The organism is Ottowia sp. SB7-C50 (assembly GCF_033110285.1).
Classification (GTDB): Bacteria; Pseudomonadota; Gammaproteobacteria; order Burkholderiales; family Burkholderiaceae_C; genus Ottowia.
Map to the genome: position 1 here is coordinate 393337 of NZ_CP136995.1, position 114062 is coordinate 507398.

Below are 114062 nucleotides of genomic sequence, written 5' to 3' on the forward strand. Positions count from 1 at the left end.
GGTGCTGGGCGCGCTGGCGGCCAAAAAGGGCGAAGGCGAACCGGCTGCCGCCTGAAGCGGGCGCGGCTGATACCCAACAATCTGTTTTCAAGGAAATCAAATGGCATTCGATAAAGACGCATTTCTGACCGCGCTGGACAGCATGACGGTCATGGAACTCAACGACCTGGTGAAAGCCATCGAAGAGAAGTTCGGCGTGAGCGCCGCTGCGATGGCCGCTCCGGCCGCCGGTGGTGCCGGTGCGGGCGCCGCTGCCGCGGAAGAGAAGACCGAATTCAACGTGGTGCTGACCGAAGCCGGCGCCAACAAGGTGTCGGTCATCAAGGCCGTGCGCGAAATCACCGGCCTGGGCCTGAAAGAAGCCAAGGATCTGGTGGACGGCGCGCCCAAGGCTGTCAAGGAAGGCATGCCGAAGGCCGACGCCGAGGCGGCCAAGAAGAAGCTGGAAGAAGCCGGCGCCAAGGTCGAACTCAAGTAATTCGGCCCGAGGCTACTGCGCGGGGCCATTTTGCCGCTGCGATGCTCGCCGTACCCAAGTACGGCTGTGCTTCTCGCGACAAACTGACCCCCGCTCGCTACGCCTCGAATCCGAATTACTCAGGCTGGTTTCACACCAGCCTTTTGCGCTTTCAGAGCGCACCTGAAAACCGGCTTGGGGCCGGTTTCCCGGAGGCCGAAGGCCGAGGGAAATTCCCCACGCCGGATTTCAAGTGTCTTCTGATCCCCGACTGCAGAAGACCACTTGGTTCGGGCTGCGTGCAACGCGCGGCCGTCCGCCATCGGCTGGTAGTGGCCAGTCACCAAGCATTTGTCAGGCGCCGATCCTGATGCCTAGTCGCCAGATGTCCAGGACCCTCGAGTCAACGCCCGGAGATTTCATGGCCTACACTTTTACCGAACGCAAGCGCATCCGCAAGAGCTTTGGCACGCGTGAAAGCGTGCTGCAGGTGCCGTACCTGCTGCAGATGCAGAAAGATGCGTACACGGCCTTCCTGCAAGCCGATACGCCCCCCCAAGAAACGCACGCACGAAGGCCTGCAGGCCGCGTTCGAATCGGCCTTCCCGATCGTCTCGCACAACGGTTTTGTCGAGATGAAGTTCGTCGAATACAACCTGGCCAAGCCGGCGTTCGACGTGCGCGAGTGCCAGACACGCGGCCTGACCTACGCGTCGGCCGTGCGCGCGCGCGTGCAGCTGATCATCTATGACCGCGAGTCCTCCACGCCGCAGTCCAAGGTGGTCAAGGAAGTGAAGGAGCAGGAGGTCTACATGGGCGAAGTGCCCCTGATGACCGACAAGGGCTCGTTCATCGTCAACGGCACCGAGCGCGTGATCGTGTCGCAGCTGCACCGCTCGCCCGGCGTGTTCTTCGAGCACGACAAGGGCAAGACCCACAGCTCGGGCAAGCTCCTGTTTTCGGCCCGCATCATTCCCTACCGCGGTTCGTGGCTCGACTTTGAATTCGACCCCAAGGACATCCTGTTCTTCCGCGTCGACCGCCGCCGCAAGATGCCGGTCACGATCCTGCTGAAGGCCATCGGCCTGACGCCCGAGACGATCCTGGCGCACTTCTTCGTCAACGACAACTTCCGCCTGATGGACAGCGGCGCGCAGATGGAATTCGTCGCCGACCGCCTCAAGGGCGAGGTGGCGCGCTTCGACATCACCGACAAGTCGGGCAAGGTCGTCGTCACCAAGGACAAGCGCATCACGGCGCGTCACACACGCGAGCTGGAGCAGTCCGGCACCACCCACATCAGCGTGCCTGAGGACTTCCTCGTCGGCCGCGTGGTGGCCAAGAGCGTGGTGGACCCCGACACCGGCGAGATCATCGCCAAGGCCAACGACGAGCTGACCGAAGCGCTGCTGAAGAAGCTGCGCGAGGCGGGTGTGCAGGACCTGCAGGTCATCTATACCAACGAGCTCGACCAGGGCGCCTACATTTCGCAGACGCTGCGCGCCGACGAAACGGCCGACGAGTTCGCCGCCCGCGTGGCCATCTACCGCATGATGCGCCCCGGCGAGCCGCCGACCGAGGACGCGGTGCAGGCCCTGTTCCAGCGCCTGTTCTACAACCCCGACACCTACGACCTGTCGCGCGTCGGCCGCATGAAGTTCAACGCCAAGGTGGGCCGCGAGGAATCAACTGGCCCCATGGTGCTCACCAACGAGGACATCCTCGACGTGGTGAAGATTCTGGTCGAACTGCGCAACGGCCGTGGCGAGGTGGACGACATCGACCACCTGGGCAACCGCCGCGTGCGCTGCGTGGGTGAACTGGCCGAAAACCAGTACCGCACCGGTCTGGCGCGCATCGAGAAGGCCGTGAAGGAGCGTCTGGGCCAGGCCGAACAAGAGCCGCTGATGCCGCACGACCTCATCAACAGCAAGCCGATCTCGGCCGCGCTGAAGGAGTTCTTCGGCGCGTCGCAGCTGTCGCAGTTCATGGACCAGACCAACCCGCTGGCCGAGATCACGCACAAGCGCCGCGTCTCGGCCCTGGGCCCGGGCGGTCTGACGCGCGAGCGCGCCGGCTTCGAGGTGCGCGACGTGCACGTCACGCACTACGGCCGCGTGTGCCCGATCGAGACGCCGGAAGGCCCGAACATCGGCCTCATCAACTCGCTGGCGCTGTATGCGCGCCTGAACGAATACGGCTTCATCGAGACACCGTACCGTCGCGTGGTCGACGGCAAGGTGACGATGGAAATCGACTACCTGTCGGCCATCGAGGAAGGCAAGTACGTCATCGCCCAGGCCAACGCGGCGCTCGACAAGGACGGCCGCCTGACGGGCGACCTGGTGTCGGCGCGCGAGAAGGGCGAATCGATCCTGGTCGGCGCCGAGCGCATCCAGTACATGGACGTGTCGCCGGCACAGATCGTGTCGGTGGCGGCATCGCTGGTGCCGTTCCTCGAGCACGACGACGCCAACCGCGCGCTGATGGGCGCCAACATGTCGCGCCAGGCCGTGCCCGTGCTGCGGCCTGAAAAGCCGCTGGTCGGCACCGGTATCGAGCGCGTGGCCGCCATCGACTCGGGGACCGTGGTCACCGCCAAGCGCGGCGGTGTGGTCGATTACGTCGACGCCACCCGCATCGTGATCCGCGTCAACGACGACGAGGCAGTGGCCGGTGAAGTGGGCGTGGACATCTACAACCTCATCAAGTACCAGCGCAGCAACCAGAACACCAACATCCACCAGCGTCCCATCGTCAAGCGCGGCGACAAGCTGGAAAAGGGCGACGTGATCGCCGACGGCGCGTCGACCGACCTGGGCGAGATCGCCATCGGCCAGAACATGCTGATCGCCTTCATGCCCTGGAACGGCTACAACTTCGAGGACTCGATCCTGATCTCCGAGAAAGTCGTGGCCGACGACCGCTACACCAGCATCCACATCGAGGAACTGGTGGTGATGGCCCGCGACACCAAGCTGGGTGCCGAGGAAATCACGCGCGACATCCCCAACCTGTCCGAGCAGCAACTCAACCGCCTGGACGATTCCGGCATCATCTACGTCGGTGCCGAAGTCATGCCCGGCGACACGCTGGTGGGCAAGGTCACGCCCAAGGGCGAGACCACGCTGACGCCGGAAGAAAAGCTGCTGCGCGCCATCTTCGGCGAGAAGGCCAGCGACGTGAAGGACACCTCGCTGCGCGTTGACCAGGGCTCGCAAGGCACCGTGATCGACGTGCAGGTGTTCACGCGCGAAGGCATTCAGCGCGACAAGCGCGCCCAGCAGATCATCGACGACGAGCTGAAGCGCTACCGCCTGGACCTGAACGACCAGCTGCGCATCGTCGAGGCCGACGCCTTCGACCGTATCGAGAAGCTGCTGAACGGCAAGACCGCCAACGGCGGCCCGAACCGCATCGCCAAGGGCACCAAGATCGACAAGGCCTACCTGGCTTCGGTCGACAAGTACCACTGGTTCGACATCCGCCCGGCCGAGGACGAGGTCGCCGCGCAACTCGAAAGCATCAAGGCTTCCATCGAGCAGCAGCGCCACAGCTTCGACCTGGCGTTTGAAGAAAAGCGCAAAAAGCTCACCCAAGGCGACGAACTGCCCGCCGGCGTGCTGAAGATGGTCAAGGTCTACCTGGCCGTCAAGCGCCGCCTCCAGCCGGGCGACAAGATGGCCGGCCGTCACGGCAACAAGGGCGTGGTGTCCAAGATCGTTCCGGTCGAGGACATGCCCTACATGGCCGACGGCACCCCTGCCGACATCGTGCTGAACCCGCTGGGCGTGCCTTCGCGCATGAACGTGGGCCAGGTGCTCGAGGTTCACCTGGGCTGGGCCGGCAAGGGTATCGGCCAGCGCATCAACGAGATGCTGCAGGGCGAACAGCGTGTGGCCAGGCTGCGCAAGTACCTGGAAGAGCTCTACAACAGCACCGGCCGCAAGGAAGAGCTGGCCAAGCTGACCGACGAACAGGTACTGGAGATGTGCGGCAACCTGGCCAGCGGCATGCCGTTTGCCACGCCGGTGTTCGACGGTGCCGACGAGCAGGAAATCCGCGCCATGCTCAAGCAGGCCTACCCCGACGAGGTGGCCAAGGCGAAGGGCCTGACGGACACGCGCACCCAGGCGTGGCTGTACGACGGCCGCACCGGCGACGCCTTCGAGCGCCCGACGACCATCGGCTACATGCACTTCCTGAAGCTGCACCACCTGGTCGACGACAAGATGCACGCGCGTTCCACCGGCCCGTACTCGCTGGTCACGCAGCAGCCCCTGGGCGGCAAGGCGCAGTTCGGCGGCCAGCGTTTCGGCGAGATGGAGGTGTGGGCGCTGGAAGCCTACGGCGCCTCTTACACGCTGCAAGAGATGCTGACGGTGAAGTCCGACGACGTGCAGGGCCGCACCAAGGTCTACGAAAGCATCGTCAAGGGCGAACACTCGATCGACGCCGGCATGCCCGAGTCGTTCAACGTGCTGGTCAAGGAAATCCGCTCGCTCGGTCTCGACATCGAGCTGGAGCGCTCCTAATTCAATAGAGATTTGAAAAGGAAAGAGTCACATGAAATCGCTGCTCGACCTGTTCAAGCAATTCACGCCGGATGAGCACTTCGAGGCCATCCGCATCGGCCTGGCCTCGCCCGAGAAGATCCGTTCGTGGTCTTTCGGCGAGGTGAAGAAGCCCGAGACCATCAACTACCGAACCTTCAAGCCGGAGCGCGATGGCCTTTTCTGCGCCAAGATTTTCGGCCCGATCAAGGACTACGAGTGCCTGTGCGGCAAGTACAAGCGCCTGAAGCACCGCGGCGTCATCTGCGAGAAGTGCGGCGTTGAAGTCACGCAGACCAAGGTGCGCCGCGAGCGCATGGGCCACATCGACCTGGCCGCGCCTTGCGCGCACATCTGGTTTCTGAAGTCGCTGCCGTCGCGCCTGGGCATGGTGCTCGACATGACGTTGCGCGACATCGAGCGCGTGCTGTACTTCGAGGCCTACGTCGTCACCGACCCGGGCATGACGCCGCTGAAGAAGTTCAGCATCATGAGCGAGGACGACTACGACGCCAAGCGCAAGGAATACGGCGACGAGTTCGTCGCGCGCATGGGCGCCGAGGGCATCAAGGAGCTGCTGGAAGGCATCGACCTCGACATCGAGATCGAGCGTCTGCGCGGCGACCTGACGGGCTCTGAAGTCAAGGTCAAGAAGAATGCCAAGCGCCTGAAGGTGCTGGAGGCGTTCAAGAAGTCGGGCATCAAGCCCGAGTGGATGGTGCTGGACGTGCTGCCGGTTCTGCCGCCCGACCTGCGCCCGCTGGTGCCGCTGGACGGTGGCCGCTTTGCCACGTCGGACCTGAACGACCTGTACCGCCGCGTCATCAACCGCAACAGCCGCCTGCGCCGCCTGCTGGAACTGAAGGCGCCCGAGATCATCGCGCGCAACGAAAAGCGGATGCTGCAGGAAGCCGTGGACAGCCTGCTGGACAACGGCCGCCGCGGCAAGGCCATGACCGGCGCCAATAAGCGCGCGCTGAAGTCGCTGGCCGACATGATCAAGGGCAAGAGCGGCCGCTTCCGCCAGAACCTGCTGGGCAAGCGCGTCGACTACTCGGGCCGTTCGGTCATCACGGTGGGTCCGACGCTCAAGCTGCACCAGTGCGGCCTGCCGAAGCTGATGGCGCTGGAGCTGTTCAAGCCCTTCATCTTCGCTCGCCTGGAGGCCATGGGCATCGCCACCACCATCAAGGCGGCGAAGAAGGAAGTGGAAGCCGGCACGCCGGTGGTGTGGGACATCCTGGAAGAAGTCATCACCGAACACCCGGTGCTGCTGAACCGCGCGCCCACGCTGCACCGCCTGGGCATCCAGGCGTTCGAGCCGATCCTGATTGAGGGCAAGGCGATCCAGCTGCACCCGCTGGTCTGCGCGGCCTTCAACGCCGACTTCGACGGTGACCAGATGGCCGTGCACGTGCCGCTGTCGGTCGAAGCGCAGATGGAAGCCCGCACGCTGATGCTGGCGTCCAACAACGTGCTGTTCCCGGCGTCGGGCGAGCCTTCCATTGTGCCGTCGCAGGACGTGGTGCTGGGCCTGTACTACACCACGCGTGAGCGCATCAACGGCAAGGGCGAAGGACTGGTGTTCGCCGACGTCGGCGAAGTGCAGCGTGCGCTGGACGCTGGCGTGGTCGAGCTGACCGCCAAGATCAGCGTGCGCCTGACCGAGTGGGCCAAGGACAAGACGACGGGCGAGCTGACGCCGTCCACCAGCCTGGTCGACACGACCGTGGGCCGCGCGCTTCTGTCCGAGATCCTGCCCAAGGGCCTGCCGTTCTCGCTGATGAACAAGGCGCTGAAGAAGAAGGAAATCTCGCGCCTCATCAACGCGTCGTTCCGCAAGTGCGGCCTGAAGGAAACCGTGGTGTTTGCCGACAAGCTGCTGCAGAACGGCTTCCGCCTGGCCACGCGCGCGGGCATCTCCATCGCCATCGACGACATGCTGGTGCCGCACGAAAAGCAGGGCATCATCGAGCGCGCCGAGAAGGAAGTGAAAGAGATCGAGCAGCAGTACGTCTCGGGCCTGGTCACGGCCGGCGAACGCTACAACAAGGTGGTGGACATCTGGGGCAAGGCCGGCGACGAAGTGTCGAAGGTCATGATGGCCCAGCTGGCCAAGCAGAAAACCACCGACCGCCACGGCAAGGAAGTCGACCAGGAGTCGTTCAACTCCATCTACATGATGGCCGACTCGGGCGCTCGCGGTTCTGCCGCGCAGATTCGCCAGCTGGCCGGCATGCGCGGCCTGATGGCCAAGCCCGACGGCTCGATCATCGAGACGCCCATCACGGCCAACTTCCGTGAAGGCCTGAACGTGTTGCAGTACTTCATCTCGACGCACGGCGCCCGCAAGGGCCTGGCCGACACGGCGCTGAAGACGGCCAACTCGGGTTACCTGACGCGCCGCCTGGTCGACGTGACGCAGGACCTGGTCGTCACCGAAGACGACTGCGGCACCGCCGACGGCTCGCTGATGCGCGCCATCGTCGAGGGCGGCGAGGTCATTGAATCGCTGCGCGAACGTATCCTGGGCCGCACCGCCGCCGAGGATCTGATCAATCCGGAAACCCGCGAAGTCGTGGTTCAGGCCGGCCAGATGCTGGACGAGGACGCCATCGACGAGCTGGAAAACGCCGGCATCGACGAAGTGCGCGTGCGCACAGCGCTGACCTGCAACACCCGTTTCGGCATCTGCGCCAAGTGCTATGGCCGTGACCTGGGCCGTGGCGGCCTGGTGAACATGGGCGAGGCGGTGGGCGTGATTGCCGCCCAGTCGATTGGCGAGCCGGGCACGCAGCTGACGATGCGGACCTTCCACATCGGCGGTGCGGCGTCGCGCGCGGCGGTCGCGTCGAGCGTGGAGGCCAAGTCCAACGGCTCGATCGGCTTCAACGCCACCATGCGCTACGTTACCAACAGCCGTGGTGAACTGGTCGTGATCTCGCGTTCGGGCGAAATCACCATCCACGACGAACACGGCCGCGAGCGCGAGCGCCACAAGGTGCCCTACGGCGCCACGCTGACCGTGAAGGCCGACCAGTCCATCAAGGCCGGCACCGTGCTGGCCAACTGGGACCCGCTGACGCGCCCGATCATCACCGAGTACGCCGGTACCGTGAAGTTCGAGAACGTCGAGGAAGGCCTCACCGTGGCCAAGCAGGTCGACGAAGTCACCGGCCTGTCGACGCTGGTCGTGATCGACCCCAAGCGCCGCGGCTCGGCCAAAATCGTGCGTCCGCAGGTCAAGCTGGTCGATCCCGAAGGCAAGGAAGTCAAGATCCCTGGCACCGACCACTCGGTGACGATCGGCTTCCAGGTTGGCGCGCTGATCCAGGTGCGCGATGGCCAGGAAGTCGGCCCCGGCGAAGTGCTGGCGCGCATCCCGGTCGAAGGCCAGAAGACCCGCGACATCACGGGCGGTCTGCCGCGCGTGGCCGAGCTGTTCGAAGCCCGTTCGCCCAAGGACAAGGGCGTGCTGGCCGAGCAAACCGGCACCGTGTCGTTCGGCAAGGAGACCAAGGGCAAGATTCGCCTGCAGATCACCGACCCGGATGGCCACATCTGGGAAGAGCTGATCCCCAAGGAGAAGAACATCCTGGTGCACGAAGGCCAGGTGGTCAACAAGGGCGAAAGCATCGTCGACGGCCCGGCCGACCCGCAGGACATCCTGCGCCTGCTGGGCATGGAAGAACTCGCGCGCTACATCGTCGATGAAGTGCAGGACGTCTATCGCCTGCAGGGTGTGAAGATCAACGACAAGCACATCGAGGTTATCGTGCGCCAGATGCTGCGCCGTGTCGTGGTCGAGAACCCGGGTGATTCGGGCTACATCGCCGGTGAACAGGTCGAGCGCAGCGAGATGCTGGACACCAACGACGCCCTGCGCGCCGAGGGCAAGATGCCCGCCACCTACACCAACCTGCTGCTGGGCATCACCAAGGCGTCGCTGTCGACGGACAGCTTCATCTCGGCCGCATCGTTCCAGGAAACGACCCGCGTGCTGACCGAAGCCGCCATCATGGGCAAGCGCGACGAACTGCGCGGCCTGAAGGAAAACGTCATCGTCGGCCGCCTGATTCCCGCGGGCACCGGCCTGGCGTACCACCAGGCACGCAAGGTCAAGGACCAGATGGACGAGGCCGAGCGCCGCGCCATCGCCGAAGCCGAAGCGGCCGAGCTGGCGGAAGCCACCGGCGCCGCGGAAGCCGGCGAATCGGCCAGCGTGGACGAAGGGGCGGCTGCCGAATAAGCGGTTGCTTCATAATTAATAGCGCCCTCTCGCCGCAGGCTCTGCGCGGGGGGGCGTTTTTTCTTGGAGGTTCGATGTTGGGCTCGGCGACGCTGTGGTGGATCGTGGTCGTGGCGCTGTTGCTGTTCTGGGGCATCGGCGCCTACAACCGTCTGGTCAGGCTGCGCGCTGCGGTGAGCAAGGCCTTTGCCGCGCTGGACGAGCAACTGATGCGGCAACTGGTCTGCGTCCAGGGCTGCCTGCCCGATTCGATGAACGACGAAGCCGCTGCGGCCCCGGCGGAGCCGATGGATGCCGCCACCGCGGCGTGGGCGCGCCTGCAGTCGGCCGGCGACCAATTTGCCGTGGCGCTGGCGCAAGCGCGCAGCCAGCCGATCGACGTGCCGTGCATGGCGCGCCTGGTGATGGCGCATGAGGCGCTGCGGGCGGCGTGGGCGGGTGCACTGGCCGATGCCGTGCCAGCCGATGCCGTTCCGTCGGCAGAGCGCCTGCAAGCGCGCTGGATGCGCCTGCTGCACCAGTCCCTGCCGTTTCGCACGGCCTTCAATGAAGCCGCCCAGGCCTACAACCAGGCGGTGCAGCAGTTTCCTGCCTCGGTACTGGCCCGCTTGTTCGGCTTCAGGCCTGCCGGCACGGTGACGCGCATGGCCGAAGGGCGCTGATCACATGGCCTTGCCGAACGATGCCCCTCGCGTGCCGCTGTGGCGGCAACTGCAGGCCGTCGCGCGGCTGGTGCAGGGCGTGCGGGATGGGCGATCGCTGTCGCAGCAGCTCGACGGGGTGGAGCCAACCCTGCGCCCCGGTGCGCAGGCCCTGTCTTTCGCCGCGCTGCGCTGGTTGGGGCGGGCGCAAGCGCTGCGCAGCCTGCTGGTGCGCCGCGTGCCAGCGCCCCTGGCGGATGCGCTGCTCTGCACCAGCCTTGCGCTGGCCCAGGATGGCGCGATGTACGAGCCTTTCACGCTGGTCGACCAGACCGTGGAGGCGGCCAAGCGCGACCACGCCATGCGCGCGCATGCGGGGTTGCTCAACGCCTGCCTGCGCCGCTTTCTGCGCGAACGCGAAGCGCTGACCGGGGCGGCAATGGCCGATGCCGTGGCGCGCTGGAACCACCCGCTGTGGTGGATCGAGCGCCTGCAGCGCGATCACCCGGCCCATTGGCAGGGCATTCTGGAGGCAGCGCAGCACGCCGCGCCCATGGACCTGCGCGTCAACCCGCGGCGCACGAGCGTGGCGGACTACCTCGCCCAGCTGGAACGCGCGGGCATCGAGGCCTGTTCGATGGGCGGCATGGCCATTCGATTGCGGCAGCCCAGGCCGGTGCGCGATTTGCCGGGTTTTCTGGACGGGCTGGTGTCCGTGCAGTCCGCGGCCGCGCAGCGCGCCGCGCCGCTGCTGTTGGACAACATGAGTGAGCGCGCACCGCGCGTGCTGGATGCCTGCGCGGCGCCCGGCGGCAAGACGGCCCACCTGCTCGAACGCGTGCCCGAAGCGGCTGTCACCGCGCTGGAGATCGACGCCCATCGCGCCGCCCGCATCGGTGAGAACCTGTCCCGCCTGGGCTTGCAGGCCGATGTGCGCGTGGCGGACGCCGCCGCCGTCGAGACGTGGTGGAAAGGCGAACCTTATGACGCCATCCTGCTCGACGCACCCTGCAGCGCCTCGGGCATCGTCAGCCGCCATCCCGACGTGCGCTGGCTGCGGCGTGCATCCGACATCGCGCAGCTGGCGGCGCAGCAGGACCGGCTGCTGGCCGCACTGTGGCCGCTGCTGAAGCCGGGGGGCAACCTGCTTTACTGCACCTGCTCGGTGTTCGTCGAAGAGGGGAGAAATCGCATCCAGTCGTTTCTTGCGCACAACAGCGGTGCGGCCAGCATGCCGTCGCCGGGCCATTTATTGCCCGTGCCGGCCGAAGCACAGGCCGGCGTTGACGACAATAGGCACCGTGAAGATGGCTTTTATTACGCACTGCTGCACAAGCCCGTGGCCTAGCCGCCTGCGGTGGTGGGCCTTGCTGGCCGTACTGGCGCTGGTCGGGCTGACGGCGCGGGCCGAGAATGCCGAGCTGACCTCGCTTCGCGTCGAACGCAATGACGAAGGACTGTTCCTGACGGCGCGTGTCGGCTTCGAGCTGTCGTCGGTGGTCGAAGATGCGCTGCGCAAGGGCATTCCCATCCATTTCGTCGCTGAAGCGCAGGTGTTGCGCGAGCGCTGGTACTGGTACGACCGCGATGTCGCGTCGGCCCAGCGCTACATGCGTGTGGCCTATCAGCCGCTGACCCGGCGCTGGCGGCTCAATACCTCGTCGGAGCCCATCGTCAACGTCGGGCTGGGCGTGAGCCTGGCGCAAAACTACGACTCGCTGGAAGAGGCCATCACGGCGGTGCAGCGCATCGCCCGCTGGAAGATTGCCAGCGCCTCGGACGTCGATGGTGACGGCCGTTACACGCTGCGCTTCAGGTACCGGCTGGATGCGAGCCAGCTGCCGCGCACCCTGCAGATCGGCTCGGTCGGGCATTCGGACTGGGTGGTCTCGGTGGAGCGGCGCATCGACCTGACGCCGGAGCTGGCGCGTTGAGCATCTCCACCGAGCCAGCCGACCCGGCCATCATCGCCCGTGACGCGGCGCGCAAGCGGCGGGCCCGGTGGGCGCTGTGGGTGGCCATCGGCCTGATGGTGGGCATCGGGCTGGTGCTCATCTTCCTGCTGGCGCTGGCAACCAACAACCGCCTGCTGTACGAGCGCTACTACACACGGCTTTTTGCCGTCAACGTGGCGGTGGCGTGCCTGCTGGCGCTGGTCATCGGCTGGGGCGTTTACCGCCTGCTGGCGCGGCTGCGACGGGGCAAGTTCGGCAGCCGGCTGCTGATCAAGCTGGCGGCCATCTTCGGCTTGGTTGGCGTGCTACCGGGCTTGCTGATCTACGTGGTGTCATACCAGTTCGTCTCGCGCTCCATCGAATCCTGGTTCGACGTAAAGGTCGAGGGAGCGCTGGAGTCTGGCCTGACCCTGGCGCGCACGTCGCTGGAAACGCAGGCGCGCGACTTCGGCAACCAGTTGCGGACCGCGTCGGCGGCGCTGGCCGAAACGCCCGATTCGCTGGCCGCGTTGCCGCTGGAACAGCTGCGCACCCAACTGGGCGCCAGCGACGTCACCTTGTGGAATGCGTCGGGCCGCCTGCTGGCCAGCGCGGGCCAATCGCGCTTTCAGCTGGCGCCCGAGCGGCCCAGTGCGCAGCTGATGCGTGGCCTGCGCGCGCAGGGCGTGGCGACCCAGGTCGAGGGACTGGATGAAGTCACGGCCGACGGCAGCGCGCCCACGGCCCGCATTCGCGCGCTGGTGGTGGTCAGCGGGCGCTCGATCGGCCTGGTGGGCGAGCAGCGCTTGTTGCAGGCCGTGCAGCCCTTGTCCGCCGCGCTGGTCACCCACGCGCTGGCCGTCCAGGACGCCAACCGCGAATACCAGGAACGTGCCTTAGGCCGCGAGGGGCTGCGGCGCATGTACATCGGCACGCTCACGCTCAGCCTGTTCCTGTCGGTGTTTGGCGCGGTGCTGCTGGCCGTGGTGCTGGGCAAGCAACTGGCGACGCCGCTGCTGATGCTGGCCGATGGCGTGCGCCAGGTGGCGGCCGGCGACCTGACGCCCAAGGTCATCTTGCCAGGCAGGGACGAACTGGTGGGCCTGACGCGGTCGTTTGCCGACATGACGCAGCAACTGGCGGACGCGCGGGCCGCGGTGGATTCGAGCATGCGCGAAGTCGACGCATCGCGCGCCCACCTGCAGACGATCCTCGACAACCTGACGGCCGGCGTGGTGGTGCTGGACCGCGCGGGCAACATCCAGTCCGCCAACCCGGGTGCCACGCGCATACTGCGCGCGCCGGTGGCGGCGACCATCGGCCGGCCGCTGGGCCATCTGCCGGGCCTGGAGGCGTTCGACGACGAGGTGGCGACGCAGTTTGCCGAATTCGAGGGCGAGCGGGCCGACCATGGACTGGATCACTGGCAGAAGTCGTTCGAGCTGTATGGCCGCGCCGGCGGCGCCGTGGCGGCCGATGCGGTGACGTTGATCGCGCGCGGTGCGGCGCTGCCCGACGGCCAGCGGCTGCTGGTGTTCGACGACATCTCGGAAATCGTGTCGGCACAGCGGGCGCAGGCCTGGGGCGAAGTGGCGCGCCGGCTGGCGCATGAAATCAAGAATCCGCTGACGCCCATCCAGCTGTCGGCCGAGCGGCTGGAGCGCAAGCTGGTGGACAAGCTGTCCGACCCGGATCGCGCCATGCTCACCAAGTCGGTCAACACCATCGTCGACCAGGTCGATGCGATGAAGCGGCTCGTCAACGAGTTTCGCGACTACGCCCGCCTGCCCTCGGCGGACCTCAAGACCGTCGATCTCAACGCGCTGGTGGGCGAGGTGCTGCATCTGTACGACAGCTCGGGCGACCCGGGACACGAGTTTGCCGGTGTCCAGGTGCGCTTCGACTGCGACGAGGCCTGCCCGCCCATTCAGGGCGATGCCCAGCAACTGCGGCAAGTCATCCACAATCTGGTGCAGAACGCCATCGACGCGTCTGAAAGCCACGGCGGCGCATCTGCCCGCGCCCCAGGGGGCGAGCCGGTCGTCACGGTCAGGACGCAGTGGCTGGAAAGCTCGCAGCGCGTGCGGCTGAGCGTGATGGACAATGGCCATGGGTTTACCGACGCCATCCTCAAGCGGGCGTTCGAGCCGTACGTGACCACCAAGGTCAAGGGCACGGGCCTCGGCCTCGCCGTCGTCAAGAAAATCGCCGAAGAACATGGCGCGCGCATCGACCTATCCAACCGCATGACCGACGGGCAAATTCAAGGCGCTCAAGTGTCGTTATCATTCCAAGTGGCACCGGGCGGGGATTCCGCCGGTGCGTAGAACGAATCACAGACGAATTTATGGCGAACATCCTGGTGGTTGACGACGAGCTCGGCATTCGGGATCTCCTGTCGGACATCCTCAATGACGAAGGCCATACCGTCGAACTTGCCGAGAACGCCGCGCAGGCACGCCTGGCGCGTCAGTCCGCCCGTCCCGATCTGGTGCTGCTGGACATCTGGATGCCCGACACCGACGGCGTGACGCTGCTGAAGGAATGGCGCGGCACCGGCCTGCTGACCATGCCGGTGATCATGATGAGCGGGCATGCCACCATCGACACGGCCGTCGAGGCCACGCGAATCGGCGCGCAGTCCTTCCTCGAAAAACCCATCACGCTGCAAAAGCTGCTGAAGGCCGTCGACCAGGCGCTGTCGCGCGACGCCGCATCGCGCAAGCCCGCCGTCGAAGCCGCAGACGCCCAGGCGCCAGCAGCTTCATCGTCAGACCTGACCGTCGAAGCCGCCATGATGGGCGGCCAGACACTGCCCGCGGCCGTCGACCTGAGCCCCCAGGGCCAGCAGACCTTCGATCTCGACAAGCCCCTGCGTGACGCCCGCGATGCATTCGAAAAGGCGTACTTCGAATTCCACCTGGCCAAGGAAGGCGGCTCCATGACGCGCGTCGCCGAGAAAACCGGGCTGGAGCGCACCCACCTCTATCGCAAGCTCAAGCAGCTCGGGGTGGATCTGTCCCGCGGCCGGCGTGCCTCCTCTGTCCCTTGAAGAGCGCCGATCGAGTGCTATAATCACCCGCTTACTGGCCCGGTAGCTCAGTTGGTAGAGCAGCGGATTGAAAATCCGCGTGTCGGTGGTTCGATTCCGCCCCAGGCCACCAAAATTCAGCGCCCAACTGTTCTCAGTTGGGCGTTTTCATTTGCGCTTCCCGCATGACACGCGGGGTTCCCGCACATTCTGCGTGTGCGACCGGGGTCCTATGGCCTGGCAGGAACAACCCCGGTTGCCCTCCGTTCTGCCCTCTCTTCTCTCGAAATCGGCGCTAACTTCTTCGCCTTGGCACACGCACATGGCCTTTTGCGACCATGATTTGCGCGCGTGCCATCGCCATTCGTTGTCGGGCGAGCTTGGAGCAGCAGTCCATCACGCCAGAACTGCCGCCGCGCAAGGCATGGAATACAAGCCTGCGCGTTGCTGCGTGACCACGAGCGCAACGTAGGCCGCCAGCCGAGCCTCGTACTCCGGCTTGCCCTTGTCCCTCGACTTGATCTTGAACAGGTCAATTGGCTTGTCGCTCTTCTGGCCGGCGCGCTGCATGATCCTTTCGCCGTCCACCTCGGCCCCCCTTGAACGACCAGAGCGCTTCGAACACCTTGGCCTGACCTTGCGTGAAATGGATCGGCGTGGACTGCACGTTCGGCAGCGTTGCCCACTTGAAGTCCGCCGAGAACGGCCCGTTCACCGGCGCGGCCGGATCGGCCACTACTGGCGCTGCAGACGGTACCGAGGGAATGAACGTGATCCCACCACCATAGAACGTGAACCGTTCTTCCAGCGCCAGCCATTCCACGCCGGAGCCGAAGGGTGATCCACGAGTCGTGCGCGGCCTGGGGGTGATGACCAGGATGTTGCTTCCCGCCACCCGCACACGATCCAGCAAGGTCGGCTCATGCAGCACTCGCGTCAGATCGCGGGCCAGCACAACCGGAGAGCGGCGGGCGTCACCGAGTCGCCAAGCACCGTCGCCCAAGTCATCGATGCCGTCGCGGCTCTCGATGTCGAGCGCGAGGCGCATTTTCTGCCGCAGCCAGTCTTCATCCAGGGCCAACGCCGCACCGTCGCTTGCTTCGACGGGCACCTGTCCACAATCCGGGCATCGGCAGATTCGACCTCTCCGGCCGTCACTCCAGACCTGCACCCGGTGCTGCTGGCAATGGGGGCAGAGCACAAAAGACTGATCCACCACCTTTGGCCTGACGGCTTTGCCGAGCGCAGACAGAGCAGATACCTCGCGTGTCGACAGCGTGGCAAGCAGCACCGGCGTGCCGCCCGCGAACAGGCGGCAAACCAAGGCCCAGGCATCGTGCGTCACCATTGATCAGTCCTCGAAGGCCGATGAGGAACTGACGGCGTCGGTCTCCGGCGGCAATTCCTGGGCACTGAGGGTCTGGCCCTTCTGCAAGATGCCCACCGCGACCAGGTAACCCTCCAGCTGCGCCTGCATATTGGCGTCGAACTTGTGCAGGTTCAGCCGACCTTTGCTGGTCACTTCGATGGTGACCACCTTGGGGCGGGTCCTGCCCGGCTCGGGCGGGTAATAGAGATTGACCTGTGCCGCTGTCACTGCCCACTGACCTTCCAGCGGGCCAGGCAGCTTCTCCTTCAGCAGATCGTGCACCGAGCGTTGCTGGCTGGATTGCATCGCCGTGCATTCGATCTTCAGCGCCGTGTCGGGGCTGAGCAAGGTGAGTGCCTTGAGCTGCACCATCGAAAAGCCGTCCTCAAAGACCTCCGGCACATCGAATCCGGTGCGCAGCATCGACAAATCCAGCGTCGGCGACTTGATTTTGTGAGCACTCGCCTTCACGCCCAGCACATGCTCGGCGAAGGCCTCGACCAGCATCTGCTGGTACTTGGCGCCGCCGCGCACCAGCGTGCGCACGACACCGGTGGACTTGGCGTACTCCAACACCATGTGGATGTTGGGGTTGCCGACCCGGCGCTTCAGGGTCGCGCCCTCGAACTCCAGGCGCAACATCGCCATGTCCTTGACATGGACCGACAACAGGAACACCCCCCGGGCTACGCTCGACCAAGTGCGCCACGCTGCCGTCTCCGCATTGCAGTTCGCGCTTGTAGAAGGCAGAGATGGCGTGACGCAACGCAGTCAGATTGGCATCCGAACCGTTCGGTTGGCGCTTCAAGCCAAGATCGTATTGCTGCGTCTGCTGCCCATGCTGCTCCCAAAAGCTGAAGTCATAGGCACGCTCGAAGAGCGCCGGGTGGTGGACGTAGAGCCAGAAGGAACGGTGGACGTCACTTGCGCACAGCGTCAGGCCCGCCAAAGCGGCACCGTCGGTCACAGCCGCCTCAAACATCGCCTGCTTACCTGCCGCGTCGCCCAACTGAACGCTGGCCATGAGGTTGGCCGTCATCCGGTCGCGGGCAGCAATGTCGGGCCAGACCTTGACCGCCTCAACCAAAAACTGGCTGGTCTCCGGTGTGTCATCCCATGCAAAGCCATCGGGCACCGGCAGGCTGTGGGTGGTCAGAAAGTCGCGCAGCGTGGCATCCACCGGCAGCTCGAGCATCACGTCGACAAAGGTCTTCTTCATCTTGATCGTCCTTTCTGGATCGGCGTCGAAGGTCTGCGACCGATGTACGGACTGCACTGGCCAGCGACTGGGTTACTGAACACGAACCTCGCACAAGTAAAGTGGCGAGATACAAGTGCGATTCTGAACCTCGGATTTCCGCTTGTCAATCAACGTGGTACATCTAGACCCAATGTGTATCTCGCGGCTATACTGGCGGTCTTGTTTTTGTTAACTGACTGTTTTTCCCCAACAGGAGCATCGCTATGGCTTCAGCGTTCGGAGCACGCCTGCGACGCTTACGCGAGGCGAAGAAATTGACCTTGCAACAGGTCGCCGACGAAGTCGGCTGTACCAAGGCGTACATATGGGAACTGGAGATGAAGGACGGTCAGCGTCCCTCCGCTGAACGGGTCCAGGCCCTGGCCAGGGTACTGGGCGTGACGATGGAGGACATCATGGGCGAGCCCATCGAACAGGTTCCTCAGGCCAGTCCAGAAGATGTGGCCTTCTTCCGCGAGTACGCCGGAATGACGGACGAGGAGAAGGATCGCTACCGTCAGGCCCTCAAAATCATGTTCCCTGACAAGAGCTAAGGCGGTCTGACAATTGAGCGCATCCCAGCCCCTCACCGGTTCCATCGCGGCCAGCACAGTCTTGAAATGGTTGCGGGCCTGGCACGCCGACGGCATGCCGGATGCAGTGGATCTGGAAGTTGTCCGGCAGATGCTTCCGGAGACGCCTTACGGCAAAGGGGTGCGGGAGATCAAAGCTCCGATGGTGCTGGACATCAATAGCTGCGAAGGCATGCTGGTACGCAGCCCACAGGACACCGCAGAATGGGGCATCTTCTATAACGGCAAGGCAAACCCAGAGCGCCAGCGTTTCACCATCGCTCACGAACTGGGCCATTTCATTCTCCACCGCGATCAGCGGCAAAGCTTCAACTGCGACAAGGAAAGCGTGTACTCCGGCGCTGACACCATCCGTGTCATCGAACGTGAGGCGGACGACTTTGCCAGCAACCTGCTGATGCCTGGCGACTTGCTGCGCGAGTGGATCTCGAACCAGCGCATCGACTTGCATGTCCTGAGCGCCCTTGCCAAACGGTTCCAGGTGTCGTTCGAGGCGCTGTGCATTCGGTTCATCAAATTCACCACGCAGCGGGCAATCCTTGTCTATTGGGACAACGGTTTCGTAAAGTACGAATGGCGCAGCAGCAGCGCGGTCAAGACGCGCGCCCGCATTCGGCGCACTGACGATCCGCAGGAACCATTACCCGGCACCCTGGCTGCTGATTCCACCGTTGAGCAGGAGTGGGATGGCACGGAGATGTCTGCCGCGATCTGGTGCCCGGAGGAGGCACCACACATGAAGTTGCGCGAGTTCAAGCACAGCTACACCACAGGAGATCGCGTCCTGACCCTTTTGCTACTGGAAAGTGCTGAACCACGGTCATGGGATCGGTCTTGGCAAGACGGCGAGAGCTTTGACAGCTTCGATCAGTTCGTCTCGAACGGGCAATTGCCAGTACGGTGAGTCCCTCAATGACAGGTTTACCGATCCAACCCATAGATGAAGAACTGCAGACCTTGCAACGCGAGGTGCAACGAATGCTGGGCCGTTGTCTCTTGCGTCTGCAGCAGTACGAAAAATTGATGAAGGCCATCGTGGCCCACCACGAAATCTCCGCGTCAGGATCACCCCTCGAATCGAACGAGGCGGAGCGCATTGCGGATGCCGCAAACAAGACTCTGGGTACGTTGGTTGGCACGCTGCTCGGAACGTATGTCACCAGCGGCGACCAAGACGAGGTCGCCGAACCAGATGCGCCCGACAACATCATCTCGTTCAAGATGAAGATGAGCTTGCGGATGTCTGCCGAGGATTTCGATACGACGCAAAACGATCTGAAGGAACTGGTTCTGCTGCGGAACAACCTGGTGCACCACTTTATCGACCAGCACGACCTTTGGAGTCTGGACGGATGCCGTGGTGCGCAAGAGTCCTTGGCCGCGGCCTACAGTCGCGTCGATCAACACTTTGAGCAACTGCGAGGCTGGGCGGAGCACATGGATCAGGCCCGTCGTCTGGCGGCGGAGTTTGCCCGGTCCGATGCCTTCCGCGATCTGGTGATCAACGGCATAGCGCCGGATGGCTCGGTGGATTGGCCCGCAGCCGGAATTGTTCGCGCATTGCGTGAAGCGGCAGATCAGTTGGCTGTCGACGAGTGGACGCCGGTCGCTACTGCTGGACGATGGATTGCAGAACGGTATCCCGATCAACTGCCGGCCAAGTATGGGTGCAGCAGTTGGCGGCAGGTCGTGCACGAATCCCGCCTTTTCGAGCTTCGGTATCGGGAAGTGAATGGCCAGCGCGCGGCTTGGTATAGGTCCAAAGAGACATAGCGCCAAACCCGCGCACTCACGCTAAATCACGTTACGCGAAGTGCCCTTGGTTTCTAGCATGAGCAGCGTTTTCCATCGGAACGCTTGCCATGACAGAAATCGAACTTATCTCCATTTGCACATCACCTGAACGGCCACGGCACGGGCATCAAGAAATCGCTGATCTCTTGGCTGCTGCGCTGTTGCGCCTTCGTGTCCGCCAATCGCGCGACATCCCACAAAACAGCGAACACGTTTGCCTTGGCTTCCCCGGCCAACAGCGCGTGAATGCGAACCCCGATCACAACAACGGAGTTCGCCCATGACAGCACACGCAACCTCACCAACGCCCGCCTCAGTCGCCGCCCGCGTCGCGGCTATTCCACATCTTTCGATGGATGATCTTTGGGCTCTCTGGGACGACCATTTCGATGAACGGCCGAATCACCACCATCGGGTCTGGTTGGAAAGTCGCCTGGCCTACCGGATGCAAGAGCGCGCGTTTGGCGGTTTGAAACCGTCACTGCGCAAGAAGCTTGAGGAGGTTGGCGAAACCGGCATCTTGCCCAAGCAACTGCGCGGCGATAGCCAACGCCTACTGCCCGGTACCGTCCTGACACGCATCTACGACGACATTGAACATCGTGTGCTGGTGCGCGGATCGAATGATTTCGAGTACCAGGGGCAACGCTTCAAGAGCCTGTCCGCTGTAGCCAAACGCATCACGGGCAGTCACTGGTCAGGTCCTGTGTTCTTTGGCTTGAAGGCACCAGCTTCGAAGAAGGGGGCGGTATGAGCTCAGTGCGTCGAAATCAAACTCCCGCAGTCACACCAAAGAAGCGCTGCGCCGTCTACACCCGCAAGTCCACTGACGAAGGCCTCGATCAGGAATACAACAGCCTCGAGGCACAGCGTGATGCAGGCTTGGCCTTCATTGCCAGCCAACGGCATGAAGGCTGGATAGCCGTCGACGACGGATACGACGACGGCGGCTACTCGGGCGGCAACATGGAACGGCCCGGGTTGCGCCGCCTGATGATCGACATCGAGGCGGGGAAGATCGATACCGTGGTCGTCTACAAAATCGACCGCCTCACGCGCAGCCTGCCGGACTTCGCAAAGCTGGTCGAGGTTTTCGACCGCAACCGCGTCTCCTTTGTCGCAGTCACGCAGCAGTTCAACACCACCACATCGATGGGGCGATTGACGCTCAACATCCTTTTGTCATTCGCGCAGTTCGAACGCGAGGTCACCGGCGAACGCATCCGCGACAAGATCGCCGCCAGCAAGGCCAAGGGCATGTGGATGGGCGGAGTCCCGCCTCTTGGATACGACGTGGTCGAACGCAAGCTCGTCATCAATGAACGTGAAGCCGCGCTGGTGCGTGACATCTTCCGCCGCTATGCCGAGCACGGCTCGGCTGCGCGACTCGTCCGCGAATTGGAAATCGAAGGGCATACCACCAAGGCATGGGTCACCCAGTCCGGTCGGGAGCGATTGGGGCGCAGCATCGATCAGCAGTACCTCTTTACCTTGCTACGTAACCGCATTTACCTCGGTGAAATCTGCAATCACGAGACGTGGTACTCGGCCCAGCACGACCCCATCATTTCTCAAGAATTGTGGGACGGGGCACACGCCTTCATTGAGAGGCGAAAGCAGGCACCGCGCGAACACCGAGCCAAGCATCCGGCACTGCTGGCGGGACTTCTGTTTGCACCGGATGGCCAACGGATGTTGCACTCCTTCGTCAAAAAGAAAAATGGTCGGCAGTACCGCTACTACGTGCCTTACCTGCACAAGCGGCGCAACGCCGGTGCCAGCCTGGCTCCACATACTCCGGACGTGGGCCACCTGCCAGCCGCCGAGATCGAAGATGCCGTGTTGGCGCAAATCCATGCTGCGCTCTCATCGCCGCAAATGCTGATCGCAGTGTGGAGATCCTGCCAGCAGCATCCGGCGGGGTCGACGCTGGACGAGGCACAGGTGGTGGTCGCCATGCAGCGCATCGGTGACGTGTGGTCGCAACTGTTCCCCGCCGAGCAGCAACGGATCACACGGCTGTTGATCGAACGCGTGCAACTACGCGGGCACGGCCTGGATATCGTTTGGCGGGAGGACGGTTGGATCGGATTCGGTGCGGACATCAGCACGCATCCCTTGATCGAAGAGTCCCAAGAGCGTGTCGAGGAGGCTTTGGCATGAATGCCACGACCCACCAGCGCCAGCGCGCCGTCCGCATCGAGATTGGAGCCGAGGCGCGAAGTTATGTCAGCGAGGGGCAGCGGGTCACCTTGGTGCCCCTGACGATCAAGCGCCGCCAGAACCGGAAGCTGCTGATACCGCCAGCCCCCGAGATCGCGGACCGAATCGGTGGCTTCGATGTGCCGATGATCAAAACGCTGGGCAAGGCCTTCTACTGGAAGCGCTTGATCGACGATGGCACCTACTCCACGACAACGGACTTGGCGCACGCCTTCAAAGTGGAACCGGGCTGGGCTGCCGAGGTCTTGCGCATGACCATGTTGGCCCCCGATATCGTGGAGGCGATATTCGAAGGACGTCAGCCACGCCACCTGAATCTGCACACCTTGCGTGGCCGCCAAGAGCAACTACCGCGCGATTGGGCTGCGCAGCGTCGATTGCTCGGTTTCTCCGACGCCTGATCTGCTTCCAGACACACCCGATGACGGCGAGCCATGTGCTCGCCGTTTGCTTTTCTGCACTGGGCCATTGGCGAACCTGGAGTTCCGTCGTGGTTCGCCATTGCGTCCCTTAAAGGTTCGCCACCCGAAGTTTGGAATGACACCTGTTACTCAACAACGTCACAGGAGCATTCCATGCAGACACCAACCAGCGGTATCCCCCGGTCGCCACAGCAGGCGATCAACACCATGTCACCCGGTGATCGCCGCGTGCTCAACGAAAACGAGCTCGCGCAACGCTGGGGCGTTAGCCCCAAGACTTTGCAGCGCTGGCGCAGTGAGGGTCGCGGTCCACGCTACCTGAAGCTGTCCAAGCGTGTCGGCTACCCGGTCGACGCGATCCTCGAGTTTGAGCGCGAAGCGCTGCACGACTCGACATCCGAACGCGCGGCGGTTTGAGGAGAGATGCGATGAATGACATCACCATCTTCCCTGCCGAGATCGCCGAGATGTCGGTCAGCCAACTGGCCGCATTGCCGCCCGCGCAGAAACACGAGATCGACAGGAACCTCGATGCAGCCATCGACTGGCTGAAGAAGGCGCGCACCAAGTTCGATGCGGCACTGGATCAGTGCTACGGCGAGCAGGCACGCACCGCGCTGCGCGAGTCCGGCCGTGACTTCGGCACCGCACACATCAGCGATGGCCCGCTGCACCTGAAGTTCGAGCTACCCAAGAAGGTCAGCTGGGATCAGAAGCAACTGGCTGAGATCGCTGAACGCATCGTCGCCTCAGGCGAGAAGGTCGAGGGTTACCTCGACATCAAGTTGTCCGTCTCCGAATCCCGCTTCACGAACTGGCCGCCTGCTTTGCAACAGCAGTTCGCCGCCGCTCGCACCGTGGATTCCGGCAAGCCGTCTTTCACCCTTTCCATCGATTCGGAGTAATGACCATGAGCACCAATCTCATCGCCTCGCTGCGTCAACAGCTGCCGTCCATCTACGGCGAACACCTCCCTGACGAAATCCGATATCGCCGCGCGGACGGTCAGGACGTCGTTGTCCCGCTCAATGCCGCCACTGTGGACGAGCTGGCTTTTGCGATCCAGACAGGCAACGCGGAATCGCTGGCGCTCGGCCGCCGCCGCACCGCGCTGGAAGAACTCCACACCGAGGTGCGCAAACGTGCCGCGCGTGGAGCCGACCGTATCGCCGATGTGTCTTGGGAGGACTGATCATGAGCGCGATCATTCCCTTCCAGTTCGAAGCGCACGCCGTGCGCGTCCAAGTCGATGAACTCGGGCAGCCGTGGTTCAACGCCACCGATGTCTGCGACGCCCTGGAGATGGGCAATCCGTCTCAGGCGATCAAGTCCCACGTCGATGCCGAGGATCTCCAGAAATTGGAGACCCTTACGGCGGGTGGCCGTCAACGCCAAAACCACGTCAACGAGTCGGGGCTTTACGCCCTGATCCTAGGTAGCACCAAGGATGCCGCCAAGCGCTTCAAGCGCTGGATCACCGGTGAAGTGCTGCCTGCAATCCGCAAGACAGGCGCGTATTCCGCCGCCACCACGATGGCTGCCTTGCCCGCGCCGACCCAAGATCGCGTCACCGCCATCCTGCTGATCGGCGAAGCGGTCGCCAAGGTACCGGGCGTCAAGACCGGCATTGCAATGGCTGCCACGTTGACCTGCATTCAGGAAAACACCGGCCTGACCACGGAAGTGCTGCGACGCGCTTTGCCTGCCGCCAACGAGCCGATCTGCTCGCTCAACGCCACACAGCTCGGCAAATTACTGAGTCGCTCAGCCAAGGCCACGAACCAGTTGCTGGCATCCGGCGGCCTTCAGTTCCGCAACGACCGGGACGAGTGGGAACTGACCGAGGCCGGTGAAGCATGGGCCGAAGCCATGCCGTACTCGCGCAACGGCCACAGCGGCTACCAGATCCTCTGGAATCCGGCGGTCGCGGAACAACTGAAGGAGGTGGCGTGATGTCCCTCCCGATCATTTCCGCGCAGCAGCGCTTGGCCGAGCGCAAGGGTGTGAAGTTGCTGATGCTGGGCAAATCCGGCATCGGCAAGACCACCCGGCTCAAAGACCTCGACCCTGCCACCACCTTGTTCCTCGACATCGAGGCGGGCGACCTCGCCGTGGCCGACTGGCCGGGCGACACCATCCGCCCGGCCTCGTGGCCGGAAAGCCGCGACTTTTTCGTGTTCCTCGCAGGCCCGGACAAGTCACTGCCGCCGGAGAGCGCGTTCTCGCAGGCGCATTACGACCACGTCATCGAGAAATTTGGCAGCCCGACGCAGCTCGACCGCTACCAGACCTTCTTTCTCGACTCGATCACGCAGCTGTCCCGGCAGTGCTTCGCATGGTGCAAGACGCAACCAGGTGCCACCAGCGACCGTAGCGGCAAACCCGATCTGCGCGCCGCATATGGCCTGCTTGGCCAGGAAATGATCGGCGCACTGACTCATCTGCAGCACGCACGCGGCAAGAACGTGGTGTTCGTCGCCATCCTCGACGAACGTCTCGACGACTACAACCGCAAGGTGTTCGTGCCGCAGATCGAAGGCAGCAAAACCAGCCTGGAGCTGCCCGGCATTGTCGATGAGGTCGTAACACTGGCCGAGATCAAGGCCGACGACGGCAGTGCTTACCGCGCCTTCGTCACCCACACCGTCAATCCCTACGGCTTCCCGGCCAAAGACCGCAGCGGTCGTCTCGACCTGCTGGAGCCGCCGCATCTCGGCGCACTGATCGCCAAGTGCGCTGGCCAGTCGCCAGCGCCCATGCCCGTCAGCAGCGGCACACCCACTACAGAAAACACCACCGAATCCAAGGAGTAATCGCCATGTCGTCCAACTATTTTGATTTCCAAGATGCCGATCCCCAACAGTCGGGCTTTGACCTGATCCCCAAGGGCGCGGTCGTGCCAGTGCGCATGACCATCAAGCCCGGTGGTTATGACGATCCGGAACAAGGCTGGGGCGGCGGCTACGCCACCGAGTCCTTCGAAACCGGCTCTGTCTACCTCGCCGCCGAGTTTGTCGTCACGGCGGGCGACCATGCCAAGCGCAAGATGTGGAGCAACATCGGCCTGCACTCCAAGAAGGGGCCGACCTGGGGTCAGATGGGGCGCAGCTTTATCCGCGCCGCGCTCAACAGCGCCCGCAACGTCCATCCCCAGGACAACAGCCCGCAGGCCGCCGCCGCGCGCCGCATCCAGGGTTTTCATGAACTGGATGGCCTGGAGTTTCTGGCGCGCGTGGACATTGAGAAGGATGGCAAGGGCCAAGACCGGAACGTGGTCAAGATCGCGGTCGAGCCTGATCACCCCGACTACGCAAAACTGATGGGCGTGCCGCCCAAGGCTCCGGGCAGTGGACATTCCGGCGCTCCGGCGCAGGCGGCTGCGCCTGCGTATCAGGCACCGGCTCCACAACGCGCACCGGTGACCGGCAAGCCGTCGTGGGCACAGTGAGGGAGGCAGATGAAATGCTGGGTCTGCAAACGACAGGCCCGGGGATTCGGCCACACCGACAACCGTCACGGTGTCGGCCATCCCCGGCGCTATCCCATCGACTGGGTGTTCTGCTCACAACGCTGCCAAAACGCGTTTCATGCGCTGTACGGCAACTGGCTGCGGGTCAAGGAAGGTCGCGTCGACAGTACGGAGGTCGCCATGATCGATCCATCTGATGTCGAACTAGCCGCGATGAAGAAGTGCCTCAAGGCCTTCGGCGAGGCTGCAGGCGAGATTGGCTTCACCAAGCCGCTGGGCGACTACTCCGAAGCCGAGGCGCTGCAAGTGATCGACGTCATCGTCACTTGCTACACCGAGGCAATGGTCGCGCACCACGAGGCGAGCAAGTACCCACCGGTACGCGGCATGACGCCTGCGCCCGACCCTCTGGCCAACCCGTTCGCGGATCTGGAGGACGACCTGCCCTGGGAAGAGCCGAAGGGGAAGAAGCCATGATCGACTTCAACTCCTCATCGAGCATCTCGGGTCAGGTCACCACCCTGGTGGACACGGGCCTGCAACAGGCTCGCGCCCGCCAGTCCGAGCGCCAGTACCTCGGGGCCTCACGTCTCGGCGTGGCCTGCGAGCGGGCGCTGCAGTTCGAGTACGCCAAGGCACCCATCGACCACGGGCGAGACACCCCGGGCCGAATGCTGCGGATCTTCGAACGCGGTCACGTCATGGAGGACTGCATGGTCGCGTGGCTCCGAGACGCGGGCTTTGACCTGCGCACCCGCAAGGCCGACGGCGAGCAGTTCGGTTTCTCGGTGGCCGATGGCCGCCTGCAGGGCCACATCGACGGCGTCATCGTCGGCGGCCCCGAGGGCTTCGCCTATCCCGCGCTCTGGGAATGTAAGTGTCTCGGCAACAAGTCCTGGAGCGATCTGGACAAGAAGGGCCTGACTCTCTCCAAGCCCGTCTACGCCGCGCAAGTGGCGATCTACCAAGCCTATCTTGAACTGCACGAGCACCCGGCGATCTTCACGGCACTCAACGCCGACACGATGGAGATCTACACCGAGCTCGTGCCCTTTGACGCAGCACTAGCCCAACGCATGTCGGATCGGGCGGTCAAGGTCATCACGGCGACCGAGGCGGGAGAGCTCCTGCCGCGCGCCTTCCATGACTCGACCCACTTTGAATGCCGGATGTGCGCGTGGCAAGACCGCTGCTGGAGGACACAAGCATGAATACCTCGAATTTGAATCACGTACTGGGCGAGCAGCTGATCGACGTCCGCCAGGCTGCACTGATGTTCAACCTGCCGTCGTATTGGCTCTCACAAGCCAAGGAGCGACAGGAGCGTCGCATTCCGCATTACCGCGTCGGCAAACTGGTTCGCTTCAAACCCAACGAACTGGAAGCCTGGATCGCTGCGCAGCAGACGTCACACGAGGGTGGTGCCGATGCTTGATTTCAATGACACATCACCACCGGGAGAAACGGGCCGGCGCAACGTCAATGACAGCGAGCGGGACGAGATTCGCACTGAACTGATCGCACGCATGGAATCAGTCCTGACCACGATGTTCCCGGCAGGAAAGAAGCGTCGTGGCAAGTTTCTGATCGGGGACATCCTGGGCAGCCCGGGCGACAGTCTTGAGGTGGTACTCGAAGGCGACAAGGCCGGTCTCTGGACGGATCGTGCCACGGGCGATGGCGGTGACATCTTTGCCTTGATCGCCGCCTACCTCGGGGCCAACGTCCACACCGACTTTCCCCGGGTGCTCGACGAGGCAGCTGAACTGCTCGGTCGTTCGCGATCAGTGCCGGTACGCCGCGCCAAGAAGGAAGATCCGGTTGATGATCTCGGCCCGGCCACGGCCAAGTGGGACTACTTCGATGCCACCGGCAAACTGATTGCGGTCGTGTACCGCTACGACCCACCCGGGCGCAAGAAGGAGTTCCGGCCGTGGGATGCCAAGCGGCGCAAGATGACTCCGCCTGATCCGCGCCCGCTGTACAACCAGCCGGGGCTGGCTGCCGCTGGTCACGTTGTGCTGGTCGAGGGCGAGAAGTGTGCGCAGGCCCTGATCGCCATCGGCGTGGTGGCAACCACGGCCATGCATGGCGCAAACGCTCCCGTCGATAAGACCGACTGGTCGCCGCTGGCGGGCAAATCCGTGCTGATCTGGCCTGACCGGGACGCGCCAGGCTGGGATTACGCTGACCGTGCATCGCAAGCAATCCTGAACGCGGGTGCGACCACGGTCGCCATCCTGGTGCCACCCGATGACAAGCCGGAAGGATGGGATGCGGCTGACGCCATTCCGGACGGCTTCGATGTGAGGGGCTTCCTCGCCGTCGGCGAGCGGATGCCGGTGATGCGGTCGGTCGAGGAGACGCCACCACCGGATCTGCTGACCGGTGTCGACTGGACTACGGAGGACGGCTTGTCCTCGGCCTTCACACGCCGCTATGGCGAGGACTGGCGCTACTGCGCGCTTTGGGGCAAATGGCTGGTCTGGACCGGCGTGCGCTGGAATCCGGATCAGGTTCTCTATGTGTCTCATCTGGCGCGCGGTATCTGCCGGATGGCGTCACTCAAGGCGGACAGCCCTCGGCTCACAGGCAAGCTGGCCAGCTCCGCCACGATCTCGTCCGTCGAGAAAATCGCACGCTCCGATCCCAAGCACGCCTCCACCGCCGAGGAGTGGGATGCCGACGTCTGGGCGCTCAACACACCTGGCGGCGTGGTTGATCTGCGCACGGGCCGGATGCGACCGCACCGGCGCGATGATCGGATGACCAAAGTGAGCACGGCCACACCGCAGGGCGACAGTCCGACGTGGCGCGCGTTCCTGGCCGACGTCACTGGCGGCGACGCCGAGTTGATGGCCTACCTGCAACTGATGGTCGGCTACTGCCTGACGGGCGTGACTAGCGAGCACGCGCTGTTCTTTCTGTACGGGACGGGCGCGAACGGCAAGTCGGTGTTCGTCAACGTCCTGACCACCATCTTGGGCGACTACGCGGCCAACGCGCCGATGGACACGTTCATGGAGGCGCGCACTGACCGGCATCCGACCGATCTGGCGGGTCTGCGCGGCGCACGCTTTGTGTCATCCATCGAAACCGAACAGGGTCGGCGCTGGAACGAATCCAAGGTCAAGGCCATCACCGGTGGCGACAAGGTGTCTGCGCGTTTCATGCGCCAGGACTTCTTCGAGTACGTGCCGCAGTTCAAGTTGGTGATCGCAGGCAACCACAAGCCATCGATCCGCAACGTGGACGAGGCGATGAAGCGCCGACTGCACCTGATCCCGTTCACGGTGACGATCCCGCCCGAACGGCGTGACGGCAGGCTGACCGAGAAGTTGCTCAAGGAGCGGGACGGCATTCTGGCGTGGGCAGTCGAGGGCTGCAGCCTTTGGCAACGCCAAGGCCTGAAGCCGCCCGCCAGTGTGGTGTCGGCGACTGAGGAGTATTTCGAGGCCGAGGACGCGCTCGGGCAGTGGATCGAAGAGCGCTGCCTGCTGGCCAAGACCCACCGCGAAGGCGTTTCCGAACTGTTCGCCGACTGGCGCGAATGGGCTGAGCGCGCGGGTGAGTACGTGGGCTCGGTCAAGCGCTTCTCCGAACTGCTGGCGGCCCGCAAATTCGAGAAGTGTCGGCTGACCGGGGGCGCACGTGGCATCACGGGCATCGCCCTCAGGCCCAAGCCGTACAGCCACGGCTACCCCTACCGAGATGACTGAGCAATCCGGGCGAGTGACGGATTTGACGGGTTTCCTGATTGACGCGCTACGCGTGCGCGCACGTAAGGGCTGTTCTCCAGAGAACCCGTCGTATCCGTCACTCGCCCCCGAACTGGAGCACGACGATGAACACGACGATCTTGGCCCTTGATCTGGGCACACACACCGGGTGGGCTTTGCTCCACCTGGACGGAACTATCACCAGCGGCACGGAGCACTTCAAGCCGCAGCGATTTGAGGGGGGGCGGCATGCGTTTCCTCCGTTTCAAGCGCTGGCTCAACGAACTGCTCTCGGCCAGCAACCACATCAACGCGGTGTTCTTCGAAGAAGTTCGACGGCACGCTGGTGTTGATGCGGCGCACGCCTACGGCGGGTTCATGGGACACCTGACCGCGTGGTGTGAGCATCACAACATCCCATACCAAGGTGTTCCGGTCGGCACGATCAAAAAGCACGCGACCGGCAAGGGCAACGCGGGCAAGGACGAGATGATCGCGGCGATCCGCGCGCGTGGCCACACGCCCGGCGACGACAACGAGGCCGACGCGCTGGCGCTGCTGCATTGGGCCATCGCACAGCACGATCTGGATCAGGAGGCGTGAGATGAAGATTCCGACACCCACCTATCGCTGCCCCTTGGGCCGCCTCCAGCCCGCGACCACCGACCTCGAAGCGATGAAGCAACGTGGCTGGCGCGACCAGCACATCCTCGTCGTCAACGCCGCCGACGAACGCTTGGACTTCATCGAGCGCGAGTTCGTCCGGCGCATCGGCGAACGTCTCTACGGACAGGGAGGCACACACCATGGCTGACCGTCGCGCTGCTTGGACAATCGAAGACGTGGCCGCGCGTTTCGAGGAGGCGGCCAGCACCGGACGACGCCTGCCGCCCGTGCGTGTGCAGGGCTACTTCAACACCTGGCCGATCATCGTGCGCAAGGAGTGGGAAGCCTTCGCGGCCGACGAGACGGTCTATCGACCGTTTCCTCCGACGCCGGACGCCATCGAGCGTATGCTGGAGACGATGAAGTGGGTGCAGTGGCTGGAGGTCGAGCAGCGCCACCTCGTGTGGATGCGCGCCAAGCGCTACGGCTGGCGCGACATCACCATCCGCTTCGCCTGCGACCGCACGACGGCATGGCGGCGCTGGCAGCGCGCCTTGCAGACGGTCACCGACCAACTCAATGGCGTCGTCACGGCGTAGTGATTTGGCGTGATTTGGCGCGCGGGGTCGGACATCAGCGGCGATCAGCGGAGCAGAGCGGCTTTTGCCCCTGCAACAAATCCGGTCGTTTGGGCATACAGTGACGGCTATGGTCGCACGAGGTGTGTGACCGAGAGGGACGGCCCAGGCGAAAGGGGTCCTTCCTGCCGAAAATCCAATGCGGGGGGGCGCGAGCGCGACGCTTTTTTAGCGTCAGGTCGCGGGCAAGGTTACCAGTCGGCCAGGTTACCGGCCCAGGTTACCACCACCAGGCGCAGTTACCACCCCTCCAGAATCTACTTTCACCCAACCCGCCCGGCAGCAACGCTCGGCGGGTTTTCTTTTGGGACTTCCATCTTGAACACGCTCAACGTCGAGTACCGCAAGGTCGAGGCGCTGATTCCCTACGCCCGCAATCCGCGCACGCACGCGGAAAGCCAGATCGCCAAGATCGCGGCCAGCATCGTCGAGTACGGCTGGACGAACCCGATCCTGGTCGATGGCGACAACGGCATCATCGCCGGACACGGGCGTCTGGCCGCTGCGCGCAAGCTCGGGCTGGAGCAGGTGCCAGTGATCGAACTGGCCCATCTGACCGTCGCACAGAAACGGGCACTGGTGATTGCCGACAACCGGCTGGCACTGGATGCAGGCTGGAACGAAGAGATGCTGGCGCTGGAGCTGGCCGAGCTCTCCGACGCAGGATACGACCTTGCCCTGACCGGCTTCGAGGATGCCGAGATCGAGGCACTGCTCACCGGTGCGGTGGCCGTTGCGGATGATGAACCCGAGTCCGAAGCCGACGAACCTGACGCTGCTGACGAGGTGCCGGATGCTCCTGTCGTGGCGGTGTCGCGTACCGGCGATGTCTGGGCCATCGGACCGCACCGCCTGATCTGTGGCGACGCCACTGACCGGGACGTAGTCGCTGCGCTGATGCAAGGTGACGTCGCTCGCCTGTGCTTCACTTCGCCACCTTACGGCAACCAGCGCGACTACACCTCGGGCGGCATCTCCGACTGGGATGGCCTAATGCGCGGAGTGTTCGCGCACCTGCCAATGGCTGGCGACGGTCAGGTGCTGGTCAACCTTGGCCTCATCCACCGCGATAACGAAGTGATCCCGTATTGGGACGCGTGGCTCGGCTGGATGCGCCAGCAGGGCTGGCGGCGCTTTGCGTGGTACGTCTGGGATCAAGGGCCAGGCATGCCCGGCGACTGGGCTGGCCGCTTCGCGCCGAGCTTCGAGTTCGTCTTCCACTTCAACCGCGAAAGCCGCAAGCCGAACAAGATCGTCCCCTGCAAGCACGCGGGCCAGGAGTCGCACCTGCGCGCCGACGGGTCGTCCACCGCGATGCGCGGCAAGGATGGCGAGGTGGGCGGTTGGACGCACAAGGGGCTGCCGACGCAAGACACCCGCATCCCCGACTCGGTGATCCGAGTGATGCGCCACAAGGGCAAGATCGGCCAGGACATCGACCACCCGGCCGTGTTCCCGGTGGCCCTGCCGGAGTTCGTGATCGAGGCCTACACCGACGCGGGCGACATCGTGTTCGAACCCTTCGGCGGCAGCGGAACGACGATGCTGGCCGCCGAGCGCACCGGTCGGATCTGCCGCAGCGTGGAGATTGCACCGCAGTACGTGGACGTGGCCATCAAACGTTTCCAGCAGAACCACCCCAGCGTACCGATCACCTTGATCGCCACGGGTCAGTCCTTCGAGCAGGTGGCTGCGGAGCGCACCACCACCCTTGATGCCGAGGTGGTGGCATGAACTGGCTGGCCGACAAGATCGAGCAGTGGCCTACGGCCAAGCTGCTGCCCTACGCTCGCAACGCGCGCACCCACTCCGAGGAGCAGGTGGCGCAGATCGCCGCCAGCATCGCCGAGTTCGGATTCACCAATCCGATCCTGGCAGGCAGCGACGGCATCATCGTCGCTGGCCACGGTCGGCTGGCCGCCGCACAGAAACTCGGTCTGGAGATCGTGCCAGTGGTCGTGCTCGACCATTTGAGCCCGACCCAGCGCCGCGCGCTGGTCATCGCGGACAACCGCATCGCCGAGAACGCGGGATGGGACGACGCGATGTTGCGGATCGAATTGGAAGCCCTGCAACTCGAAGGGTTCGACCTCGATATCACCGGCTTCGACGCCGACGCGCTGGCCGAACTCATCGCGGGCGAAGAGCCGGACAACGAGGGCCAGACCGATGAGGATGCGGTGCCCGAGGTCAGCGAGATACCCATCTCGCGTCCGGGCGATGTCTGGATCATGGGCCAGCATCGACTGCTTTGCGGCGACGCGACCGTGGCCGAGAGCTACGACCGACTGATGCAAGGCGACGTGGCGGACATGGTTTTCACCGACCCGCCGTACAACGTGAATTACGCCAACAGCGCCAAGGACAAGATGCGCGGCAAGGATCGTGCGATCCTGAACGACAACTTGGGCGACGGGTTCTACGATTTCCTGCTGGCGGCATTGACACCCACCGTCACACATTGCCGGGGCAGTATCTACGTGGCGATGTCCTCCAGCGAACTGGATGTGCTGCAGGCTGCCTTCCGCGCCGCCGGTGGCAAGTGGTCGACGTTCATCATCTGGGCCAAGAACACCTTCACGCTGGGGCGCGCCGACTACCAGCGCCAGTACGAGCCGATCCTGTACGGCTGGCCCGAGGGCGCACAGCGGCACTGGTGTGGCGACCGGGACCAGGGCGACGTCTGGAACATCAAGAAGCCGCAGAAGAACGACTTGCACCCGACGATGAAACCGGTCGAGCTGGTCGAGCGCGCGATCCGCAATTCGAGCCGCCCCGGCGACGTGGTGCTCGACCCCTTCGGTGGCTCTGGCACGACGCTGATCGCGGCGGAAAAGTCAGGCCGCATCGCGCGGCTGATCGAACTCGATCCGAAGTACGTTGATGTGATCGTGCGTCGGTGGGAGGACTTCACCGGCAAGCAGGCCACCCGCGAGGCGGATGACGCGGTGCTCGATCAGGCGGCAAGCGACTCCTCAACGATCTCGCAGTGAATCACGAAGCCCGTCAGGTAAGGCAGGCCGCGCGGGATGCCGTATTGCTTGCTGGTCTGGCGGCCAATCGTCCAGCCCATCCAGCGTTGGGTGGCGGCGTTGATCGCGCCCGCCAGGGGCTGGCCCTGATAGAGCCCGTTCTGGACGTCGTCTGCAAAGTGGCGGCCGTGGCGGCTGTCGAGGAAGACCCTTACCGATTCGAGGGGCTGGCTGGTGGCGTCCGAGATGGCGGTCATCGCCAGGGGCCATGCAGCGCTGGCGTGCTCGTTCATCGTGCCCCAAAAGCCCCAGGCATCGTTCTGGGTGGCGGGAATTTGCGTGGTGGTGTTCATCTCAGGCTCCTGCGGGTTGATCGTTGCGACACCCGTAGTAACGCGCTGTTCGATTGAGAAGCCAAGCGCCGCTTGGCCTCTTTCTCGATCTTTCTGATCAGGCGATGCGGTACACCCGCTCGCCGCCCTCCGGCTTGTCCGACACGATGCTCAGGCCCAGCTTCTTCTTGAAAGCCCCGGCGAACGTGCCGCGCACCGTGTGCGCCTGCCAACCGGTGGCGGCGCAGATCTGGCCGATGGTTGCGCCCTCGGGGCGTTGCAGCATCCGGATCACTTCGGCTTGCTTGCTGTTGTCGCGGGTGCGCGGCGTGGTCTTAGTCTTTGTTTGCCACGTTGCTTCGGCGGCGGTTACAGCGGCTTCCAGTTCGGGATCGCTCGTGGCGGCTGGCGCGCCTTCTGCGTTGGCGATGATCTGGTCGAGATTGGCTTCGAATTGACCGATGCCATTCTTGTTCACTCCCGGGCGTGGCATGCCCAGGGCGTCATAGCCCTCGGCGGCGACGAACCAGTCGGTGCCGTCGCTGGTGATCAGGGCACGGTTGAACAACCCGTCGAGCACCTTCTTGCGCGCGCCGCCTTTGATGTTGTCGGGGAACCAGTCGATCTTGCCCGCGCTGGTGTTGATGGCCTTGGCCAGGATGGCGTGTTGGGCCGGGGTCAGGTTGGTGGTGGTCATGGGCTGCTCCTTCGGGGGGGGGGGATGACGATGTGATGAACGCGCTGTCTGGGACTGAAGCCAAGCGCTTTCTGCCTGGCTTCGTCGGTTTCCAATCAGTCCTTGGCGATTTCCGCTTCCGAGGCCTTCGGGCTCGATGCGCCAAATTCGACGCCCGCCTTGAAGGCCGCTTCCAACGCGTCCTTGAGGCACCACACCGCCGTGTCGTGGAAGTCGAGGCTGTCGGCGTTGCGGGTTTGCAGGGTTTCGATGCCGAGATGCTTCTGGGCGATGAGGGTGAGGATGGTGTCGATCTGGCTCATGGCGTTTTCCTTTCGGGGTTGGTTGGCGTGACGTGATGAACGCGCTGTTCCCGATGGAAGCCAAGCTCAATCTGCGGAAATGACGAACAAATGATTGAAGGTGACGATGGGACTCTCCATTCGCGCCTACGCGCGCCACCGTGGCGTGTCGCACGTGGCCGTGAAGAAGGCCATCGACACCGGGCGGATCACACCGCTGCCAGACGGCACGATTGATCCGGATACCGCCGACGCGCAGTGGGCACAAAACACATTGCAACCCCGTAAGGCGGCAGCGCCGGAGAAGGTCAGCCCCGCGAAGGCGCGCGTACTGCCCGAGCGTGAGGTGCCCGAACCCGGCGCCCCTCCGTTGTCGACGGGCGGTACATCGCTGCTGCAGGCGCGCACCGTCAACGAAGTGCTCAAAGCCCAGCTCAACAAGGTGGAGCTAGCGCACCGCAAGAAGGAACTGGTGGATCGGGCGCAGGCCGTGGCCCACGTGTTTAAACTCGCGCGCATCGAGCGCGACGCGTGGTTGAACTGGCCCGCGCGTATCTCCGGGCAGATGGCATCCGCGCTCGGTGTCGATGCGCACCAGATGCACGTGACCCTGGAGGCTGCCGTGCGCGAGCACCTGATTGAGCTGGGCGAGCTGCGCCCGCGCGTGGATTGATGACGATGGACTACGAAGGCGCGCAGGAGATCGAACGGGCGTGGCGCGACGGGCTTACTCCCGACCCGCTGCTCACGGTATCGGAATGGTCAGATCGCCACCGGATGCTCTCCAGCAAGGCGTCTGCCGAGCCGGGGCGCTGGCGCACCAGTCGCACGCCGTACCTGAAGGCCATCATGGACTGCCTGTCGCCGACCTCGCCGGTCGAGCGTGTGGTGTTCATGAAAGCAGCGCAGCTTGGTGCGACCGAGATGGGGTCGAACTGGATCGGCTACGTCATCCACCACGCGCCGGGCCCGATGATGGCGGTCTGGCCAACGGTGGAGATGGCCAAGCGCAACTCCAAGCAGCGGATCGACCCGCTGATCGAGGAATCGTCCGCCTTGGCCGAACTGATCGCCCCGGCGCGCTCGCGCGACTCGGGCAACACCATTCTGGCCAAGGAGTTCCGGGGCGGCGTACTGGTGATGACCGGGGCGAACAGCGCGGTAGGCTTGCGCTCGATGCCGGTGCGCTACCTGTTCCTCGACGAGGTTGACGGGTATCCGCTGGACGTCGAGGGTGAAGGCGATGCGATCTCGCTGGCCGAGGCGCGCACGCGCACCTTTGCCCGGCGCAAGATCTTCATCGTGTCGACGCCGACGATTTCTGGCGCCTCGGCCATTGAGCGCGAGTACGAGGCCAGCGACCAGCGCCGCTACTTCGTGCCATGCCCGCACTGCAACCACCCGCAATGGTTGCGCTTCGAGCAACTGCGCTGGGACAAGGGGCAACCGGAAACCGCCGCCTACATCTGCGAATCGTGCGACACCGCGATTTCCGAGCATCACAAGACGTGGATGCTGGAGCGTGGCGAATGGTGTTCGATGGCACAGGGCAAGACGGCAGGCTTTCACCTGTCGTCTCTGTACAGCCCGGTGGGCTGGCGCTCCTGGCGTGACATCGCTGCCGCGTGGGAAGCCGCCGTCAACAAGGAGTCGGGATCAGCCGCCGCGATCAAGACTTTCAAGAACACCGAGCTGGGCGAGACCTGGGTCGAGGAAGGCGAAGCGCCCGACTGGCAACGGCTGGTCGAGCGCCGCGAGGACTATTCCGTGGGCACCGTGCCACTTGACGGCCTGCTGTTGGTGGGTGCGGCCGACGTCCAGAAGGATCGCATCGAGGCCTCGATCTGGGCCTTTGGGCGCGGCAAGGAGTCCTGGCTCATCGAGCACCGAGTCCTGATGGGCGATACCGCACGGGACGCGGTGTGGAAGGCGCTGGCCGCGATGCTGGCCGAGAACTGGACGCACGCCTCGGGGGTGGCGATGCCACTGGCGCGCTTCGCGCTGGACACCGGCTTTGCCACGCAGGAGGCTTACGCCTTCGTGCGAGCCTGCCACGATCCGCGCGTGATGGCGGTCAAGGGCGTGCCGCGCGGTGCCGCACTGATCGGCACACCGACAGCCATCGATGTGTCGCAGGGTGGCAAGAAACTGCGCCGAGGCATCAAGGTGTTCACGGTGGCGGTTGGGATCGCCAAGCTGGAGTTCTACAACAACCTGCGCAAGAGCGCGGATGTGGGCGAGGACGGCTCGACCCCGGTGTTTCCCGCCGGGTTCGTCCATTTGCCCAAGATCGACGCCGAGTTCATCCAGCAGCTCTGCGCGGAGCAATTGATCACCCGCCGCGACCGCAACGGCTTCCCGGTGCGCGAGTGGCAAAAGATGCGCGAGCGCAACGAGGCCCTGGACTGCTATGTCTACGCCCGCGCGGCCGCATCCAGCGCGGGACTTGATCGCTTCGAGGAACGCCACTGGCGCGAACTGGAGTGGCAACTGGGGGTAGCACCCCCCACCGGATGAGCCACCGCCCATCCACGACATCGAATTGAACGAGGCCACCCAACGCGGTGGCCTCGCTGCTTCTGGCACCCGCAATTCCGGTCGGCGCGTCATCCGAAGCCGTTGGCTTCGCTGACGGCGGCGGCTTCAAACCAAGGAGAACACATGAGTCTTGCCACCCGCATCGAGAGCCTGGTCATCCGCGTCGCCCAAGAGTTCAACGACGTCCGGGCGACCGCAGGCAATCTCGCCAGCCTGTCCACCACCGACAAGTCAAGTCTGGTCGCGGCGATCAACGAGCTGAAGGCGGCGGTGCTTTCCGCCACCGCCATCGACGACAACCAGATCGCCACCTCCACCACCTACTCGTCGAACAAGATCGTGTCGCTACTCGACGCGCTCAAGGCCGACATCCTCGGTGGCGCGGACGCCGCTTACGATACTTTGGTCGAGATCCAGCAGCTCCTGCAGAACGGCAGCACGGGTCTGGACGCGCTCCTGGCCGCCGTCAATCTGCGTGTGCGCTTCGACGCGGCGCAGACCCTGACGGTCGCCGAGCAACTGCAGGCCCGCACCAACATCGGTGCGGTCGCGGCCAGCGATGTCGGCAACACCGACACCGACTTCGTCGCGATCTTCGACGGGGTGCTGGCCTGATGAGCCTCGCCTCCAGCATCGCCGCCTTGGCGGCGCGCATCGGCTTCGAGGTCAAGTCCAAGATCGACGCCACACATCCCGGCCTTGCCCGGGTGTGGGTCAGCTTCGGCTACGTCAATGGCCAGGTCGTGATCGCCAGCGCGCGCAATGTGGCCAGCGTCGTGCGCACGGCGGCGGGCCGATACCGCGTGCATTTCGCCGTCGCGATGCCGGACGCCAACTACTGCTGGACGGCGCTCGCGCGCAGCAGCAGCAACAGCGGCCAGCAGCGTCTGGCCGTCGTGCGCGCCAGCTCCGACCTCAAGACGGCCCAGTACGTCGACATCTCCTGCGCGACGACGGCAACGTCGTTCGACGACTCGTCCGAAATCAACCTCGTGGTGTACCGCTGATGGCCTACACAGAAATCCAACTCCAGGCCTTGGAGAGCGCGCTCGCCAAGGGCGAACGGCGCGTGACCTTTGCCGACAAGACGGTCGAGTACCGCTCGGTCGACGAACTGATGGCCGCGATCCGCGAGGTTAGGCGCGGAATGCTGCAGCAGGCGGCTGAAACCGGGCTGCTGCCCGGTGCGCCGCGCCAGATCCGCGTCACCACGCGCAAGGGGTTCTGAGATGGCGTGGTTCTCCCAAACGGTGCGCCGGTTGTTCGGTGCCTCGCCAGTACACGAAGCCGCAGGTCGTGGCCGTCGCTCGCTGGCTTGGATGCCCGGCAACCCGGGCGCGGTCGCGGCGATGTTGACAACCAACGCCGAGTTGCGCGGCAAGAGCCGTGACCTCGTCCGCCGCAATGCTTGGGCGCAGGCCGGTATCGAAGCCTTCGTGGCCAACGCGGTCGGCACCGGCATCAAGCCGCAGAGCCTGTCTGGCGACGAACGGTTCAAGGCCGAGGTGCAAGCACTGTGGCGCGATTGGGTTGAGGAAGCAGACGCGGCGGGACAGACCGACTTCTATGGCCTGCAGGCCCTGGCGTGTCGGGCGATGCTCGAAGGTGGCGAATGCCTGATTCGCCTGCGGCCACGCCGTCCGGAGGATGGCCTGTCGGTGCCCCTGCAACTCCAGTTGCTGGAGCCCGAGCACCTGCCCATCAACCTGAACACCGATCTGCCGTCCGGCAACGTCGTGCGCTCCGGCATCGAGTTCGACAACCTTGGGCGGCGCGTGGCCTACCACCTGTACCGCTCGCACCCGGAGGACGGGCGACTGGCTCCGATGTCGGGCCAGGGCGGGATGGACACGGTGCGCATCGACGCCAAGGAGATCATTCACCTGTTCCGCGTGCTGCGCCCGGGGCAGATCCGGGGCGAGCCATGGTTGTCGCGGGCCCTGGTCAAGCTCAACGAGCTCGACCAGTACGACGACGCCGAGCTGGTGCGCAAGAAGACCGCCGCGATGTTCGCGGGTTTCGTCACGCGCGCCAACCCTGAGGACAACCTGATGGGCGAAGGTGCAGCGGACGCCGACGGGATTGCGCTTGCCGGACTGGAGCCGGGCACGCTGCAGATCCTGGAGCCGGGCGAGGACATCAAGTTCTCCGATCCGGCTGATGTTGGCGGTTCGTACTCCGAATTCCTGCGCACCCAGTTCCGCGCGGTCGCCGCCGCCATTGGTATCACCTACGAGCAGTTGACCGGCGATCTGACCGGCGTGAACTACTCGTCTATCCGTGCCGGGCTGCTGGAGTTCCGGCGTCGCTGCGAGATGGTGCAGCACGGCGTGCTGGTGCATCAGATGTGCCGCCCGGTCTGGGCGGCCTGGATGAAGCAGGCGGTGCTCGCCGGGGCCCTGGATGCCCCGGGCTTTGCGCGTGGTGGGCCAGCCCGTCGCCGCCAGTACCTCGCGGTGAAGTGGATTCCCCAGGGCTGGCAGTGGGTTGACCCGGAGAAGGAATTCAAAGCGATGTTGCTGGCTATCCGCGCCGGCCTGATGAGCCGCTCGGAAGCCATCTCGGCCAACGGCTACGACGCCGAAGACGTCGACCGTGAGATCGCCGCCGACAACCAGCGCGCCGACGACCTCGGCCTGATCTTCGACTCAGATCCTCGCTACACGTCGAAGGACGGCGGCGGCTCGGAACCCAACCGCAGCGCCAACGCGCCGGACATCACCGGTAGCCAATCGCTTCCCTGATTCGCTGCCTGACCGCTTTCCCGAAGGATTCCCATGACTTTGCTACCTCATCTGGCTGCGCGCCTGTTCGGCGTGCCGCTGGCGATTCATCGGCCGAAACTCGACATCATCCTCTCCGTGCTCGGTGCGCGCATCGGCCTCGCCGACCTCGCCGCGCCCGTGGGTTACACGCCTGCGGCCCGCGCGCCTGGGCCTCCGAGCGGCAAGGTTGCCGTCATCCCGATCCACGGCACGCTGGTGCGCCGAACCTCGGGCCTCGAGGCCGAATCGGGTCTCGCCAGCTACACCGGTATCGCCGCGCAACTGGACGCCGCGCTCACCAGCCCCGAGGTCGCTGCGATCCTGCTCGACATCGACTCGCCGGGTGGCGAGTCGGGCGGCGTGTTCGATCTGGCCGACCGTATCCGCGTGGCGTCGCAAGTGAAGCCCGTCTGGGCCGTGGCCAACGACATGGCGTTCTCTGCAGCCTATGCGCTGGCGTCCGCCGCCACCCGCGTGTTCGTCGCGCGCACCGGCGGTGTCGGCTCGATTGGCGTCATCGCCATGCACATCGATCAATCCGTCAAGGACGCCAAAGACGGTGTTCGTTACACCGCCGTGTTCGCGGGCGAGCGCAAGAACGACCTCAACCCGCACGAGCCGCTCTCCGACGCCGCGCACGCGGTTCTCAAGGCCGAGGTGGATCGCGTCTACGAGCTGTTCGTCGAGACGGTCGCTCGACATCGCGGCCTCGATGCGGACGCCGTGCGCGCCACCGAAGCGGGCCTGTTCTTCGGACCGGACGCCGTTGCCACCGGTCTTGCCGATGCCGTCGGCAGCCTCGACGACGCGCTCACGCAACTCACGCAATCGCTTTCCCCACTCCCGACTCAGGTGGCTCCGGCCAGCCAAGCGGGCTTTCTTCGCAACCACCAGATGGAGTCTTCCATGAATGATCGAACCGACCCCGCTGCTCCTGATCGGCCTCTTGCTGATCCTGCTGGCAGTCCTCCTCAACCGTCCGCCGCCTCCACCGCCACCGCGCTGAGCGTGGCCGACGCCGTCGAAATCGCCCAGACCTGCACGTTGGCCGGGCGAACCGACCTGATTGCGGGCTTCCTCGACGCCCAGTCCTCGCCCGCCAAGGTGCGCAGCCAACTGCTTGCGGCGCAGGCCGAAGCCAGTCCCGAAATCACCAGCCGCATCGCCCCCGATGCCGCGCGCCCTGTGGCCAGCAATCCGCTGATCGACGCCGCCAAGCAGATCGCAGCGCAATCCACCAAGAAGGAGATCTGAGATGCCCGCTCTCGCCGAACCTCTGAACCTGGGCGACCTGCTCAAGTACGAAGCCCCCAACCTTTACTCGCGCGACCGCGTCACGGTCGCTTCGGGCCAGAACCTGCCGCTGGGCACGGTGGTCGGCATCGTCACCGCAACGGCCAAGTTCAAACAGCTCGATCCGTCCGCAGAAGACGGCACGCAGGTCGCCGCTGGCGTGCTGCTACAGGCCTGCGATGCCACCTTGATCGACCGTGACGACGGTCTCGTCGTCGCGCGCCACGCCATCGTCGCCCACCATGCGCTCGCGTGGCCCGACGCCATCACCACCGCCGAAAAACTCACCGCCATTGCGCAGCTTAAGGCGCTGGGCGTGCTCGTTCGCCAAGGAGCCTGACCATGAACAACCCCTTCAGCAACCCCGCCTTCTCGATGACGGCGCTGACCGCCGCCATCAACATCCTGCCCAACCGCTACGGGCGTCTGGAAGAACTGAACCTGATGCCGTCCAAGCCGGTACGGCAGCGCCAGATCGTCGTCGAGGAAATGAACGGCGTGCTCAACTTGCTGCCTACGCTGCCACCGGGTTCACCCGGCACGGTTGGCGTGCGTGGAAAACGCAAGCTGCGCTCTTTCGTCGTGCCGCACATCCCGCACGACGACGTGGTGCTGCCGGAGGAAGTCCAAGGCATCCGTGCCTTCGGCTCGGAAACCGAAACTGAGACGGTGGCAGGCGTGATTGCGCGCCATCTGGAGACGATGCGCAACAAGCATGCGATCACACTGGAGCACCTGCGCATGGGTGCGCTCAAGGGCGTGATCCTCGACGCGGACGGCTCGGTTCTCTACGACCTGTTCGATGCCTTCGATATCACCCAGCAGGCGGTGGCCTTCGAGCTCGGCACGGCGGGCACCAATGTGAAAGCCAAGTGCACCACGGTGCTGGCAACCATCGAGGAGAACCTCAAAGGCGAGTTCATGAATGGTGTCCATTGCCTGTGCTCGCCGGAGTTCTTCGCCGCGCTCACCGGCCACGCCAAGGTCGAGAAGGCCTTCGAGAACTGGCAGAACGGGGCAATCCTCATCAACGACGTGCGTCGCGGCTTCACCTACGGCGGTATTACCTTCGAGGAGTACCGGGGTCAGGCCACCGATGCCAGCGGAACCGCACGCCGTTTCATCGCCGCTGGCGAGGCTCATGCCTTCCCGCTGGGCACCATCGACACCTTCGGCACCTACTTCGCACCGGCGGATTTCAACGAAACCGTCAACACGGTCGGCCAGCCGCTGTACGCCAAGCAGGAGCCGCGCAAGTTCGACCGGGGCACCGATCTGCACACGCAGTCCAACCCGCTGCCGATGTGCCATCGTCCGGGCGTGCTGGTGAAGTTGACGGTGGCGTGATGAGTCTCGTCGAGCAGATCTACGAATCGGCCGCCAATGCCGGGCTCTTGAAGGACTGCCTCTGGCGTCCTTCGGACGGCACGACAGCGCAGCGCCACCCGGTTGGCTTCGCCGCTCCGGACGACACCGTGTTCGACGGCCTGGCCTCGACCACCGACTATCAGATGTCGTATCCGGCCTCGGTGTTCCTGGGGCTGGTTCCGCGCGAGGCGGTCGAGATCGATGGCGTGATCTATCAGGTGCGTAGCACCCGGGCCGTGGGCGACGGCTCGGAGATGCGCGCACAGCTCACCCGGGTGTAGTGCCGTGTCCGGCAACTCGATCCGCGAACAGATTCTGCTCGCGGTGATGGCGGCTGTCCGCACGCCGGTGGAATCGCTCGGCGCCACGCTACACCGCTCGCCCACGGTGGCCATCAGCCGGGAGCAATGCCCGGCGCTGGTGGTGTTTCCCGAGTCCGAATCCATCACCGAGCGTGCCAACGACCGCGTGACGCGTGAGCTCACGGTGCGCCTCGTCGCGCTGGCCCGCGCGGTGCCTCCCGCAATTCCCGAGACAGAAGCCGACCGGCTGCTCACCGCCGCCCATGCTGCGCTGCTGGCTGACCGGAATCTGGGTGGCCTTGCCTTGGGTATCCGCGAGCAGGAATGCGAGTGGGACGTCGAGGACGCCGATGCGGTGGCCGCCACGATTCCGGCGCGCTATGCGATCACTTACCGGACGCTCGAAACCGATCTTTCAGCCAAAGGATGACCCCCATGACTTCCATCGTTCTGACTCAGCCGCACACCCACGCGGGCCAAGCCTACAAGGCGGGCGAACGGCTCGATGTGGATGGCAGCACTGCCGACTGGCTCATCGCCAACGGCATCGCCCGCCACGACCGCCAGCCCGTACCCGAGCCCCAGCCGCAAGGCGACGGCACACCCATTGAGCCCATCCGACCCATCACCACCCAACGCAAGGAATCCAAATCATGAGCACCTACGCCAGTTTTCAGGGCCGTGTCTTCCTCGGCAAGCGCGACGAATCCGGCCTGCCCATCGAAGTGCGCTCGCCCGGCAACGTCGCCGAGCTCAAGCTCTCGCTCAAGACCGACGTGCTGGAGCATTACGAGAGCCAGACCGGCCAGCGCTCGCTCGACCACCGGATGGTCAAGCAAAAGTCGGCCACCGTGAACCTCACCATCGAGGAGTTCACCAAGGAAAACCTCGCGCTGGCGCTGTACGGCAACCACGTCACCGGCAGCACAGGCACTGTGACCGCCGAAACGATCGGCGGCGCTGCTCCGGTGGTCGGCGACCGCTACTTCTTCGCCCATCCCAAGGTGTCGGCGCTGGTGGTGACCGACTCGGCGGGCACGCCCGCGACGCTGACCGCAGGCACGCACTACACCGCCGACACCGACTTCGGTGCCCTCCAGTTTCTGGATATCACCGGCTTCACCGCACCGTTCAAGGCCGCCTACAGCTACGGCGTCGCCACCGAGATCGGCATCTTCACGCAGGCGCTGCCCGAGCGCTACCTGCGCCTGGAAGGCATCAACACCGCGCAGGGCAACGCCAAGGTGCTGGTCGAGCTGTACCGCGTGGCCTTCGATCCCTTGAAGGAAATCTCCTTCATTTCGGACGAGTACAACAAGTTCGAGCTGGAAGGCTCGCTCCTGGCCGACACCACCAAGCCTTATGACGCGGTGCTTGGCCAGTTCGGCCGCATCGTGCAACTGTGATGGGGACTGCCATGAGCGATCTGGAAACCCTCATCCCGCAAGCGGTGGAGCTGGTCATCGACGGGGAGCCGTTGGCTATCAAGCCACTCAAGGTCGGCCAGATGCCCGCCTTCCTGCGCGCGATCACGCCGGTGATGCAGCAGATCGGCGGCGATGGTATCGACTGGCTGGCCCTGTTCGGCGAGCGCGGCGACGACTTGCTGACGGCAGTGTCCATCGCCGTCGGCAAGCCCCGCGCGTGGGTCGACGCACTCGATGCCGACCAGGCCATCCTGTTGGCGGCCAAGGTGCTTGAGGTCAACGCCGATTTTTTTACCCGGACGGTGATGCCTCGGCTCGACGGGTTGATCGCGCAGACGAGCGCGGCGGTGGCAGTGACCACGGCTGGTTCGACACCGTCCAGCACCTGATCGAGCGCGGCCACCGGTTGCCCGACATCCTCGACTACACCCTTGCGCAGGTGCGCGGCTTCGCCGCCGCCACCGCGCGTGAGGACGCCGCACGCGATGCCCGGCTGCTCTCGCTGATCGCCATCGGCGCACGCGGCGACTCGCGTCACCTCGACCAGACCCTCGACAGGCTCCAAAACCATGCGCATCTCGGTTCGCATCGATAGCAAGGCCGCGCAGGCGCAGTTGCGCCGCTGGGGCGGCGAGTTCCGCGAGAAGGTCCAGAAGGTAGTCGCGCGCGGCATTGCCAGTGAGGCCGCCGAACTCAAGCAGGACGTGCGCAGCCACGTCGCGGGCCAGATGACGGTGGTCAAGAAGTCCTTCGTCAAGGGCTTCACTGCCAAGGTGCTCGACAAGGACAAGAACCGGCTGCCTGCGCTCTACGTCGGCTCGCGTATCCCGTGGTCGGGCATTCACGAGCGTGGCGGCTCTATTTCCGGCCGGATGCTGATCCCACTGCACGGTCGTGTCGGCCGCAAACGCTTCAAGGCGCAGATCGCCGAGTTGATGCGCGGTGGGAACGCCTACTTCATCAAGAACGCCAAGGGGAACATCGTGCTGATGGCCGAGAACATCAAGGAATACGACCGGCCACTGTCGGGCTTCAAGCGCCGCTACCGCAAGGCCGAGGGCATCAAGCGGCTCAAACGTGGAGCAGATGTACCCATCGCCGTGTTGGTGCCCCGGGTGCAGCTCAAGAAGCGCCTGAACGTCGAACGCATCGTCGCCGGTCGGATTCCGCGCCTCTCCGCACGGATCGAGAAGCAGTTGCGGCTGGTGGACTGAAATGGCAAACCGCATTTCCATCCTTGTTGCGCTCGAAGGCGCTGACGAGGGGCTCAAACGCGCAATCAATTCGGCCGAGCGCAGTCTTGGCGAGTTCGGCGCAAACGCCAAGACCGCAGGCGATAAAGCTGCCGCCGGGATGGCCGAGGTCAAGGCCGGAATGAGCGCATTTGGCGATCAGGTCGCCAAGGCCAAGACGCAGTTGCTGGCTTTCCTCACCATCAACTGGGCCAGTGGCAAGGTGCAGGAGATCGTCCAGATCGCCGACGCCTGGAACATGATGTCTGCGCGGCTCAAGCTCGCCACCGCTGGCAGCCGCGAGTACACGGTCGCGCAGAAGGAACTGTTCGCCATCTCGCAGCGCATCGGCGTGCCGATCCAGGAGACCGCCACGCTTTACGGCAAGCTGCAACAGGCTGTGCGGATGCTGGGCGGAGAGCAGCAGGATGCCCTCTCGCTCACCGAAAGAATCTCGCAAGCACTGCGTATCTCAGGTGCATCGGCCACCGAGGCGCAGTCGTCCCTGCTGCAGTTCGGGCAGGCCCTGGCCTCGGGCGTGCTGCGCGGCGAGGAATTCAACTCTGTCGTCGAGAACAGCCCTCGTCTGGCCAAGGCGCTCGCCGATGGTCTGAACGTGCCCATCGGACGGCTGAGGAAGCTCGCCGAAGAAGGGCGGCTCACCGCCGACGTGGTGGTCAACGCGCTGATGAGTCAGAAGGACAAGCTGGCCGCCGAGTACGCGCAGTTGCCCGTGACCGTCAGTCAGGCATTCACGCGCCTGTCGAACGTCTTCGGCCAGTGGATCAGCAAACTTGACGAATCGACCGGCTTCACCAAGAAGCTCGCCGAGGCGCTGACGTGGCTGTCGGAGAACCTGGACACGGTGATGAAGTGGCTGGGGCGCATCGCCGAGGTCGGCCTCGCGGTGCTGGTCTACCGCCTGATCCCGGCGCTGATCATCGCGTGGCAGACGGCGGGGGCGGCAGCGGTGACAGCCGCCAGCACCACGGCGGCGGCGTGGGCAACGGCCAACCTGTCGTTGTCGAACGCCATCGCCACGGTCGGCAAGCTGCGCGTGGCCTTCGGCGTGCTCGGCGCGGCCATCATCGGCTGGGAGATTGGGACGTGGCTGTCAGAGAAGTTCGAGATCGTCCGCAAGGCGGGCATCTTCATGGTCGAGGTGCTGATGAAGGGCATCGAGCACCTGCGCTTCCAGTGGGAGGTGTTCGCCGCCATCTTCACGTCCGACACCATCGCGGAAGCCACGAAACGGCACGAACAGCGGCTCGCGGAGATGAATCGCATCTTCGCCGAGATGTACGCGGACGCCACCGAAGGCGCGAACGCCGCCAAGGGCGCGATGAACACCGCCGCGACCGCTGCCGAGGAGATCGCCAAGCGGCTCGAAGCCGTGCGCCAGGGCACGCAGGAAGCGGTCGGACGCGGCATCGAGGCGGTGCACGCCGCGCTGGAGAAGCTCAAGTCCCGGCTGGGCGAGGTCGAACAGGCCGTCGGCAAGGCCCAAGGCGTGGTCAACGATGCCACCGCCAAGATGGCCGAAGCCTACAAGGGGCTGACGTCCATCGTCGAGGCCAGCCTCGCCCAGCAGGTGCAGGCGGTGAAGAACCGCTACGACCAGGAGAAGGCGGAACTGGATCGCACCCAGCAATCCGAAACCGCCAGGATCACCAAGTCTACGCAGCTGCTCGCCGAGGCACTGACGCAGCAGGCGACCCTGCGCCGTCAGGCCACGACCGAGACGCTCGGCCTGATCGATCAGGAAACGCAGGCGCGCAAGGACGCCGCCGCCCGGCAAGGCCAGACCGAGGACGAGCGCCGGGCCAACGTGCAGCGTGTCGAGAACGACATCCTCGCCACCAAGCGCCAGACCCTGGCGCAGGCGCTCTCCGAGTACCGCCAGCACATCGACGCCCTCAACGCCGAAGCCAACCGGCATCTGGCGGAAGTGCAGCGCATCGAGGAAGCCAAGCGCCAGTTGTCGATGTCCACGGAGGAGCGCATCCGCGACATCCGCCGCCAGGGCATGACGGAGTATGAGGCGACTGAGGATCGCAAGCGCCAGATCGCGGAGATGCAGGAGCAGGCGCGCCGGGCGCTGGCCAACGGTGAATTGGAGCTTGCCCGCCAGCTTGCGCAGAAGGCGATGGACATGGCCGCGCAGGTGGCCACCAGCCAGACCAACGAGGCCAAGCGCGGCGAGGAAGCGCGCAAGCAGTCCGAGCAGGCGGTGTCGCAGGTCACGCAGCTCGAAGCGCAGTCGCGCGAGGCCTACCGCAGGCAGGAGTACCAGCAAGCAGCCGACCTGATGCGCCAAGCCGATCAGTTGCGCGCGGAACTGGCGCAGAAGGCCAAGGATGCCGACGTGCAGGCCGCGCAAGGAAAACAAGGGGTGCGTGACGCCATCGACCGCATCCGCCAGTCTGAGGAAATCCTCAACCAGGCGCTGGATGCCGAGGCCAAGGCGCACCAGACCGCTGCACGCGAAGCGCTCAGCGCGCGTGACCAGATTCGCCAGACGCTGGAGCAGACGCAAACCCAGATCGACCAGGTCACCGCCAAGCTCAAGGACGGCCTGAAGGTCACGCTCGACGCCGACACCACGCGCTTCGACAAGGCCATCGCCGATCTGGACAAGGCGCTGGCCGAGAAGGAATACCTGCTGCAGATCCAGGCCGATCTGCAGGAAGCGGAGAAGAAGCTCAAGGAATACGAGCAGCTGCTCAAGGAAGGCAAGACGCTGCCGGTCGATGCCGATGTGTCCAAGGCCAAGGAGGCACTGGACAAGCTCAAGACCTACGCCGATCAGAACGCGCAGTTCGAGCTGAAGGTGGCGACCGAAAAGGCGCAGGCGGCAATCACCAATGTCGAGGGGATGATCAAGGCGCTGAATCGCATCCAGACCGAGTCGCAGCATCAGGTGGCCAGCAACGTCGGCGCGGTACGCGCGGAAATCGACAGCCTCAATGGGCGAAACACCTCCAGCACCCACACCATCTACGTGACCAAGGTGGAAACCAATGCCACCGGCGGTCTGGTTGGTGGTGTGCGGCGGTTTGCCGACGGCGGCGCGGTGGCTCCGGCCTTTCCTCGGATGAGCGGTGGCTCGGTGCCCGGCTCCGGCCACCACGACACCGTGCCGCGCACCTTGGACGCCGGAGCCTTCGTCATCCGCAAGGCGGCCGTGCAGAAGTACGGCAGCGGCGCGCTCTCGCGGCTGGCCAGCGGGGTCGCGCACTTTGCACGAGGCGGCTCGGTGGCGATGTTCGGCGGCGGCAAGGCGGCAGATGCCGATCCGAACGACAAGCCGAGCGGGCCCAAGAAGAACCGCGAAGCGTTCGAGGCGCTGAAGATGATCGACCTCGGCCTGCAGGGGATGAACGAATACACCAGCTGGCTGCAATGGAACTACGGCGCATCGGTCAGTCTGGATATGCGCAGCAAGACGATGGACAACTACGGCAAGCAGGCGCAGCAGGATCGCCGCACGCTGGAAGAGTTCATGAGTCGCAAGACGCTGAGCGGAAACGAGCGCCAGAACCTCGAACGCATCAAGCAGACGTGGCGCTCGGCGATGGCGCAGCCCCTGCTCTGGGGCAAAGACCTGGAGCGCGAGCTGATCGACTACATGGAGCAGAACCAGGGCGAGTTCTACCGGCGCGGCGGGCTGTCGAAGTCGGACACCGTCCCGGCGATGCTCACCCCCGGTGAGTTCGTCGTGAACCGGCAGGCCGTCTCTCGCTACGGCGCAGGCTTCTTCGAGGCCATCAACAACCTGAACGCTCCGGCGCAGGCACTGGCGGGACGCGCGCTGGCAGGCATTCAGGGCTTTGCCTCGGGCGGTCTGGTGCAGCCCGCAAGCCGCAGCCTGCCGCGTCCCTCGCTGCCCGACAGCGCGCCGACGCGCACCGTGCGCGTGGAGCTGTCCTCGGGACAACAGAAGGTCAACGCCACCGTCGATGCGCGCGACGAAGCGCGACTGCTGCAACTGCTGGACGCCGCCCGCGCCCGCACGGCTTGACCGTGCGCTCCTGTTTCTCTGCCTGAGGGTTTCCCGATGCAAATGAAGAACCTCGACACCGGGGTGGCTCTGCCATTGCCGGACGACTTGCTCTGGAGCGACGAGCACGCGTGGTCGCCTGCGGTTGCCAATGCGTCCTACCTGATCACCGGGGCCTTGCTGATCCAGTCGGCCACCCGGCAGGCAGGTCGGCCGATCACTCTGGTGGCAGCACCCGATATGGCCTGGGTGACGCGTGCCGCCATCGAGCAGTTGCGCGCGTGGGCGGCGATTCCGGTGGGCGGCAGCACAGGCCGCTTCGAACTGACTTTCGCCGATGGCCGGGTCTTCACGGTCGCTTTCCGCCACCAGGAGGTCGCCATCGAGGCCGAACCCGTGCTGGGCATCCCGGCGCGATCCGGCAACGACTTCTACCGCCTGACCCTTCGATTTTTGGAGATTGCCTGATGCCAATTCAATCTGGCGACGTGAAGCTGCTCAAGTCCGCCGTGATGGCGGACGTGCCCGAAGGCGGCGGCGCGCCCACGGGCCTCGTGATTGCCGATGGCGTATCGAACGCCATCTTCCCCGACATCTCCGAGCTGGATCGCGCCGGAGGCCGTGTCAACCTGCGCAAGAGCTTCGTGCAAGTGGCCACGGATGACACCGACACCTACTTCGGGGCCAACGTCATCGTGGCCGAGCCGCCGCAGGACGAGCGCGTCAGCGTCACGCTGTTTTCCACCCGCAAGACCTTCGACACCCGTGAGCAGGCGCAGACCCGCATCGAGGCCTACCTCAACAAGGGTCCTGAGTGGGCGGGCTACTTGTTTGAGAACCACATTGCGGGCCAGCGGGTGATCCAGCTCTTCCAGCGCCTGAGCGACGCCGTGCCCAACGTCGGCCAGACCCTCGTCCTGATCGAGAACGAAGGACTGCCCACGCAGAAGGAGCAGTACATCCGCGCCACCGCCGTGTCGGTGGTCGAACGCAGCTTCACTTACAACACTGACCAGGACTACAAGGCGGCGGTCGTCACCGTCGCCATCAGCGACGCGCTGCGCTTTGATTTCACGGGCTCGCCCGCCAGCCGAACGTTCACGCGGGCAACCAACAGCACGAAAACGCGCGACACGGTGGTGGCCGACGCGGGCACCTATGTCGGCGTCGTGCCGCTGACGCAGACTGCCAATGTGGGCGACTTCACCATCAAGGGCGCGTCCATCTACACGCAGCTCGTGCCCAGCGCCCAGACCGAGACGCCGATCTCCTTCGTGCCCCCCCTACGCCGCAGCAGGTTTGCCGGTGCCCGGCGCGGCACCCGTGAGCTACACGGCCAGCCATGCCTGGAACACCAGCATCAAATTCAACCTGCCGGGTGGCTGCCTGCCCGGGTCGCTGTCCATCGTCACCGATGGCATCACGATCTTCGACGATGCGGGCCTGCTCAAGACCGCCAGCGGCACGCTGGGCACCATCGACTACGCCAACGGCATCCTGAGCCTGAACTCCGGCTCGATGTCCAACAGCAAGGCCATCACCTACACACCTGCTGCACAACTGCAGCGCGCGCCGCAAAGCGCGGAGATCGCGGTCACGCCGGAGTCGCGCAGCCAGTCCTACGTCGGCACCGTAAATCCGGTGCCGCAACCCGGCACGCTTGCCATCAGCTACATGGCGCAGGGCCGTTGGTACGTGCTTTCGGATGGCGGCAATGGCTCCCTCAAAGGGCTTGATGCCAGCTACGGCGCGGGCACTTTCAACAAGAACACCGGGGCCTTCGTCGTGACCTTGGGGGCACTGCCCGACGTGGGCTCGTCGCTGATCCTGACGTGGAACGTGCCGACCCAGGAAACGCAGCAGCCAACCGCCGCTCTGAAGGCATCGCAGGCCCTGCAGCTTGCCCCGCCCGAAGGCCAAAGCGTTCAGCCGGGCACGCTCACCATCACCTGGCTACACGAGAGCGGCACGGGCACGCGCACGGCGTCCGCCACCACGTCCGGCGAGCTCAGTGGTGCTGCCACCGGTAGTCTGAACGTCGCGCAGAACCTCTTGAGCTTCGCGCCGAATGTCCTGCCGCCAGTCGGCGCACTGCTGACCGTGGACTACGTTGCGGGCCCCAAGCAGGAGGACAGCTTCGCGCACCCCTCGCGCGATGGCCAGGGCAAGGTACCGGTGACTGCAACCCTGGGCTCCATCGAGCCGGGCTCATTGGAGATCGAGTGGAACACCCTGACGGACACCGCCGTACTCGGGGTCTACACGCTGCAGCAGATTCAGGCGATGGGGCTGGGCCTGTGGAACGGGGTCGATCCCACGCAATACGCCCGCGACGATGGTGCGGGCAATGTGCTGCGCGCAGGCCAAGTCATCGGCACCGTCAACTACGCCACCGGCGCGGTGCAGTTTCAGCCCGACGTCACCCTCAAGATTCCAAGCCCCGTCTATGGCGCGCAGCGCCTTGGCTGGGCCTCGGGCGTGGGCCAGATGTTCCGCCTCAACTACGGTGGCATCAGCTACGTGGATGCACCGTCGCTGTACCCGAACGACGAGTCCGGCTACGTCAAGCTGCGCTACAACAGCGCGGGCTCGACCAGCAACCACAGCGAAACGTTCGCGTTCAGCCCATCGTTTCGGCTGGTGCCCGGCGTCAACGCGCAGGTGGTGACGGGCACGGTGTTGCTGTCCATCGCGGGCAGCCAGCCCTGGGGCGACAACGGTCAGGGCACGCTCCGTGAATTCACGCCCAGCGGCTGGGTCACGCGCGGCAGCATCAACTACCTCTCGGGCGCGGTGACGCTCACCTCGTGGTCGGCGGGCGCGACCAACAGCATCACGCGCGCCAGTTGCGTGACCACTGTGGGCGAGAACATCTCCAGCGAGTACGTGTTCCGCACTGGTGCTGCGCCACTGCGCCCAGGATCGCTCTCCATCCAGTTCGCCCGTGCGGTGGGTGGAACCCAAACCGTGACTGCTGGCATCGACGGCGCGATCACTGCGTCTGGCGTCATCGGCAGCGTCGATTACGACACCGGCCTCGTGCGGGTGCGCTTTGGCACCGTGGTCACGGCGGCGGGCAACGAGAGCGAGCCGTGGTTCGACGCCGAGAACGTGCGGCCAGACGGCAAGATCTTCCGGCCGGAGCCGGTGGCGGCATCCAGCCTGCGCTACAGCGCCGTGGCCTACAGCTATTTGCCCCTGGATGCGGCGCTGCTGGGAATCGATCCGGTGCGCCTGCCCAGCGACGGGCGTGTGCCGATCTTCCGGCCCGGCGGCTTTGCGGTGGTCGGCCACACCGGACGCATCACCGCGTCGGTCAGCAACGGCCAGACCATCGATACGGGCCGCGTGCGTCTGTCGCGCGTGCGCGTGGTCGGCCACGACGGCGTGGTGATCCACACCGGCTACATCACCGATCTGGAAGCAGGCACCGTCACCTTCACGAACGTGACCGGCTACAGCCAGCCCGTGACCATCGAGCACCGCATCGAGGACATGGCCGTGGTGCGCGACGTGCAGATCAACGGCGAGATCAGCTTCACGCGCCCGCTGACCCACGCCTATCCGCTGGCCAGCCCCGGCGATCCCGTCTCCGGTAGTTTCGTCTCGAGTGCGCTGGTGGCCGGTGATCTGTTCGCCCGCGTGAACCTCGTGTTCGATCAGAGCACCTGGAACGGCAGCTGGTCGGATGAACTGACCGGCAGCGCCGCGACCGCCACCTTCAACCACACCCAGTACCCGATCACGGTCACCAATCGCGGGGCGCTCACTGAGCGCTGGGTGGTTCGGATGACCAACAGCACCTCGTTCGAGGTCATCGGCGAGAACGTAGGTGTGATCGCCACCGGAAATACCAGCGCCGACTGCGCCCCCAACAACCCTGCGACGGGGGTGCCGTACTTTCGCTTGCCAGCGCTCGGCTGGGGCAATGGCTGGGCCACCGGCAACGTGCTGCGCTTCAACACCATCGGCAGCCAGTTCCCGGTCTGGGTGGTGCGCACTGTCCAGCAGGGGCCGGAGTCCGTGCCCGACGACAACTTCACGTTGCTGATTCGCGGGGATGTCGACACGCCCTGATGGCGTGGGTGCCCCCTGATCTTTGAACCCTTCTCGCAGGAATTCCTATGACCGACCTGACCGTCAAATACTTCAGCAGCGGCATGACTGGCGCGCCCCAGATCGCCAACAACTGGGGAGATCTGGTGACGATGCTCGATGCGTGCCTGATCAACGGCTTCGCCTTGAAGGCCATCGACACATTGACCTTCGCCGACGGCATCGCCACGGCGACCATTTCCTCGGGCCACGCCTATCGGCCATTTCAGGTGGTCGAGATCGCTGGCGCTGAGCAGCTCGAGTACAACGGACAGTTCCGCGTACTGACGGCGACGATGACCACGTTCACCTATGCGGTGACCGGCACGCCCGTCTCGACCGCCACGACGGCGACGAGTCTCTCGGCCAAGGTTGCCCCGCTGGGGTGGGATAAGCCGTTCTCGGCGACTCACAAGGCCGCCTACCGCAGCAAGAACCCGCAGTCCCCGCAAAACCTGCTGCTGATCGACAACAGCCTCAAGACGCCCAACTACACGACGGGCTGGGCCAAGTGGGCCAACGTCGGCATCGTCGAAGACCTGTCGGACATCGACACCATCGTCGGCGCGCAGGCTCCCTATGACCCGAACAACCCGGCGCAGAACTGGAAACAGGTCACCGCCAGCCAGTGGGGTTGGTACAAGTGGTTCCACGCGCGTGGCCCCCAGTACGAGAGCAATGGTGACAGCGGCGGCGGTGGGCGTAACTGGGTGCTGATCGGTGACGACCGCCTGTTCTTCCTCTTCTGCACCAACGCGGCGGGCTATGGCTGGTATGGCCGCAACAGCTACTGCTTTGGCGACCTCATCAGCTTCAAGCCGGGTGACAACTACGCCACGGTGCTGGCTGCCGATGACAACTACTCGGGGATGAGCAACTACTGGAGCTATCCCGGCCAGTTCAGCGGCTACGGGTTGGTCTCGTCCCTGGACTTCACGGGCAAGGTGCTGCTGCGCAACCACACCCAACTCGGCAACCCGGTGCGGTTTGGGCTCACGTCCCTGAACACGAACAATGGCCAGCAGATCTGCGGCCGGGGCCCGACGCCGTTCCCGAATGGAGCCGACTACAGCTTGTGGCTGCTGCCCACCTACGTGCGGCAAGAGGATGGCCACATGCGCGGCATCCTGCCTGGAATGCTGTGGATGCCACAGGATCGTCCGTACAGCGACCAGACCATCGTCGACAACGTCGTCGGCCAGGAAGGCAGAAGGTTCCTGTTGGTCAGGACGCAATACAGCTCGGAAACCGAAGGCGCACAGATCGCATTCGACATCACCGGGCCTTGGAGGTAAGCGATGAGCTACCCGTTGAGCGAGTCCTTCGCCACTGCGCCTGCCGCCGGTTACACCGCAGTTCTGGGCGGAATGTCCGCGATGCACAACAGCGCGCAGCAATCCATCGACATCTCGGCTCCCAACAGTCAGTCCATCCTGCGCTTCAATGAAGCCGCCCACGGCGATTTCTGGTTCGAGGCCGACGTCGAGTTGTTGACCGACCCAAGCGCCCGCAAACACATCGGCCTGTGGATGACCACTGGCAATGGCTCCGAAGGCTACCGGTTCGCACACCTCGACGGGGGGTGGAGTGTTTCCCGCTGGAACAGTGGTTTTGGTGACGGGGCCGGGGTGACGGGTGGCGTCAATGATGGGGCGAGGCCCATTGCTGGGCTGGCCGACGTGGCTCCGACCTTCAACGTCGGCCAGCGGATGACCCTGCGCTGCGAGGTCATCGTTGGCGCACTGGATGCCAACGGAGTGCCCTGGGCGCGATTGATCCAGTTCAAAGTGGACGGCGTACTGATGTTCCAGGTCGGCGATGCCGCCTACCGGGGCAAGCTGATTCCAGGTGTGTTCCTGTACGGGGCCACGGCCCGCGTCCACGCCATCTTTGGTGACACGCCTTCGGGCTTGCCTGCGTTTCCTGCGGCGGTGGGCGTGAACGCCGCCGACGATCTGCTGCCGTTGGCCGGTGGATCGACCTCGGTGCTGCCCGATCCCGCCGCCAACATCGGCGTCAACGCTGACTGTGACCTGATGCGCTTGAACAGTCCCAACTCGGAGTTGTGGAGCCGAGGTGGTGGCTACGACTGGCAATTCCATCCGATTCCGAACGGTCGCAAGAACATCCACTTCAGCGGCCACGGATTCATCGCTGGAACGGTCAAGGAGAAGGGACAACCCGACCAACCGCTGGTGCGGAGGGTGCAGCTCATCAGCGAGAACACCCGCATCCTGGTCGCCGAGACGTGGTCTGACACCGGCGGCAACTACCGATTCGAACTGGTGGACCCGGCGCAGCGATACACCGTGGTCAGCTACGACCACAAGCAGATGTACCGCGCCGTGATCGCGGACAACCTACGCCCGGAGATGATGCCGTGACCGTTGCCATCACTGTCGAACACAACGAGGCGCGGCTGGCAGGCACCTTGGCCTTCCTCGACGCAGGCACCAACCCGGCGCGCCTGCGCATTTACGGCGGTACGCGTCCCGCCACCCCGGCGACGACGCCCGCGAGCGCGATGCTGGTCGAGATCAGGCTCACCAAGCCCGCAGGCACGATTGCGGGGGGACTACTCACCCTGACGCAACAGGAGGACGGTTTGATCACCAGCACCGGCGTTGCCACGTGGGCGCGGCTGGTCAACGGCAACGAAGTCACGGCTTTGGATCTGGATTGCAGCGGTACCGACGGCGATGGCGATGTGAAACTGGCCAGCACCAACCTCTATCTGGGCGGTGACGCCCGGATGGTGTCGGCCATCCTGGGGTAAGCCGTGCCTGCCGTGTCCAACGAGGTGACCTTGGTCGCCACGTTGCCCGCGCCCGCCGTCACCGTGGTGGTCGACCCGCCCTTGGTCGATCTGCTCTTCGATCAACCCGCTGCCACCGACGCCAATTTGGTGTTCGGGGCCAACTACATCGCCCCGCGCGACGATGTGACGTTGCGGGCCACACTGCCGCTGCCGGTCGTCACGATCAAGTTCATCCCACCGGCACGGGCCGAGTTGTTAGCCCAGCTCCCGGGCCTGACGGTGCAGTCACTGGTCTTGCGCCCGAGCGTGCCCTTGAATGTGGGGGCTGGTGCAGGCGCAAGCCTGCCCGGCGTCGTGTTCACCGGAGAGGTCAGGTACGCGTCGCACACGCAGCGTCCCACGGTGGGTCGGACTTCGCACCTCTGGCAGGTGGCGAAGCAGACGGAGGACGGCGCGAAGCAGAGCCAGCAGGATGCGGCTGCAACGCCCGCAGGCTGGAAGACGTTCTGGCGGCGCACGATTGCCGCGCCTCAAGGCGTCGATCATCGGTTACCCCCCGGTCTTGGCCTCGCTGCCTGCGCAGCATCGCACCGGCCAGCAACAGGCTCGGCCCTTCCACGACTTGACGTGGTTCGCGCATCAGGATGGCACGTATCTCGAATTGGCTCGACTGAGCTTGTTTCAGAACGCGTCCCGCCTGCGCGATGCGACGGGGTTTCGTCATCAAGACGGCGACCGCACCAAGCGCGCGGGACGGGTGAGCCCTTGGCAAACCGCGCGGCAGCTCACCCAGCGCCAAGGGAGTGATTTTCAGAGCGCGAGTCCATCAGCGATGGGATGGCGTGGCCGGTATCAGGATGCCGTGCCGCCGCTGCCAGGGATCAGCATCTGGGTGATCCCAGAGCCGCCCGCGCCTCAACCTTGCTACGCGCCGAGCGCCCACCTGGTGTTCGCGGCATTGGCCCCTGCGGACAGCCACTTGCTGTTCGTTTGTGAAAACCACATCGACCCGCCACCTCCCGATGGGGAGCCGGTGGTCGTTCCCGTTCGGAGGGTGTATTTCGTGATCAACAACGTGACACTGCACCGGCTGCCCGATGGATTGCCCGTGCCAGTGTTCAGCCTTTCACTGGCGCTCGATGCCGCCTCCTGGACGTGGGGCTTCGATGCGCTGCTGCCCGCCGCCGCTACAAGCCTCGTCGCCCCCAGCAGCAACGGCGGCCCGGTCGAACTGGTAGCCAGCGTCAACGGCACGCCGTTTCGCGTGCTGGCTGAGAGCATCAGCCGCGAGCGGGTGTTCGGCGACGCGAGCATCCGCATCTCAGGAAGAGGGCGTAACGCCGTGCTGGCCGCACCCTACGCGCCGGTGATGAACTTCCAGCAACCGCAGGCGCGCACGGCACGGCAGTTGATGGACGATGTTCTCACGCTCAACGGTATCCCGTTGGGCTGGAGCATCGATTGGGGCCTGACCGACTGGAACGTCCCGTCCGGGGTATTCACCCAGCAGGGTACGTGGATGGAAGCCCTGATTGCCATTGCCAGTGCGGCCGGGGGGTTACCTGATCCCGCACCCGTCCGACCAGAGCATCCGCGTGCGCCACCGTTATCCGGCTGCGCCCTGGGAGTGGAACACCGTCACGCCAGACTTCGTGCTGCCCGTCGATGCGGTGGCCCGCGAGTCGCTACGCTGGGTAGAGAAGCCCGGCTACAACCGCGTGTTCGTGTCCGGCCAGGATGTCGGTGTGCTTGGGCAGGTGACCAGGGCGGGTACTGCCGGGGATGTGCTGGCTCCGATGGTGGTCGATGCGCTGATCACCGAAGCCGCTGCGGCGCGCCAGCGAGGCATCTCGGTTCTGGCCGATACCGGGCAACAGATCGAGGTGAGCCTGCGCCTGCCGGTGCTGGCCGAGACGGGGATCATCGAGCCGGGTGCGTTCGTCGAGTACCAGGACGGCAGCGTGACCCGGCTGGGCATCGTGCGCTCGACGCAAGTCGAGGCAGGAATGCCGGAGGTCTGGCAGACCTTGGGGGTGCAGAGCCATGCATAACCTCTACGAGCAGTTCCGCCAGCTCATCCCTGAGCCGCCATTGCAGGCGGGCACGGTTGTGGGCGTCGGCTCCGGCGTCGTGACCGTCGCCTTGCCCGGCGGCGGCTTGATCCGCGCACGCGGCAGCGCTGCCATCGGCCAGAAGGTGTTCGTGCGTGATGACGTCATCGAAGGCGGCGCACCCAGCCTGACGCTGGAAATCATCGAAATCTGAAACCCATCTTCCTGATCACCCCTGAACCCGCCTTGGTGCCACGTGCATCAGGCGGGTTTCGCATTTCTGGAGACCCGCAATGACCGAACCCGAACAACAACCCGCCGCCCTCGTGGAAAACATGCTCCTGCTGCGCCGCGAGGACTTTGACGATCTGCTCGACCGCGCCGCCGAACGCGGTGCAGAGCGTTGCCTGGCCCACCTCGGGCTGGAGAACGGCAGTGCGGCGAAGGACATCCGCGAACTGCGCGATCTGCTGGAAGCGTGGCGCGATGCCCGCCGAACGGCGTGGCAGACCACCGTCAAGGTCGTGACCACCGGCATCCTGGCCGCGCTGCTGGTGGGGGCTGCCATCAAGTTGAAGCTGATGGGAGGCGTGCAATGACTGCCAAGCCGAAGATCTGCCTACTGGACGACTGGCGGCGCGTGTTGCGACGGGCCTGGAGCATCCGCTTCTCGCTGCTGGCCGCTGCCTTCACGGCGGCGGAAGTCGCGGTGCCGCTGTTCGGGGACGTACTACCGCGCGGCGCGTTCGTGCTGCTGGCCTTTGCCGCCAGCATCGGCGCAACCGTAGCTCGCATCGTGGCTCAGCCGGAGATGCACCGATGACCCGGCCACCATCACCAGCGATACGCAGGACGGTGGCCGGACTGACGCTGTCCGCTGCCGCCCTGGTTGGCATCGTGCTGCACGAGGGCTACACCGACCGTGCAGTGATCCCCGTCAAGGGCGATGTACCGACCATTGGTTTCGGCACCACCACCGGGGTGAAGCTGGGCGACACCACCACGCCGCCAAAGGCGCTGGCTCGGGCTCTTACCGACGTGCAGCAATTCGAGGGGGCGCTCAAGCAATGCGTGACCGTGCCCCTGGCCCAGCACGAGTACGACGCGCTGGTGAGCTTTTCTTACAACGTCGGCAGCCGCGCGTTCTGCCAGTCCACGCTGGTCAGAAAACTCAACGCCGAGGACTACGCGGGAGCCTGTGCCGAGCTGCTGCGCTGGCGCTTCTTCCAGGGCAAAGACTGCGCACTGCCCACCAACGCGCGGCTGTGCGGCGGGCTGGCTACGCGGCGAGAAGCCGAATACCGGCAGTGCATCGGGGAGGCGTCGTGAGCGTGATTCCGTGGCCGTACCGGCTGCTGGCCCTGGCGGCGCTCGGCGTCGCTCTGGTTGGCTTTGGCTGGATCAAGGGGGCGAGCCACGTTCAAGCGCAATGGGATGCCGCCATCCAGCAGCAAGCCCTACAGACCGCCGCCGCCCGCGAGCGGCAGGCGCAAGCCACCGTCAAGGTCGTCACCCAGTACGTCGACCGTGTCCGCGTCGTCCGCGAGAAGGGCGACACCATCATCAAGGAGGTTCCCGTCTATGTGCCCGTTCAAGCCGATGCTGCTTGCACTATCAACCGTGGCTTTGTGCGCCTGCACGACGCTGCCGCCGCCGGTGAACTGCCCGAGCCCGCCCGAGATGCTGATGCGGCCGCCACAGGCATTGCGATCTCTGCCGTCGCCGGAACCGTTGCTGCCAACTACCAGACCTGTCACGAGAACGCCGAGCAGCTGAGGGCGTTGCAGGCTTGGGTCAGCGAGATGGCATCCACCACCAAGTAGTCAGCGCTTGACGACTTCGCAACATCTGATCGTTCCATCCCGAATGCGCTTGGCTTTCAGCCCGAACAGCGCGTTCATGACATCCGTACCCACCACGGAGCATTGACCATGAGTAACCGATTCAAGCACGCCGTCATTGACGACGTGACCTCGCGCAACATCGACGCCAGCCTGCAAGAACATCTGCTCGACCTGTTCGAATCGGCCATGAAGTCGGTGGCCACGACGCTGGTGCGCGAGGCCAAATTCGACACCACCGACTTCGCCACCGCCAAAGGGCGCGGCTGCGAGGGGTTCACGCTGCTGGTGAGCCGCACCCGCAGCGACTCGCGTGACGGCTGGTTCGGCGCGTTTCAGCGCGGCGACGAACGCCTCGACGTCGTGGGCCACCTGGAATAGGCGGTCAATCGTCCAGTTCGGGAACGTCCCAGTCCGCTGGGCGCGCCTCGCCAGTCTGGTAGAACTGCTTAACCAGCTTCACGTATTCCAGAAAATCCCGGTTCTCCGTGGCCAGCCTGTTGGCCATGTCCCAATCGATCTCGTCGCGCTCGCGCGCCGGTATCAGCACTTGACTGTCGGCAGGGTTGTCCACGTCCAGCTTGATGAAGCCGATGCCGTGGGCGGCGAACAGCATCCGCAGTTCCTTCAGCGTATCGGTGCCGCCGATTTCCGCCGCGACCAGATAGCCGAAATTGGCCCACGACGAATTCGACACCGCCTGGAAAAAGCATTCACGCACGTTCGAACGGTTGATCAGCAGCTTGGCCTCGAACGACCACAACTTGGTGCGCTTGTCGGAATACTGCGTCACGCAATCGCGCACTTCGCGGTGCCATTCCTTGCTCAAATCCTCCATGCCGACCACATCCGGATACAGCCAGCGGTTGCCATTGGGCCCGCGCTTGTTCGATGAGCGCTTTTCGTCGATGCGCTTGGAGAAAACCCCGAACTCCTCCCACAGATATTGCGACAGCAGCGGGTAGAGCGCGTGTTCGTCGATCTTGGGCGACCCTGAGTCCTCCGCTGACGTGACCGTAGTGCCTTCACTCTCGACCGCTGCCACCTCGGCGCTGTCCGACCGCTCCGAGTAGTAATGCTTGCGCGGCCGCCCCTCGGTCGTCTTCAGCTCCAGATGCTTCCTTTGCAGGCGCGGCAACTGGGAACTGATCTCGCGCACGATCTGCTGCAACAGATCGGCATCCGTTTCGAGGCGTTGGCTGCTCTGTTTCTTGGCCTGACACTGCTCGGGATAGGTGGCAAACACCCACTCGGCGATCTGACGCGCGGTGAATTTCTCATCCGGGTGCGCCTTGAGGTAGCCGACGACGGTTTTCGCCAGATTCAATTCCATACCCATTCCTCTCTCGTCCCGGTCATCACGCCGACGCACCGGTCTGCGGCGGGGCCTTCGGCGGCACCACGCCCGGCTGATAGGTCGCATCGAACACCGTGTCCGTCAGCCAACGCTTGAAATTGGGGTTGTCGCTGAACTGCTTGAACAGTTCGGTGTGGTCGGACAGCAGCTCCAGCACCACGCGGTTGAGTGCCTTGTCGTGCTCCAGCTTGGCGTTTTGCTTGTCGGAGTTCGCCTGCGCGTTCTGGTAGGCCTTGTCCTGCGCTACCCGCGCTGGGATTTCCTCGGCGATGACCTTGCGGATCTTGTCCTCGTCCTTCCACTCGATGTTGCCGAAGAGGTCGTTGAAGGTCTTGATGATCGCGGAGAGCCTGTCGATGTCGGCTTCGCCTTTGCCGCCTCCACCACCGGGCGGCACCGGATCGACGGTGGCGTCGGCATCGTCCATCGCCATCTTCAGCGCTGCTTTGGCCTCAACCCGGTAGCTGTCCATGTCGATGGTCTCCAGCACCCCTTTGGAGAGGTCTTCCTCCTTGGGCGCGGGCAACTTGGGGATGAGGAAGTTCAGGAAGATCGACAGCTTCTCCCACGTCGGGTGACCGTAACTCAGGATCGCGGCGAGGAAACCGTAGCTGCGCACGAAGGCCTTGGCCTTCCCCTTGAACTTGACCTGATCGTCCTCGCCGAGCTGGTCGGTGTATTCGACCACGCACGCATCGAGGATCGGATCGAGTTTGTCCCGGTCAGCGCCGCTCAAGTACAGCGACACCAAGTCTTCCACCTGCTGCCAGCTATACACCTGCTGCCCGTCGAGTTCAGCCTTCAGGTCGTGCAGCTTGTTGGCGTCGGTTTCGCCGGTCTGGATGGTGGCGCGGTAGTAGTCCTGGAACGCCGCCTTCACTGCCTCGGCGTTGTCGGCGAAGTCGAGCACGAAGGTGTCGTGCTTTTGCGGATGTGCCCGGTTCAAACGTGACAGGGTCTGCACCGCCAGCACGCCCGCCAACGGCTTGTCCACGTACATCGTGTGCAGCAAGGGCTCATCGAAGCCGGTGACGAACTTGTTGGCAACGATCAGGAAGCGATACGGGTCTTGCTTGAGATTCGCCGGAATGTCCTTACTCGGAAACCCATTGAGATCGGCCTCGGTCTTCTTCTGACCACCGATCTCGAAGTCGCCCGAGTACGCCACGATGGCCTTGTACGGGCTCTTGATCTGGGTGAGGTAGTCCGACACCTCGCGCCAGTAGTCGATGGCCCGCGCGATGCCGTTGCACACGATCATCGCCCGCGCCTTGCCGCCGATCTTCTGTTTGCCCGCAACCTGTGCGATGAAGTGATCGACCATGATCTCGGCCTTGCGACGGATGGCCTTGTCGTGCGATTCGACGTAGTGGCGGATCTTCTTCAGCGCCTTCACCTTGTCGAATTCCGGGTCGTCCGCCACCGTCTTGGCCACTTGGTAGAAGCTGTCGTAGGTGGTGTAGTTCTCCACCACGTCGAGGATGAACTTCTCCTGGATCGCCTGCTTGGTTGTGTAGGTAAGCTCTTCCGGCGAGCGGAACTGCACCTTGTCGCCGACCAGGGTTTTCTCGCCGAACAACTCCAGCGTCTTGTTCTTGGGCGTGGCAGTGAATGCGAAGTAGCTGGCGTTGGCGAGCAGCTTGCGCGAGGCGATGCGTTTCTCGATTTCCGCGTTCACCGCATCCTGCGTGCTGTCCTCCTCGAACTCCTCCTCGGCAACCTTGCCGCCGAGGGCTTCGTGCATCCGCGCCGTGGTTTTGCCGCCTTGGCTGGAATGCGCCTCGTCGATCAGTAGCGCGAACTTCTTGTCGCTGAGGTCGCCCAGCTCATCGAGGATGAACGGGAACTTCTGCACCGTGGTGACGATGATCTTCTTGCCTCGGCGCAGGTACTCGCGCAGTTCCTGCGCGTTGTCGGAGTGGCCGAAGATGGCCGCCACATGGTCGTAACCCTTGATGGTGCGGGCAATCTGTGTGTCCAGCGCGCGCCGGTCGGTGATGACGACGATGGAGTCGAACTGCGCCGTCATCGGGTCGTCCTTGCGACGCAACTCCACCAACTGGTGCGCCAGCCAGGCAATGGTGTTGCTCTTGCCGCTGCCCGCCGAATGCTGGATCAGATATCGCTTGCCCACCCCGTCGGCGTGGGCCCGGCGCAGCAGGGCGCGCACCGTGCGCAACTGATGGAAGCGCGGGAAGATCTGCTTGCGCTTCTTGCGTTTCTTTCCGCTGGTGTCCGCTTCTTCCTCTTCCACTACCTGCGCGTAACTCTCGATGATGTTGGCCAGCGACTCGCGGGTCAGCACCTGTTTCCACAGGTAGTCGGTCTTCAGGCCATCCGGGTTGGGCGGGTTGCCCGCGCCACTGTTCCAGCCCTGGTTGAACGGCAGGAACCACGAGGCTTTGCCCTTCAGCTCGGTGCAGAACGCAGCCTCCGCGTCATCGACCGCGATGTGCGCAACGCAACGGCCCAACTGGAACAGCAGCTCCTGCGGGCTGCGCGTGGTTTGGTACTGGACGATGGCGTCGGCCAGGGTCTGCTTGGTCAGCGAGTTCTTCAACTCGAAAGTCAGCACCGGCAGGCCGTTGATGAAGATCGCCAAGTCCAGTTCGTTGCCGGAATCGTTGCTGTAGCGCAGCTGCCGGGTGACGCTGAAGATGTTCTTGCCGAAGGCATCCGCTGCGGCGGCGTTGCCCGGCGTCGGCAGCAGCTTGTACAGATCGACGTGTACCGGCCCGTGGCTCACGCCCTTGCGCAGCACGTCCACAACGCCGCGCTTGGTGATCTCGCCCTGCAGCCGGTGCAGGAACTGGGTGCGCTTGATGCCGTCCGCCGCCAGTTCCAGCGTTTCCACCGCCTTGGGCTGGGTGGCCTGCAAGAAGGCCAGCAACTGCGCCACATCCAGCGCTACATCGCGGTTGTAGTCGGTGGGCTTGCCCTGCACGTAGCCGTTGTGGGTGGCGGCAAAGTCGGTGGGAGCCAGCGCATGGCTGTACTCGGGCTGCGGCACACCGGTCAAGCCGCGTACCACGCGCGCCTCGAACCAACGCTCGCTGGTGTCAGTCTTCGCCATCACCATCCTCCTCTTCGGTCACATCTTCGTTTTCATCGCCCAGCGCGGCCAGCGCCGCGTCGTCCACCACGTCGTCCGGGCCGGGTTGCCAGCCGCGCACGTCCACTTGACCGGTGACCACATCGGCAATCTGACGGTCGCGGTATTCGCGGATTAGCTTGATTTCTTCTTCGGTGCGGGCAATCGCGTCATCCAGCGGCTTGCATTCGTCGGTGATCCAGCGGCAGATGGTTTTTTGCTCTTCGACGGGTGGTAACGCGATGACTGCGTTCTTCACATCGTGTTTGCCGAGTGCAAAGCGCGTGACGCCGGTGGCGAGAACGTGGAACTGCTGCGCCGTGCGCGCCGAGCCGATGGCGCGAAACAGGAACTCTCCCAACACGCGATCCGGTACGGGGCGCAGCAAGCCGAGGTGATACGCGCAAACCACGCCGGGCAAATCCTCCGGCACCCACGCGGGTACACCGATGTCGTCCGGCGTTTCGGAATCTTTCGTCAGAATGACATCGCCCGCTTTCAACGTCAGGCGGGCGATCTCTGCCGCCGTCGCTGTGGCGCGCATCAAGTCCATATCGTCGGTGATGCGGTCATTCTTGTAGACGTCGGTGTAATTGCACAGGCGCACCGGTGTTTCGAGGTCGTGTGAATGTTTGTCCACCCCGCTGAAGCGCACGTCCGCGACGTGCTTAATGAGGGCTACTTCCCAATGCTCCGGCACCTCGCCCAGCCATTCGATGCCGGACGGCTTCAGCGAGACCGCAGCGTCGAGGCCGCGCGTGACGGCGTGGTCGATGATGCGCAGTTTCTTTTCGGTGAGCAGCCTGATGAGATCGCGCTTGGCCTTGATGAAGCGGGCGATGTGAGCGTCCTGCGCTCGTAGGTAGGCGACGATCTGGTCTTGCTCGGGGCGCGGGGGCACGAGCGAGGGCATCTGCTTAAAGGACTCCCAATACAGCCGGTTGCGATCCGCCACGATGCCGCGCGAGAACTTGTTGACCTCCTGCATGTACGCCGCCGTGCGGAACAGGTAGCTGTAGTAGCTGCTGTTGGCCTCGTCGTAGGGTTTCACCACGACATAGGCCGGGCTGACCAGCCCGTCAACTGGCGCGGGGCCGACCGCGCCTTGCCACATCCGCATCATGTTGTAGGCGATGTCGCCTTTGGCTGCGCGTTTGTACTTCTCCTTCTGGCTCATCACCTGCTTGCGCTTCAGGTTTTCCATGTCACGCACACGTACGCCGGTGCGCAGCGACACTTCCAGAATGGGTAGATCGGGGAAGCCCGTTTCGACGCGATGACCGAATAGGCGGCCATTGCGCAGCACTTGCCAGCTTTCAGGTATATGCGGTACCCAAGGAAGACCCGATGCGCGAAAGGCTTGATTTACCGTCTTGGCTGGAACAACCGGTGCCGGATCAGCTACAGCCTCGACTGCGATGGCTGTGTCCGCACCGAATAGGGAGCCCTGCTCCTGTACTTCGGCGGCCTGCGGCGTTGGCAGTCCCACTGCCACTTCAATCGCCTGCCCGAACAGCAGGAACTGTGGAATGTCCGGCGGTGCGATGTCCAGGGCTGCGTCGCGCCCCTGCTGCTTCACCTGCTCGCGCAACTCCATCAGCAGCCTGCCCAAAACGTTCATGCCAACCAGCGTGTCGCCGTCGTCAACGACCTTGGCTCCCCAAAAATCGTCCTTGCGCGATTCCTCGACGATGGGTCGCTCGCCAGTCTTCAGCAGCAACGTACTGAAGGCGTTCCAGTTGTTGGCCAGCTTCATGCGCAGGCTCCAGCGCATAATGCGCACGCGCACCTGATCCCAATCCGGGCGCGAATCCTTACGGTAGGGCTTGCTCCGCATTTTGGCCGTCATAGGGCTGATCTGGCCGATGATCAGCTTCTGCACGTCGGGAAGATGCGGAAAGCGGCAGGCCTGATACAGCGCCTCGGAGGTTAGTATCCGTACCCCATTAACATGGATCGGGTAGCCCCCCGCCATGTTGGATAGGCCACCAAACGGTTCGTCGGTCTTGAGGAAGACGACGCTGTCCTTGCGGCTGTAAGTGCGACTCTGATCTCTTCCGCTCATCAGAGATCGCCTCCGGTCAGATCGGCAAACATCCTTCTCATCGCCGTCTGCGTGTTCGTGGTTCGCGGGAAAAGCGGATACCACGGCGCATCCACCCAGAACGCCAGCGGCGCGTTGTTGGGGCAATTGCGGTAGGTGACGATGAGCGAGCCGAAGCCCAGCGTTTCCAGCGTCATGTGCCCCAGGGGGCGCTGGACGGCACTGAGGTTGGGGCAAATCTGCCGAATGTGGACACCGGCTTTCAGGAACTCCTGTTCCAGCAGAATTTTGGCCGCGTCGCTGGAGAACAGACCCGCAGCGCCGGGGTTGCCAGCGGCTCTGAGCGTGGGCGGGTACCGCATGGCAGCCACATGGGCTTGCACCGCAGGATCGTTCGGGATCGCCGTCGGGCGCAGCACGTCCGACGTTGCGCTGTAGGTCTTTCTGTCCTCGAGCTCGATGGCGTGCCACCACGTGATATCTATATTCTTTCCCGAACCTCGGATGACTTCTTGAATCTTGGTGTTCGCGTAATACCGTCCGCCACTGTGCTCTGCGATGCAGATCACATGCACCTTAGCCTGCGCGGGCGCGTTGCCACCAATCCATCCTTCCAGATCACGTCGCACGCGGTTGCCGGTGAAAATGCCGTCATCCAAATAGATGAAGACTTCGTCACCTTGCCCGCAGTCGGCGATGCCGAATCCGTGCTCATCTTCCAGTTGCTCGGAGAACAGGGCGAGCATGTCGGTTTGGCTGCTGCCACCGCCCTGAATATCGAGGAAGCTGGCAGATCGCCAGAACCTGTCGGGTCTGTCGCCGGTGAGCTTCTGAGTGCGCATCGCACCACGGAGGAACTTGGCCACGTCCTCTTTCGAGAAGTAGATCTTCTTGAGTACGTGGTCGATCTCTTGGAGGATGGGCAGCTGCACAGCAGCGTCGAATTGCTGCACCCAATGCTCGACGTGGTCGGGGATGGGCTGCGGGAGCGAGCCGCCCCGATAGTCCTGAATCGTGTTGGCGATGGACGCCACAAGGTCGATACGTTGGCTCATGCGGGCACGCCTCCCACGATCTTGTCCAGCAAGCCTTCGGTCTGCTGCTCCAGCTTCAGGATGTCGGCGCGGATTTCTGCCAGCGTGCGCAGCGGCGCGGGCTTGTAGAAGTAGCGGGCGAACGAAATCTCGTAGCCGATCTGGGTCTTGTCGGTGGCAATCCAGGCATCCGGTGCGTGCGGCAGCACCTCGCGGGCGAAGAAGGCATCGATACCGCCCGGCTCCTTCAACGGCACCTGCTCGGTGTCGCGCAGATCACTGTCGGGCTCGTACTCGACCATGAAGCGATCTTTGCCCACGATCTCCAGGTACGCGCCATCGAAACCGGGCTCGAAGTGTTCTCCTGCCTTGAGCTTGCTGCGCCTGGCGATGACCGGCGGCGCGGTTTCGTCGCGCCAGCTCACCGCCTTGTAGATGGTCTTCTTCTCCGGCGCGCCGAGCTTGTCACCCTGCGCCTTGAGCGCAGCATCGAAGCGGGCGCGGAATTCGTTGTGGTCGTCGAACACGGCGCTGCCCAGTGCCTTCTGCGCCCGTTGCGCCACCTCCATCAGCCCCTTGTCGCGCTGCCACGTCGAAGCATCGAGCAGCTTCTTGCGGCGCTTGGCGGGCACGGCCTTGCGGGTTGTGGTGGCTTCGCCGTCATCACTGCTCTCGCTGTCTTCGCTGTCGTCGTCTTCGTTCTCGTCCTCGCCCTTCAGCCACGCCTCGATGGCTGGCTTGCGCTTGGCGAACTCGCTGTAGAGCGTCTCACCGTGGGTGGCGTATATCTCGGCGCGCAGCGCCTCGTCGCCGGTGGCAAACCGCAGGGGCTCGATGCGTTCGTCTGAGAGCTGACTTTTCAGGCGCAGCGGGCGCTCGACGGTGATCTTCCAGTAGCCGAAGTCCTGGGTGTCGAACCATTTCGACTCGGCGGTTTCCTGCGCCTCGCCGAGGTAGAGGTCGAGGATTCGTTGGATGTCTCCGTCCGAGAGCTCGCAGTTCTTCTTGCCGAGATTACGGCGCAGCGGCTGGAACCAGCCGCTGGCGTCGATCAACTGCACCTTGCCACGGCGTGCTTCGGCCTTCTTGTTGGCCAGCACCCAGATGTAGGTGGCGATGCCCGTGTTGTAGAAGATGTTGAGCGGCAGGGCGATGATGGATTCGAGCCAGTCGTTCTCCAGCACCCAGCGGCGGATGTTGCTCTCGCCCTGGCCTGCGTCCCCGGTGAACAGCGCCGAGCCGTTATGCACCAGCGCAATACGGCTGCCCAGCGGCGTGTTGTGCTTCATCTTCTGCAGCTTGTTCACCTGGAACATGAGCTGCCCGTCGCTGGAGCGGGTGAGGAGCTTGAACTCGTTGTTGCCCGCGTGGCTGACAATGAAACGCGGGTCGTTGAACTCCTTCTTGCCGCCCATGCGCTCCAGATCGGTCTTCCAACTTTTCCCGTAGGGCGGGTTGGAGATCATGAAATCGAATTCGCGGCTGCGGAACTGGTCGGCAGACAGGGTGGATTTGTCTGCGCCACCGACGATGTTCTCGGCTTCCGCTCCTTCCCCCTTCAAGAGCAGGTCGGCCTTGCAGATGGCGTAGGTTTCGTCGCTGATTTCCTGGCCAAACAGGTGGATTGACACTTCCTTGCCGTGCTGCTCGGCCAGTTCGTGTAGCGCTTCCTCGGCCACGGTGAGCATGCCGCCGGTGCCGCAGGAGCCGTCGTAGAGCGAATAGGTGCTGGATTCGATCCGGTCGGCCACTGGCAGAAACAGCAGCTTGGCCATGAGCTGCACCACGTCGCGCGGGGTGAAGTGCTCGCCTGCCTCTTCGTTGTTGTCTTCGTTGAAGCGGCGGATCAGCTCCTCAAACACCGTGCCCATGCCATGGTTGTCCAGGGCGGGCAGCTTGATGCGGCCGTCGGCATCCTTCACCGGCAGCGGCGCGAGATTGACCTCAGGGTCGAGGAAGTCGTCGATCAGGTAGCCAAGGACGTGGGAATCCACCAGCTTCTGGATCTGGTTGCGGAAGTTGAACTTGGTGAGGATTTCCTGCACGTTGGGCGAAAAGCCGTCCAAATACGCAATGAAGTCATCGCGTAAGCGCTGGCCTGCTGCGCTGGCCTTGAGCTTGGCCAGCGTGAATTCCGAGACGTTGTAGAAGGCTTGGCCTGCCGCCATGCGCAGCGCGCCGTCCTGCTCGGCCACTTTGTGGGTGTCCAGGAACTTCTTGCGCTCGAGCACCGCGTCTTTCGTCGCTTCGAGCACGGCATCGAGCCGCCGCAATACGGTGAAGGGCAGGATCACATCGCGGTACTTGCCGCGCACGTAGACGTCGCGCAGGCGGTCGTCAGCGATGTTCCAGATGAAGTCGGAAATCCACTTGATCTGGCTTTGGTCTTGTTGTTGTTTCTTCTGCATTGATACGTTCCTCAGCTCGCCGCCGTGCCTGTGGAGACTGCGAGATTCCAATGGTCTTTGAGGACGCCCACAAGGCGTTTCTGGCGTTCGGCCAGAAGCGTGGGCGTCCACTCGTTCTCTGATCTGACTTCCTGCGTCAGCACGAAGGGAGACGCCTTGCCTTTGCCCCTGAAGTAGGCGTCCTTCTTCTTGGCAAAGTCGTAGTTGCTTGCAGACGAGTTCTTGTTCCTATCCAGCGGAACCAGATTGGCCAGGCGGTGCGTCCAGCCATCGCGCTCGTCTTCATCCGGGAACCACTTGATCCAGTCCGAACCGTCGGGCGGGGTTTGCGGCAGAACGTGCTCCAGAGACACTGCATCTTGGAGCTGCACGCCGGGGGCGCGCACCAAGGACTCAAGGCGCAAGACCAGCGCCATCCGTGCCTTGGGCAGATCGTCGTAAACGTCTCCATCGAGTGCCGCGACGAACTTGCGCTTTTGCGCGTCTGTCAGTGTCAGCGTGGTGAGCGCAGCCAGATCTCCCTTGAAGGCCTCCGGTTCAATTTCCTTGGTGAGCGCAGCGTAGGTTTCTATGCGCTCATTGATGCCCACCTTTGTGACCAACAGGAAATAGGTCAGGCGTTCCAGTGACTGGAAAAACTCTGCGAGTAGTTTGGGTTGCTGCCGGAAACGCTTGAAGTAGACCAGTGCCGGGGGCACCCAGTCCTTGAAGTCCACGCGGTTGAGCCAGGACAGGTGTTCGTTGATCGTCTCGGCGTGTTCGGTGGCCTCGAAGTCGGCATCGCGCACGAAGTCCCACACTTCGGCGTAGGGTTTGATGACCTTGTCGACGAGGTCGATGGGGGTCTTGTACTCGGTGACGTGCTCCTGGAACTCCTTGACCAGGATGTACTTCTGCTTCTTCTTGGCGTAAATGCTGCGGATGTGGCCAAACAGGTCACCGAAGGCGTCGCGGCCCAGCGAACTTTCGATCCGGCTCCACTCTTTTGCGTAGGCGCGGCTCTTGATGTCGCCTGCCGTAGTGCGGATCAGGCCAAGGACCTGCGCCTTGATGATGTCGATAGGCGCGAGGTCGAGTCCCCGGTTGTTGAGTACGGAGAAGATGCGGTATGCGGCTTCGAGGTCGGGCGTGGAGATGACAACCAGCGAGCAGTCGTTGGCGAGGAACTGCCACAGCGCAATGAGGTCGGCAGGCGGAAGCGCCTTGGCCTTTTCGAGCAGCAGCGTGGCGTTTTCACGGTAACGCAGACGGCTGTCTTTCAGCTTGTCCGTACTGGCGACCAGCTGTGCGATGCCACCCGGTTCCTGAATGTTGGTGCGGAAGAAGTCGGCATCCTCTTCGCGAGCTGTCAGGCGGTACTCGTTCTTCTCGCCCAGACTGACCTTGCCCTTTTTATAGAGGAAGTCGGTGATGTCATCTGCCGCATCCGGCATCACGGTGCGCAGCACAGCAAAAAGCATCGTGAGCGTGGACAAGCGCTGCTGGCCATCGACCACCGATGACTTCGGGTCACGGTCATTTTTGATCAGAACAATGCTACCGAGGAAGTATTGGCTGCTGGCTCCGGAGACGCGCGCGTCCTGCATCGCCGAATACAGATCATCGAACAACTCTGTGGCCTGCTCGGTTGTCCAGGCGTAGGGGCGCTGGTAGTCCGGAATCTCGAACTGGTAGCTGCCTTCGAAGATCTCCCGGATCAGTTTGTCGTGAGCTTCAAGTGTCTTGGCCATTGGCGTTCTTCTTTCCTATCGCTTCTTTGGGCTGCTCGGGGCTTGGTAACCCGGAGCCAGCTTGGCGTTCTCGACGCCGTACAGCGCCAGCGGATCGCTGAGCCACAGGCGGTACTGTTCTTCCTTTAGACGGTGGTCGGGCGAGCAGTCCACGCTCCAGCGCAGCAGCATGTAGCCAGCTACCGCTGCGCGCACACGCATCCGGATCGAGCCGTCGGTCATCCCGTAGTCCATCTTGATGATCTCGGGGCGCTCAAGGCGCGGGTGCGGCACGAAGTCCAGCTCGACGATGCGCGTCCACTGGATGTCGTTGTCCGGCCGCTCAAAGGCCTGTGGCTCCTCGTCGAGCAGCGTTGGCGCTTCGATACGGGTAACGACGAAGTCCCGAAACTCTCCGCTCTTGCGATCAAAGGCTCGGACGTGCCAACGCGGACCGGTGTCCACCAGGGCAAAGGGCACGATGACCCGCTCGGACTCTCCGCTGCTCATCGAGTGGTAGCGGATGGCGACGGGTCGCTTGGCGTGGATCGCCCGGCAGACCGGGGCCAACACATCCATCCTGGGATTGCTCAGGGCGGTGGGTGACTCGCACGGCAGCAGCGGCTGCGTTGCGCCGTTCACGCCATCGCCGAAGCCCAGAGCCAGCGCCGACAGCACGCGCTGCGATGCGTGATCGAACAGAGGGGAGAACGCCTGCCCGATGCGGTAGATCTTGTTGCTGCCGTCGAAGGTGATGTTCTGCGGCGCGATTTCTCGGTACAGCGCCAAATCGCGTGTCGCCCCTGCCGGAGCCACGCCGAAGCGCTCAATCAGGTCTGGGCGACCGATCTCACCGAAGAAGTAGAGCCGGAAGTCGATGTAGGCCAGCCGCTCGCGCTGGGCGTGGCTCAAGCTCTCGACGCGCTGGGGTTGAGTCACCGAAGGCTCCTCATCCAAGGCGGACGACCGAAAGACTGCGATTGGTTTTATATTGGCGCATTGGTAAGCGGTTTACATCATCAAACTGATGACATTATGCGCGGCAAACCGACTTCCAACAACCCAAGCGTGCCCCTGCCGCCGGTTGCCAGTTCGATTCCGTGTTTGGGGATTGAACCGGTGCCCGTAGATTCACTGCTGGCCGAGCACGCTACCTATACGGCAAATATCCGCGTGTTCCGAATTCAGAACCCTGCTGGTCATGCACGGACGTTCACGTTTGACCGAGGGTGGCGTGAAATTGCCTTGAGAGCCCCGTGCTGATTGAAATCTGCCGTTATTTTCGTGACGCCACTTCCTTGATCCCTGCATTGCCCCCACCGAGGGATTGATACAGAGCAACGCTATCGGCTAGGCGCTGTGCTTGTGCGGCCACCAGGCCGATTCGGCTCTGCTGCGCCTGCTGTTGCGCAATCAGCAGCTGCGTGTAATTGGCTGCACCGAGCGCATACTGGCGTTTCACGGATTCGAGCGACGATTGCGCGTATGTGTCGGCAGCAGCAAGGGATGCCAGTGATTGCGCATCGTGATCCAGTGCACGCAAGGTATCGGCCACGTTGCGCAATGCGTCAAGGACTACACCTTGATATTGTGCGGCAGCCGCATCCAGTGCCGCCAGTGAAGCGCGCTTTTCAGCAGGTAAGCCCGGATTGAATAGTGGTTGCGTCAATTGCCCCAGCACGCTCCACACGGCCGAGCCACCGCCAAACAACGCCCCAGTCGTTAGTGCCTGAGAGCCGAGGTTGGCGCTGAGATTGATTTGCGGGTAGAGCTTGGCCACAGCAACGCCATAGTCGGCATTCGCGGCGTGCAGCAGCGCCTCAGCGGCCTGAATGTCGGGCCGACGGCGCACCAGCTCTGACGGCAATACCACGGGCAGATCAACAGGCAGTTTGAATTCGTCCAGCGTGAAACCGGGAACGTCTGCCGAGCCCGGCGCTTGCCCGCTGAGCGTAGCCAACAGATGCTCGCTCTGATCGAGTTGCTTGCGCAGCAAAGGCAAACCAGCCCGCGTCTGCTCGGCTTGGGTCTGCAATGACAACAACTCATCCGGGGCAGCTTGCCCCAAGCGCACTCGCGTTCGAGTGACGGTAATCTGTTCTTCCTGCGCATCGATCATGGCTTGGGTGGCGCTGATTTGCGCCGTCAACCGAGCTCGCAAAATAGCCGTGGTGGTAATGTTTGCCGCAAGCGTCAGGCGCGCCCCATCCAATTCGTAGCGACGATAATCGGTGCGGGCAGCCAAAGCCTCCAGCGCACGCCGATTGCCACCTGCCAGATCCAATCGATAATGCACTCCAACGCTGGCGTTGTAGAGGCTGAATTCCCTTGCATCACCTGTCTGCCCGAGAGCGCTGGGACTCATTCGTTGGCGCTGCGCTCCGAGCCCCGCATCAACTTGCGGATAGAGGGTTGAACCCGCCTGGGCAGAGTGCAGTTCCTGTGCCTGACGCAGGGTGGCTCTGGCGGCCACCAAGGTTGGACTGCTCTCAAAGGCGTTCTCGATCAGCACATCGAGCCGGGGTGATCCCAGTTTTTTCCACCACTGCGCATCCACATCTTCACTCAGTCGGAATTGCTGTGCCTCTCCCAATGGTGTTTTTGCTGAGACAGTTTTCGCAGGTAATGACGCAACCGTGTAGCGTGATGCTTCGGGCGGTTCCGGACGAGTGAATTCCGGGCCGACAGCACAACCAGTAACCAGTCCGACGAGCATCAATGAAATGAGCGTTCTGGCAGGCAACCAGCAAGGGCGAGTAGGACAACCTTGCATGGCTTCGCCGCCAAAATCGAGATTAACGGCTTCCATAGAAATGCTCCACGAAAGGTTGGCGGAAGCTCTGATGACAGCCGAGGCAGCTTTGCTGCACTTTGGCAAAGGCGGCAATTACGGCCTGGCCGTCACGACGCTTGGCGGCTTCTCCCATTGCCGTCGCCGCGTCGTGAGCCTGTCCATCAAAACCACGAAACCTTCCAGCATCGCTGCCAAGCCACGAGAGGATGCGTACCTTTTCTGGCAAGGGCGGTTCGGCGTGACTGGCGATCTTGGGCGCAAGCGCTGCAACCAGCACCCAGTCCTCCTTCGATATCGCTCCCGTGGCGGCTTGCATATCTCGCCCAAGTCTTTCCATGACGCCGCGTAGCGCCAAGGGCTTTGTCGCCTCGGTAGACAATCCACTGTCTGCCATCGCGGAACCGGCCAGCACCATGATCGCCGCCGCCGCAATCGTTGAGATGGTTTGTTGGAAGTTGTTCATGAAGTCTCCATTCAGTCGAAACTGCGCCCCTCACCTGCTTCCTCGTGGGTGATGCCGTCGCGGATGTGGTAAATGCGCTTGAAGGTTGGGATGATTTTTTCATCGTGGGTCACGACGATGACAGCGGTCTCGAAGCGCTTGGCCATGTCGTTAAGGATGCGAATCACCGCCATTGCACGTACCGAATCCAATGGCGCGGTGGGTTCATCGGCCAAAATCACTGGCGGCCGATTGACCAACCCGCGCGCAATGGCGACGCGCTGCTGCTCGCCGCCGGAGAGCTGGGACGGCATGGCTTTGGCGCGATGTTGCACGTCCAACGCCGTCAGCAGCTCCAACGCCCGGACGCGCGCCTCCTCATTAGGAAGGCCCGCCAACATCGGCAGCAGCGCGACGTTGTCGGTGACATCCAGAAACGGGATCAGATACGGTGCCTGAAATACGAAGCCAATCTTGTCGCGGCGCAGCGCCCGCAAATCGCGCACTTTCCAGCCATTGTCAAAGATGGTTTCATCACCCAACACCATGCGACCGGCGGTCGGGTCGATCACCGCACCAAGGCATTTGAGCAGGGTGCTTTTGCCTGAACCCGAAGGCCCGATCAGGCCGACGACTTCGCCGGGAGCGACGTGCATATTCACGTCCTTCAAGGCCAGAACTGCCGTATCGCCTTCGCCGTAGCGCTTGGATAGCCCCTCGATGTGAATGCCCTTTCCAGTATTTTCTACCATCGTCAGCCTCCGATCGCTTCGGCCGGATCGACCTTGAGCGCCATGCGGATGGCAACGATGCTGGACAGTACGCAGATGACCAACACGGCGAAAAATCCCAAGACTGAATCGACCGGTGTTAACAACACATACTTGGGGAACAGCGGGGCGGCAAAGGTGGCGCTGATTTTTCCGACCACAAAGCCGATCACACCCAGCACCAAGGCTTGCTGCAGAATCATCCCAGCGATGGTGCGGTTACGCGTACCGATGAGCTTCAGTACCGCAATTTCTCGTATCTTGTCCATCGTCAGCGTGTAGATGATGAAAGCAACAATGGCGGCGCTGACCAATGCCAGAATCACCAGAAACATGCCGATCTGCTTGGCCGATGTGGCAATCAATTTGCCCACCAATATGGATTCCATCTGGGCGCGGTCATACACGGTGAGTCGCTTCCAGCGGCGGATCGGTTCGGCCACTTCTTCCTGTGAGAATTCGGGCTGGATACGCACCAACACGGCGTTGACCGAGCTGTTGCTGGTCTGTGAGGCGATCACGGCATCGAGCAGCCCCGGCACACCGGGGCGGTTGAAAGCCGGGTTGGCTTCGGTGCGCCGACGTTGCATCAGAATCGCATCGTTGTCCTTGAGAAACTGGGCTTCCTGTGCATCCTTGAGCGGGATGAACACCATCGGGTCACCGCTTGATGACACCATACGGCGCGTGAGGCCAACCACCGTGTAGTGGTTGCGGCGAATTTTCAGAACATCTCCCAACTGAAAGCCGGCAGCGATATCCGCGACCGCCTCATAATGGCCACGCGTGATCTGCCGACCGGCGACAAGCTGTGGCGGCCACCCTGGTGTTCCTGCCTCACCGGCGGTGATGCCGACCACCATCGCACGCACATCCTGGTCGCCTGCATTCGATTGTCTTGCGACCTGCATCGTGAGATAGGTGACATTGGCTGCTTCTGCCACGCCCGGCATGGTGCGGATGCTGCGCCACACATCATCGGGAATGCTGGAAGATTCGGCGTAGGGGCCGAGCGTGTCTTTTTGCACTACCCACAGATCCGCGCCACTGTTGTCGAGCAGTACCTTGCCGTCGTCGACCATGCCGCGATACACACCCGCCATCGTGAGGGTCACGCCGATCAAGAGCCCCAATCCGACGCCGGTAAAGATGAACTTTCCCCATGCATGGAGAATGTCGCGCCCGGCGAGGCTGATCATGGCGAAACTCCAGCCAAGCGCTCGACGATGTGAATTCGGCTCTTCGCGCTGAGGATTTTGTCGCTGTAGACGACGACACGATCACCCGCCGCCAATCCATTGGCTACCTGCACATGGCCGTCGAGATCAGCACGTCCCAGTGTGAGTGGCACAAATGTCAGATCGCCATTTACCAGTTTCCATACGCCACGCTTGCCATTGACGGTGCGCAAGGAGGCATTGGGAATCGTCGGCGCTGCGGGCAATTCATCCAGTCGCACAGTGATCTCGGCCAACTCGCCCAAAGGAGGGAGGGGAGTTGGTGGCGTATCGAAAATGATTTTCGCCAGCGTTTCTTCCGTCACTGCGTCAGCACGCGGCTCGATGCGCATCACCCGGCCAGCAAGAACGTTTGACTGGCGTGAACGCAGAGTAATCTTGGTAGGCAAGCCCGGTGCCAACCCATTGGCACTGATTTGATCGAACCGCGTCTCTATCCACAGACTGGTCGGATCAATGACTTCAACCACTGCTTGCCCCGCGACCACCGTGGTGCCCGGATCGGCATCGCGGGTGGCCACCAGCCCGGCCACCGGGGCAATCAAACGCAGATTGCCGCGCTGCGCGCGCAATGCCTCCAAATCTGCACGCAAGCGAACAGCATCTTCACGCGCAGCAGTTAGGGCAGCATTTGCAATGGCCAATTCCTGACGCTTGATTGCGGTGCTTTCTTCACTGGTGCCGCGTACCGCCAGCAACTGCTCATAACGGCTTGCTTGCGTCTGCGCAAAATCCTGCTTGGCCGAAGCCTGCTTCAAAGCGGCTTCTGAGCTCTTGATCGCTGCCTGCTGTGCGACGATGCGATCATCCAGATCCACCGCGTCCATCTCTCCGAGTACCTGACCGGCCTTGACCACATCGCCGACATGCACATCCAGTCGCTTGAGGCGCCCGGCAAAGGTAGGGCCGATTTTGTAGGTGTAGCGTGCTTGTACCGTGCCGATACCGAACAGCGCCGGGGAGACCGTCCGGGACTCGACCGTGCTGACTGTGACTTCGGTCGGAGCCAACGGCCCGGATCGCGCGGCCACATAAATGAATAGCAACAGGAGCGGCACGATGACAGCGATAAGTGCCAGTGTGCGGCGTTGCAGGCGTGGAAATTTCATGATGCGCTCCCGACGTGGCCGATTCCTCGCCGATAAATCGCAAATACACCCACTGCGTCACGACGCATGCGCGTGACGTCACCGGCTAACAAAGACTGCATCACCAGGCCCTGAATCGATCCGATGAACGACACCGAGGCTGCCTCGATGTCCAGTTGTGCATGCAACTCCCCTTGTGTCTTGCCTGCCTCGAGCAGGTGCTGCAGCCGCTCGCCGTAGCGGCGAATCAATGCCTGCACCATCTTCTTGGGCAAGGTATCGCCCGGGCGCTGCAATTCGCCAAAGAGCATCCGTGGTACGCCTGGATGTTCGGCAACAAAGTCGATGTGCGCCATAAACACAGCTTCCAGCGCCGCCATCGGCGATGTCGCACTTGCCGCTGCTTTGTCGACACGGGCGAGCAGACGCTCGGCCACCCAGTCCATCACGGATTCCAGAATCGCGTCCTTGGTCGGAAAATGACGAAATAGCGCGCCTTGGGTCAGCCCCATGCGTTGTGCAATGGCAGTGGTCGTGATGTCGCTCGGATTCTGTTCGGCGGCAAGTTCGACAACCGCCTCAACCGTGGCCGCTCGACGCTCTTCGGCAGGGAGATGCTTGGAATGACTGCTCATGGATCGCCTCATAAAGTAAGTAATCCATTACTATCTTACTGGAGGAATCGATCAGTAGCAAGTCAGGGGGCCGTGTTTCCTTCATCGCCAAGGCGTGCGGCGAAATGAGCGAAAGCAGCGAAATGAGTGGATCAACAATAACTTACGAACGTTTTGACAGCGCGAAAAGAGCGAAATGAGCTTTCGCGCTACATGAGCCGATACACCCGCGTCGGCGTGCCCGGCGCGTCGACGGGGCGCTCGACCCACTGCACGGTGATCTTCGGCGGCGTGGCCACCAGCAGATGCTCCAGACTGGCGTCGATCCGCGCCTTGGGCACCTTGCCACGGAAGCACTCGGCGCTGATCTGGCTGCGCGTGGCCTGACCGCGCTCACGCAGAAAGGTCAGAATTCGGTTCGACAGTTCCTGCACCTTCGCCAGCTTGGCTTCCTCGGCGGCACTGACAAACACGAAGCGCACGGATGCCGTGGCATACCGAATCCACGCCATCGCCGCGTCTATGTGCTGGACGTCGATCCGGGTTTGCAGGTCGGTCAGTGCCATCAGCATCGCCAGCCGCAGCAGTATCGGGGCTCGGCGCTCCAGTAGTGCGCCGACGATGCCATCACCGAGGTCGTCGTCCAGTTCACCCCGGTAGAGCTGGGCGTAGCGCCACTGCGCCTGTGGCGACAATTCCATCCGCAGGTGGTCGCGCTCCTCGTATCGGTCGGCGCGGACGAAGGCCAGCACACCGAGTGTCCGGCGCGCCAACTGCTCGACCACGGCCTGCGGGGTTTCCTCTGGAAACGGCAGCATCCGCGTGCGCTCGGCCCAGGTCATCAGGAAGCGGTTGGCGAAACCGTTGGTGAGTTCGCGGGCACTCATCAGGCTGGTCAGTTCGCCCGGAGAAATCGCGCCGCTCAGGCAGACGTGCGGGTCACTGGCGTAGAGCCTATTCGACTTGGTGGCGGGTTTGAGGTCGATGCCATCCCAACAGTCGCGCAGGGCCGCCGACAAGGTGTTGCCGTCGCGCCGCCCTTGATGCAGCACGTTGGCGAACTCGGACTCGACCACCCACAGCCGCTTGTCCTCGATGGCAGGTACGTCCTGCCGATTTTGCCGGTAGCCGTCGTGCATCAATGCCACCAATCCCTCGCGCGTGGACAGGCCGCCACGGTGAATCTGCGGCGCGAAGGTGTTGTCCATCGCCCGCAACGCCTGATCGATGCGCAGCACCAGCGACACTGCGTCGCCCTTGCGGCCCCGGCCCGAACGCCCAATGTGCAGGCAGAACAGTCGCGCGTGGTGCCGGGTGTTGCCGATGGGCAGGTACACGCCGCGCCCAACCGCGCAGGACAGGTAGGCCATGAAGTTGGCGGCGATGGCGTAGGCGTTGGTCTCCGTGCCGTCACTGCCCGCGCGAGCAACATCACCGATCAGACCGTAGAGGCAAGCGGGATCAGCGTCCGGGGCATTGCGATGGGCGACCACGGTTGCACCGTCGTCGTCATCGAAGACGTCAAGCGACGACTCGGCGTGAGATGCCGGAGTGGTATTGACGATACGGCGCATTCGTCATTTGCCGTCCAGCGCTACGGTCTGGACGATGTTCTCGAACTCGGCCAGCACGTCCGGTTGGCGCTTGGACAGAAAACGGAGCACTGCTTTGTTGCCGATCAGCTTGCCGAGGTAGCCGCGCGCCAGCACCAAAAGCAACACGTCCTGACCGTAGGACTTCTCAACCAGCTTCAGTTGGTTTTGGATGTTTCCCATTTCGCGCTCCATCTTGACCATCTGTTCCGCTGTCACACCGGAGAGCTTGCGGGGCCGCTTTTCGTTGACCAGCAGATTCGGCGGTGTCGCGGCCAGCAATGCCTCGGCGTAGGCGACGGTCATGTTGTTGGCCGTGAGCATCAGTTCCACGCACTCGACCTGCCGCGTGGGCTTCATCTTGCGCAGCACCGAGCCGAGGTTGGCCGAGAAATGTTGATCCTTCAGCATCTCGACCGCTTCCGGGCAGATGCCGTCGAGCAGGCTCACTTTCTTGTGGATCTGGCTGATGTCCACATTCAACGCCTTGGCCAGGCGGTCTTGCGTGACGCCACGCTCGACGGCGCGCCGGAGCATGTGGTGTTCCTGAATGGACGTGATGCGGTTTATCCGGTTGTTGTAGGTGTAGCTTTCATCGTCGGTGGCGATCAGGCACGGCGCGTCGGTATAGCCGATCTGCTGCAGCGCCAGCAGGCGCATGTGCCCGTCGAGCAGAATGTGCTGACCGGTTGCCTTGTCGGCCTTACCCACGCTCAAGGGTTCGATCAATCCGACGGACTCCATCGAGGCCACGATCTGCTTGAACTTGCGCGACGCCTGCAGGCCTTCCGGCGGCCTGCGCGAAGGAAGAATCCGATCCAGCGTCAGGATGATCGGCTCCGGGATGAAGCCCAGCGGTGGCTTGTTCATGCCGCGTGACCTCCGCCCCAGACGCGTTCTGCCAGCTGCTTGGGCAAGGTGTCCAAGCCTTCGGCTCGCAGCAGATTGGAAAAATGCTCGTCAGCCAGCAGCTGGCGTAGCGCTTCGATCACGAACAGCAGGCGCTGCTGCGTGAACTCGGCTTTCTTGATGGTCAGTTTCTGCCGCTCGACCTCGTTCTGATAGTTGCGCACCAGACTGGTGGTCGTGACAGGCGCCCCCTTGCGCGTGGGTCGGTTTTTCAGCGTCTTGCCAAGGGTGCTGCGCCGCTGCAATACACGCCGCGCCTGCATCAGTTGCCCGCCGCGCAGCTGACCGCTTTCGTAAGCATCCTGCAATGCGGCTTGCACAGACTCTTCATCGCCCGCGCCTGCGATGGTGATGGCGACATTGAGTGGAACCCGTCCCGACTCCACAGCGGCCAGCAGGCGCTCCTCGCCGTTCTCGAAGAGAAGCAGAATACCCTTGATGTAGTCGAGACTCAGGCCGGTCTTCTGGGCAATGACCCGCTTGTCGTAACCCTGTTGGCTCAACTGCTCGATGCTCATCAGCAGTTCCAGCGCGCTGTATTTTCGGCGGGCGATGTTCTCGGTCAGGCTCATGATGAAAGCGTCCTCATCGTTGACCGCGACGACCAGTGCCGGAATTTCCTTCTCGCCAAGTGATATGAACGCCTTGAGCCTGCCTTCGCCGCAGATCAGCAGGTAGCGTTTGCCGTCCTCCAGGCCGTCGCGCGGCGTGACTGTGACCGGTTTTTTCAGGCCGATGTTCTTGATGTTGCCAACGATCTCCTCGAACACACGGCCATTGCGGTCGCGTGGGTTGAGCACCGCGATCTGATCGACCGGAATCATTTGCAGGTCGGTGGTTTGATGTTGTCTGCTCATGCTGCCCTCCGGATACGGCTGCGCTCGGCCATCGCATAGAGGTAATCCAGGCTGTCGAAGCGATAGCTCTCGAACTCGATACCGTTGTGATCGGCCAGATGGATACGTGGCTGGCCAAAGTCCAGGCGCGGCAACAGGTAATAGTCCAGCGGGGCCTGATTGGTTTCATCGAGCCGGACGGCGACCGTGATGTCCGGCGTCAGGCTCGTGTCGAAGCGCACCTTCCAGCGGTGGCGACCGTTGTCCAGCAACTGGCAGCGTGACAGCACCAGTGAGACGGTGAACTCGCGGTTGACGGTGAGCAGGTCGTTCACCGGATCGCGCACGACCGCGCCGCCGACCTCGGAGATCATCCGCTCGGTCTGGCCGACGACCTCCGGGTGCAGGCGACGCAGAAACTGGTTGACTTCCAGATACTGGTAGTCCCGATCCGGCGTGAAGCCAACCGTCTGGTAGGCGCGGATCAGGCTGCCGAAGCGGTGCGCGTAGGCCGCCGACGATGGCATGCCTTCCGCTTCGTCGATGATCAGGCCGGAGAGGTAGCCGTGCTGCTGGAACAGTCGGCGCAGCTTCTCGATCAGTTCGTCGTTGCTGAAGCGATGCGCCCGTGCGCGCAGGATGCCCTGAGCCGTGTAGAACAGATCCGGCGGCACGATGCCATCGAATGCACCTTCCTTCTTGATCCACATCTCGGGGCTGTTCACCACGCGCGTTTTCTTGAGCTTGAAGGAGCGGCGGTTGTAGATGTTGTTGCCGATGTATTTCTCGTTGGACAGTACTTCGCGTACCGTGGCCCGCGTCCAGTCGCGCCCGAGGTCGGTCTGGATGCCTTTGGCATTGAGCCGCTCGGCGATTTCCGATTCGAACAGCGCGTCCTCGATGAACCAGCGGTAGATCTGGTTGACGATGGCGACTTCGGCGTCCGGGCCGGGCTGCAAGATCACGCGGTCGGTTTGCAGGCTCTTGTGCTCGCCGCGAGCCAATTCACCTTTGAGCGTGCCGGACTGATCGATCAGCACACGTCGCAGTCCATAGCCAGCCGGGCCACCCTGGCGGAAACCCAACTCAATCAGGCGGCACTGCCCGGCAAACACTTTGGCCGACAATTCGCGGCTGTATTCGCCTGCCATCGCACGCTTGACGCCCTTGACGATGGTCGACACAGGCGAGCCGTCGTTTTCGAACTGCTCGGCACAGTAGGCCACCTGGATGCCCGCACGGCGGCAGATGTATTCGTAATAGGCGCTCTCATCGGCGTCCTGGAACCGGCCCCAGCGGCTGACGTCATAGACCAGAATGATCTGGAAGTCCGCGCTGCCTGTCTCGACGTCCTTGATCAGCTGCTGCAGCGCCCGCCGCCCATCGATGCGCAAGCCGCTCTTGCCCTCGTCGGCATAGGTGCGAACGATTTCTATGTTGCGCCGAGCCGCGTACTCGCGGATTTTGTCGGCTTGGTTTTCCGTCGAATACTGCTGGTGCTCGGTCGACATCCGCACGTACTCGGCGGCCCGAAATGTCGGTGGCTGATCCGCCCCCGGAATGGAGAACTCTTCTGCCTGCATAGACCCGATCACTTTATGTTGTGTGAACTTGCTCTCGGGCCTGCCTTTCACCTCATTGGCATAACCGTGACCTGCACTGCGCGGCCGGAATGCACATGGTTGAAATTGTTGCCATCCAGGATGATCGAGAGCCCATTTGGGCTTGAAGTTAAGGCTGGATTCCCCGGGTGTCGATCAAGTCATCTCTTGACGCATCCATCTTGCATGCGCAGGTTTCGCACAGCAGCGTGATTTCAACTACCCAAGAGCCCGGCGTTCCATTGGGAAACTCCGGACGTCTTGTGATCCGGTAGATGCCGGAAGGCAGCGCTGACAAGTCCATCTTTACAGGATCGATGACTACCTGCCGATCGGCGGCGGTAGGTTGTTCCCCTTGATCGCCGTTGGCCTGTTGTTCGTCTCGGTGATTGCGCCAATAGTCGTGATTGCGCTGTGACCACGCGCGCTGGGCCGCCTGCTGGTTGATGCGGTAGTCAGGATCGGATTGGAGTTTTGCCCGCTGCCATTCGCGCTTGCGAGCCCGCTGGCATTCAGGGGCGGAGCAGAACGCTTGGTCGGGAACCTGTGGGCGGGGTTCGAAGGGGTGGCCGCAGTGTGCGCAAAGTCGAGTAGTCATCGTGGTCTCCATGCAAAGTCCGTATGGAGACCGCCACTGACCGTGGCGAAGGGCGCGAAGCAGCTGCCCTATGAAGGGATATTCAACGAGCGACGGTGTTCAACGCGGGGGCCAATGCCACGCTCAAGCGGCCAACGATGGCGGGCAAGGGTTCTGGCGGAAGTTCGTTCTTCTTGAGAAATGCCAGCCACAGCGCCTGGCGCGAAGCGTCGTGCGCAAACTCGTCCGTCAGGCCGACTGGCAGCGCGTCAGGAACCGCCATGCCGCGTCTTTCGAATGTGGCCTTGATCGCTTGGGCCAGCAGATCAGTGTCCAGAGTTTCTCGTTCCAACAGCACCGACAGATCGAAGTAGTCCTTCAGGCGGCTGTTGGTCATGCCCAGCAATGCGATGGCGTGGAGCTTTTCCGCGATGACGGTGTACGTTGGGTAGGCCCGCAGCCGTGGCGCGGGCATTTCCTCCAGCAGTACTGGGTAGACCGAATCAACAGGCGCCGGGGTGACGGCGTCGCCGAAGCCGACATCGATTTGGGTCTTGCAGCGTGCTCTGGCCAGATCGCCTGCAATCATCACGCGAACGCCACCGTAGCCAGCTTCCTTGCGGATCTCCTCGACCGCGACGGAGGCTGGGTCGAACATAATGCCGTCGTCGACCGGTACAGCTGCGATGTCCCGGAATACTTGGGCCACTGACTCCAGATCACTGGCACCGAAACCCAATAGATCGGCATCGCGTGTGGCCCGGTGTGGCATGTCGTACCAGAGCGTGAACAGCAGCGCACCCTTAAGCAGAAAACGGTCCGCGTGCGGCGACTGGGTCAGCCGATAGAGGATGCGCTCCAAGGCATAGCGCACCAGCACCTGATTGAAATCCACGCCTTGCGCCTTGGCGACATTGAGCAGACGCGCACGGACGGATGCCGCGACATTTGGGGTGGCCGCACTCATCCGACACTCTCCAGATAGGGTCGCATCACATTGGTCACGCGGCATATCTTGGCGAAACGCCAGATGTCGTCGACGGAGGCTTTGCTGCGCGCCCGGGCGTCCTTCAGCGCCTCAAGCGCCACATCCAGCCCGATCTTGTTGCGGTGCTTGAAGCAGTCCGCCACGGTCTTGGCCACGCCGTACACCCGGAGCCTGACACCGTCGCGTTCGACTTCCTCAATCCCTGCCGAGTAGGCATCACCCGTGAACTGCACCATCTTGACGGGCGGGTAGTCGACCCGGGGCGGGTGGCTGCCCCGAGGCATGGCGATCCAGATCTGACGCGGCAGCTGTGTGGTCAGCTCATGAAACTGCAGCGCTGTAAGCAGGCAGAACACCGCTTGAGGTACCTTGGTGGCGATGGTGCCAAGGCTCTCGAATTCCGAAACCTGTGCATCCGGCAGACGGTACAGGCCACGCCCCACCTTCTCTAGTAGACCCGCAGCGGTCAGGCGCGTCAGAACGACCCGAGGCGCACTGATGGCGTCCAGATCGCTGGCGCGCAGTAGCCCCTTCTGGCTGGCCAGATCGAGGACGCGTTGATTGTGGGTACTGGAGAGCATGGGTGGAGTATGTTCCGTTATTTCGTCGAATGCAACTTCTGGGAGATAAAACGAAACATTTAGCCCACGTTCTCCCGGTATCGCTGCTGGCAGACGATGCGCTGGGCGCGCTACAAATCGGGGGGTGTTACCGCCTCAATCGCAGCATCCCCTACACGAAAACCTTTTAAGCGAAATTATTTGATGATAGAATCCGCTTGAACGAAATCCGATGACGGAGTTGCCAATGGCCCAGCCGAACCAAGAAACGATCCATGACCTGCTTGTGAGGAATATCCCGCGTGAGCTTGTCATGGGCCTCGAAGAAGCCAAGCTGGTCGGCGCTCAACGTGCCTATGCTGCGGCGCGAGGGATGGATGACGGGCACTTGCCCAGCGTGGTGGGGCAGTTGCGCCACTTTCATATGAACGAGTCCTTCCATCGCGCTCTCGCCGTTGCAGACGCATCTCCCTCACCGCTACGCGGCAATCAGATCGTCACAGGCCGGTCTGGGATCTTCACCTTGGCACGGTTCAACACCAAGTATGGGGTCTGGAACAGCGGGCGGCGTAGCGAAACCCGAAAACAGATGTCCCTGGCGAACGCAGCCATCGAGCCACTGGTTCAACCCGGACTCTTTTCAGGCTACGTGGAGCCATCCCAAGCGGTTGTGTTCGTCGTGGCCTGCTTTGCAGGATCGCTGCACAGCCAGCCGGACACACCCGTCTCCATCGAAATCGCGGTTCCAGATCGCCACATGCAAGGCTGGCTTTTCCGGGAACCCATTGACGCATTCATCAAGCGCTACGACCAGCAGCCGACAGCAGGCCAGGACGATTTGGCTGTGCCGAAGCTGAAGAAGAACATTGGCAAACAACAAGACAAAGACGGAACAGGCTCATGAGCAGGGGTGGTGTACAAGGATTTCAGAAAGATCGACTTAGCCAAATTCTTGCGGCCCGTCGTCTGACTCAAGTCCAGCTGGCCTCGATGGTCGACGTGTCTCCGGCGACCATCAGTAAGTGGCGCGCAGGAACGCAAGCGCCCGAGCGTGATGCGCTTGAACGCCTTGCTGGCGTGGTCAACGTCACGCCGGAGTGGTTTACGCGTGCGCCCGGGGCGAAGTTGTCGTTGCCGCTTTTTCGCAGCAACGCGTCAGCGCACGTCGCTGCACGAGCCATGCTGGAGGCCCGCCTTGAGTGGGCCCAGGACGTGGCGGCTGCCCTGATGGAGTACGTTGACTACCCCGATGTCAATTTGCCCTCTCGTGATTACACCGAGCCGGAGCAGATCACTAACGAGGACATCGAGAAGGCTGCCTGCGAATGCCGGGATCTGTGGCGTTTGGGCCGCTCGGCGATTCAAGACTTGGCGCTGGCCGTGGAAGGCGCTGGGGTCATCCTCGTTCGGGAAGAAACCGGCGTTGCCCAGATTGAAGGGCTGTCGGCTTGGAGCGAGGTATTGGGCCGACCGTTGATCCTCCTGTCCGCCGACAAGGACAATGGTTACCGCAGTCGCTTCGACCTTGCCCACGAAATCGGGCATCTTGTTCTGCATCGTCACATTCAGCGCACGACTGACAGCGCCCGCCACAAACTGATGGAGCAACAGGCACACCGCTTCGCAGGCGCATTTTTGCTGCCCGCCGAAACGTTCGCCAGCGAAGTTCGTGTGCCACCGACTCTGGATGACTTGTTGCTGCTGAAGCGCCGTTGGGGCGTGTCGGCGGCGGCGATCATCATGCGGCTCAAGGCACTTGAGATGCTGGATGAAGATGGTGCTTTGATGCTTTTCAAGCGTCGCTCTGCTCGGTGGGGTGCGAAATCAGAGCCCGGAGACGAGGATCGTCGCCCAGAGCAGCCACGTCTGCTTCGTCGCACCATCGATCTGTTGGTCGAAGAGAAGGTCATGCCTTTGGACGCCATCCCGAGACACATCGGACTGGCTGCGGGCGACGTGGAAGCACTCGCCGGATTGCCTGAAGGCTACTTCCAGGGCAAAACCAATATCGTGGAGTTTGCGCGACTGAAAGCAACCCAGAAGCCGGTTGATGACCAACCAGCCCAAGGCAATAAGGTGGTGCCATTCCGGCCCGTCTCCAAATCCTAATGTGAAAGGAGCAGCGATGTCCAAGAACACAAAGCAGACGTCCTCACGAATTGGTCGGCTGGCGTCGGAAACGCTGCAAAGCAGCAGTTCGTCGCAAGTGGCCAAGAGTCTGGCCGCCTCGGCACTGTCTCAGCGCAGCGGCGACAAACAGACCGGTGCCCAGATGGAAGACAAGGCCGCACGCGTTTTGGCCAGCGACCGGTACGCCAAAGAGACGAAAGAACTGGCGGCTTCGGTTCTGTCCCAAGCCAACAAGCAGCGCTGAGCCAGGGAGTCGAGTCCCTCATGTCACACGATCTGAGCGACTCGCAACTGAAGGATCTCTGGCGTCAGGGAAAAATCCCGGTCGTCTTCAAGCGCAATAAGCCACTTCCGGTCCTGGCGCGCATTCCGTTCGCCGAAGGGAACATGGAGTGGCTGCGGGATGGCCGGCGCTTGAAGCCCGATTGGTGTGCGCAGTTCAAAGCCTGGGAAATTCCGACGGCGTGGTTCGACAGCGTGATCAAACTTGCGCTGAGGCGACACCAAGAGGTCTACGTGATCCAGTTGTACCGGGAGCACCAGAAATGCGCTCCAGCATGCTGGAACGCGGAGGGCTTTCACTGCGAATGCTCCTGCATGGGGGAGAACCACGGCGGTGGTCATCCAGGCGGCAACTGGTACGAGGTTTCCGAAACCTTTGCCGTGTCCTGGGGGCAGCAGCGCTATTCATGCCGCCATCTGAAGGTCAAGAACCCCGGGCGCTGACCTTGGCAGCGCAAGCTATCGAAGGTCGGAAATGCGCGGAGACAGCCAAAGTCCACCCGGACCTCCGCATCGTATATAATCTCGCCTACGGTGTCCTCGCCGGTGAGGCAGGAAGGTTCTCTCTAGTAGGGGACTACACCACCAAATCACTGTTTTGGGTAGTCCAGTAGCGTCTATCTTAAACACTAAGCCCTAGGTGTATCAAGCACTTAGGGCTTTTTTTCGTCCGAAGGTGTCCAGGAACGGCCAGCGACAGCCGGCCCATTAGCGGGGTAAGAAAGCGGGGAACTCGGCGATTACCCTGCCGATGGGGTAATTTTTACCCCGTTCACGCCACCTCCCCTGCATACCCTCAGGAAATTTTTCCTGAGGGTATGGCGACCTCGCGTCTGTGCACCTACTGCACCAAAAGTGTTCCCACATCGGAACAGTTTTGAGGTCTGGCACCCTGCCGTCTGTGCACCTACTGCACCCGCTTGCACATCAAGTGCAGCTCACGCCCGGCGCTGCGCACGTCTGCCACATGCGTGATGCCGTAGAGCGTGCCCGAGTGGTTCACGCGCATCGCTGACGTGACGCCCGGGCGATACCGCAGCCGCACGCGCGCAGTCACTTCGCTGACGGCGGCCATTGCCGCGATGAATTCCCGGCCCGCCATCGGCTCCACGGCGGCCCAGGCGGTCAGGAACGGCGCCCAGGTGTCGACCGGCTGACCGAACTCGTCCTGTCCCTGCACGCGCTGTTCCAGCGTGATGCGCTGGTCTAGCTGGCCGGCCCTCATAGGCTCATGCCCCGGTGCGGGTTCCACAATTGCCGCGCGGCCTCCAGGTGCTGGCTGCGCTTCACCGGGTCGCCGTCGAAGTCAGCCTGCACCATCAAGATGATGCCGGTCGCCACGTCTTCACTGACCATGACGGTCTCGCCTGCCGCTGGGATGGGCAGGTCTGCGAATTGCAGGTATTCCAGCACCGCGCTGTCGATAAGCCGCTGAATCAGCGCATCGCTGTCGGTGCCGTCGATTCGCAGGTGTTGCTTTGCTTGCTCAAGGATAGGCATTCACAGTCCTTCTGAATGGGTGCCGGTCGCGCCATTTCCACGTAGGCCACCGGCTTTCGGGGTTTTCCAAGGCGCGGCACTCACCGACTAATCCGCGTCCGGAACCGCCTTGCGGCGCCCACCGGCAGGGGGTCAGACGAAACAGAACTCATTGGCCACATGGCCCGCGTTCTCACCAGCGGCCACGGCGGCGCCAATGGCCATTGCCAGCGCCTGCATGCCGTCTATGCGGCCCGTGGCGCGGCTCTTGTCCAGCTTGCGCGCGCCGGTCGGGTCTTTCGTCACCACGGCATTGGCGGCGCACATCGTCAGCACCGGGTGCATGCCGTGGGCAATGCGCTGGTTCAGCAGCTCGGCTTCCAGCGCATCCAACGCGGGCGCCATGTCCTTGTAGCCCTGGCCCCACGGCACCAGCGGCAGGTCGCAGCCCACGCGCTCCAATTCCCTGCGCAGCAGGTCGATGCGCCAGCGGTCGTAGGCAATCGCCTGCACGTCCAGTCCCGACAGCATCGCGGCCATGTCCTGCGCGACGATCTCGTAATCGACGGTGGCGCCTGGCGTGGTGCGCAGGTGGCCCTGGCGTGCCCACACGTCATAGGGCGCCCGGTCGCGGCGCGCGCGCTCGAGCAGCCCTTGCTCGGGCGTCCAGAAGTGCGGTTGAACGTGCCACACGCCATCGGCCTTGCCGACGATCACCAGCGCGGTCAGGTCGGTGCGGGCGCTCAGGTCAAGCCCAGCCCACACGGGGCCATCAAACGGCTGCACAGCGGCGCCGCACGCCTTCCACACGTCAGGCGCCACGAACGGCGACTCGGTGCTGACGCGCTGATTCAGCAGCAGATTGCGGGCGCTGTTTTCCATGCTCGGCATGCGCTGCGCCTGCGTCAGTTGGTCGCGCAGGTCGTCCAGGCTGCGGAACACGCCCAGCGCGGGATTGGCGGCCTGCCATGCGCTTTCGTCCATCAGCTCGCAGCCCTCGGGCGCGGCGTACACGCGGCAGACGATGCGCGGGTCGTTGCTGGTCTGCGCATCGTCAATCCAGATGCTCAACAGGTCGGCATCGCTGGCGGCCTGCGTGCTGATGGCGATCAGCAGCGGTTCGGCATGCGCGCCCTGGCTGGTGGTGATGGCGTCCACGAAGTCGGATTGCGGCCCGCGCACCTGGCCCACTTCGTCCAGGATGGCCAGCACCGGGGACAGCCCGTGCGCGGTCTTGCCGTCAGCGGCCAGCGCGCGGTATTCGGTGTTCATCGGCAGGCCGATCAGGCGCTTGCCGCTGGGGATGATCCGCACCAGCTCCGACAGCTCGGGCGACAGCCGCACCATGTCGCTGGCCAGCTTGAACACCAGCGCGGCTTGATCGCGGCTCATGGCGCCGGATACCAGTTGCGCATTCAGCTTCGCCTCGGGGCCGACCAGGTGCGCCAGTAGCAGGCCGGCAATCAAGGCGGTCTTTCCGTTCTTCCTGGCCAGGCTCAGGATGGCGCGGCGGGTGCCGTGTTCGTTGTCGTAGATCGAGCGGATGAAGTCGCGCTGGAAGTCGGCCAGCACCAGCGGCTTGCCCACATGCTCGCCATCGGGCGTGCGGCAATAGCGCTCGATGAAGGTGACGATGCGGGCGGCGCGGGTCATACCGCCCGCAGCCTCGGGATCAGGTCGTCCTCATCCTGGCTGCGCACGTCGCGTTCCAGCGTGGCAGCGTTCACCATGTCGGCAGCACGGCCCACGGTTGCAGTCGGATGCACGGCAACGGCACGCGCCAGGGCCATGGCCAGCCGCGTCAGCTTGGCGTGTTCGTCGCTGCCGACGGGCGCCGATTCGATGGCGTGCTGGGTGCGCGCCAGATTGGCGGCCAGCACCAGGTCGCTGTCCGTCCAGGTGTCACGCGGGCGGCTGGTCACGATGGCCCGCCAGAACGGTTTGCACGGCTCGGGCAGGGTGACGTAGCCCGGCGGCTCCAGCGGGCCTTGTGCGGCGTTCTGGTGCGCCTGAACAGCGGCCTTGGCGCTGTCCGATCGGTGACGGCGGGGCGTGGGCTTCATTGCCTATTTTTTAAGCAGGTAGCGATGATTCGATGGACAGGGGGCGGTCTGGTCCTGGCGGTTGCTGGTGATTTTTCGCAGCAGCGCGGGCAGCGGCTCGCTGTTCCACGGATGATTCGGGTCAAGCGGCATGCCGTGCGCGTCGCAGCCCATCGGCACGCGCTTGCCTTCATCGGCGGCGGTCTTGCGCGAGTGGCATTCGTGGCACAGAGGTTGCAGTGACTCGCGCCGGTTGTCATCGGCGCCATTCATGTGGTCAACGTCCGTCGCCCGCACGATCAACCCACGGGCCTTGCAATGCCTGCACAGCGGTTCATCGGCCAGCACGGACGCGCGCAGTCGCTGCCAGGCTGCGCCATTCAAGGGCAGCGTGCGGCGCGGGTCTGCATCGCGTCCGCTGCGCTTGCTCATGCCGCGCCCTTGGGTGGCGGATTGGGCCGGTAGTGGGTGGCCTTGATGGCGGGCAGGTTTTCCAGCTTGCGGGCCTCGGCAGGCAGCAGCCAGCCGGCCCCGATGCCGGATGCGTAGAACGCGGCGCGCACTTCGCTGTCACCCCGCAGCAGCCCCTCCGCGCTGAACTCGGGGTAATACAGGCGCTTGCCCGCATCGGTCAGCAACTGGCGGCTGATGGCGCCTTCCCATGCGGCCATGTGGCGGCCCAGGCAGTGCGTGACGAACCAGCGATTCACCTGCACGGCGTTGCTGTAGTTGGCCTCGCCCAGGTCGGCCAGCAGCGGCGGCGGCACCTTGAAGATGCGGGCCACTTCCTGCACGCTGAACTGTCGGGCGGCGATGTACTCGGCATCCTCAAGGCTCATGCTCAAGGGCACGAAGTCGGCGCCTTCCTCAAGCACGGGCGTGCGGCCCGCATTGGATGCGCCCGCGTACTGCGTCTGCCAGGATTGCTTCAGGCTCTCGCGCTGTTCGGCCTTCAGCTTGCCGGGCATCTTGATGATGCCGCTCAGCTTGGTGCCATTGGTGAAGTTGGCCACACCGTGCTGCGATTCGGCCAGCGCCAGCTCGATCACGCTGCGCGCAGCCTGAATAGGTGACTGGCCGATCAGGGGATCAGGCCCAGCGCGGTGGCGCAGGTGAAACACTTCATCAGGCAGCAGGCGCTCGCGCTTGCCGTCGCGGTCGGTGTAGTCGAACCCGCCGATGGCGTCCCCCTTGCGCAGCACGTTGACGCGCTCGGGCGCCAGCGGGATCAGCGCACGCACCTGGCCATCGTTGCCCCGGATCACGCGCGCGTAACTGTTGCCGTGCAGCAGCATGGCAGCGGTCATCCATTCGATGAACTCCTGCGAACTCTGGTGCTCGTTCGGCTCGCGGTGCAGGCACTTGTGCAAGGCGTGGTCATCGGCGGGCGTGCGGCTGTCATCGCCGCGCTTGTACAGGCGCAGCGGTAGGGTGCCGATGGCCTCGGATATGACGGCGACGGCACCATAGACGGCGGCCACGGACTGCGCCGACTCGGGCGTGATGCTGGCCGTGCGCAGGGCCTGGAAGGCGGCCCAGGTGTCGTTCGGATTGGTGGCCCGGCGTTCAAAGCCCAGGGCGCGGGCGGTGCGTTCGATCAGTCCCATACACAGGTTTCCAGCCAAAGGGCGCGCGTGTCGTTGCTGCGGATGGCCTGGCGCGAGCGCAGGGCGACCGTGGTGTCGGCATAGGCCGGGTCTGCCGTCAGGGTGATTTCCACCAGGTCAACGTCGAGCAGCTCGCGCACCAGTTGCGCGCCGCGCTGTTCCCAGCGGTCGCCGCCATCGCGCACGCGAAAGCCGAATGAACAGCCCGCCACGTCGCCGCGATCCACCAGAATGGCCAGGTCGCGGCCATGCGTGGTGTCGGGCAGGGCCAGCTCGAAGGCCAGCCCCTTGGTGTCTTCGCGCAGTTGCAGCGTGCCCCCGCGCGTGGTGCCCAGCAGGGCATCGCCCTGATGGTGGTACAGGGCGCGAATGTTGGTGCCGCTTTGCAGGGAATTGCGAAAGGCGCCATTGCGGATCACCTCGACGAAGTCGCCCAGAACGGCCTCGCTGTTGAAGATCGCGGCGTAGCCGGTCAGCGTCTTGCCGTTGCTGCGCAGCTCGCCAGTGGAGCGGACTTCCAACATTCGCAGCCCCTTAGGCGATGGCCAGGTCTTCCACCACCACGAACGCTTCGGGGCGGCGCACCACGGCATCCATCGTGTGCAGGATGCGCAGTTGAACGTCGCCTTTTTCGTAGTAGCCAGCGGCGTAGGGGTTGGCCAGCACTTCGGTGGCGCCCCATTCGCCGATCACCATTTCGCTGAAGTCGCCGACGATCATGCGGCCCTTGGCAGGACTGCCTGCCTTGGCATCCAGCTGGTTGGTGACGTGCGCGGCCAGGCCGTTGACGGTGCCGCCTTGCAGGATGTATTCGGCGCCTGCGGTGGTGCTCTTGAGCGTGGCGCCCAGCTTGGTGGCCACCTTGGCGTGCGTCAGGATGGCATTGGGCGTGACGTTGACCAGCGCCAGCTTTTCGAACACGGCCAGCACGGCGGCCCAGTCGAGCGTCGCCAGGGATGCGGTCTGCACGCCCGACACGTTCAGGATGCCCACCGGCTGCTTGGCGGCGGCGGTGCCGTGAATCAGCGCCTTGTCCACGGCCAGGCCGATCACGGCGGCGATATCGTCGCGCAGCAGTTGCTCGATGGCCGGATTGCTTTGCAGCGCCAGTTGGCGGCTGAACGCGGTCAGCGCACCTACGTGCTTCGGTTCCATGCGGATGCTGGCGTAGCCCGGATTGCTTTCCGTCAGCGGGTCGCCCTCGTTCAGCCAGTACGCGGTGCTGGCGCTGGCCGCCTTGGGGATCACCACGTCGCCACGCAGGCCGGACAGCACACGGGCGCCCAGGCTGCGCACGATGGTCGAATTGCGCAGCAGGCCGATGAATTGGTCGGCGCGGTTGTCGTCGGGCACGATGGCGGCATTTGCCGTGGTGGTCATCGTGGCGCGCTTTTCAAACACGCTCGACGGGATCAGCACGCCACCGTGGCGCGCCTCGATGCCCTGGCGCTTGGCCTCTTGCTGGAACTCGGCCAGTGCGCCCGTGACGGCGCGTTGCTCGATCTGCGCGCGGATGGCGTCGGTGACGTTGACGGCGCCTTCCATGTCGGCGCGCGGCTTGTCGGCAGGCTGGCCCAGGCTGCGGCGCTCGGCATCTTCCAGGAACTGCGCGCGTTGCTCTTGCGCCTCCAAGCCCTGAATCTCGCCCTTCAGCTTGTCGAAGGCGGCGGTTTCGTCGGCAGACAGCGGGCGGTTCTCGCCCTGGGCCTTGGCCAGCACGGCGCGCATCTCGGTCACTTTCAGGGCGCGGGCTTCGCGCAGGTCGTTCAGTTTCATCGTGGTCTTTCTTTGCAAAGAATGAAGATGAACTGAGATGTAGCGCACTTCAGAAACAGTAGCAAGCTACAAAAAATCTAGCGGACGTGCCAGGACTGAGCAGGACTATTGCTGTTGGGCGGGCGCAAAAAAGCCCGCACTGGGCGGGCTGGTGTTCATGTCAGTGCGGCCCTGCCGGTGTCACTTCGATGAACTCAATATCGATCACATCCGCCGGCCTTCGTCGCGTTCTAGGTCTCCGCGTGGCTTCCAAAGATTCCAAAGATTCCAAAGATTCCGTTTCCCGTGAGAGGGAATCTTTGGAATCTTTGGGCGGTCTAGTGGAATCTTTGGGCGGCTCGGTCGGCAGCTCGGGGTCGGTGCCGCCGGGCAGGCGCAGATACCAAGCGCCTTGGTAGCCGCCCTTCTTGCGGATCACTCCCAGTTTGTTGCCGGCGCGCCAAATCTGCTTCTTGTTGAAACCGTGGCGCGCAACCGCCTTGGTTGCCACGTCTGATGGCGTCCAGCAATCGGCAGTCAATTCCGCGCGAAGCAGCGTACTGGCGTCGGTCTCGGCTTCCGCTGCCATGTCGTCCGGGTCGGTCAGCAGCTCGCGCGCTGTGCCGTCCACTGCATTTCCCCAGGCGACATGCGAAGCGAATACATCGGTTTGAATCTCGGTCTGTTCCAGGTGGTATTCAAAGCCGCCATCGTCCGGCCCGATGTTTGACTTTGCCCGCGCCAGCACGCGCAACGGCTTGTCATCTTCACTCTGCACCTTCGCGGCCACCATCACCACCCGCGCCAGCGCAGTGAAGGCGATGGAGCCGATCACGCGCATGGAAGGATCGGTGCCTTGCCCACCCTTCTGAAAGTGCGTGATGCCGATCAATGCGCACCGGCATTCAGCGGCCAGATCAACCAGCGGTTGCAGCCCGCGCCGGGTTTCCGTGTTCTTGTGGCTGTCGCCCGTCACGGCTCCCACGATGGGATCAACGATCAGTAGATCGATGCCGCCGGGCATGCTGGCGATGCACTTGCGCAGTTTCTCCATGTCGCGTGCCGGATCGAACGCCTGCTCCTCGCCGTCAACGCGCGTGCCCTTCACAAAGTAACAGCGGGCCATGTCGGCGCCGGATGCGAGCAGGCGCGGCGCCAGCGTGTCGCTGGGATCATCCTCGCCGCTGTAGATCAGGACGTTGCCCGGTTTACAGCCAGCGCCGTCAGGCCAGTGTCCGCCACTGGTGACGGTGGCAGCGAAGGCCAGTGCAATGGTGGTCTTGCCCTGTCCCGGTGCGCCGGCCAGCAAGTGCAACTTGCCCCGCGCCAGCCAATTCCGCCACAGCCAACTTACCGGGACGATGCGCAGGTCGGAACCACGCTCGATCACTACTCCGTCAGGTTGCGGCGGGCGCACTCGCTCGGCGTTCTGTAGCACATGCTCGATTGCTTCACGCTCTTTGCTCATGCCACCCCCTGCACCACGTCGTTCAGGTCGTTCAGTTCCTGGCGGGTAACCCAAACATCTACGCCCAGCTCGGCCCAACGGGTGGAACAGGCGTGTGCAGCGGCGATGCCGGCCGGGTCGTTGTCGCAGGCAATGACAAGCGTCTCGATGCCAGCGAGCGGGGGAAACTTGGCCAAGTGACCGGCGTCGATCAGTGCCCATACAGGTGCATGGCCCCATGCCAGCGACAGCGCGGTTTCGATGCCCTCTGCGATGCCAAGGCCGTAGGTCACGGCTTCGTCGGGCCACAAGCGAATCACGCCATTGCGCAGTTCGTGGCCGGCCAGCGGCAGACGCGCCGGATTGGCGGCCTTGGTGCCGTCAGCATTGATCCAGGTGCGATGCAGCGACTTCGCTTTGCGGGTGTGTACATCCGTCACCAGCGCCACCAGCGCGGGGCCGGTGTGGCCGCTGGGATGCTTCACGGCAGGGTGCCAGCGTAGATCACCGTCCGAAGGGGGGGATCACGCAACGTCGAGCGTTCAAGTAATCCACCGCAACCCCGGAAAGGGTCTTGCACTGGTGCCAGAAACCGATGCCCCAGTCGGCCAGTACCGTGGCTTTCGCGGGCTTAGGTTTTTTTACACAACGTCGAAGCGAATCCGGTGTCCTATGGGTGCCTACGAACCCACACCGAAAGCAATGAGCCACCATGCCGCCTTCAGGCTTCACAGTGACGCTCAGGGCGGTGTCGCGCGGCCCACGGTCGCAGACGGGGCAGGGCAGGCGATGGTCGCCCACGGCCAAGCCCGGCGCGATGGCCTCTTTCCAAGCGATCATGCTGACCCCCTTACTTGGCGGCCAGTTCGGCGATCAGGCGGTTAACGTCGCTCTCGCGCCATGCGCTGGTTTTCGGCCCCAGCTTGATCGGCGGTGGGAATTTGCCGTCCTTGACGCCCTGATACCAGGCGCTTCGGCTGATGGGCACGCGCGACAGAACTACGTTCAGGCGCAGGAGTTTCTCCGGCGATGCCGGGAAGGTGGTCGTTGCAGTTGCCATATGGCCCTCATGAAAGACTGACAAGGGCTTACGGCTACCGATTGCCGCGTTACGCGCGTAGTCGGTATGATGCATCTCTCTGCCCAGAGGCTGCATTGCCGTAAGGTGATGTGGCGGATTGCCCCGGTCGCCTGCCAGCTTCCGGGGCTTTCCTTTTGGATGTGTTTATGTCCAGCCACGCAATCTATTGTGCATTGTGTTTAAAGCGCCGTCATGGAATAAACCTGTGGATAACGGGTACGAACTCAGCCAGTTCGTTCCCGCCTAAGTTGAGCTAGCGCGTGCTTGAAGTGCTTTTCGACGGTGTCCCAAGTTCTGCCGTATCGCGTGGCAAGGTCACCTATGGCGGCTTTTCGCTCTCGGATCAGATCGGCCCTGCTATCGCCCCGTTGCTGTCGTTTGTGGTGTGAAATGGCCGCAATACGGATGGCTTGATGCTCCCAAAAGTCTAGCGTGCTTCGCTTGCGTCGAGCAGGCGGGGCCTTAACAGTGCCTGCTAGGACGCCAGCTATAAAGTCTCGAATCTTGGCCGGCAGCGGAAAATCGTATTCGCGCAGCCGCTCACAGAATTCGTAGGGGTGGCCACGATACAGATTGACCAGCGCGGTCGTCCATATTGTTTCCAATTCAAACCGTTCTTCGTCAGGATCAATCGAGCTCATTGCCATGCATCCAGTATTGGGACGGGTTGCGGTACATGTCGGCGACCTTGATCTTGTAGTAGTCGTGCACGGTGCGCCAGCATCTGCATGTGGTCGGCGCGGATGTCGTTGTCCTTGTGGTCGAAGCTGGCGAACAGGATGTGGTGCCGGCGACGTTGATTGGCGTGGTCTGCATGTGGGTGCCAGCCCCGGCGTGCAGGGCTGGCGGATGGGTTAATACAAACCTAGACGGTGTTCGTCGTGCCAGCGACCAAGCATCCTGTTCACCTTGTCGATACAGTCTCGGTAATGATCGCCCTCCTTGGTGCCCGACTTAATCCAGGTACGTGCTGCCGACAGGCCGAACTTCACCTCGCCGCGCAGTGAGTCCATCTGGCAGAGGAACGCGCGCACTATCTCGAACGCCTGCCACAGCTCCGGCTTCTCGGCCACGATGGCATTCAGCATGTCGTTGATTTGGTCGCGCGACATGTAGATGATCTTCACATCGTAGTTTTTGCCGTTGCACGGTTGGACGCCACGCCAGATAGGCGGCAGCTTGTAGCCCGATATCGTCAGGTTTTCTTCGGTGACGGTTGACGGGATCAGGTACGGGTCAGACGGCGGCGCCTTCCGCCCTCGGTTGCCGATCACCGGCACCATGACGATATCGTCGTCACTCTCCTCCACGGTCTTTTTCTTGGCCATGGTTCAGCCCTCCTTCGCCAGCCGCATGCAGTCCCGATCCAGGCGCATGCCAATGTTCAACAGATTGCCTTCCAAGCGCACCAGGGCGGCGCGCAGCGGGCTATCGGTGACGCCCCCGATCAAACGCCCCAGCGCCATGATCTCGTCTTGCAGTCGGCCTATTCCGGCCTCTACGTCCCGCAACGGGATAGCATTCACATCAGCCATTCTCAAACTCCTGTTTTGATAGTGGTCAGGGGCCGAAGTGACCTTCCTTCACTTCGGCCCCGCCTGTTGCCCCGCATGATCCGGCGCAGGGCTTGCCGGTTTCTCTCTCAGTCGGTCAAGGTAGTCCGCCCACGCTTGCAGCATGGTGCGACGTTGATCCAGGAATTCCGTGCGGTTGTAGGCGCGGCCTAGGCTGTCGCTGACGGTGTGCGCCAGTTGCGCTTCGATCACCGCGCGGTCAAAGCCCAGGCGCTCGTCAAGGATCGTCCTCGCGGTGGCCCGGAACCCGTGGCCGGTCATATCTTTCTGTGTGTCGAAGCCCATGCGGCGTAGCGCAGCGTTGACGGTGTTTTCAGACATGGCACGTTCGTGGTCGCGCTCGCCTCGGAACACGTACCCGCCTGGCCCGGTCAGCGGGTGCAGATCGCGCAGCAGTGCAACGGCCTGGCGCGGCAACGGCACGATGTGCGGATCGCCGTGCATCTTCCCGGCTTTCTGTCGCTTCATGCGCTCGGGTGGAATAGCCCAGGTGGCGGCATCAAGATCGAACTCAGGCCACTGAGCAAACCGCAGCTCGCCCGGCCGCAGCATCAGCATGGGCGCCAGTTGAAGGGCGGTACGCACGATGTGCGTGCCGGCATAGCCATCAATGGCGCGCAACAGGCCCGCCAGTTCGTCGGGGTTGACGATGGCAGCCATGTGCTTCACCACGGGCTTGCGCAGGGCGCCGCGCAGGTCGCGGGATGGGTCGCTCAACACACGGCCAGTTGCCACGCCGTAGCGGAACACCTGCCCGCAGTTTTCCATTGCACGGTGCGCTGTCTCGATGGCTCCCCGGCGCTCGATCCGGCGCAGCACGCTAAGGAGCGTGGGCGGGTCAATCTCTGCGATGGGCATGTCGCCCATGTGCGGGAACACATCCACTTCAAAGCGCCGCATGATCTTTGCGCCGTAGCTGTCGGCCCATTCGCCGCGCTTCACGTCGTACCACTCGCGGGCTACCGCTTCAAAGGTAGTGGCGGCAGCATGGTCGCGCTTCAGCTTGGCCTGGCGCTTGGCGTCGTTCGGGTTGACGCCCTCGCGTACCTGCTTGCGTGTGGCCATGTGCTTCTCTCGCGCCTCGGCCAGTGTGACTTCGGGATACTTGCCGTAGCTGACGGTGGTTTCGCCGCGTGGCGTGCGGATGCGCCATTGCCAGTACATGCCGCCAGCAGCAGTGACGCGGATGAAAAGGCCGTCCCGGTCGCCGTACTTTCCCGGCAACGGTTTGGAGCGAAGATGACGTAACTTGGTGTCTGTGAGTGACATAAAACCCCCTGCACAGTGTAGGGGGTAAAGCTGGGGTAACGCTGCTTTCCGAACTCAAGAAACCTAGGTTTCATGCGGGTCACAGCCTATCTTTCGATAGAGCCCCAGCCACCAGTCAATAAAAGAAAGCCCGCTACGTTAGTCGTAGCGGGCTTTCTTTTATTGGCTCCAATGTCATGGCTGGTGTAAGCACAATTTCACGCAGCGCCGGGTTTCCCTGTCGTCCAAGACGCCGCAGACAACCAACTTAAAGCGGCCGCCGACCGGTAGTGATCGGGCGTTCTCGGGGCCCGCCCTCCCGGCGGTGCGCATCAAGGCACGTTCCCGCTCGCGCCCTTGTGCGGGTCGTACAGCACGGTGCCTGTGCCCACGCCCGCACCGACGCGCGCGCCGCCCACCGGCACGCTGGCGCCCACGCCGGCGCCTGCCGAAACCTGGCCGTGCTGGTTGACGCCGACGCCCACGCCGACCGGGCCTATGCCCGTCCCCAGGCCGACGTTGACATTGCCGCCGGAGCCGACGCCCACGCCCAGCGATAGGCCCGGCAGGATGGGCACCCCAATGCCGACGCCCGCCGCGCAGGCGTTCAGCAGCCACGCGGTGCTCAGGACCAGCACCAAGTGGGCGCCGCGCCTGAAAGGGTTGGCTTGTGGCTTCAACGAATCATTCATGTTTCGCACCTAGTGGGTGAGGGCGGCCGTGCGCTCATGCGAGGCTGGGCCGCCCGCGGCGCTCAGGCCAGCAAGGCGTTGACCCGTCGCACATACGCGGCCGGGTCCGCCGGCAGACCGCCTTCGGCCAACAGCGCCTGATCGAACAGGATGTGGGCCAGGTCGTCAAAGTGCGCGCTGGTGTCGAGCTTTTTCACCAGCGGATGCTCGGGGTTGATTTCAAGCACGGGCTTGTTGTCGGGCACAGGCTGGCCAGCCTGCTTGAGCATGCGGGCCAGCTGCATGCTCATGCCGGCGTCCTTGACCACCAGGCAAGCCGGTGAATCGACCAGGCGCGTGGTGACGCGCACGTCCTCGGCCTCGTCCTTCAGCGCCGCTTTCAGGCGCTCGAGCAACGGCTTGACGGCTTCGGCAGCGGCTTCGGCGGCTTTCTTTTCAGCTTCGTCCTGCAAGTCCCCTAGGTCAACGGCGCCCTTGGCCACCGACTGCAGCGGCGTGCCGTCGAAGTCGCGCAGGTACGACAGCGACCATTCGTCGACGCGGTCGGTCATCAGCAGCACCTCGATGCCCTTCTTGCGGAACACTTCGAGCTGCGGGCTGTGCTTGGCGGCGGCCAGTGTGTCGGCGGTGATGTAGTAGATAGACTTCTGGCCTTCCTTCATGCGCGCCTTGTAGTCGGCCAGGCTCACCGTGGGCGTGTCGCTGGTGGTCGACGCGTAGCGCAGCAGCTTGGCGATGCGCTCGCGGTTGGCGTGGTCTTCGCCCAGGCCTTCCTTCAGCACGGCGCCGAATTCGCGCCAGAAGGTGGCGTACTTGTCGGTGGCTGGCGTATCGGCGGTCGCCGTATCGTTCTTGTCCTGCACGTCGGTCACGCCGTCGGCGTCCGTGCTGGCGGCGCCAGCGGCTTCGGCCTTGGCCATGTCTTCCAGCATGCTCAGCACGCGGCGCGTGTTGCCGTCGCGAATGGCGCGCACGTCGCGGCTTTCCTGCAGCAGCTCGCGGCTCACGTTGAGTGGCAGGTCGGCCGAATCGACCACGCCCTTGATGAAGCGCAGATAGCGCGGAATCAGCTGCTCGGCGTCGTCCATGATGAACACGCGCCGCACGTACAGCTTGATGCCGGCCTTCTTGTCGCGGTCCCAAAGGTCAAACGGCGCGTGGCTGGGGATGTACAGCAGCTGCGTGTATTCGGTGCTGCCCTCGACGCGGTTGTGGCTCCACGCCAGCGGCGGCTGCCAGTCGTGCGCCAGCTGTTCGTAGAAGCCGACGTACTGCTCTTCGGTCACGTCCTTCTTGGGTCGCGTCCACAGCGCCGTGGCCTGGTTGATGGTGTCCCATTCGCCGGTCTTCACCATCTGGCCGGGTTGGCCTTCTTCCTTGCCTTCTTCCCACTTCTCGCCCTCCATCTTGATGGGCAGGGCGATGTGGTCGGAGTATTTGCCGATCAGCTCCTTCAGCTTCCAGCCGTCGGCGAATTCGAGCGCATCGTCGCGCAGGTGCAGTGTCACGCTGGTGCCGCGCTCGGCGCGCGTGATCGGCTCGACTTCAAATTCGCCCGCGCCTTTGCTGACCCAACGCACGCCCTGGTCGGCGGCCAGGCCGGCGCGGCGCGATTCGACGGTGATCTTGTCGGCCACGATGAAGCCGGAATAGAAGCCCACGCCGAACTGGCCGATGAGCTGCGCGTCGGCCTTCTGGTCGCCCGACAGCTTGGAGAAGAAGTCCTTGGTGCCGCTCTTGGCGATGGTGCCCAGGTGCTCGATGGCTTCGGCCTCGCTCATGCCGATGCCGGTGTCGGTCACCGTCAGCGTCTTGCCGGCCTTGTCGAAGGTGATGCGCACTTCCAGCTCGGGCTGGTCGCCGTACAGCGACGGGTCGGCCAGCGCCTCGAAGCGCAGCTTGTCGCAGGCGTCGGACGCGTTGGAGATCAGCTCTCGCAGGAAGATTTCGGGGTTGGAATACAGCGAATGGGTGACCAGGTGCAGCAGCTGTGCCACCTCGGCCTGGAAGGCGTGTTTCTGGGTGCTCATGGGTGTGGAAAGAAAAAAGAAGAATCTCCGGCGGCCACGCGCCGCCGGCCATCCGCTCAGATGCGGCCAGCCGCCGCCGATTCAAGGCGGGGCCGATGCGCTTGGGCGCAGGCGGGAGCCGGGCTGCTTACTTGGGCTGTGCCTCGACTTCCTTCGTCCATCGTTCCACCAGGCGCCGGCGCTCGGCCGCCTTGCCGTATTTCTCAAAGTCGTATTTCACCAGCCGCACGCCGTCCAGGGGAGGGATGCGCGGGTCGGGCTTGAAGGTCTTGTTGGCTGGCACCTGCAGGCTGCCCACGGTGGCGCCGATCTTCTGGCCGTCGGCGCTCATCAGCCAGTCGTAGTACTTCTTCGCGTTGTCGGCGTTGCGCGCGCCCTTGACCAGCGCGATGCCGCCAATTTCGTAGCCCGTGCCCTCGCACGGCGCAGCCGACGACACCGGGAACTTGTTGGTCAGCCGCTCGTTGTCAAAGCCGAAGATGAAGCTCACGCCAATGGCCACCTCGCCCTTGGCCACGTTGCGCGCCTGTGCCTGGCCGCTGCGCGTGTAGGTGGTGACGTTTTTGTGCAGCTTTTTCAGGTAGTCGAAGGCGGCGTCCTCGCCCATCAGCTGCACCAGCCCAGCCAGGATGGTGTAGCCGGTGCCGCTGGAGCCCGGGTGCGAGGTTTCGATCTCGCCCTTGTAACGCGGGTCGAGCAAGTCCTTCCAGCACTTGGGCGGCGGCAGCTTTTTCTTCTTCATCACCTCGTCGTTCCAGCCGAAGCCGATGGCGCTGCTGTAGAAGCCGCCCACGCGGTTCTGGCTCATCGCGTACTGCCGCACCGCCCAGCCGTGCAGGTTGTCCAGGTAGGCAGGGCGGTACGCTTCCAGCAAGCCGACTTCGGCCGCCTGGTAATACGGGTCGCCCGTGCCGCCCCACCACAGGTCGGTCTTGGGGTTGGCCGCTTCGGCGCGCAACTGCGCCTGCGCTTCGCCGGTGGGCTTGTGTGTCTGGTTGACCTTGATGCCCGTGGCCTTGCTGAATTCGCGCGCCGCGGCCTCGCACCACGGCCCGTCGGTGGAGCAGATCGCGTTGACCACGCCCTGGGCCTGCGCGGCGGACGCGCTTGCTATCAAAATCAGTGCTAATGCGGCGCTTTTCATCAGGGCTTCCCTTCTTCTGGATTCAGAACGATTCATTGTGGCCCAGGTAGCGCCACTGCCCCACCGGCAATTGGCCCAGCACCACCCGCCCGATGCGGATGCGCTTGAGGCCCGTCACTTTCAGGCCCACCTGCTCGCACATGCGGCGAATCTGCCGCTTCTTGCCTTCGGTCAGCACGAAGCGCAGCTGCTCGGGGTTCTGCCAGTCGACCAGGGCGGGCTTCAGCGGCTGGCCGTCGAGCGACAGGCCGTGCCGCAGCCGCGCCAGCCGTTCGAGCGGAAAGGCGGCCTGCACGTTTTCGGTGACGTGGTCGTAGGCGACGCGGACCAGGTATTCCTTGTCGACGGTGGAGTCTTCACCGATCAGCGTGCGTGCCACGCGGCCGTCCTGCGTCAGCACCAGCAGGCCCACCGAATCGATGTCCAGCCGGCCCGCGGGCGCCAGCCCTTTCAATTGCGCAGGCGAAAAGCGGGTGCGGCTGGCGTCGCCCTGCCAGTGGCTGCGGGCGTTGATCAGCGTCACCGCGGGCTGGTGGCCGTCCTCGGCCTGGCCGCTGACGTAGCCGACCGGCTTGTGCAGCAGGATGGTGACGCGCTGCGCCTGCGCGGCTTCGGCTTCGCGCTGCACCGTCACGCGGTCCTGCGGCGTCACCTTGGTGCCCATGGCCGCCACCTGGCCGTTGACGCGCACCCAGCCGCGCTCGATCCATTCGTCGGCTTCGCGGCGCGAACACAGGCCCATGTCGGCCAGGCGCTTGTTCAGGCGCACGCTGCCAGACGCAGCGGCGTCGGACGCGGCGGCATGCTCGGGCCGGGGCGCGCGGCGAAAGGGGGAGGGCGTGGTCATGCGGTCAATTATGTAAAGCTACTAAAAATATAGCTGACTGCGCAATGCAGTCAAGCGCTGGCGCCTGATTGAATGATCAACATGCGCGCCGCGCGCGTGTGTCCAACTGCCCTAGAAATACCGAGTGCGCAACGCCCCCAGGTCCAGAATGCGCAGGCCGCCGTATTCGATGCTCAGCACGCCCTGCGCGGCCAGCGCCTGCAGCGCCTCGTTCACGCGTTGGCGCGACAGGCCCACCAGATAGGCCAGCTCCTGCTGCGTGATGCGCAGCACCTCGCCCACGCCGGGAAACAGCACCGGGTTGACCAGCGCCGCCAGGTTGCGCGCTACACGCTGCTCGGGCACGGGTGTGCGGTCGGCTTCGATGGCCAGGATGAACTGCGCCAGCCGCTCGTTCAGCTGGTTCATCACGAAGCGGTTGAAGCCGATGGAATGGTCCAGCAGCCAGTGAAAGGTGTCCAGCGGCAGCCCGGCCACGCTGCTTTTGCGCAGCGCCTGGATGTTGTAGCGGTAGGTCTCGCGCTTGAGCACCGTGCCTTCGCCGAACCAGCCACCGGGCGTGAGGCCTGAAAAGGTGATGGTCTGGCCCTGCGCGGTGTCGGTGCTCATCTTCAGCAGCCCGTCGAGCACGCCGAACCAGTAGGTCGCCGGCGCGCCGATGCGGCAGATCAGATCGCCCGGCTCCGCGTCGCCGATGCGCATGGCCGCCGCGGCGCGCGCGCGTTCGGCCGGCGTCAGGTGCGGCAGCCAGGGCACGTGCGCCAGCTCGTCGTCGCTCAGCGGACGCCGCCGCTCGTACAGGGAGAGGGCAACGGGCATCTACGGGTTATACCTAGGGAAATGGCTTGTCAATTGTCGTCCAAACGACAACATGACGTCAAAGTCAGGCCGTACTATTCGCCCCATTATTCAGCGGCCTGGCCAAGCACCCGGCAGCTTTCCCGAAGGAGACCACGCCCCTATGGCGACCACATTTCCCCGCTTGCTGCAAAAGCACGCCAGCGAGCGTCCGCAGGACCCGGCGCTGCGCGAGAAGGAATACGGCATCTGGCAAACCTGGAGCTGGCAGCGCGCGCTGGCAGACGTGCGTGCCATGGCCGGCGGACTGGCTGCGTTGGGCTTCACGCCCGGGCAGAACCTGGCCATCGTGGGCGACAACCGCCCGCGCCTGTACCTGATGTTCGTGGCCGTGCAGGCGCTGCGCGGCGTGCCGGTGCCGATGTACCAGGACGCCGTCGCTGCCGAGATGGCCTTCGTGCTGCAGGACGCCGAAGTGCACTTCGCCTTCGCCGAGAACCAGGAGCAGGTCGACAAGATGCTGGAGCTGCGCGAGTCGGTGCCCGGCCTCACGCACATCATCTACGACGACCCGCGCGGCATGCGCAACTACACGCAGCCGGGCCTCATCAGCATCGACGAACTGATGGCGCTGGGCAAGAAGCACGACGAGGCGCACCCGCAGCTCTTCGACGAATCGGTGGCGTTGGGCCAGTCCGACGACGTGTCGGTCATCCTCTACACGTCAGGCACCACCGGCCGCCCCAAGGGCGTGTGCCAGACGCACGCCAGCTTCATCGGCTCGGCCACGGGTGGCGTGCAGACCGACGGCCTGAATGGCAAGGACAACGTGTTGTCTTACCTGCCGCCCGCGTGGGTGGGCGACCACCTGTTCTCGCTGGCGCAATGGCTGGTGGCGGGTTTCACCATCAACTGCCCCGAGTCGAGCGAGACAGTGAACATCGACATGCGCGAGATCGGCCCGACGTATTACTTCGCTCCGCCGCGCGTGTTCGAGGGCATGCTGACCTCGGTGTCGATCCGCATGGAAGACGCCGCCAAGTTCAAGCAGTGGATGCACCACAAGTTCATGGATGTGGCCAAGCGTGTGGGCTCCGACATCCTGGACGGCAAGCCGGTGGGCGCGGGCGATCGCCTGATGTACGGGCTGGGTAACCTGCTGGTCTATGGGCCGCTGAAAAATGCCATGGGCCTGTCGCGCATCCGCGTGGCCTACACGGCGGGTGCGGCCATCGGGCCTGACCTGTTCCGCTTCTTCCGCTCGATCGGCGTGAACCTGAAGCAGCTGTACGGCCAGACGGAAACCTGCGCCTACGTCTGCATCCAGAAGAATGGCCACGTCAAGCTCAACAGCGTGGGCCAGGCCGCACCGGGCATCGAGCTGAAGATTGCCGACAACGGCGAAGTGCTGGTCAAGGGCGTGTCGGTGCTGAAGGAGTACTACAAGCGCCCCGACGCCACCGCCGAAGTCATCGACGAAAACGGCTACTTCAAGACCGGCGACGCCGGCGTGCTGGACCACGACGGGCACCTGCGCATCATCGACCGCGCCAAGGACGTGGGGAAGATGGCCGGCGGCGCCATGTTCGCGCCCAACTACATCGAAAACAAGCTCAAGTTCTTCCCGCAGATCAAGGAAGCGGTGTGCTTCGGCCACGGCAAGGACAAGGTCACGGCCTTCATCAACATCGACTTCGAGGCCGTGGGCAACTGGGCCGAGCGCCAGGGCCTGCCGTACGCCGGCTATGTCGATCTGGCCGGCAAGCCCGAGGTGCTGAAGATGATGGCCGAGTGCGTCGAAAAGGTGAACGCCGACCTGGCCAGCGAAGAGGGCATGGAAGACACGCAGATCGCGCGCTTCCTGGTGTTGCACAAGGAACTCGACCCCGACGACGACGAGCTGACGCGCACGCGCAAGGTGCGTCGCGGCTTCGTGGCCGACAAGTACGCCGTGCTGATCGACGCGCTGGACGCGGGCCGGCCCGAGCAATACATTGAAACGGCGGTCAAGTTCGAGGACGGGCGCACCGGCAAGGTCAGCGCCAACCTGAAGACGCTCGACGCCAAGATCTTCCCGCCTGTCAGGAGCGCCGCATGAACGCGCCTCAAGCCATGATGCCGCTGCCGCCCGACGCGCCAACGCTGACGCAGGTGCACGGAAAGAAAATCGGCGATGTCATCCTCGACATCAAGAACATCAGCCTGCGCTTTGGCGGCGTGAAGGCGCTGACCGACATCTCCTTCAACGTGAAGGAGCACGAAATCCGCTCGATCATCGGCCCCAACGGCGCAGGCAAGTCGTCGATGCTCAACTGCATCAACGGCGTGTACACGCCCAGCGAAGGCAGCATCACCTTTCGCGGCCAGACCTTCGCGCACATGAACAGCCGCCAGGTCGCCGAGATGGGCGTGGCGCGCACCTTCCAGAACCTGGCGCTGTTCAAGGGCATGAGCGTGCTCGACAACATCATGTCGGGCCGCAACCTCAAGATCAAGAGCAACCTGTTCATGCAGGCGCTGCGCATCGGCCCGGCCGAGCGCGAAGAAATCCGCCACCGCGAATTCGTCGAGCGCATCGTCGACTTCCTGGAAATCCAGGCCTATCGCAAGACGCCCGTCGGCCAGTTGCCCTACGGCCTGCAAAAGCGTGTCGACCTGGGCCGCGCGCTGGCCATGGAGCCGCAGGTGCTGCTGCTCGACGAGCCCATGGCGGGCATGAACGTCGAGGAAAAGCAGGACATGAGCCGCTTCATCCTCGACGTGAACGACGAGTTCGGTACCACCATCGTGCTGATCGAGCACGACATGGGCGTGGTGATGGACATCTCCGACCGCGTGGTGGTGCTCGACTACGGCAAGAAGATCGGCGACGGCACGCCCGATGAAGTGCGTAACAACGAAGACGTGATCCGTGCCTATCTCGGCACCAGCCACTGACCGCGCCAGGAGCAAGACATCATGGGATTTTTTCTGGAAACCCTGTTCGGCGGCCTGATGACCGGCATGCTGTATTCGCTGGTCGCGCTGGGCTTCGTGCTGATCTTCAAGGCCTCGGGCGTGTTCAACTTTGCCCAGGGCGCGATGGTGCTGTTTGCCGCGCTGGCGATGGCGCGCTTCTCGGAATGGATTCCGGCCAAGCTCGGCATCGACAACATGATCGTCGCCAACGTGCTGGCCTTCATCGGCGCCGGCATCATGATGTTCATCGTGGCCTGGCTGATCGAGAAGCTGGTGCTGCGCCACCTGGTCAACCAGGAAGGCGCCACGCTGCTGATGGCCACGCTGGGCATCACCTATTTCCTGGAAGGCGTGGGCCAGTCGCTGTTTGGCAGCGACATCTACAAGATCGACATCGGCATGCCGAAAGACCCGGTGATGGCGTTCGAGAGCCTATTCGAAGGCGGCGTGCTGATCAACAAGGAAGACCTGATCGCCGCGTTGATCGCTGCCGCGCTGGTGGCCCTGCTGACGGTGTTCTTCCAGAAGACCAAGACGGGGCGCGCGCTGCGTGCCGTGGCCGACGACCACCAGGCGGCGCAATCCATCGGCATTCCGCTCAGCACCATCTGGGTCATCGTCTGGTGCGTGGCGGGTGTGGTGGCGCTGGTGGCCGGCATGATCTGGGGGAGCAAGCTGGGCGTGCAGTTCTCGCTGGTCACCGTGGCCTTGCGTGCACTGCCGGTGGTGATTCTGGGCGGCCTGACCTCGGTGCCGGGCGCCATCATCGGCGGGCTGATCATCGGCGTCGGCGAGAAGCTGTCGGAGGTGTATCTGGGCCCCTACGTCGGCGGCGGCATCGAGATCTGGTTTGCCTACGTGCTCGCGCTCGTTTTCCTGCTGTTCCGCCCGCAGGGTCTGTTTGGCGAAAAGATCATCGATCGCGTATGAAATGCGCGATCACACCGCAGGTGCTTTGTGGCTTGCCGCAAAGAGAGGATTTTTCAGTGCAGGCTCACTTGCGAAGCAAGTTATGCCGGAGCTACAAGATCATCGATCGCGTGTGAGTTTGCTATTTATTTGCAAGCGCACTGCCCAGACAGCACGCCGACCTCAAGCATAAAAAGCGAGACAAATCATGTTTTACCGTGAAAACGGCCAGTTCAAGACCACGTACCGCGCCGACCAGCAGATCTTCCCCATCCTGCAGGATCGGGTTGGCGTGCTGCTGTTGCTGGCAGTGGCCTTTCTGGTAGTGCCGATGCTGGCCAGCGACTACTTTTTTCGCGCCATCCTGATTCCGTTCGTGATCATGGGTCTGGCCGCGCTGGGGGTGAACATTCTGGTCGGCTATTGCGGACAGATCTCGTTGGGCTCCGGCGCGTTCATGGCCGTGGGCGCGTACGGTGCGTACAACTTTTTTGCCCGCATCCCCGGCATGCCGCTGATTCCGGCGTTGATCCTGGGCGGCCTGTGCGCCACCGTGTTCGGCATTCTGTTCGGCCTTCCCAGCCTGCGCGTGAAGGGTCTTTACCTGGCGGTGGCGACGCTGGCGGCGCAGTTCTTTTCTGACTGGTTGTTCCTGCGCGTCAAGTGGTTCACGCTGGACTCTCCGTCGGGGTCTGTGTCGGTGAGCCAACTGCAGGTGTTCGGCATCCCCATCGACAGCGCGGTCAGCAAGTACCTGTTCTGCCTGACCATCCTGGTGGTGGTGGCCCTGCTGGCCAAGAATCTGGTGCGCAGCGCGATTGGCCGCGAGTGGATGGCGATTCGGGACATGGACGTGGCGGCTTCCGTCATCGGCATCCGGCCGATGTACGCCAAGCTCAGCGCGTTCGCCGTCAGCTCCTTCATCGTGGGCATGGCCGGCGCGCTGTGGGCCTTCGTCTACCTGAGCGCGTGGGAACCCAGCGCGTTCAACGTCGACCTGTCGTTCAAGCTGCTGTTCATGGTGATCATCGGCGGCCTGGGCTCCATCATGGGCAGTTTCTTCGGTGCAGCGTTCATCGTCGTGCTGCCGATTTTCCTCAACCAGTTTCTGCCCTGGGCGGGCAGCCTGTTCGGCGTGGCGGTATCCACGGCGACGGCTTCGCACATCGAGTTGATGATCTTCGGCGCGCTCATCGTGTGGTTCCTGATCGTGGAGCCGCATGGCCTGGCCAAGCTGTGGTCGGTGGGCAAGCAGAAGCTGCGCTTGTGGCCGTTCCCGCATTGACCATGAGACACCCCCCCTGAGTCGCTGACGCGCCTTCCCCCCCCCTCCGGTTCCCGAGGGTGGACAACGCCGATGCCCGGCGCAGGTCCGGGCATGGCGTTCGCTGGCATGGCCTGCGCCGCGGCCTTTCGACTCATGTATTGGCGTTGACCCTGACGTCCGCTTTCTCACCGAACCGTTTTTTCGTTGTTTCAACTGTTTTTCCAAGGAGACATTCATGAAGCTTTCCAAGACCCTGATTGCCGCCGCCGTGGTGGCGGTGTCGTCGGTCGCCACCAGCGCCTTCGCGCAGGCCGAGCAGTTCTTCCCGCTGCTGTCGTACCGCACCGGGCCTTATGCGCCCAACGGCACGCCCTGGGCCAACGCCAAGCAGGACTACCTGAAACTCATCAATGCGCGCGACGGCGGCATCAACGGCGTCAAGATGACCTGGGAAGAGTGCGAAACCGGCTACGCCACCGACCGCGGCGTGGAGTGCTATGAGCGCCTCAAGAGCAAGCCCGGCATCACCTTCATTGACCCGCAGTCCACCGGCATCACGTTCGCGCTGACCGAGAAGGCCCCCGCCGACAAGATCCCGCTGATGACGCTGGGCTACGGCCTGTCCGTGTCGGCCGACGGCAACGCGTTCAAGTGGAACTTCCCCATGATGGGCAGCTACTGGACCGGCGCCGACATCCTGATCCAGCACATCGCCAAGGAAAACGGCGGCCTCGACAAGCTCAAGGGCAAGAAGATCGCGCTGGTCTATCACGACAGCCCGTTCGGCAAGGAGCCGATCCCGCTGCTGCAGGAGCGCGCCAAAATGCACGGCTTCGACCTGTCGCTGCTGCCGGTGACGGCGCCGGGCGTCGAGCAGAAGGCCACCTGGCTGCAAGTGCGCCAGAGCCGCCCGGACTACGTGCTGCTGTGGGGCTGGGGCGTGATGAACTCCACCGCGCTGAAGGAAGCGCAAGCCACCGGCTACCCGCGCGACAAGATGTACGGCGTGTGGTGGGCCGGTGCCGAGCCTGACGTGCGCGACGTGGGCCAGGGCGCCAAGGGCTACCACGCCCTGGCGCTCAACGGCTCGGGCACGCAGCCCAAGGTCATCCAGGACATCCTGGCCCAGGTGCACGGCAAGGGCCAGGGCACCGGTCCCAAGGACGAAGTGGGCAGCGTGCTGTACACGCGCGGCCTGATCATCCAGATGCTGGGCGTCGAGGCGGTGCGCAAGGCGCAGGAACGCTTTGGCAAGGGCAAGGTCATGACCAGCGAGCAAGTGCGCTGGGGCCTGGAGAACCTGAACCTCGACCAGAAGCGTCTGGACGCGCTGGGCTTCGGTGGCGTGATGCGTCCGCTGCAGACCACCTGCGCCGATCACATGGGCTCGACCTGGGCACGTGTGCAGACCTGGGACGGCGCCAAGTGGGTGGTGGGCAACGACTGGTATCAGTCCGACGAAGCCATCATCAAGCCCATGATCAAGGCGGGTTCCGAAAAGTACCTGGGCGACAAGAAGCTGGCGCGCCGCCCGGCCGGCGACTGCAACAGCTGATCGTCAAGTACCGGCCGCGCACTTCGTTGCGCGGGCCGGCTCCCGACCCGCCTGAGCGGCGGGCAGCGCCTCCACCGAGGCGCCAAACGACAGGGACCTTCCGCCCTGTCGTTTGGTAGGAGACAGTCCGAATGAACACCCCGCAATCCCAGGTCGACACGGCTGCGCAAGCGGACGAGGCACCGCGCAACGTGATCCTCACCGTCAACGGCATCGAGGTCATCTACAACCACGTGATCCTGGTGCTCAAGGGCGTCTCGCTCAGCGTGCCCGAAGGCGGCATCGTGGCCATCCTGGGCGGCAATGGCGCGGGCAAGACGACCACGCTGCGCGCCGTGTCCAACCTGCTCAAGGGCGAGCGCGGCGAGGTGACCAAGGGCACCATCGAATACCGCGGCGAGCGCATCGAGAACCTGAGCCCGGCCGACCTGGTCAAGCGCGGCGTGGTGCAGGTGATGGAAGGCCGTCACTGCTTCGCGCACCTGACGATCGAGGAAAACCTGCTCACCGGCAGCTACACGCGCAAGGACAAGGCCGAGATCGCCCGCAACCTGGAAAAAGTCTACACCTACTTCCCGCGCCTCAAGACGCGCCGCACTTCGCAGGCGGCGTACACCTCCGGCGGCGAGCAGCAGATGTGCGCCATTGGCCGCGCGCTGATGACCAACCCCAACA

The 114062-nt window shown here is 63.7% G+C and carries 110 protein-coding genes, 1 tRNA gene and 6 pseudogenes (2 of these 117 only partly in view); 72 read left to right on the top strand and 45 right to left on the bottom strand.

Annotated features, from left to right (window positions below):
- From rplJ to R0D99_RS01935, 10 genes and pseudogenes are all read left to right on the top strand, one after another.
- On the top strand, window positions 1–55 hold the end of the coding sequence (gene rplJ / locus R0D99_RS01890) for a 50S ribosomal protein L10 (RefSeq protein ID WP_317749725.1). It extends 452 nt beyond the left edge of the window; only the last 55 of its 507 coding nucleotides appear in the window; the start codon falls outside the window, past its left edge; its stop codon occupies window positions 53–55.
- Window positions 56–100: 45 nt separating this feature from the next.
- Window positions 101–478, top strand: coding sequence for a 50S ribosomal protein L7/L12 (gene rplL, locus R0D99_RS01895; RefSeq protein ID WP_317749726.1), 378 nt, complete (start codon window positions 101–103; stop codon window positions 476–478).
- Between the two features lie 400 nt (window positions 479–878).
- Window positions 879–4992: pseudogene (gene rpoB, locus R0D99_RS01900) on the top strand (DNA-directed RNA polymerase subunit beta).
- A 31-nt stretch (window positions 4993–5023) separates the two neighbouring features.
- Entirely contained in the window at window positions 5024–9259 is a 4236-nt protein-coding gene (rpoC, locus tag R0D99_RS01905) for a DNA-directed RNA polymerase subunit beta' (protein WP_317749727.1), read from the top strand.
- Window positions 9260–9333: 74 nt separating this feature from the next.
- On the top strand, window positions 9334–9921 hold the full coding sequence (locus R0D99_RS01910; RefSeq protein ID WP_317749728.1) for a LemA family protein: 588 nt from the start codon (window positions 9334–9336) through the stop codon (window positions 9919–9921).
- Between the two features lie 4 nt (window positions 9922–9925).
- Window positions 9926–11248, top strand: a complete 1323-nt coding sequence (gene rsmB, locus R0D99_RS01915; protein WP_317749729.1) for a 16S rRNA (cytosine(967)-C(5))-methyltransferase RsmB — start codon at window positions 9926–9928, stop codon at window positions 11246–11248.
- Between the two features lie 19 nt (window positions 11249–11267).
- On the top strand, window positions 11268–11834 hold the full coding sequence (locus R0D99_RS01920; RefSeq protein WP_317749730.1) for a DUF4390 domain-containing protein: 567 nt from the start codon (window positions 11268–11270) through the stop codon (window positions 11832–11834).
- 2 nt (window positions 11835–11836) lie between these two features.
- Complete coding sequence (locus tag R0D99_RS01925; protein WP_416366013.1) at window positions 11837–14161, top strand: ATP-binding protein; 2325 nt, start codon at window positions 11837–11839, stop codon at window positions 14159–14161.
- Between the two features lie 20 nt (window positions 14162–14181).
- Entirely contained in the window at window positions 14182–14886 is a 705-nt protein-coding gene (locus R0D99_RS01930; RefSeq protein WP_317749732.1) for a response regulator, read from the top strand.
- Window positions 14887–14922: 36 nt separating this feature from the next.
- A tRNA-Phe gene (locus tag R0D99_RS01935) sits at window positions 14923–14998 on the top strand.
- A gap of 263 nt (window positions 14999–15261) precedes the next feature.
- On the opposite strand, the pseudogene R0D99_RS01940 reads toward R0D99_RS01935, so the two are convergent.
- A pseudogene (locus R0D99_RS01940) lies at window positions 15262–16213 on the bottom strand (hypothetical protein).
- A 3-nt stretch (window positions 16214–16216) separates the two neighbouring features.
- Window positions 16217–17453: pseudogene (locus R0D99_RS01945) on the bottom strand (hypothetical protein).
- Between the two features lie 296 nt (window positions 17454–17749).
- On the opposite strand from R0D99_RS01945, the gene R0D99_RS01950 reads away from it, so the two are divergent.
- The 22 genes and pseudogenes from R0D99_RS01950 to R0D99_RS02055 all read left to right on the top strand — a co-directional run bounded on the left by R0D99_RS01950 (window position 17750) and on the right by R0D99_RS02055 (window position 33931).
- Window positions 17750–18028, top strand: coding sequence for a helix-turn-helix transcriptional regulator (locus tag R0D99_RS01950; RefSeq protein WP_317751181.1), 279 nt, complete (start codon window positions 17750–17752; stop codon window positions 18026–18028).
- Between the two features lie 13 nt (window positions 18029–18041).
- Window positions 18042–18971, top strand: a complete 930-nt coding sequence (locus R0D99_RS01955) for an ImmA/IrrE family metallo-endopeptidase (protein ID WP_295940986.1) — start codon at window positions 18042–18044, stop codon at window positions 18969–18971.
- Between the two features lie 53 nt (window positions 18972–19024).
- A complete protein-coding gene (locus tag R0D99_RS01960) occupies window positions 19025–19840 on the top strand; it encodes an OST-HTH/LOTUS domain-containing protein (protein WP_317749733.1) in 816 nt (271 codons plus the stop codon).
- Between the two features lie 89 nt (window positions 19841–19929).
- On the top strand, window positions 19930–20145 hold the full coding sequence (locus R0D99_RS01965) for a hypothetical protein (RefSeq protein ID WP_317749734.1): 216 nt from the start codon (window positions 19930–19932) through the stop codon (window positions 20143–20145).
- The gene (locus tag R0D99_RS01970) at window positions 20142–20615 is read left to right on the top strand and encodes a DUF2924 domain-containing protein (protein WP_088861535.1); all 474 of its coding nucleotides are present in this window, start codon (window positions 20142–20144) and stop codon (window positions 20613–20615) included. Before R0D99_RS01965 ends, R0D99_RS01970 begins: the two co-directional genes overlap by 4 nt.
- Window positions 20612–22024 (top strand): recombinase family protein, encoded by a 1413-nt coding sequence (locus R0D99_RS01975; protein WP_279841808.1) that lies wholly within the window; start codon window positions 20612–20614, stop codon window positions 22022–22024. The genes R0D99_RS01970 and R0D99_RS01975 overlap by 4 nt, the downstream gene beginning before the upstream one ends.
- Window positions 22021–22485 carry a hypothetical protein gene (locus R0D99_RS01980; protein ID WP_024541971.1) on the top strand — a complete coding sequence of 155 codons (465 nt, stop codon included), beginning with the start codon at window positions 22021–22023 and terminating at the stop codon, window positions 22483–22485. Before R0D99_RS01975 ends, R0D99_RS01980 begins: the two co-directional genes overlap by 4 nt.
- Before the next feature lie 174 nt (window positions 22486–22659).
- Complete coding sequence (locus tag R0D99_RS01985; RefSeq protein ID WP_020200569.1) at window positions 22660–22923, top strand: helix-turn-helix transcriptional regulator; 264 nt, start codon at window positions 22660–22662, stop codon at window positions 22921–22923.
- An 11-nt stretch (window positions 22924–22934) separates the two neighbouring features.
- Window positions 22935–23411 carry a hypothetical protein gene (locus R0D99_RS01990; RefSeq protein ID WP_317749735.1) on the top strand — a complete coding sequence of 159 codons (477 nt, stop codon included), beginning with the start codon at window positions 22935–22937 and terminating at the stop codon, window positions 23409–23411.
- 5 nt (window positions 23412–23416) lie between these two features.
- Window positions 23417–23698, top strand: a complete 282-nt coding sequence (locus R0D99_RS01995) for a hypothetical protein (protein ID WP_279841810.1) — start codon at window positions 23417–23419, stop codon at window positions 23696–23698.
- 2 nt (window positions 23699–23700) lie between these two features.
- Window positions 23701–24459, top strand: a complete 759-nt coding sequence (locus tag R0D99_RS02000; protein ID WP_024541975.1) for a Bro-N domain-containing protein — start codon at window positions 23701–23703, stop codon at window positions 24457–24459.
- The gene (locus R0D99_RS02005; protein WP_024541976.1) at window positions 24459–25319 is read left to right on the top strand and encodes an ATP-binding protein; all 861 of its coding nucleotides are present in this window, start codon (window positions 24459–24461) and stop codon (window positions 25317–25319) included. Before R0D99_RS02000 ends, R0D99_RS02005 begins: the two co-directional genes overlap by 1 nt.
- A gap of 5 nt (window positions 25320–25324) precedes the next feature.
- Window positions 25325–25954, top strand: a complete 630-nt coding sequence (locus tag R0D99_RS02010) for a hypothetical protein (RefSeq protein WP_088861529.1) — start codon at window positions 25325–25327, stop codon at window positions 25952–25954.
- Between the two features lie 9 nt (window positions 25955–25963).
- A complete protein-coding gene (locus R0D99_RS02015; RefSeq protein ID WP_279841814.1) occupies window positions 25964–26452 on the top strand; it encodes a DUF6511 domain-containing protein in 489 nt (162 codons plus the stop codon).
- On the top strand, window positions 26449–27186 hold the full coding sequence (locus R0D99_RS02020; RefSeq protein WP_062794259.1) for a hypothetical protein: 738 nt from the start codon (window positions 26449–26451) through the stop codon (window positions 27184–27186). Before R0D99_RS02015 ends, R0D99_RS02020 begins: the two co-directional genes overlap by 4 nt.
- Window positions 27183–27410: a helix-turn-helix domain-containing protein gene (locus tag R0D99_RS02025; protein ID WP_024958067.1), complete on the top strand. Its 228-nt coding sequence runs from the start codon at window positions 27183–27185 to the stop codon at window positions 27408–27410. The genes R0D99_RS02020 and R0D99_RS02025 overlap by 4 nt, the downstream gene beginning before the upstream one ends.
- Window positions 27403–29694: a phage/plasmid primase, P4 family gene (locus R0D99_RS02030; RefSeq protein ID WP_317749736.1), complete on the top strand. Its 2292-nt coding sequence runs from the start codon at window positions 27403–27405 to the stop codon at window positions 29692–29694. The genes R0D99_RS02025 and R0D99_RS02030 overlap by 8 nt, the downstream gene beginning before the upstream one ends.
- Before the next feature lie 125 nt (window positions 29695–29819).
- A pseudogene (locus tag R0D99_RS02035) lies at window positions 29820–30297 on the top strand (crossover junction endodeoxyribonuclease RuvC).
- Window position 30298: 1 nt separating this feature from the next.
- Complete coding sequence (locus R0D99_RS02040; RefSeq protein WP_317749737.1) at window positions 30299–30508, top strand: hypothetical protein; 210 nt, start codon at window positions 30299–30301, stop codon at window positions 30506–30508.
- On the top strand, window positions 30501–30899 hold the full coding sequence (locus R0D99_RS02045) for a DUF6362 family protein (RefSeq protein ID WP_279841816.1): 399 nt from the start codon (window positions 30501–30503) through the stop codon (window positions 30897–30899). Before R0D99_RS02040 ends, R0D99_RS02045 begins: the two co-directional genes overlap by 8 nt.
- A 357-nt stretch (window positions 30900–31256) precedes the next feature.
- Entirely contained in the window at window positions 31257–32672 is a 1416-nt protein-coding gene (locus tag R0D99_RS02050) for a site-specific DNA-methyltransferase (RefSeq protein ID WP_317749738.1), read from the top strand.
- Window positions 32669–33931, top strand: coding sequence for a site-specific DNA-methyltransferase (locus tag R0D99_RS02055; RefSeq protein ID WP_317749739.1), 1263 nt, complete (start codon window positions 32669–32671; stop codon window positions 33929–33931). The genes R0D99_RS02050 and R0D99_RS02055 overlap by 4 nt, the downstream gene beginning before the upstream one ends.
- On the opposite strand, the gene R0D99_RS02060 is transcribed toward R0D99_RS02055, so the two are convergent.
- From R0D99_RS02060 to R0D99_RS02070, 3 genes are all read right to left on the bottom strand, one after another.
- Entirely contained in the window at window positions 33895–34263 is a 369-nt protein-coding gene (locus R0D99_RS02060) for a hypothetical protein (protein WP_317749740.1), read from the bottom strand. The two genes, R0D99_RS02055 and R0D99_RS02060, sit on opposite strands and share 37 nt — an antisense overlap.
- Window positions 34264–34360: 97 nt before the next feature.
- Window positions 34361–34939 (bottom strand): DUF3489 domain-containing protein, encoded by a 579-nt coding sequence (locus R0D99_RS02065; protein WP_317749741.1) that lies wholly within the window; start codon window positions 34937–34939, stop codon window positions 34361–34363.
- A gap of 95 nt (window positions 34940–35034) precedes the next feature.
- Window positions 35035–35241 (bottom strand): DUF6900 domain-containing protein, encoded by a 207-nt coding sequence (locus tag R0D99_RS02070; RefSeq protein WP_198848046.1) that lies wholly within the window; start codon window positions 35239–35241, stop codon window positions 35035–35037.
- 106 nt (window positions 35242–35347) lie between these two features.
- Here R0D99_RS02070 and R0D99_RS02075 point away from each other — a divergent pair, with 106 nt between their 5' ends.
- The 30 genes and pseudogenes from R0D99_RS02075 to R0D99_RS02220 all read left to right on the top strand — a co-directional run bounded on the left by R0D99_RS02075 (window position 35348) and on the right by R0D99_RS02220 (window position 61271).
- Window positions 35348–35893 (top strand): elements of external origin, encoded by a 546-nt coding sequence (locus R0D99_RS02075; RefSeq protein WP_317749742.1) that lies wholly within the window; start codon window positions 35348–35350, stop codon window positions 35891–35893.
- A pseudogene (locus tag R0D99_RS02080) lies at window positions 35893–37852 on the top strand (phage terminase large subunit family protein). Before R0D99_RS02075 ends, R0D99_RS02080 begins: the two are co-directional and overlap by 1 nt.
- 29 nt (window positions 37853–37881) lie before the next feature.
- On the top strand, window positions 37882–38373 hold the full coding sequence (locus tag R0D99_RS02085) for a hypothetical protein (RefSeq protein WP_279841822.1): 492 nt from the start codon (window positions 37882–37884) through the stop codon (window positions 38371–38373).
- Window positions 38373–38765 (top strand): hypothetical protein, encoded by a 393-nt coding sequence (locus R0D99_RS02090; RefSeq protein ID WP_279841823.1) that lies wholly within the window; start codon window positions 38373–38375, stop codon window positions 38763–38765. The genes R0D99_RS02085 and R0D99_RS02090 overlap by 1 nt, the downstream gene beginning before the upstream one ends.
- A complete protein-coding gene (locus R0D99_RS02095; protein ID WP_004629285.1) occupies window positions 38765–38986 on the top strand; it encodes a phage head-tail joining protein in 222 nt (73 codons plus the stop codon). The genes R0D99_RS02090 and R0D99_RS02095 overlap by 1 nt, the downstream gene beginning before the upstream one ends.
- A 1-nt stretch (window position 38987) precedes the next feature.
- Entirely contained in the window at window positions 38988–40502 is a 1515-nt protein-coding gene (locus R0D99_RS02100; protein WP_317749743.1) for a phage portal protein, read from the top strand.
- 33 nt (window positions 40503–40535) lie between these two features.
- Complete coding sequence (locus tag R0D99_RS02105; RefSeq protein WP_317749744.1) at window positions 40536–41777, top strand: S49 family peptidase; 1242 nt, start codon at window positions 40536–40538, stop codon at window positions 41775–41777.
- Between the two features lies 1 nt (window position 41778).
- Window positions 41779–42156: a head decoration protein gene (locus R0D99_RS02110; protein WP_004629291.1), complete on the top strand. Its 378-nt coding sequence runs from the start codon at window positions 41779–41781 to the stop codon at window positions 42154–42156.
- Window positions 42157–42158: 2 nt separating this feature from the next.
- Window positions 42159–43163, top strand: coding sequence for a major capsid protein (locus tag R0D99_RS02115; RefSeq protein WP_024541998.1), 1005 nt, complete (start codon window positions 42159–42161; stop codon window positions 43161–43163).
- Window positions 43163–43465, top strand: coding sequence for a hypothetical protein (locus tag R0D99_RS02120; protein WP_069376976.1), 303 nt, complete (start codon window positions 43163–43165; stop codon window positions 43463–43465). The genes R0D99_RS02115 and R0D99_RS02120 overlap by 1 nt, the downstream gene beginning before the upstream one ends.
- Window positions 43466–43469: 4 nt before the next feature.
- Window positions 43470–43916 carry a hypothetical protein gene (locus tag R0D99_RS02125; RefSeq protein WP_317749745.1) on the top strand — a complete coding sequence of 149 codons (447 nt, stop codon included), beginning with the start codon at window positions 43470–43472 and terminating at the stop codon, window positions 43914–43916.
- A gap of 5 nt (window positions 43917–43921) precedes the next feature.
- A complete protein-coding gene (locus tag R0D99_RS02130) occupies window positions 43922–44143 on the top strand; it encodes a hypothetical protein (RefSeq protein ID WP_069376978.1) in 222 nt (73 codons plus the stop codon).
- A complete protein-coding gene (locus tag R0D99_RS02135; protein ID WP_054286366.1) occupies window positions 44140–44892 on the top strand; it encodes a hypothetical protein in 753 nt (250 codons plus the stop codon). The genes R0D99_RS02130 and R0D99_RS02135 overlap by 4 nt, the downstream gene beginning before the upstream one ends.
- Window positions 44893–44903: 11 nt before the next feature.
- A complete protein-coding gene (locus R0D99_RS02140; protein WP_054286367.1) occupies window positions 44904–45302 on the top strand; it encodes a hypothetical protein in 399 nt (132 codons plus the stop codon).
- On the top strand, window positions 45299–45508 hold the full coding sequence (locus R0D99_RS02145; protein WP_054286368.1) for a hypothetical protein: 210 nt from the start codon (window positions 45299–45301) through the stop codon (window positions 45506–45508). The genes R0D99_RS02140 and R0D99_RS02145 overlap by 4 nt, the downstream gene beginning before the upstream one ends.
- Window positions 45483–46127, top strand: a complete 645-nt coding sequence (locus tag R0D99_RS02150; protein WP_069376979.1) for a DUF6441 family protein — start codon at window positions 45483–45485, stop codon at window positions 46125–46127. The genes R0D99_RS02145 and R0D99_RS02150 overlap by 26 nt, the downstream gene beginning before the upstream one ends.
- Window position 46128: 1 nt before the next feature.
- Window positions 46129–50166: a tape measure protein gene (locus R0D99_RS02155; RefSeq protein ID WP_317749746.1), complete on the top strand. Its 4038-nt coding sequence runs from the start codon at window positions 46129–46131 to the stop codon at window positions 50164–50166.
- 36 nt (window positions 50167–50202) lie between these two features.
- On the top strand, window positions 50203–50613 hold the full coding sequence (locus R0D99_RS02160; RefSeq protein ID WP_317749747.1) for a hypothetical protein: 411 nt from the start codon (window positions 50203–50205) through the stop codon (window positions 50611–50613).
- 855 nt (window positions 50614–51468) lie between these two features.
- Window positions 51469–54222 carry a hypothetical protein gene (locus R0D99_RS02165; protein ID WP_317749748.1) on the top strand — a complete coding sequence of 918 codons (2754 nt, stop codon included), beginning with the start codon at window positions 51469–51471 and terminating at the stop codon, window positions 54220–54222.
- A 47-nt stretch (window positions 54223–54269) separates the two neighbouring features.
- On the top strand, window positions 54270–55535 hold the full coding sequence (locus R0D99_RS02170) for a hypothetical protein (RefSeq protein ID WP_317749749.1): 1266 nt from the start codon (window positions 54270–54272) through the stop codon (window positions 55533–55535).
- Window positions 55536–55538: 3 nt separating this feature from the next.
- Window positions 55539–56624 carry a hypothetical protein gene (locus R0D99_RS02175; protein WP_317749750.1) on the top strand — a complete coding sequence of 362 codons (1086 nt, stop codon included), beginning with the start codon at window positions 55539–55541 and terminating at the stop codon, window positions 56622–56624.
- Window positions 56621–57016, top strand: a complete 396-nt coding sequence (locus R0D99_RS02180; protein ID WP_128313629.1) for a hypothetical protein — start codon at window positions 56621–56623, stop codon at window positions 57014–57016. The genes R0D99_RS02175 and R0D99_RS02180 overlap by 4 nt, the downstream gene beginning before the upstream one ends.
- A gap of 3 nt (window positions 57017–57019) precedes the next feature.
- Complete coding sequence (locus tag R0D99_RS02185) at window positions 57020–57805, top strand: hypothetical protein (protein ID WP_317749751.1); 786 nt, start codon at window positions 57020–57022, stop codon at window positions 57803–57805.
- A gap of 725 nt (window positions 57806–58530) precedes the next feature.
- Window positions 58531–59049, top strand: coding sequence for a hypothetical protein (locus R0D99_RS02190; protein WP_317749752.1), 519 nt, complete (start codon window positions 58531–58533; stop codon window positions 59047–59049).
- Window positions 59042–59263, top strand: a complete 222-nt coding sequence (locus tag R0D99_RS02195) for a hypothetical protein (RefSeq protein ID WP_317749753.1) — start codon at window positions 59042–59044, stop codon at window positions 59261–59263. The genes R0D99_RS02190 and R0D99_RS02195 overlap by 8 nt, the downstream gene beginning before the upstream one ends.
- Before the next feature lie 79 nt (window positions 59264–59342).
- The gene (locus tag R0D99_RS02200) at window positions 59343–59648 is read left to right on the top strand and encodes a DUF6127 family protein (RefSeq protein ID WP_317749754.1); all 306 of its coding nucleotides are present in this window, start codon (window positions 59343–59345) and stop codon (window positions 59646–59648) included.
- Complete coding sequence (locus R0D99_RS02205) at window positions 59645–59872, top strand: hypothetical protein (RefSeq protein WP_317749755.1); 228 nt, start codon at window positions 59645–59647, stop codon at window positions 59870–59872. The genes R0D99_RS02200 and R0D99_RS02205 overlap by 4 nt, the downstream gene beginning before the upstream one ends.
- On the top strand, window positions 59869–60378 hold the full coding sequence (locus tag R0D99_RS02210) for a lysozyme (protein WP_279841838.1): 510 nt from the start codon (window positions 59869–59871) through the stop codon (window positions 60376–60378). The genes R0D99_RS02205 and R0D99_RS02210 overlap by 4 nt, the downstream gene beginning before the upstream one ends.
- On the top strand, window positions 60375–60872 hold the full coding sequence (locus tag R0D99_RS02215) for a hypothetical protein (RefSeq protein ID WP_317749756.1): 498 nt from the start codon (window positions 60375–60377) through the stop codon (window positions 60870–60872). The genes R0D99_RS02210 and R0D99_RS02215 overlap by 4 nt, the downstream gene beginning before the upstream one ends.
- A gap of 108 nt (window positions 60873–60980) precedes the next feature.
- Entirely contained in the window at window positions 60981–61271 is a 291-nt protein-coding gene (locus R0D99_RS02220; protein WP_317749757.1) for a hypothetical protein, read from the top strand.
- 4 nt (window positions 61272–61275) lie between these two features.
- Here the strand turns inward: R0D99_RS02220 and R0D99_RS02225 are convergent, their stop codons facing one another.
- The 20 genes from R0D99_RS02225 to R0D99_RS02320 form a co-directional block, all read right to left on the bottom strand.
- Window positions 61276–62223, bottom strand: coding sequence for a COG2958 family protein (locus R0D99_RS02225; RefSeq protein WP_317749758.1), 948 nt, complete (start codon window positions 62221–62223; stop codon window positions 61276–61278).
- Window positions 62224–62248: 25 nt separating this feature from the next.
- On the bottom strand, window positions 62249–65320 hold the full coding sequence (locus R0D99_RS02230; RefSeq protein ID WP_317749759.1) for a type I restriction endonuclease subunit R: 3072 nt from the start codon (window positions 65318–65320) through the stop codon (window positions 62249–62251).
- Window positions 65307–67403 carry an NADAR domain-containing protein gene (locus R0D99_RS02235; RefSeq protein ID WP_317749760.1) on the bottom strand — a complete coding sequence of 699 codons (2097 nt, stop codon included), beginning with the start codon at window positions 67401–67403 and terminating at the stop codon, window positions 65307–65309. Before R0D99_RS02235 ends, R0D99_RS02230 begins: the two co-directional genes overlap by 14 nt.
- On the bottom strand, window positions 67403–68437 hold the full coding sequence (locus R0D99_RS02240) for a hypothetical protein (protein ID WP_317749761.1): 1035 nt from the start codon (window positions 68435–68437) through the stop codon (window positions 67403–67405). The genes R0D99_RS02235 and R0D99_RS02240 overlap by 1 nt, the downstream gene beginning before the upstream one ends.
- Window positions 68434–70824: a class I SAM-dependent DNA methyltransferase gene (locus R0D99_RS02245; protein WP_317749762.1), complete on the bottom strand. Its 2391-nt coding sequence runs from the start codon at window positions 70822–70824 to the stop codon at window positions 68434–68436. Before R0D99_RS02245 ends, R0D99_RS02240 begins: the two co-directional genes overlap by 4 nt.
- 11 nt (window positions 70825–70835) lie before the next feature.
- Entirely contained in the window at window positions 70836–72554 is a 1719-nt protein-coding gene (locus R0D99_RS02250; protein ID WP_317749763.1) for a DUF262 domain-containing HNH endonuclease family protein, read from the bottom strand.
- Window positions 72555–72569: 15 nt separating this feature from the next.
- A complete protein-coding gene (locus R0D99_RS02255) occupies window positions 72570–73472 on the bottom strand; it encodes a WYL domain-containing protein (protein ID WP_317749764.1) in 903 nt (300 codons plus the stop codon).
- 337 nt (window positions 73473–73809) lie between these two features.
- Window positions 73810–75306, bottom strand: coding sequence for an efflux transporter outer membrane subunit (locus tag R0D99_RS02260; protein ID WP_416366014.1), 1497 nt, complete (start codon window positions 75304–75306; stop codon window positions 73810–73812).
- Window positions 75307–75328: 22 nt separating this feature from the next.
- Window positions 75329–75742 carry a cytochrome c gene (locus R0D99_RS02265; RefSeq protein ID WP_317751182.1) on the bottom strand — a complete coding sequence of 138 codons (414 nt, stop codon included), beginning with the start codon at window positions 75740–75742 and terminating at the stop codon, window positions 75329–75331.
- Between the two features lie 59 nt (window positions 75743–75801).
- Window positions 75802–76521, bottom strand: a complete 720-nt coding sequence (locus R0D99_RS02270) for an ABC transporter ATP-binding protein (protein WP_317749766.1) — start codon at window positions 76519–76521, stop codon at window positions 75802–75804.
- 2 nt (window positions 76522–76523) lie between these two features.
- Entirely contained in the window at window positions 76524–77738 is a 1215-nt protein-coding gene (locus R0D99_RS02275; RefSeq protein WP_317749767.1) for an ABC transporter permease, read from the bottom strand.
- Window positions 77735–78886 carry an efflux RND transporter periplasmic adaptor subunit gene (locus tag R0D99_RS02280; protein ID WP_317749768.1) on the bottom strand — a complete coding sequence of 384 codons (1152 nt, stop codon included), beginning with the start codon at window positions 78884–78886 and terminating at the stop codon, window positions 77735–77737. Before R0D99_RS02280 ends, R0D99_RS02275 begins: the two co-directional genes overlap by 4 nt.
- The gene (locus R0D99_RS02285; RefSeq protein WP_317749769.1) at window positions 78883–79500 is read right to left on the bottom strand and encodes a TetR/AcrR family transcriptional regulator; all 618 of its coding nucleotides are present in this window, start codon (window positions 79498–79500) and stop codon (window positions 78883–78885) included. Before R0D99_RS02285 ends, R0D99_RS02280 begins: the two co-directional genes overlap by 4 nt.
- Window positions 79501–79688: 188 nt before the next feature.
- On the bottom strand, window positions 79689–81053 hold the full coding sequence (locus tag R0D99_RS02290) for a hypothetical protein (protein WP_317749770.1): 1365 nt from the start codon (window positions 81051–81053) through the stop codon (window positions 79689–79691).
- A 3-nt stretch (window positions 81054–81056) separates the two neighbouring features.
- The gene (locus R0D99_RS02295; protein WP_317749771.1) at window positions 81057–81941 is read right to left on the bottom strand and encodes a plasmid partitioning protein RepB C-terminal domain-containing protein; all 885 of its coding nucleotides are present in this window, start codon (window positions 81939–81941) and stop codon (window positions 81057–81059) included.
- The gene (locus R0D99_RS02300) at window positions 81938–82837 is read right to left on the bottom strand and encodes a plasmid partitioning protein RepB C-terminal domain-containing protein (protein ID WP_317749772.1); all 900 of its coding nucleotides are present in this window, start codon (window positions 82835–82837) and stop codon (window positions 81938–81940) included. The genes R0D99_RS02295 and R0D99_RS02300 overlap by 4 nt, the downstream gene beginning before the upstream one ends.
- A complete protein-coding gene (locus R0D99_RS02305; protein WP_317749773.1) occupies window positions 82834–84399 on the bottom strand; it encodes a recombinase family protein in 1566 nt (521 codons plus the stop codon). Before R0D99_RS02305 ends, R0D99_RS02300 begins: the two co-directional genes overlap by 4 nt.
- 148 nt (window positions 84400–84547) lie before the next feature.
- A complete protein-coding gene (locus R0D99_RS02310) occupies window positions 84548–85015 on the bottom strand; it encodes a hypothetical protein (protein WP_317749774.1) in 468 nt (155 codons plus the stop codon).
- Window positions 85016–85097: 82 nt separating this feature from the next.
- Window positions 85098–85961, bottom strand: a complete 864-nt coding sequence (locus R0D99_RS02315; RefSeq protein WP_317749775.1) for a nucleotidyl transferase AbiEii/AbiGii toxin family protein — start codon at window positions 85959–85961, stop codon at window positions 85098–85100.
- Window positions 85958–86563, bottom strand: coding sequence for a type IV toxin-antitoxin system AbiEi family antitoxin domain-containing protein (locus tag R0D99_RS02320; protein WP_317749776.1), 606 nt, complete (start codon window positions 86561–86563; stop codon window positions 85958–85960). Before R0D99_RS02320 ends, R0D99_RS02315 begins: the two co-directional genes overlap by 4 nt.
- A gap of 226 nt (window positions 86564–86789) precedes the next feature.
- On the opposite strand from R0D99_RS02320, the gene R0D99_RS02325 reads away from it, so the two are divergent.
- The 4 genes from R0D99_RS02325 to R0D99_RS02340 are packed head-to-tail and all read left to right on the top strand — an operon-like array spanning window position 86790 to window position 89398.
- The gene (locus R0D99_RS02325) at window positions 86790–87446 is read left to right on the top strand and encodes a hypothetical protein (RefSeq protein WP_046432185.1); all 657 of its coding nucleotides are present in this window, start codon (window positions 86790–86792) and stop codon (window positions 87444–87446) included.
- A complete protein-coding gene (locus R0D99_RS02330; protein WP_317749777.1) occupies window positions 87443–88651 on the top strand; it encodes an XRE family transcriptional regulator in 1209 nt (402 codons plus the stop codon). Before R0D99_RS02325 ends, R0D99_RS02330 begins: the two co-directional genes overlap by 4 nt.
- A gap of 16 nt (window positions 88652–88667) precedes the next feature.
- Window positions 88668–88916: a hypothetical protein gene (locus tag R0D99_RS02335; RefSeq protein WP_020200504.1), complete on the top strand. Its 249-nt coding sequence runs from the start codon at window positions 88668–88670 to the stop codon at window positions 88914–88916.
- A gap of 20 nt (window positions 88917–88936) precedes the next feature.
- Window positions 88937–89398: a hypothetical protein gene (locus R0D99_RS02340; RefSeq protein ID WP_317749778.1), complete on the top strand. Its 462-nt coding sequence runs from the start codon at window positions 88937–88939 to the stop codon at window positions 89396–89398.
- 463 nt (window positions 89399–89861) lie between these two features.
- Here R0D99_RS02340 and R0D99_RS02345 read toward each other — a convergent pair whose 3' ends face one another.
- The 20 genes and pseudogenes from R0D99_RS02345 to R0D99_RS02440 all read right to left on the bottom strand — a co-directional run bounded on the left by R0D99_RS02345 (window position 89862) and on the right by R0D99_RS02440 (window position 106719).
- Window positions 89862–90179 (bottom strand): phage head closure protein, encoded by a 318-nt coding sequence (locus R0D99_RS02345; RefSeq protein WP_317749779.1) that lies wholly within the window; start codon window positions 90177–90179, stop codon window positions 89862–89864.
- A complete protein-coding gene (locus R0D99_RS02350) occupies window positions 90176–90454 on the bottom strand; it encodes a head-tail connector protein (protein WP_317749780.1) in 279 nt (92 codons plus the stop codon). The genes R0D99_RS02345 and R0D99_RS02350 overlap by 4 nt, the downstream gene beginning before the upstream one ends.
- 132 nt (window positions 90455–90586) lie before the next feature.
- The gene (locus R0D99_RS02355) at window positions 90587–92086 is read right to left on the bottom strand and encodes a terminase large subunit (protein ID WP_317749781.1); all 1500 of its coding nucleotides are present in this window, start codon (window positions 92084–92086) and stop codon (window positions 90587–90589) included.
- Window positions 92083–92496 (bottom strand): terminase, encoded by a 414-nt coding sequence (locus R0D99_RS02360; protein ID WP_317749782.1) that lies wholly within the window; start codon window positions 92494–92496, stop codon window positions 92083–92085. The genes R0D99_RS02355 and R0D99_RS02360 overlap by 4 nt, the downstream gene beginning before the upstream one ends.
- A gap of 3 nt (window positions 92497–92499) precedes the next feature.
- The gene (locus R0D99_RS02365; RefSeq protein ID WP_317748368.1) at window positions 92500–92907 is read right to left on the bottom strand and encodes an HNH endonuclease signature motif containing protein; all 408 of its coding nucleotides are present in this window, start codon (window positions 92905–92907) and stop codon (window positions 92500–92502) included.
- A complete protein-coding gene (locus R0D99_RS02370) occupies window positions 92904–94082 on the bottom strand; it encodes a phage portal protein (protein WP_317748367.1) in 1179 nt (392 codons plus the stop codon). Before R0D99_RS02370 ends, R0D99_RS02365 begins: the two co-directional genes overlap by 4 nt.
- On the bottom strand, window positions 94073–94606 hold the full coding sequence (locus R0D99_RS02375; RefSeq protein ID WP_317748366.1) for an HK97 family phage prohead protease: 534 nt from the start codon (window positions 94604–94606) through the stop codon (window positions 94073–94075). The genes R0D99_RS02370 and R0D99_RS02375 overlap by 10 nt, the downstream gene beginning before the upstream one ends.
- Before the next feature lie 10 nt (window positions 94607–94616).
- Window positions 94617–95858, bottom strand: a complete 1242-nt coding sequence (locus tag R0D99_RS02380) for a phage major capsid protein (RefSeq protein WP_317748365.1) — start codon at window positions 95856–95858, stop codon at window positions 94617–94619.
- Between the two features lie 160 nt (window positions 95859–96018).
- Window positions 96019–97305, bottom strand: a complete 1287-nt coding sequence (locus R0D99_RS02385; RefSeq protein ID WP_317749783.1) for an AAA family ATPase — start codon at window positions 97303–97305, stop codon at window positions 96019–96021.
- Window positions 97302–97769, bottom strand: a complete 468-nt coding sequence (locus R0D99_RS02390) for a toprim domain-containing protein (RefSeq protein ID WP_317749784.1) — start codon at window positions 97767–97769, stop codon at window positions 97302–97304. The genes R0D99_RS02385 and R0D99_RS02390 overlap by 4 nt, the downstream gene beginning before the upstream one ends.
- A gap of 365 nt (window positions 97770–98134) precedes the next feature.
- Entirely contained in the window at window positions 98135–98419 is a 285-nt protein-coding gene (locus R0D99_RS02395; RefSeq protein WP_317749785.1) for a helix-turn-helix transcriptional regulator, read from the bottom strand.
- Between the two features lie 170 nt (window positions 98420–98589).
- Window positions 98590–99006 (bottom strand): hypothetical protein, encoded by a 417-nt coding sequence (locus R0D99_RS02400; RefSeq protein ID WP_317749786.1) that lies wholly within the window; start codon window positions 99004–99006, stop codon window positions 98590–98592.
- A 213-nt stretch (window positions 99007–99219) separates the two neighbouring features.
- The gene (locus R0D99_RS02405; RefSeq protein WP_317749787.1) at window positions 99220–99693 is read right to left on the bottom strand and encodes a hypothetical protein; all 474 of its coding nucleotides are present in this window, start codon (window positions 99691–99693) and stop codon (window positions 99220–99222) included.
- Between the two features lie 3 nt (window positions 99694–99696).
- A complete protein-coding gene (locus R0D99_RS02410) occupies window positions 99697–99900 on the bottom strand; it encodes a hypothetical protein (protein ID WP_317749788.1) in 204 nt (67 codons plus the stop codon).
- Window positions 99901–99948: 48 nt separating this feature from the next.
- Window positions 99949–101208, bottom strand: a complete 1260-nt coding sequence (locus tag R0D99_RS02415; RefSeq protein ID WP_317749789.1) for a tyrosine-type recombinase/integrase — start codon at window positions 101206–101208, stop codon at window positions 99949–99951.
- Window positions 101209–101519: 311 nt separating this feature from the next.
- Complete coding sequence (locus R0D99_RS02420; protein WP_416365958.1) at window positions 101520–101879, bottom strand: hypothetical protein; 360 nt, start codon at window positions 101877–101879, stop codon at window positions 101520–101522.
- Between the two features lie 62 nt (window positions 101880–101941).
- Entirely contained in the window at window positions 101942–103909 is a 1968-nt protein-coding gene (gene htpG, locus R0D99_RS02425; RefSeq protein ID WP_317749790.1) for a molecular chaperone HtpG, read from the bottom strand.
- 127 nt (window positions 103910–104036) lie between these two features.
- The gene (locus tag R0D99_RS02430; protein ID WP_317749791.1) at window positions 104037–105053 is read right to left on the bottom strand and encodes an ABC transporter substrate-binding protein; all 1017 of its coding nucleotides are present in this window, start codon (window positions 105051–105053) and stop codon (window positions 104037–104039) included.
- 22 nt (window positions 105054–105075) lie between these two features.
- A pseudogene (locus R0D99_RS02435) lies at window positions 105076–105831 on the bottom strand (pseudouridine synthase); the annotation flags it as partial.
- 180 nt (window positions 105832–106011) lie between these two features.
- On the bottom strand, window positions 106012–106719 hold the full coding sequence (locus tag R0D99_RS02440) for a Crp/Fnr family transcriptional regulator (protein ID WP_317749792.1): 708 nt from the start codon (window positions 106717–106719) through the stop codon (window positions 106012–106014).
- Between the two features lie 142 nt (window positions 106720–106861).
- On the opposite strand from R0D99_RS02440, the gene R0D99_RS02445 reads away from it, so the two are divergent.
- From R0D99_RS02445 to R0D99_RS02470, 6 genes are all read left to right on the top strand, one after another.
- Complete coding sequence (locus R0D99_RS02445) at window positions 106862–108796, top strand: AMP-dependent synthetase/ligase (RefSeq protein ID WP_317749793.1); 1935 nt, start codon at window positions 106862–106864, stop codon at window positions 108794–108796.
- A gap of 53 nt (window positions 108797–108849) precedes the next feature.
- A complete protein-coding gene (locus R0D99_RS02450; RefSeq protein ID WP_317751183.1) occupies window positions 108850–109635 on the top strand; it encodes an ABC transporter ATP-binding protein in 786 nt (261 codons plus the stop codon).
- Between the two features lie 21 nt (window positions 109636–109656).
- The gene (locus tag R0D99_RS02455; protein WP_317749794.1) at window positions 109657–110586 is read left to right on the top strand and encodes a branched-chain amino acid ABC transporter permease; all 930 of its coding nucleotides are present in this window, start codon (window positions 109657–109659) and stop codon (window positions 110584–110586) included.
- Window positions 110587–110773: 187 nt separating this feature from the next.
- On the top strand, window positions 110774–111850 hold the full coding sequence (locus R0D99_RS02460) for a branched-chain amino acid ABC transporter permease (protein WP_317749795.1): 1077 nt from the start codon (window positions 110774–110776) through the stop codon (window positions 111848–111850).
- A 217-nt stretch (window positions 111851–112067) separates the two neighbouring features.
- Window positions 112068–113387 (top strand): ABC transporter substrate-binding protein, encoded by a 1320-nt coding sequence (locus R0D99_RS02465; protein WP_317749796.1) that lies wholly within the window; start codon window positions 112068–112070, stop codon window positions 113385–113387.
- A gap of 131 nt (window positions 113388–113518) precedes the next feature.
- Window positions 113519–114062 carry the 5' portion of an ABC transporter ATP-binding protein gene (locus R0D99_RS02470; RefSeq protein ID WP_317749797.1) on the top strand. 311 nt of this gene lie beyond the right edge of the window, so only the first 544 of its 855 coding nucleotides appear in the window; it begins with the start codon at window positions 113519–113521; the stop codon falls past the right edge of the window.

Coding starts and splice junctions, on each gene's coding strand:
- rplL (WP_317749726.1), top strand. CDS start 101: ATGGCATTCGATAAAGACGCATTTCTGACCGCGCTGGACAGCATGACG.
- rpoC (WP_317749727.1), top strand. CDS start 5,024: ATGAAATCGCTGCTCGACCTGTTCAAGCAATTCACGCCGGATGAGCAC.
- R0D99_RS01910 (WP_317749728.1), top strand. CDS start 9,334: ATGTTGGGCTCGGCGACGCTGTGGTGGATCGTGGTCGTGGCGCTGTTG.
- rsmB (WP_317749729.1), top strand. CDS start 9,926: ATGGCCTTGCCGAACGATGCCCCTCGCGTGCCGCTGTGGCGGCAACTG.
- R0D99_RS01930 (WP_317749732.1), top strand. CDS start 14,182: ATGGCGAACATCCTGGTGGTTGACGACGAGCTCGGCATTCGGGATCTC.
- R0D99_RS01965 (WP_317749734.1), top strand. CDS start 19,930: ATGACAGAAATCGAACTTATCTCCATTTGCACATCACCTGAACGGCCA.
- R0D99_RS01970 (WP_088861535.1), top strand. CDS start 20,142: ATGACAGCACACGCAACCTCACCAACGCCCGCCTCAGTCGCCGCCCGC.
- R0D99_RS01975 (WP_279841808.1), top strand. CDS start 20,612: ATGAGCTCAGTGCGTCGAAATCAAACTCCCGCAGTCACACCAAAGAAG.
- R0D99_RS01980 (WP_024541971.1), top strand. CDS start 22,021: ATGAATGCCACGACCCACCAGCGCCAGCGCGCCGTCCGCATCGAGATT.
- R0D99_RS01985 (WP_020200569.1), top strand. CDS start 22,660: ATGCAGACACCAACCAGCGGTATCCCCCGGTCGCCACAGCAGGCGATC.
- R0D99_RS01990 (WP_317749735.1), top strand. CDS start 22,935: ATGAATGACATCACCATCTTCCCTGCCGAGATCGCCGAGATGTCGGTC.
- R0D99_RS01995 (WP_279841810.1), top strand. CDS start 23,417: ATGAGCACCAATCTCATCGCCTCGCTGCGTCAACAGCTGCCGTCCATC.
- R0D99_RS02000 (WP_024541975.1), top strand. CDS start 23,701: ATGAGCGCGATCATTCCCTTCCAGTTCGAAGCGCACGCCGTGCGCGTC.
- R0D99_RS02005 (WP_024541976.1), top strand. CDS start 24,459: ATGTCCCTCCCGATCATTTCCGCGCAGCAGCGCTTGGCCGAGCGCAAG.
- R0D99_RS02010 (WP_088861529.1), top strand. CDS start 25,325: ATGTCGTCCAACTATTTTGATTTCCAAGATGCCGATCCCCAACAGTCG.
- R0D99_RS02015 (WP_279841814.1), top strand. CDS start 25,964: ATGAAATGCTGGGTCTGCAAACGACAGGCCCGGGGATTCGGCCACACC.
- R0D99_RS02020 (WP_062794259.1), top strand. CDS start 26,449: ATGATCGACTTCAACTCCTCATCGAGCATCTCGGGTCAGGTCACCACC.
- R0D99_RS02025 (WP_024958067.1), top strand. CDS start 27,183: ATGAATACCTCGAATTTGAATCACGTACTGGGCGAGCAGCTGATCGAC.
- R0D99_RS02030 (WP_317749736.1), top strand. CDS start 27,403: ATGCTTGATTTCAATGACACATCACCACCGGGAGAAACGGGCCGGCGC.
- R0D99_RS02040 (WP_317749737.1), top strand. CDS start 30,299: ATGAAGATTCCGACACCCACCTATCGCTGCCCCTTGGGCCGCCTCCAG.
- R0D99_RS02045 (WP_279841816.1), top strand. CDS start 30,501: ATGGCTGACCGTCGCGCTGCTTGGACAATCGAAGACGTGGCCGCGCGT.
- R0D99_RS02055 (WP_317749739.1), top strand. CDS start 32,669: ATGAACTGGCTGGCCGACAAGATCGAGCAGTGGCCTACGGCCAAGCTG.
- R0D99_RS02060 (WP_317749740.1), bottom strand. CDS start 34,263: ATGAACACCACCACGCAAATTCCCGCCACCCAGAACGATGCCTGGGGC.
- R0D99_RS02065 (WP_317749741.1), bottom strand. CDS start 34,939: ATGACCACCACCAACCTGACCCCGGCCCAACACGCCATCCTGGCCAAG.
- R0D99_RS02070 (WP_198848046.1), bottom strand. CDS start 35,241: ATGAGCCAGATCGACACCATCCTCACCCTCATCGCCCAGAAGCATCTC.
- R0D99_RS02075 (WP_317749742.1), top strand. CDS start 35,348: ATGGGACTCTCCATTCGCGCCTACGCGCGCCACCGTGGCGTGTCGCAC.
- R0D99_RS02085 (WP_279841822.1), top strand. CDS start 37,882: ATGAGTCTTGCCACCCGCATCGAGAGCCTGGTCATCCGCGTCGCCCAA.
- R0D99_RS02090 (WP_279841823.1), top strand. CDS start 38,373: ATGAGCCTCGCCTCCAGCATCGCCGCCTTGGCGGCGCGCATCGGCTTC.
- R0D99_RS02095 (WP_004629285.1), top strand. CDS start 38,765: ATGGCCTACACAGAAATCCAACTCCAGGCCTTGGAGAGCGCGCTCGCC.
- R0D99_RS02100 (WP_317749743.1), top strand. CDS start 38,988: ATGGCGTGGTTCTCCCAAACGGTGCGCCGGTTGTTCGGTGCCTCGCCA.
- R0D99_RS02105 (WP_317749744.1), top strand. CDS start 40,536: ATGACTTTGCTACCTCATCTGGCTGCGCGCCTGTTCGGCGTGCCGCTG.
- R0D99_RS02110 (WP_004629291.1), top strand. CDS start 41,779: ATGCCCGCTCTCGCCGAACCTCTGAACCTGGGCGACCTGCTCAAGTAC.
- R0D99_RS02115 (WP_024541998.1), top strand. CDS start 42,159: ATGAACAACCCCTTCAGCAACCCCGCCTTCTCGATGACGGCGCTGACC.
- R0D99_RS02120 (WP_069376976.1), top strand. CDS start 43,163: ATGAGTCTCGTCGAGCAGATCTACGAATCGGCCGCCAATGCCGGGCTC.
- R0D99_RS02130 (WP_069376978.1), top strand. CDS start 43,922: ATGACTTCCATCGTTCTGACTCAGCCGCACACCCACGCGGGCCAAGCC.
- R0D99_RS02135 (WP_054286366.1), top strand. CDS start 44,140: ATGAGCACCTACGCCAGTTTTCAGGGCCGTGTCTTCCTCGGCAAGCGC.
- R0D99_RS02140 (WP_054286367.1), top strand. CDS start 44,904: ATGAGCGATCTGGAAACCCTCATCCCGCAAGCGGTGGAGCTGGTCATC.
- R0D99_RS02150 (WP_069376979.1), top strand. CDS start 45,483: ATGCGCATCTCGGTTCGCATCGATAGCAAGGCCGCGCAGGCGCAGTTG.
- R0D99_RS02155 (WP_317749746.1), top strand. CDS start 46,129: ATGGCAAACCGCATTTCCATCCTTGTTGCGCTCGAAGGCGCTGACGAG.
- R0D99_RS02160 (WP_317749747.1), top strand. CDS start 50,203: ATGCAAATGAAGAACCTCGACACCGGGGTGGCTCTGCCATTGCCGGAC.
- R0D99_RS02170 (WP_317749749.1), top strand. CDS start 54,270: ATGACCGACCTGACCGTCAAATACTTCAGCAGCGGCATGACTGGCGCG.
- R0D99_RS02175 (WP_317749750.1), top strand. CDS start 55,539: ATGAGCTACCCGTTGAGCGAGTCCTTCGCCACTGCGCCTGCCGCCGGT.
- R0D99_RS02195 (WP_317749753.1), top strand. CDS start 59,042: ATGCATAACCTCTACGAGCAGTTCCGCCAGCTCATCCCTGAGCCGCCA.
- R0D99_RS02200 (WP_317749754.1), top strand. CDS start 59,343: ATGACCGAACCCGAACAACAACCCGCCGCCCTCGTGGAAAACATGCTC.
- R0D99_RS02205 (WP_317749755.1), top strand. CDS start 59,645: ATGACTGCCAAGCCGAAGATCTGCCTACTGGACGACTGGCGGCGCGTG.
- R0D99_RS02210 (WP_279841838.1), top strand. CDS start 59,869: ATGACCCGGCCACCATCACCAGCGATACGCAGGACGGTGGCCGGACTG.
- R0D99_RS02220 (WP_317749757.1), top strand. CDS start 60,981: ATGAGTAACCGATTCAAGCACGCCGTCATTGACGACGTGACCTCGCGC.
- R0D99_RS02225 (WP_317749758.1), bottom strand. CDS start 62,223: ATGGAATTGAATCTGGCGAAAACCGTCGTCGGCTACCTCAAGGCGCAC.
- R0D99_RS02230 (WP_317749759.1), bottom strand. CDS start 65,320: ATGGCGAAGACTGACACCAGCGAGCGTTGGTTCGAGGCGCGCGTGGTA.
- R0D99_RS02235 (WP_317749760.1), bottom strand. CDS start 67,403: ATGAGCGGAAGAGATCAGAGTCGCACTTACAGCCGCAAGGACAGCGTC.
- R0D99_RS02240 (WP_317749761.1), bottom strand. CDS start 68,437: ATGAGCCAACGTATCGACCTTGTGGCGTCCATCGCCAACACGATTCAG.
- R0D99_RS02245 (WP_317749762.1), bottom strand. CDS start 70,824: ATGCAGAAGAAACAACAACAAGACCAAAGCCAGATCAAGTGGATTTCC.
- R0D99_RS02250 (WP_317749763.1), bottom strand. CDS start 72,554: ATGGCCAAGACACTTGAAGCTCACGACAAACTGATCCGGGAGATCTTC.
- R0D99_RS02260 (WP_416366014.1), bottom strand. CDS start 75,306: ATGCAAGGTTGTCCTACTCGCCCTTGCTGGTTGCCTGCCAGAACGCTC.
- R0D99_RS02265 (WP_317751182.1), bottom strand. CDS start 75,742: ATGGTGCTGGCCGGTTCCGCGATGGCAGACAGTGGATTGTCTACCGAG.
- R0D99_RS02270 (WP_317749766.1), bottom strand. CDS start 76,521: ATGGTAGAAAATACTGGAAAGGGCATTCACATCGAGGGGCTATCCAAG.
- R0D99_RS02275 (WP_317749767.1), bottom strand. CDS start 77,738: ATGATCAGCCTCGCCGGGCGCGACATTCTCCATGCATGGGGAAAGTTC.
- R0D99_RS02280 (WP_317749768.1), bottom strand. CDS start 78,886: ATGAAATTTCCACGCCTGCAACGCCGCACACTGGCACTTATCGCTGTC.
- R0D99_RS02285 (WP_317749769.1), bottom strand. CDS start 79,500: ATGAGCAGTCATTCCAAGCATCTCCCTGCCGAAGAGCGTCGAGCGGCC.
- R0D99_RS02290 (WP_317749770.1), bottom strand. CDS start 81,053: ATGCGCCGTATCGTCAATACCACTCCGGCATCTCACGCCGAGTCGTCG.
- R0D99_RS02295 (WP_317749771.1), bottom strand. CDS start 81,941: ATGAACAAGCCACCGCTGGGCTTCATCCCGGAGCCGATCATCCTGACG.
- R0D99_RS02300 (WP_317749772.1), bottom strand. CDS start 82,837: ATGAGCAGACAACATCAAACCACCGACCTGCAAATGATTCCGGTCGAT.
- R0D99_RS02305 (WP_317749773.1), bottom strand. CDS start 84,399: ATGCAGGCAGAAGAGTTCTCCATTCCGGGGGCGGATCAGCCACCGACA.
- R0D99_RS02310 (WP_317749774.1), bottom strand. CDS start 85,015: ATGACTACTCGACTTTGCGCACACTGCGGCCACCCCTTCGAACCCCGC.
- R0D99_RS02315 (WP_317749775.1), bottom strand. CDS start 85,961: ATGAGTGCGGCCACCCCAAATGTCGCGGCATCCGTCCGTGCGCGTCTG.
- R0D99_RS02320 (WP_317749776.1), bottom strand. CDS start 86,563: ATGCTCTCCAGTACCCACAATCAACGCGTCCTCGATCTGGCCAGCCAG.
- R0D99_RS02325 (WP_046432185.1), top strand. CDS start 86,790: ATGGCCCAGCCGAACCAAGAAACGATCCATGACCTGCTTGTGAGGAAT.
- R0D99_RS02330 (WP_317749777.1), top strand. CDS start 87,443: ATGAGCAGGGGTGGTGTACAAGGATTTCAGAAAGATCGACTTAGCCAA.
- R0D99_RS02335 (WP_020200504.1), top strand. CDS start 88,668: ATGTCCAAGAACACAAAGCAGACGTCCTCACGAATTGGTCGGCTGGCG.
- R0D99_RS02340 (WP_317749778.1), top strand. CDS start 88,937: ATGTCACACGATCTGAGCGACTCGCAACTGAAGGATCTCTGGCGTCAG.
- R0D99_RS02345 (WP_317749779.1), bottom strand. CDS start 90,179: ATGAGGGCCGGCCAGCTAGACCAGCGCATCACGCTGGAACAGCGCGTG.
- R0D99_RS02350 (WP_317749780.1), bottom strand. CDS start 90,454: ATGCCTATCCTTGAGCAAGCAAAGCAACACCTGCGAATCGACGGCACC.
- R0D99_RS02355 (WP_317749781.1), bottom strand. CDS start 92,086: ATGACCCGCGCCGCCCGCATCGTCACCTTCATCGAGCGCTATTGCCGC.
- R0D99_RS02360 (WP_317749782.1), bottom strand. CDS start 92,496: ATGAAGCCCACGCCCCGCCGTCACCGATCGGACAGCGCCAAGGCCGCT.
- R0D99_RS02365 (WP_317748368.1), bottom strand. CDS start 92,907: ATGAGCAAGCGCAGCGGACGCGATGCAGACCCGCGCCGCACGCTGCCC.
- R0D99_RS02370 (WP_317748367.1), bottom strand. CDS start 94,082: ATGGGACTGATCGAACGCACCGCCCGCGCCCTGGGCTTTGAACGCCGG.
- R0D99_RS02375 (WP_317748366.1), bottom strand. CDS start 94,606: ATGTTGGAAGTCCGCTCCACTGGCGAGCTGCGCAGCAACGGCAAGACG.
- R0D99_RS02380 (WP_317748365.1), bottom strand. CDS start 95,858: ATGAAACTGAACGACCTGCGCGAAGCCCGCGCCCTGAAAGTGACCGAG.
- R0D99_RS02385 (WP_317749783.1), bottom strand. CDS start 97,305: ATGAGCAAAGAGCGTGAAGCAATCGAGCATGTGCTACAGAACGCCGAG.
- R0D99_RS02395 (WP_317749785.1), bottom strand. CDS start 98,419: ATGCATCATACCGACTACGCGCGTAACGCGGCAATCGGTAGCCGTAAG.
- R0D99_RS02400 (WP_317749786.1), bottom strand. CDS start 99,006: ATGAGCTCGATTGATCCTGACGAAGAACGGTTTGAATTGGAAACAATA.
- R0D99_RS02405 (WP_317749787.1), bottom strand. CDS start 99,693: ATGGCCAAGAAAAAGACCGTGGAGGAGAGTGACGACGATATCGTCATG.
- R0D99_RS02410 (WP_317749788.1), bottom strand. CDS start 99,900: ATGGCTGATGTGAATGCTATCCCGTTGCGGGACGTAGAGGCCGGAATA.
- R0D99_RS02415 (WP_317749789.1), bottom strand. CDS start 101,208: ATGTCACTCACAGACACCAAGTTACGTCATCTTCGCTCCAAACCGTTG.
- R0D99_RS02420 (WP_416365958.1), bottom strand. CDS start 101,879: ATGAATGATTCGTTGAAGCCACAAGCCAACCCTTTCAGGCGCGGCGCC.
- htpG (WP_317749790.1), bottom strand. CDS start 103,909: ATGAGCACCCAGAAACACGCCTTCCAGGCCGAGGTGGCACAGCTGCTG.
- R0D99_RS02430 (WP_317749791.1), bottom strand. CDS start 105,053: ATGAAAAGCGCCGCATTAGCACTGATTTTGATAGCAAGCGCGTCCGCC.
- R0D99_RS02440 (WP_317749792.1), bottom strand. CDS start 106,719: ATGCCCGTTGCCCTCTCCCTGTACGAGCGGCGGCGTCCGCTGAGCGAC.
- R0D99_RS02445 (WP_317749793.1), top strand. CDS start 106,862: ATGGCGACCACATTTCCCCGCTTGCTGCAAAAGCACGCCAGCGAGCGT.
- R0D99_RS02455 (WP_317749794.1), top strand. CDS start 109,657: ATGGGATTTTTTCTGGAAACCCTGTTCGGCGGCCTGATGACCGGCATG.
- R0D99_RS02460 (WP_317749795.1), top strand. CDS start 110,774: ATGTTTTACCGTGAAAACGGCCAGTTCAAGACCACGTACCGCGCCGAC.
- R0D99_RS02465 (WP_317749796.1), top strand. CDS start 112,068: ATGAAGCTTTCCAAGACCCTGATTGCCGCCGCCGTGGTGGCGGTGTCG.